91 protein-coding genes, 1 tRNA gene, 1 other RNA gene and 1 other annotated feature (2 of these 94 cut by a window edge) are annotated in these 115,343 nt (G+C 36.6%); of the genes, 43 read left to right on the forward strand and 50 right to left on the reverse strand.

The window, feature by feature from the left end:
- The 6 genes from hisB to GNP81_RS07775 all read right to left on the reverse strand — a co-directional run.
- A protein-coding gene (gene hisB, locus GNP81_RS07750; protein ID WP_336495427.1) for a bifunctional histidinol-phosphatase/imidazoleglycerol-phosphate dehydratase HisB crosses the window boundary here: on the reverse strand, positions 1 to 659 show its 5' portion. Its footprint begins 415 nt before the window's first position; the window shows 659 of its 1,074 coding nt (coding positions 1-659); it begins with the start codon at positions 657 to 659; its stop codon lies off the left edge, out of view.
- Positions 660 to 733: 74 nt separating this feature from the next.
- Positions 734 to 1,774 carry a histidinol-phosphate transaminase gene (gene hisC / locus GNP81_RS07755; protein WP_155673490.1) on the reverse strand — a complete coding sequence of 347 codons (1,041 nt, stop codon included), beginning with the start codon at positions 1,772 to 1,774 and terminating at the stop codon, positions 734 to 736.
- Positions 1,775 to 1,783: 9 nt separating this feature from the next.
- Entirely contained in the window at positions 1,784 to 3,088 is a 1,305-nt protein-coding gene (gene hisD / locus GNP81_RS07760) for a histidinol dehydrogenase (protein WP_155673489.1), read from the reverse strand.
- Between the two features lie 5 nt (positions 3,089 to 3,093).
- Positions 3,094 to 3,990, reverse strand: a complete 897-nt coding sequence (gene hisG / locus GNP81_RS07765; RefSeq protein ID WP_155672658.1) for an ATP phosphoribosyltransferase — start codon at positions 3,988 to 3,990, stop codon at positions 3,094 to 3,096.
- A gap of 123 nt (positions 3,991 to 4,113) precedes the next feature.
- Positions 4,114 to 4,236, reverse strand: a sequence feature (His leader region).
- 220 nt (positions 4,237 to 4,456) lie between these two features.
- A complete protein-coding gene (locus GNP81_RS07770; protein WP_155675064.1) occupies positions 4,457 to 5,452 on the reverse strand; it encodes a porin in 996 nt (331 codons plus the stop codon).
- Between the two features lie 636 nt (positions 5,453 to 6,088).
- Positions 6,089 to 7,099, reverse strand: coding sequence for a porin (locus tag GNP81_RS07775; protein WP_155672659.1), 1,011 nt, complete (start codon positions 7,097 to 7,099; stop codon positions 6,089 to 6,091).
- Between the two features lie 524 nt (positions 7,100 to 7,623).
- Here GNP81_RS07775 and dinG point away from each other — a divergent pair.
- The 20 genes from dinG (at position 7,624) to GNP81_RS07875 (ending at position 31,794) form a co-directional block, all read left to right on the forward strand.
- Positions 7,624 to 9,708 (forward strand): ATP-dependent DNA helicase DinG, encoded by a 2,085-nt coding sequence (gene dinG, locus GNP81_RS07780; protein WP_155673487.1) that lies wholly within the window; start codon positions 7,624 to 7,626, stop codon positions 9,706 to 9,708.
- Between the two features lie 68 nt (positions 9,709 to 9,776).
- Positions 9,777 to 10,547, forward strand: coding sequence for a TSUP family transporter (locus tag GNP81_RS07785; RefSeq protein WP_155672661.1), 771 nt, complete (start codon positions 9,777 to 9,779; stop codon positions 10,545 to 10,547).
- A gap of 10 nt (positions 10,548 to 10,557) precedes the next feature.
- Positions 10,558 to 11,109: a primosomal replication protein gene (locus GNP81_RS07790; protein ID WP_005418729.1), complete on the forward strand. Its 552-nt coding sequence runs from the start codon at positions 10,558 to 10,560 to the stop codon at positions 11,107 to 11,109.
- Positions 11,110 to 11,137: 28 nt separating this feature from the next.
- Positions 11,138 to 11,308, forward strand: coding sequence for a pleiotropic regulatory protein RsmS (gene rsmS, locus GNP81_RS07795; RefSeq protein ID WP_336495432.1), 171 nt, complete (start codon positions 11,138 to 11,140; stop codon positions 11,306 to 11,308).
- A 222-nt stretch (positions 11,309 to 11,530) separates the two neighbouring features.
- Entirely contained in the window at positions 11,531 to 13,081 is a 1,551-nt protein-coding gene (tssA, locus tag GNP81_RS07800) for a type VI secretion system protein TssA (RefSeq protein WP_155673486.1), read from the forward strand.
- A gap of 15 nt (positions 13,082 to 13,096) precedes the next feature.
- Positions 13,097 to 13,597: a type VI secretion system contractile sheath small subunit gene (gene tssB, locus GNP81_RS07805; protein ID WP_005418723.1), complete on the forward strand. Its 501-nt coding sequence runs from the start codon at positions 13,097 to 13,099 to the stop codon at positions 13,595 to 13,597.
- 3 nt (positions 13,598 to 13,600) lie between these two features.
- A complete protein-coding gene (gene tssC, locus GNP81_RS07810; RefSeq protein WP_017019097.1) occupies positions 13,601 to 15,076 on the forward strand; it encodes a type VI secretion system contractile sheath large subunit in 1,476 nt (491 codons plus the stop codon).
- An 89-nt stretch (positions 15,077 to 15,165) separates the two neighbouring features.
- Positions 15,166 to 15,591, forward strand: coding sequence for a type VI secretion system baseplate subunit TssE (tssE, locus tag GNP81_RS07815; protein ID WP_005418720.1), 426 nt, complete (start codon positions 15,166 to 15,168; stop codon positions 15,589 to 15,591).
- Positions 15,588 to 17,339 (forward strand): type VI secretion system baseplate subunit TssF, encoded by a 1,752-nt coding sequence (gene tssF, locus GNP81_RS07820; protein ID WP_155672665.1) that lies wholly within the window; start codon positions 15,588 to 15,590, stop codon positions 17,337 to 17,339. The genes tssE and tssF overlap by 4 nt, the downstream gene beginning before the upstream one ends.
- Positions 17,303 to 18,343 (forward strand): type VI secretion system baseplate subunit TssG, encoded by a 1,041-nt coding sequence (gene tssG / locus GNP81_RS07825; protein ID WP_155672666.1) that lies wholly within the window; start codon positions 17,303 to 17,305, stop codon positions 18,341 to 18,343. Before tssF ends, tssG begins: the two co-directional genes overlap by 37 nt.
- Complete coding sequence (gene tssH / locus GNP81_RS07830; protein ID WP_155673485.1) at positions 18,340 to 20,922, forward strand: type VI secretion system ATPase TssH; 2,583 nt, start codon at positions 18,340 to 18,342, stop codon at positions 20,920 to 20,922. The genes tssG and tssH overlap by 4 nt, the downstream gene beginning before the upstream one ends.
- Positions 20,923 to 20,927: 5 nt before the next feature.
- Complete coding sequence (locus GNP81_RS07835; protein WP_155673484.1) at positions 20,928 to 22,496, forward strand: sigma-54 interaction domain-containing protein; 1,569 nt, start codon at positions 20,928 to 20,930, stop codon at positions 22,494 to 22,496.
- A 2-nt stretch (positions 22,497 to 22,498) separates the two neighbouring features.
- Positions 22,499 to 22,627, forward strand: coding sequence for a hypothetical protein (locus tag GNP81_RS19465; protein WP_005418710.1), 129 nt, complete (start codon positions 22,499 to 22,501; stop codon positions 22,625 to 22,627).
- Between the two features lie 3 nt (positions 22,628 to 22,630).
- Positions 22,631 to 23,941: a type VI secretion system-associated FHA domain protein TagH gene (gene tagH / locus GNP81_RS07845; protein ID WP_155673483.1), complete on the forward strand. Its 1,311-nt coding sequence runs from the start codon at positions 22,631 to 22,633 to the stop codon at positions 23,939 to 23,941.
- 36 nt (positions 23,942 to 23,977) lie between these two features.
- On the forward strand, positions 23,978 to 24,469 hold the full coding sequence (tssJ, locus tag GNP81_RS07850) for a type VI secretion system lipoprotein TssJ (protein WP_155673482.1): 492 nt from the start codon (positions 23,978 to 23,980) through the stop codon (positions 24,467 to 24,469).
- A gap of 11 nt (positions 24,470 to 24,480) precedes the next feature.
- On the forward strand, positions 24,481 to 25,803 hold the full coding sequence (gene tssK, locus GNP81_RS07855) for a type VI secretion system baseplate subunit TssK (RefSeq protein WP_011261628.1): 1,323 nt from the start codon (positions 24,481 to 24,483) through the stop codon (positions 25,801 to 25,803).
- A gap of 1 nt (position 25,804) precedes the next feature.
- The gene (gene icmH / locus GNP81_RS07860) at positions 25,805 to 26,638 is read left to right on the forward strand and encodes a type IVB secretion system protein IcmH/DotU (protein WP_155673481.1); all 834 of its coding nucleotides are present in this window, start codon (positions 25,805 to 25,807) and stop codon (positions 26,636 to 26,638) included.
- A 10-nt stretch (positions 26,639 to 26,648) separates the two neighbouring features.
- A complete protein-coding gene (gene tssM / locus GNP81_RS07865) occupies positions 26,649 to 30,170 on the forward strand; it encodes a type VI secretion system membrane subunit TssM (protein WP_155673480.1) in 3,522 nt (1,173 codons plus the stop codon).
- Complete coding sequence (locus GNP81_RS07870; protein ID WP_005418697.1) at positions 30,167 to 30,838, forward strand: PP2C family protein-serine/threonine phosphatase; 672 nt, start codon at positions 30,167 to 30,169, stop codon at positions 30,836 to 30,838. Before tssM ends, GNP81_RS07870 begins: the two co-directional genes overlap by 4 nt.
- Complete coding sequence (locus tag GNP81_RS07875) at positions 30,835 to 31,794, forward strand: serine/threonine protein kinase (RefSeq protein WP_155657084.1); 960 nt, start codon at positions 30,835 to 30,837, stop codon at positions 31,792 to 31,794. Before GNP81_RS07870 ends, GNP81_RS07875 begins: the two co-directional genes overlap by 4 nt.
- Here GNP81_RS07875 and GNP81_RS07880 read toward each other — a convergent pair whose 3' ends face one another.
- Together GNP81_RS07880 and GNP81_RS07885 are read right to left on the reverse strand one after the other, a co-directional pair.
- Entirely contained in the window at positions 31,795 to 33,690 is a 1,896-nt protein-coding gene (locus GNP81_RS07880; RefSeq protein WP_155673479.1) for a sensor domain-containing diguanylate cyclase, read from the reverse strand.
- Between the two features lie 186 nt (positions 33,691 to 33,876).
- A complete protein-coding gene (locus tag GNP81_RS07885; RefSeq protein WP_011261624.1) occupies positions 33,877 to 34,626 on the reverse strand; it encodes a DUF481 domain-containing protein in 750 nt (249 codons plus the stop codon).
- 239 nt (positions 34,627 to 34,865) lie between these two features.
- On the opposite strand from GNP81_RS07885, the gene ffs reads away from it, so the two are divergent.
- The 4 genes from ffs to GNP81_RS07905 all read left to right on the forward strand — a co-directional run bounded on the left by ffs (position 34,866) and on the right by GNP81_RS07905 (position 38,559).
- Positions 34,866 to 34,962: signal recognition particle sRNA small type (gene ffs / locus GNP81_RS07890), an RNA gene on the forward strand.
- A gap of 119 nt (positions 34,963 to 35,081) precedes the next feature.
- Positions 35,082 to 35,702: a TnsA endonuclease N-terminal domain-containing protein gene (locus GNP81_RS07895; protein WP_196587335.1), complete on the forward strand. Its 621-nt coding sequence runs from the start codon at positions 35,082 to 35,084 to the stop codon at positions 35,700 to 35,702.
- A 2-nt stretch (positions 35,703 to 35,704) separates the two neighbouring features.
- Positions 35,705 to 37,549 carry a Mu transposase C-terminal domain-containing protein gene (locus GNP81_RS07900; protein WP_155673477.1) on the forward strand — a complete coding sequence of 615 codons (1,845 nt, stop codon included), beginning with the start codon at positions 35,705 to 35,707 and terminating at the stop codon, positions 37,547 to 37,549.
- Positions 37,549 to 38,559, forward strand: a complete 1,011-nt coding sequence (locus tag GNP81_RS07905; protein WP_155673476.1) for a TniB family NTP-binding protein — start codon at positions 37,549 to 37,551, stop codon at positions 38,557 to 38,559. Before GNP81_RS07900 ends, GNP81_RS07905 begins: the two co-directional genes overlap by 1 nt.
- A gap of 141 nt (positions 38,560 to 38,700) precedes the next feature.
- Here the strand turns inward: GNP81_RS07905 and GNP81_RS07910 are convergent, their stop codons facing one another.
- From GNP81_RS07910 to GNP81_RS07930, 5 genes are all read right to left on the reverse strand, one after another.
- Positions 38,701 to 39,306, reverse strand: coding sequence for a hypothetical protein (locus GNP81_RS07910; RefSeq protein WP_155673475.1), 606 nt, complete (start codon positions 39,304 to 39,306; stop codon positions 38,701 to 38,703).
- Positions 39,307 to 39,926: 620 nt separating this feature from the next.
- Complete coding sequence (locus GNP81_RS07915) at positions 39,927 to 45,041, reverse strand: P-loop NTPase family protein (protein WP_155673474.1); 5,115 nt, start codon at positions 45,039 to 45,041, stop codon at positions 39,927 to 39,929.
- A gap of 322 nt (positions 45,042 to 45,363) precedes the next feature.
- Entirely contained in the window at positions 45,364 to 45,921 is a 558-nt protein-coding gene (locus tag GNP81_RS07920) for a hypothetical protein (RefSeq protein WP_155673473.1), read from the reverse strand.
- A 15-nt stretch (positions 45,922 to 45,936) separates the two neighbouring features.
- Positions 45,937 to 47,325, reverse strand: a complete 1,389-nt coding sequence (locus tag GNP81_RS07925) for a DEAD/DEAH box helicase (RefSeq protein ID WP_155673472.1) — start codon at positions 47,323 to 47,325, stop codon at positions 45,937 to 45,939.
- Positions 47,325 to 47,897, reverse strand: a complete 573-nt coding sequence (locus GNP81_RS07930; RefSeq protein ID WP_336495428.1) for a hypothetical protein — start codon at positions 47,895 to 47,897, stop codon at positions 47,325 to 47,327. Before GNP81_RS07930 ends, GNP81_RS07925 begins: the two co-directional genes overlap by 1 nt.
- A gap of 103 nt (positions 47,898 to 48,000) precedes the next feature.
- On the opposite strand from GNP81_RS07930, the gene GNP81_RS07935 reads away from it, so the two are divergent.
- The 5 genes from GNP81_RS07935 (at position 48,001) to cas6f (ending at position 53,466) form a co-directional block, all read left to right on the forward strand.
- Entirely contained in the window at positions 48,001 to 48,303 is a 303-nt protein-coding gene (locus GNP81_RS07935) for a helix-turn-helix domain-containing protein (RefSeq protein ID WP_017019121.1), read from the forward strand.
- Positions 48,304 to 48,504: 201 nt separating this feature from the next.
- Positions 48,505 to 49,704 carry a TniQ family protein gene (locus GNP81_RS07940; protein WP_155673471.1) on the forward strand — a complete coding sequence of 400 codons (1,200 nt, stop codon included), beginning with the start codon at positions 48,505 to 48,507 and terminating at the stop codon, positions 49,702 to 49,704.
- A gap of 3 nt (positions 49,705 to 49,707) precedes the next feature.
- A complete protein-coding gene (locus GNP81_RS07945; protein ID WP_155673470.1) occupies positions 49,708 to 51,780 on the forward strand; it encodes a type I-F CRISPR-associated protein Csy2 in 2,073 nt (690 codons plus the stop codon).
- 9 nt (positions 51,781 to 51,789) lie between these two features.
- Positions 51,790 to 52,824 carry a type I-F CRISPR-associated protein Csy3 gene (gene csy3 / locus GNP81_RS07950; protein WP_155673469.1) on the forward strand — a complete coding sequence of 345 codons (1,035 nt, stop codon included), beginning with the start codon at positions 51,790 to 51,792 and terminating at the stop codon, positions 52,822 to 52,824.
- Positions 52,825 to 53,466 carry a type I-F CRISPR-associated endoribonuclease Cas6/Csy4 gene (cas6f, locus tag GNP81_RS07955; protein ID WP_155673468.1) on the forward strand — a complete coding sequence of 214 codons (642 nt, stop codon included), beginning with the start codon at positions 52,825 to 52,827 and terminating at the stop codon, positions 53,464 to 53,466.
- A gap of 717 nt (positions 53,467 to 54,183) precedes the next feature.
- Here cas6f and cap3 read toward each other — a convergent pair.
- From cap3 to GNP81_RS07980, 5 genes are all read right to left on the reverse strand, one after another.
- Positions 54,184 to 54,651 (reverse strand): CBASS system CD-NTase/cGAS isopeptidase Cap3, encoded by a 468-nt coding sequence (gene cap3, locus GNP81_RS07960; RefSeq protein ID WP_017019126.1) that lies wholly within the window; start codon positions 54,649 to 54,651, stop codon positions 54,184 to 54,186.
- Positions 54,641 to 56,419: an E2/UBC family protein gene (locus GNP81_RS07965; protein ID WP_336495429.1), complete on the reverse strand. Its 1,779-nt coding sequence runs from the start codon at positions 56,417 to 56,419 to the stop codon at positions 54,641 to 54,643. The genes cap3 and GNP81_RS07965 overlap by 11 nt, the downstream gene beginning before the upstream one ends.
- 5 nt (positions 56,420 to 56,424) lie before the next feature.
- Positions 56,425 to 57,750, reverse strand: coding sequence for a CBASS cGAMP synthase (locus tag GNP81_RS07970; RefSeq protein ID WP_155673467.1), 1,326 nt, complete (start codon positions 57,748 to 57,750; stop codon positions 56,425 to 56,427).
- A gap of 13 nt (positions 57,751 to 57,763) precedes the next feature.
- Positions 57,764 to 58,834 carry a CBASS cGAMP-activated phospholipase gene (locus tag GNP81_RS07975; protein WP_017019129.1) on the reverse strand — a complete coding sequence of 357 codons (1,071 nt, stop codon included), beginning with the start codon at positions 58,832 to 58,834 and terminating at the stop codon, positions 57,764 to 57,766.
- 692 nt (positions 58,835 to 59,526) lie between these two features.
- Positions 59,527 to 61,479, reverse strand: coding sequence for a methyl-accepting chemotaxis protein (locus tag GNP81_RS07980; protein WP_155673466.1), 1,953 nt, complete (start codon positions 61,477 to 61,479; stop codon positions 59,527 to 59,529).
- Positions 61,480 to 62,006: 527 nt separating this feature from the next.
- Here GNP81_RS07980 and GNP81_RS07985 point away from each other — a divergent pair.
- The gene (locus GNP81_RS07985) at positions 62,007 to 65,171 is read left to right on the forward strand and encodes a chitinase C-terminal domain-containing protein (RefSeq protein WP_155673465.1); all 3,165 of its coding nucleotides are present in this window, start codon (positions 62,007 to 62,009) and stop codon (positions 65,169 to 65,171) included.
- A gap of 83 nt (positions 65,172 to 65,254) precedes the next feature.
- Here the strand turns inward: GNP81_RS07985 and GNP81_RS07990 are convergent, their stop codons facing one another.
- On the reverse strand, positions 65,255 to 67,738 hold the full coding sequence (locus GNP81_RS07990) for a bifunctional diguanylate cyclase/phosphodiesterase (RefSeq protein WP_155673464.1): 2,484 nt from the start codon (positions 67,736 to 67,738) through the stop codon (positions 65,255 to 65,257).
- Positions 67,739 to 68,036: 298 nt separating this feature from the next.
- Here GNP81_RS07990 and GNP81_RS07995 point away from each other — a divergent pair, with 298 nt between their 5' ends.
- The 3 genes from GNP81_RS07995 (at position 68,037) to GNP81_RS08005 (ending at position 69,794) form a co-directional block, all read left to right on the forward strand.
- A complete protein-coding gene (locus GNP81_RS07995) occupies positions 68,037 to 68,426 on the forward strand; it encodes a cystatin domain-containing protein (RefSeq protein WP_155673463.1) in 390 nt (129 codons plus the stop codon).
- A 27-nt stretch (positions 68,427 to 68,453) separates the two neighbouring features.
- Positions 68,454 to 68,816 (forward strand): DUF333 domain-containing protein, encoded by a 363-nt coding sequence (locus GNP81_RS08000; RefSeq protein WP_063646649.1) that lies wholly within the window; start codon positions 68,454 to 68,456, stop codon positions 68,814 to 68,816.
- 120 nt (positions 68,817 to 68,936) lie between these two features.
- Complete coding sequence (locus tag GNP81_RS08005; RefSeq protein ID WP_063646650.1) at positions 68,937 to 69,794, forward strand: carboxylate/amino acid/amine transporter; 858 nt, start codon at positions 68,937 to 68,939, stop codon at positions 69,792 to 69,794.
- Positions 69,795 to 69,844: 50 nt separating this feature from the next.
- On the opposite strand, the gene GNP81_RS08010 is transcribed toward GNP81_RS08005, so the two are convergent.
- Positions 69,845 to 70,480 carry a hypothetical protein gene (locus GNP81_RS08010; RefSeq protein WP_005418679.1) on the reverse strand — a complete coding sequence of 212 codons (636 nt, stop codon included), beginning with the start codon at positions 70,478 to 70,480 and terminating at the stop codon, positions 69,845 to 69,847.
- Positions 70,481 to 70,719: 239 nt separating this feature from the next.
- Between GNP81_RS08010 and GNP81_RS08015 the strand changes: the two genes are divergently transcribed.
- From GNP81_RS08015 to GNP81_RS08025, 3 genes are all read left to right on the forward strand, one after another.
- A complete protein-coding gene (locus GNP81_RS08015; protein WP_005418677.1) occupies positions 70,720 to 71,880 on the forward strand; it encodes an MFS transporter in 1,161 nt (386 codons plus the stop codon).
- Positions 71,881 to 71,943: 63 nt separating this feature from the next.
- A complete protein-coding gene (locus tag GNP81_RS08020; RefSeq protein ID WP_005418675.1) occupies positions 71,944 to 72,261 on the forward strand; it encodes a hypothetical protein in 318 nt (105 codons plus the stop codon).
- 71 nt (positions 72,262 to 72,332) lie between these two features.
- Positions 72,333 to 73,373 (forward strand): zinc-dependent alcohol dehydrogenase family protein, encoded by a 1,041-nt coding sequence (locus GNP81_RS08025; protein WP_236798230.1) that lies wholly within the window; start codon positions 72,333 to 72,335, stop codon positions 73,371 to 73,373.
- Between the two features lie 17 nt (positions 73,374 to 73,390).
- Here GNP81_RS08025 and GNP81_RS08030 read toward each other — a convergent pair whose 3' ends face one another.
- From GNP81_RS08030 to GNP81_RS19505, 14 genes are all read right to left on the reverse strand, one after another.
- A complete protein-coding gene (locus tag GNP81_RS08030; protein WP_155673462.1) occupies positions 73,391 to 73,813 on the reverse strand; it encodes a GNAT family N-acetyltransferase in 423 nt (140 codons plus the stop codon).
- Positions 73,814 to 73,879: 66 nt separating this feature from the next.
- Complete coding sequence (locus GNP81_RS08035; protein WP_005418671.1) at positions 73,880 to 74,113, reverse strand: hypothetical protein; 234 nt, start codon at positions 74,111 to 74,113, stop codon at positions 73,880 to 73,882.
- Between the two features lie 130 nt (positions 74,114 to 74,243).
- A complete protein-coding gene (locus GNP81_RS08040) occupies positions 74,244 to 75,704 on the reverse strand; it encodes a glutathione synthase (RefSeq protein ID WP_155673461.1) in 1,461 nt (486 codons plus the stop codon).
- 24 nt (positions 75,705 to 75,728) lie between these two features.
- Positions 75,729 to 77,546 (reverse strand): ABC transporter ATP-binding protein, encoded by a 1,818-nt coding sequence (locus tag GNP81_RS08045; protein WP_155673460.1) that lies wholly within the window; start codon positions 77,544 to 77,546, stop codon positions 75,729 to 75,731.
- Positions 77,539 to 79,338 carry an ABC transporter ATP-binding protein gene (locus tag GNP81_RS08050; RefSeq protein ID WP_155673459.1) on the reverse strand — a complete coding sequence of 600 codons (1,800 nt, stop codon included), beginning with the start codon at positions 79,336 to 79,338 and terminating at the stop codon, positions 77,539 to 77,541. The genes GNP81_RS08045 and GNP81_RS08050 overlap by 8 nt, the downstream gene beginning before the upstream one ends.
- 4 nt (positions 79,339 to 79,342) lie before the next feature.
- Positions 79,343 to 80,941: a glutamate--cysteine ligase gene (gene gshA, locus GNP81_RS08055; RefSeq protein ID WP_155673458.1), complete on the reverse strand. Its 1,599-nt coding sequence runs from the start codon at positions 80,939 to 80,941 to the stop codon at positions 79,343 to 79,345.
- 156 nt (positions 80,942 to 81,097) lie between these two features.
- The gene (sigZ, locus tag GNP81_RS08060) at positions 81,098 to 81,643 is read right to left on the reverse strand and encodes an RNA polymerase sigma factor SigZ (RefSeq protein WP_155673457.1); all 546 of its coding nucleotides are present in this window, start codon (positions 81,641 to 81,643) and stop codon (positions 81,098 to 81,100) included.
- 176 nt (positions 81,644 to 81,819) lie between these two features.
- Positions 81,820 to 83,178, reverse strand: coding sequence for a GTPase HflX (gene hflX / locus GNP81_RS08065; protein WP_155673456.1), 1,359 nt, complete (start codon positions 83,176 to 83,178; stop codon positions 81,820 to 81,822).
- Positions 83,179 to 83,319: 141 nt separating this feature from the next.
- Positions 83,320 to 83,706, reverse strand: a complete 387-nt coding sequence (locus GNP81_RS08070; protein WP_155673455.1) for a thiol-disulfide oxidoreductase DCC family protein — start codon at positions 83,704 to 83,706, stop codon at positions 83,320 to 83,322.
- Positions 83,707 to 83,993: 287 nt separating this feature from the next.
- Complete coding sequence (locus tag GNP81_RS08075; protein WP_155673454.1) at positions 83,994 to 85,868, reverse strand: nuclease-related domain-containing DEAD/DEAH box helicase; 1,875 nt, start codon at positions 85,866 to 85,868, stop codon at positions 83,994 to 83,996.
- Positions 85,865 to 87,409 (reverse strand): hypothetical protein, encoded by a 1,545-nt coding sequence (locus GNP81_RS08080; RefSeq protein WP_155673453.1) that lies wholly within the window; start codon positions 87,407 to 87,409, stop codon positions 85,865 to 85,867. Before GNP81_RS08080 ends, GNP81_RS08075 begins: the two co-directional genes overlap by 4 nt.
- A complete protein-coding gene (locus GNP81_RS08085; protein ID WP_155673452.1) occupies positions 87,409 to 88,572 on the reverse strand; it encodes an AAA family ATPase in 1,164 nt (387 codons plus the stop codon). The genes GNP81_RS08080 and GNP81_RS08085 overlap by 1 nt, the downstream gene beginning before the upstream one ends.
- Complete coding sequence (gene drmB, locus GNP81_RS08090) at positions 88,565 to 90,490, reverse strand: DUF1998 domain-containing protein (protein ID WP_155673451.1); 1,926 nt, start codon at positions 90,488 to 90,490, stop codon at positions 88,565 to 88,567. The genes GNP81_RS08085 and drmB overlap by 8 nt, the downstream gene beginning before the upstream one ends.
- Positions 90,487 to 93,609: a helicase-related protein gene (locus GNP81_RS19505; RefSeq protein WP_155673450.1), complete on the reverse strand. Its 3,123-nt coding sequence runs from the start codon at positions 93,607 to 93,609 to the stop codon at positions 90,487 to 90,489. Before GNP81_RS19505 ends, drmB begins: the two co-directional genes overlap by 4 nt.
- Before the next feature lie 890 nt (positions 93,610 to 94,499).
- Between GNP81_RS19505 and GNP81_RS08100 the strand changes: the two genes are divergently transcribed.
- Positions 94,500 to 94,832 (forward strand): helix-turn-helix domain-containing protein, encoded by a 333-nt coding sequence (locus GNP81_RS08100; RefSeq protein WP_155673449.1) that lies wholly within the window; start codon positions 94,500 to 94,502, stop codon positions 94,830 to 94,832.
- Between the two features lie 209 nt (positions 94,833 to 95,041).
- Here GNP81_RS08100 and GNP81_RS08105 read toward each other — a convergent pair whose 3' ends face one another.
- Positions 95,042 to 95,701, reverse strand: a complete 660-nt coding sequence (locus GNP81_RS08105; RefSeq protein ID WP_155673448.1) for a hypothetical protein — start codon at positions 95,699 to 95,701, stop codon at positions 95,042 to 95,044.
- A gap of 105 nt (positions 95,702 to 95,806) precedes the next feature.
- On the opposite strand from GNP81_RS08105, the gene GNP81_RS08110 reads away from it, so the two are divergent.
- Complete coding sequence (locus GNP81_RS08110) at positions 95,807 to 96,034, forward strand: helix-turn-helix domain-containing protein (protein ID WP_155673447.1); 228 nt, start codon at positions 95,807 to 95,809, stop codon at positions 96,032 to 96,034.
- Between the two features lie 321 nt (positions 96,035 to 96,355).
- On the opposite strand, the gene GNP81_RS19320 is transcribed toward GNP81_RS08110, so the two are convergent.
- Positions 96,356 to 96,529, reverse strand: coding sequence for a hypothetical protein (locus GNP81_RS19320; RefSeq protein ID WP_196587334.1), 174 nt, complete (start codon positions 96,527 to 96,529; stop codon positions 96,356 to 96,358).
- Between the two features lie 215 nt (positions 96,530 to 96,744).
- Here GNP81_RS19320 and GNP81_RS08115 point away from each other — a divergent pair, with 215 nt between their 5' ends.
- Entirely contained in the window at positions 96,745 to 97,656 is a 912-nt protein-coding gene (locus GNP81_RS08115) for a BrxR family helix-turn-helix transcriptional regulator (protein ID WP_155673446.1), read from the forward strand.
- 33 nt (positions 97,657 to 97,689) lie between these two features.
- On the opposite strand, the gene GNP81_RS08120 is transcribed toward GNP81_RS08115, so the two are convergent.
- From GNP81_RS08120 to GNP81_RS08130, 3 genes are all read right to left on the reverse strand, one after another.
- Entirely contained in the window at positions 97,690 to 98,844 is a 1,155-nt protein-coding gene (locus GNP81_RS08120) for a tyrosine-type recombinase/integrase (protein ID WP_155673445.1), read from the reverse strand.
- A gap of 82 nt (positions 98,845 to 98,926) precedes the next feature.
- A tRNA-Ser gene (locus tag GNP81_RS08125) sits at positions 98,927 to 99,014 on the reverse strand.
- Between the two features lie 178 nt (positions 99,015 to 99,192).
- A complete protein-coding gene (locus tag GNP81_RS08130) occupies positions 99,193 to 99,645 on the reverse strand; it encodes an L-alanine exporter AlaE (protein ID WP_005418661.1) in 453 nt (150 codons plus the stop codon).
- 310 nt (positions 99,646 to 99,955) lie between these two features.
- On the opposite strand from GNP81_RS08130, the gene GNP81_RS08135 reads away from it, so the two are divergent.
- Together GNP81_RS08135 and GNP81_RS08140 are read left to right on the forward strand one after the other, a co-directional pair.
- Positions 99,956 to 100,546, forward strand: a complete 591-nt coding sequence (locus GNP81_RS08135) for a UPF0149 family protein (protein WP_005418660.1) — start codon at positions 99,956 to 99,958, stop codon at positions 100,544 to 100,546.
- 423 nt (positions 100,547 to 100,969) lie between these two features.
- A complete protein-coding gene (locus tag GNP81_RS08140; RefSeq protein WP_005418656.1) occupies positions 100,970 to 101,509 on the forward strand; it encodes a DUF3332 family protein in 540 nt (179 codons plus the stop codon).
- Between the two features lie 55 nt (positions 101,510 to 101,564).
- On the opposite strand, the gene GNP81_RS08145 is transcribed toward GNP81_RS08140, so the two are convergent.
- The 4 genes from GNP81_RS08145 to GNP81_RS08160 are packed head-to-tail and all read right to left on the reverse strand — an operon-like array spanning position 101,565 to position 105,444.
- Positions 101,565 to 102,218 carry a potassium channel family protein gene (locus GNP81_RS08145; RefSeq protein WP_005418654.1) on the reverse strand — a complete coding sequence of 218 codons (654 nt, stop codon included), beginning with the start codon at positions 102,216 to 102,218 and terminating at the stop codon, positions 101,565 to 101,567.
- A gap of 2 nt (positions 102,219 to 102,220) precedes the next feature.
- The gene (locus GNP81_RS08150; RefSeq protein ID WP_012534056.1) at positions 102,221 to 103,282 is read right to left on the reverse strand and encodes an AI-2E family transporter; all 1,062 of its coding nucleotides are present in this window, start codon (positions 103,280 to 103,282) and stop codon (positions 102,221 to 102,223) included.
- Positions 103,283 to 103,307: 25 nt separating this feature from the next.
- Positions 103,308 to 104,327, reverse strand: a complete 1,020-nt coding sequence (locus tag GNP81_RS08155; protein ID WP_063646665.1) for a DUF2955 domain-containing protein — start codon at positions 104,325 to 104,327, stop codon at positions 103,308 to 103,310.
- A complete protein-coding gene (locus GNP81_RS08160; protein WP_155673444.1) occupies positions 104,317 to 105,444 on the reverse strand; it encodes an HlyD family secretion protein in 1,128 nt (375 codons plus the stop codon). The genes GNP81_RS08155 and GNP81_RS08160 overlap by 11 nt, the downstream gene beginning before the upstream one ends.
- Positions 105,445 to 105,710: 266 nt before the next feature.
- Here GNP81_RS08160 and GNP81_RS08165 point away from each other — a divergent pair, with 266 nt between their 5' ends.
- Positions 105,711 to 106,718 (forward strand): helix-turn-helix domain-containing protein, encoded by a 1,008-nt coding sequence (locus GNP81_RS08165; RefSeq protein ID WP_155673443.1) that lies wholly within the window; start codon positions 105,711 to 105,713, stop codon positions 106,716 to 106,718.
- 17 nt (positions 106,719 to 106,735) lie between these two features.
- On the opposite strand, the gene GNP81_RS08170 is transcribed toward GNP81_RS08165, so the two are convergent.
- From GNP81_RS08170 to GNP81_RS08195, 6 genes are all read right to left on the reverse strand, one after another.
- On the reverse strand, positions 106,736 to 107,995 hold the full coding sequence (locus GNP81_RS08170; protein WP_155657066.1) for a metal-dependent hydrolase family protein: 1,260 nt from the start codon (positions 107,993 to 107,995) through the stop codon (positions 106,736 to 106,738).
- Between the two features lie 123 nt (positions 107,996 to 108,118).
- Entirely contained in the window at positions 108,119 to 109,375 is a 1,257-nt protein-coding gene (locus GNP81_RS08175; RefSeq protein WP_196587341.1) for a carbohydrate porin, read from the reverse strand.
- Positions 109,376 to 109,407: 32 nt separating this feature from the next.
- A complete protein-coding gene (locus tag GNP81_RS08180) occupies positions 109,408 to 110,049 on the reverse strand; it encodes a DUF3299 domain-containing protein (protein ID WP_155673441.1) in 642 nt (213 codons plus the stop codon).
- A 58-nt stretch (positions 110,050 to 110,107) separates the two neighbouring features.
- Positions 110,108 to 111,484: a metal-dependent hydrolase family protein gene (locus GNP81_RS08185; RefSeq protein WP_155657064.1), complete on the reverse strand. Its 1,377-nt coding sequence runs from the start codon at positions 111,482 to 111,484 to the stop codon at positions 110,108 to 110,110.
- Between the two features lie 176 nt (positions 111,485 to 111,660).
- On the reverse strand, positions 111,661 to 112,680 hold the full coding sequence (locus GNP81_RS08190) for a helix-turn-helix domain-containing protein (RefSeq protein WP_155673440.1): 1,020 nt from the start codon (positions 112,678 to 112,680) through the stop codon (positions 111,661 to 111,663).
- 299 nt (positions 112,681 to 112,979) lie between these two features.
- A complete protein-coding gene (locus GNP81_RS08195) occupies positions 112,980 to 113,759 on the reverse strand; it encodes a hypothetical protein (RefSeq protein WP_155658827.1) in 780 nt (259 codons plus the stop codon).
- A gap of 216 nt (positions 113,760 to 113,975) precedes the next feature.
- On the opposite strand from GNP81_RS08195, the gene GNP81_RS08200 reads away from it, so the two are divergent.
- Positions 113,976 to 114,428 (forward strand): hypothetical protein, encoded by a 453-nt coding sequence (locus tag GNP81_RS08200; protein ID WP_155658828.1) that lies wholly within the window; start codon positions 113,976 to 113,978, stop codon positions 114,426 to 114,428.
- 51 nt (positions 114,429 to 114,479) lie between these two features.
- Here the strand turns inward: GNP81_RS08200 and nadA are convergent, their stop codons facing one another.
- On the reverse strand, positions 114,480 to 115,343 hold the 3' portion of the coding sequence (nadA, locus tag GNP81_RS08205; protein ID WP_155658829.1) for a quinolinate synthase NadA. The gene runs 186 nt beyond the window's last position; 864 of the gene's 1,050 nt are visible here — the last part of the coding sequence; the start codon falls outside the window, past its right edge; its stop codon occupies positions 114,480 to 114,482.

Consider the following 115,343-nt stretch of genomic DNA (forward strand, 5'->3'; position numbering starts at 1 on the left):
ATCTTCATTTGGAAACCGCCATGTGTAGCAATCTGATCAAGCATGTGATCAAAGAAACCAAGACCAGTAGTGATCTCATTACCACCTTGCTCATCCAAATTAACAAACACTTTAATGTCCGTTTCTTTGGTTGTGCGTATTACTTCTGCAGTACGCGCATTTACGGTCAGATCTTTTAAGATCGCAGGCCAATTCATCGCTTCTGGGTGATATTGAATACCACGAATAGCCATGTTTTCTGCAAGTTGAAGATCCGTCAGACGATCACCAATCACAACTGAGTGTTGAAAATCGACTTTTCCACCTTGAAGATACTCTTTAACCATACCTAATTTTGGTTTACGGCATGAGCAATTATCCTCTTCAAAGTGAGGGCAAATAAGCACATCATCAAACTTAACACCTTGAGATTCAAACAACTCCATCATCATATTATGTGGCGCATCAAACTCATCTTGAGGGTAGCTATCTGTACCTAAACCGTCTTGGTTCGTCACCATCACTAAACGGTAACCGGCATCTTGAAGAGAAAGTAGAGAAGGAATAACCAAAGGCTCAAACTTTAGCTTATCTAAACGGTCTACTTGGAAATCCACCGGCGGCTCAACAATTAAGGTGCCGTCACGGTCGATAAATAAAATCTTTTGTTGTTTGCTCACAGGAACGTCCTTTTAATTTTTCTAATTTTATTCTTTACAAGCCCCAAGCCTTATTCCTAAGCTTGGGGATAACATCACAATAATTGATTGCGAATAAAGCCCAATGTTTTTTCGCATTCTTCGCGATTACCAATACTAATGCGTACGCAATTTTCAATTGGTGAGTTACGTAGAATAATGCCGTGATCCCACGCAGCTTTAAACATACCGTCACCATCTGTAAATTTCACGAGTAAATAATTGCCCCACCCTTCAAACACAGTGACACCCGGTAACACCATCAAACCTGCTTGTAAATAAGCACGGTTAGCGCTGAGATCAAGCATTTGATATTTCATACGAGCTAAACCAGCTTCAGATAGAGCTTGGGTTGCAATCTCAGCCACAGGGACTGGTACTGGATAGGGAGCAATTACTTTAAGTAATACATTAATTAACTCTTCATTCGCAAGCGTAAAACCACAACGCAAACCAGCGAGTGCAAATGCTTTCGATAATGTGCGAAGAATCGCAAGATGTGGGTAATCAGTCAGTAAATCAACCGTGGATTTTTCCATACAAAAATCGATGTACGCTTCATCCATTACAACAATGGCACGATCTTTTGTCATTTCTAATAATGAAAGAATGTCTTTACGAGCAACGATATTACCCGTTGGGTTATTTGGACTACAAACAAATACTACTTTTACATCATTTAAATTTGCTTCTATTGCTGGAAGATCTAATTGCCAATCTGATGTAAGTGGTACCGTCTTTGTTTCCACACCGATTGTTTCGGCACTAATGGAGTACATGCCATAAGTTGGGGGGCAATATAAAATTGCATCTTGATTCGGTTCACAAAAAGCACGCACCAATAATTCAATACCTTCATCAGCTCCTCGAGAAGTTAAAACCTGTTCAGGCTTTACGTCTGCATAAGCAGCATAAGCATTAATTAACTCTGGCGGTTGACATTCGCTATAACGATTAAGACGAGCAAAATTAAATTTGTATTCGTTATCAAACGGAGATTCATTAGCATTCAGCCATACATCTCCCGAGCCACCAATACGACGAGCTGAGAGATAAGGCGTCAATGCTTGAACTTGTTTTCTGGCTAACTTTTCCATCATGAATTCCTATTGATTTGCTTCTAACTTAGCAAGCTTTTCTACTCTAATCGTGACGGCTCGTTTGTGAGCATCCAACCCTTCAGCTTCAGCCATGGTAACTACAGTTGGTGCTAACCCTTTTAAGCCATCGGCTGTTAATTCTTGCACTGTCATACGCTTAGAGAAATCAGCTAATCCTAAACTAGAATAAGTTCGTGTATAACCATAAGTTGGCAGTACGTGGTTAGTTCCTGATGCATAATCCCCTGCCGATTCAGGTGAGTAATCACCTAAGAAAATTGAACCTGCATTATCTAACAGAGGTAATAACTCTCGAGGATTCTTTGTTTGAACAATAAGATGTTCAGGACCATAAAAATTAGAGATGGAAACACATTGAGTCAATGATTCTGCAATAATAAGTAAACTTGAGCCTAAAGCTTTGCGAGCTATATCTTCACGGCTAAGTTCTTTTAATTGTTTCTCAACAGCATCTGCAACTTGATCGGCAATAAGCGGCGATGGTGTCACTAAAACCACTTGAGAATCAGGTCCGTGCTCTGCCTGACTAAGAAGATCCGCCGCGATAAAATCAGGATCTGCCGTTTCATCGGCAATAACCAAGACCTCAGAAGGCCCTGCAGGCATATCAATCGCAGCACCACGAAAATCATTTGATACTTGACGTTTTGCTTCGGTTACATAGGCATTACCTGGTCCAAAGATCTTATCTACTTTAGAAACCGATTCTGTTCCATATGCCATAGCAGCTACCGCTTGAGCGCCGCCAATATTGTAAACTTCATCAATTTTACACAGCTTCGCTACATACAAAATTTCATCAGCAATTGGAGGCGGTGAACAAAGAACGACTTTGTGACAACCAGCAATTTGTGCAGGAACACCAAGCATTAATACTGTCGATGGTAACGGTGCACTTCCGCCAGGAATATACAAACCCACTTTATTTACAGGCATAGTGATTTGTTCACATACAACACCAGGTTGTGTTTCAACTTTTACCGGTTGTGGTTTTTGTGCTTGGTGAAATTTAGAAATGTTACTATACGCTTGTTTTAACGCTGTTTTCATCTCCTCAGTCAAACGCTCACACGCATCATCAATCTCAGTTTTAGAAACACGTATTGAGCTAGGTTTCACTCGATCAAACTTTTCAGTCAGTGCTGAAATGCCAGCATCACCTTCTTGTTTTACAGTATTGATAACATCCGCTACTGCTGCAGTAATATTCGCACCTTCAGTAATTGCAGGTCGCTGTAAAACCGTATCTTGCTGTGAATCACTCAATGATTGCCAAACTAACGTTTTCATAATGGCTACTCCATCATTTTCTCAATTGGCAATACTAGAATAGAACTCGCACCTAGTGCTTTTAACTGTTCCATTGTTTCCCAAAATAGATTTTCTGTACTTACTAAGTGAACCGCAACCTTTGCTCCATCACGTGACAAAGGTAAAACAGTTGGATCTTCTGCCCCAGGAAGTAGATCTTTAATCGCATCAAGCTTATCTGTTGGTGCGTGTAACATAATATATTTTGATTCTTTTGCTTGAATGCAACCTTGCATACGAGTTAATAACTTATTAATCAACGCTGCTTTATCAGCATCAAATTCACCTTCTCGTTGAATTAATGTCGCTTTTGATCGAAAAATTACTTCAGCTTCTTTAAGACCATTCGCTTCAAGTGTTGCTCCTGTCGATACTAAATCAGCAATCGCATCCGCAAGACCAGCGCGTGGAGCCACTTCTACAGAACCATTTAAAATACAGGTTGAGAAAGGAATACCTTGCTCATCCATATAACTTTTCAGGAGTCGAGGGTAAGTCGTTGCAATACGTTTGCCGGCTAGATCTTGCGGACCGTTATAAGTTTCGTCTTTATCAATCGCAATAGATAGACGGCAACCACCGAAGTCTAAACGACGTAAAGTAGTAAATGCTGAAGGCTCACCAAGTGCTTCACGCTCTAAACGTACTTCTTCAAGTTCATTTTCACCTATCACACCCAAATCAACTACCCCATCCATGATTAGGCTTGGAATATCATCATCACGAACTAACAGTAAATCAATGGGCATATTTTCAGAATGAACCACTAAACGTTCGCCTGAAATGTTAAATTTCATACCGCAGCGTTTGAATAACTCTTGGCACTCTTTAGATAGACGACCTTTCTTCTGGATCGCAATGCGTAATCGTTGTGATGACATAATTTCTTCCTTGTAAAAATGTGATACCAATTGAACTATTTTATAAGTCAAACAATGCAACTAGTTAATTTTAAACTCTTATAAATCAATAAATAATCTAACTTTAATTTGTTACTAAAACGAAAAAACCCTCAGAAGTTTGACCTTCCGAGGGTTAGAATTTTTATTCATCGGAAGGAAATTCAAATTGCCTTCCGGATAATACGTATCCTCCCGAAAGACTAATCAGGATGATGGTGGTGATGAATGTTCAGACCTTGAATACGCATAAATATAAACCTTTAGTAACAAACTGTATTTGTTTTTAACCTTGTAAACACATTATCAAACTGTGGTTTTATTTCAACAAAAAAGATGAATTATTTTAAAGAAAATTATATTTCATTTTTCACAAACTTTTTTACAGACGAAAAAAAGCCAGTCAAAATGACTGGCTTAATAATCTGTTTTACTTTAAATCAAGAGATTAGAAGTAGTAGTAACCTGCTGCGAATACGTAAGTTTCTTCGTCTGCGCCGCCAGCATCAAGGTCTTGACGTACGTCGATACCCATATCCATGTTCTTAGCTAGAGTGTACATTGCTGCAACGTTCACGTAAGAGTAATCTGTATCAGTTTTACCAATTTCTTCTGTGTTACCAGCGTAACCAGCAGCAAGAGTTAGGTCTTCAGATACTGCGTAACCAGCAGATACGTAGTAACCAGTGTTAGTTTTGTCTAAAAGCTTAGTATCTGTTTCTTCAATCCAGAAGTTAGCACCAAGTTTTAATTCACCCAGTTTAACGTTACCAGTTACTGTGTATACATCGTAATCAGAATCACGTGTTTCGTAACCTGCGTATACGTTGAAGATTTCTTGTTCGATACCAACGTAACCATTCACGCCTTTATCAGCTTTTACGTGATCATCACCAGTTTCGAAGTAAGAAACACCGTATGCAAAACCACTTGTAGCGCCTTGGAATTTAACTACGTTGAATGCATCAGATGCATCACCAGCAGAAGCACCGAATTCGTATGTGTTGTCACCAGCACCATCGATTGCATCAAGAGCTGTGTCATTTTCCCAACCGAAAGATGCGATACCAAAACCTGTATCAAAGCCTAACCATGCTTTATCAACATCAGTAGCTGGGCCTGAACCGTTTGGAATAGATTTAGTTTCGCTATCTGTTGTGTAGTTCAACATTAAGTCAGTTTCAAAGTAACCAACGATGCGGTTATTACGGTAGTTAACTGCTAGAGTTAAACCTGTTGCCCAGTCATCGTAAAATGCTTTAGAACCAGTGTCGTAGTAACCACCTACACCAACAGAACCAGAAACAGAGAATTGGTCTTTGTGCATTGGGTCAAATGCAAACATATCTTCGTTACGGCTGTTTTGGCTGCTTGTATCAACAGCAAAAGCTGAAGCTGAAGCTGAGATACTTGCGATAGCAAGCGCTAAAAGAGTCTTTTTCATAATTAAGTCCACTGCCTTTTCTTAGAAAGATTTGGAAATCCGATTTCCGGTTCCCTTTTTATATCTGGATTGCTACAGAAGCATCTTAATGTGCTACTTGTTAGCATCTCGATTTCTGGAGAGTACTTTGCTAAAGATTTCTCACCATGTCAACGAAGAAAGTCAAGGAAAGTAAAAAATGATAAACACACACAATACAGCAACTTACATAAAGACATCTTAAGATTTGACAGAGATCACACTAGAAAATATAAATTTAGATAAACGATAAAAAGGACAAAAAACAACAAACACACATAAGCAATTGAAATAAAACAGACAAAAACATAAAAACAAATAAAACCAACAACACATAAATGCATTACTGATTAACATTAATAAATAGAATTTGATATTTAACAAGGCCAAATCACAAGATAAATTAATTGCATATTTTTTATATTTGCGAGCTATAAACTAATAAAAAATGAAGAAGCCTAAAAAATTAATTGTGATCTATAACCCACTTTATCCCCATTCACTCATGTTTAACTGTTGAAGCAAAACAGCGTTGCGACAATAAATCAGCCGAATAAAAACAAAAAAAGCCAGTCTATTTGACTGGCTTAATAATTACTTCAACTTTATATAATACAATTAGAAGTAGTAGTAACCTGCAGCGAACACGTAAGTTTCTTCGTCAGCAGCACCTGCATCAAGATCTTGGCGTACGTCAATACCCATATCCATATTCTTAGCTAACGTATACATTGCCGCGACGTTCACGTAAGAGTAATCAGTTTCAATTGTTGCAATCTCTTTCGTATTAGCAGCATAACCAGCAGCTAATGTTAGGTCTTCTGTTGCTGCAAAGCCAGCAGATAGGTAATAACCTGTATTTTCTTTATTACCAAGGTTTCTACCCGTTAAATCGCTAGCATCACCATCTTCAATCCAGAAGTTTGCACCAAGTTTAACTGCACCAAGCTTAACGTTACCCGTTACAGTCATTACATCATACTCAGCTTCATCACGAGTTTCATAACCAGCATAAACATTAAAGATTTCTTGCTCGATACCAATGTAACCATTCACACCCTTATCGGCAGCAACATGGTCATCACCAGTTTCAAAGTAAGATACTCCGTAAGCAAAACCACTTGTTGAACCTTGGAATTTAACAACATTAAAACCATCAGATGCATCACCCGCAGAAGCACCAAATTCGTATGTGTTATCACCCGCACCATCAACAGCATCAAGTGCTGTATCATTTTCCCAACCAAAAGATGCGATACCAAAACCAGTATCAAAACCTAACCATGCTTTATCAACATCAGTAGCAGGGCCTGAACCATTTGCAATAGGTTTAGTTTCACTATCAGTTGTATAATTCAACATAAAATCAGTTTCAAAATAACCAACAACGCGATTGTTACGGTAGTTAACAGCAAGAGTTAAACCAGTAGCCCAATCATCGTAAAATGCTTTAGAACCAGTGTCGTAGTAACCACCTACACCTACAGAACCAGATACAGAAAACTGATCTTTATGCATAGGATCAAATGCAAACATTTCATCGTTCTTACTATTTTGGCTACTAGTATCAACAGCAAAAGCTGAAGTCGAGATACTTGCGATTGCAAGAGCTAAAAGAGTCTTTTTCATAATATTCCACTGCCTTTTCTTAGAAAGTTGGAAATCCGATTTCCGGTTCCCTGTTTTTATGTAATTTATTCAGTATCGATAACACATCTAACCGTGTGATTAATCAGTACTTCTGAATTCGATTGCTACTTTGCAAAAACTAAATTCACATGTCAAATAATATAAACCTAAACATAAAAAACAATAAAGACTTAAAATACAAAAACTTACCTACAAATAAAAAGTAAATATTTTGAAAAAACTGATAAAAACAAGGGTGGTTGTAAATATTTATTTTCACCTATAAAAGAATTTAAACCTAAAAACAGCAATAAAAAATGAATCAAATAAAATTATTCACCTATTATGAGATAAAATCCAAACTTATATAAAATCTAAATCTTAACATTTAGACTCAAACGCCACCACATTCTCACTTTCGTGATGTTCATCTCAATTTAAATACATTGAATTCCATTATTTGCAGAAGATCACACTCAAACTTGCGTGCTACAATGGTTCTTTAAATTTAATTGAGCCTTCTCATGCTGAATAAATCGGTTACTGATAGCATTCGCCAAAGCTACAAAACACTACAAGATCAACTTCCAGGTTTTATACCTCGCCGTGCTCAGAACTATTTAGTAGCAGAAATCGCTAAATCACTTGCAGGTGAATACAGTGATTCTAATCGCATGATTGTTGCAGAAGCAGGAACAGGCATTGGTAAATCTCTTGCTTATCTACTAAGCGCCATTCCATATGCAAAGTTAAATAACAAAAAAGTGGTTATCTCAACCGCAACTGTTGCACTTCAAGAACAGCTTGCTCATAAAGACTTACCTTTCTATCGCCGTATATCGCCATTGCCTTTTTCTTTTATTATTGCAAAAGGTCGTCAGCGGTATTGTTGTAGTCATAAGTTGTCTCTACTAACAGAATCAAACAATGAAGACGACAAGCAAGTTGCTTTGTTTACTGAAAAACCAAAAAAGAAAGAGTTAGATTTACTAAAGAGAATGTACAAAGCATTAGCTGAAGGTAAATGGGACGGTGATATAGATAGTTGGCCAACGACAATCCCCTCTTCTATCTGGCAAAGCATTGTTTCAGATAAGTACAGCTGTCATAACGGCTTACCAATGCACCGTGAATGTCCGTTTCAAAAAGCTCGTGAACACTTGGATAAAGCGGATGTGGTTATTGCAAATCACAGTTTAGTTATGGCTGACATCGATTTAGGCGGTGGTGTTGTTTTGTCTGAACCAGAACAAACCATATATATTTTTGATGAAGCTCACCATCTACCAAATGTGGCACGAGAACACTCATCTGCTGCTGCGAGTTTAAAAGGTTCAGCCTCGTGGTTAGAGTCATTAAACAAATCGGTTAGTAAATTCTGTAATCTTGCAGATCAAAAAAGAGTTAATCGATTCCAAAACTCTCTTCATGAACATATTCAGGAACTAATTCCTACGCTTAACCAGTTAAGTAAGCAATTTGACCCGACATTATTCAATGATGATGGAATTTATCGTTTTGAACATGGTGAAATACCAAACTGGTTAGCAGAGCAATCCAAAGAATTAAAAGAAGTCTCAACTAAAGCCAATCAAGCACTAGCGAAAATTAGTGACTTAATCTCTGAACGCATGAAAGATGGCGAATTAGCACCGAGAATGGCAGAGCCAGCATTAGCTGAAATAGGCTTTTACTTACAAAGATTAGAAAATTTAGCTCAAGTTTGGTTTTTAATGGCAAAACCCAATAGTGATAAAGGAGCACCACTCGCTAGATGGCTAGAAAAGAGTCAAGACAGAGACGGAGATACCTTCATTAACGTATCCCCTCTTGAGGTAGGTTGGCAACTTGACCAGAATTTGTGGAGTCGAGCTGCTGGGGCGGTTGTCGTTTCAGCAACAATGAGAGCATTAAATAGCTATTCGTTTTTTTGTAAACAAGCAGGTATATCAGAAAAGCCTGAGGATGGAGTACGCTTCTTATCCTTAGCTTCACCATTTAATTACCAAGAGAATGCTCAATTAGTCATCCCTAAGCTATCAATGGAACCGTCAGCGCCTGGTTTTACAGATTTATTAATAGAGGAACTCCCCTTTTATCTTGCCGATCAATCTTCAAGTTTAGTTTTATTCTCATCTTACTGGCAAATGAACAAAGTTGCTGAAGGTATAGAAAAGATTGTTAAAAAACACGGGTGGAACCTACTTATTCAAGGACAGGAATCAAGACAAGAAATTCTAAAAAAACATAAAAGGCTTTGTGAGGAGAATAAAATCAGCATCTTATTTGGAACAGGAAGCTTTTCTGAAGGATTAGATTTACCTGGAAACCTACTTACAAATCTAATTATAACTAAGATTCCATTTGGTGTTCCAACCTCTCCAGTTGAAGAAGCGCATTCGGAATATATTGAGAGCCGAGGTGGTAACCCATTTATGCAGATCAGTGTTCCAGAAGCGAGTAAAAAATTAATTCAATCTGTAGGTCGACTACTGCGTAAAGAAGAGGATTCTGGTAGAGTTGTGCTTCTTGATCGCCGTGTAATAACTAAGCGTTATGGTAAAGCTCTTTTGGACGCCTTACCTCCTTTTAAAAGACTAATAGAGTAATATCTCGTTATTACTTAAATCATTCGCAGATGCGAGCTTACTATAGCTATTAATAATTAAGAATTGATATGGAATTTCTCGAACCATCAACCCTCATCATCCTAGGGTTAGTTGCTTTTATTGCTGGATTTATTGATGCTGTTGCAGGCGGAGGAGGAATGTTAACTGTCCCTGCTCTACTCTCAATAGGGCTTCCTCCACACATAGCTTTAGGTACAAATAAATTAGCCGCAAGTTTTGCTTCATCTACGGCTGCACTTACCTACTTTAAAAAGAAGTTGTTTGACCCCCATTTTTGGAAAGCGTCTTTTGTCGCAACTTTATTTGGCGCAACATGTGGCACTTTGCTGGTTAACTATATTTCGACTGAATGGCTTGAAAAAGGATTACCGTTAATCATTTTAGCAGCTGCAATTTATACTATTTGGCATCCACAACCAAAGGCCGATCAAAATCAATTACCTGATATCACACCTAAACTAAAGACTCAGCAGGTTATTCAAGGCTTATCTTTAGGGTTTTATGATGGTGTCGCAGGTCCTGGAACGGGTGCATTTTGGACGGTGAGCAGCATGGCGATGTATCGTCTAAACATCTTATTAGCATCAGGCTTAGCAAAAGCCATGAATTTCACCAGTAACTTTACTTCACTGGTTACCTTTGCAATTCTTGGCCATATTAACTGGGCACTAGGTTTAACTATGGGCGTCTGCTTAATGGTCGGCGCATTTATCGGTGCACACTCGGCTATTCGTTTTGGCTCTAAGTTTATTCGACCAGTGTTTGTAACTGTGGTTTGTATCTTAGCTGTTAAGCTCGCTTTAGACGCTTGGTTCTAACGGAACAATTATGACTAATTTTACCTCTATCGAAATCATGCTAGAACAACTAGGTAAAACGGCGGCTGAAATTGACCGACGTCGAGGGGAACAGCGACTTCCTTTATTTGATGAACGTCTATTTGGATGCAGAAGCCGCTATCTTGTGCCCTGTATAAATGAAGCAAAGGCAACGCTTGGATCGATTCAGCGAGAAGAAAAAGCAAATATTCTAACGACACAAAGAGCTGAATATTTAACGCAAATGTTAGTTGCTCAAATTGAAGCGATACAAAGAGAAGTTGCAACTCAACGTATACGCTCTAACGAACCTCGTCCGAAGGGAAGCTATAAAAAACCCATTAGTGATATGTATCAAGACCTAGCTCAACATCAAGAGTGGGAACGCCGTTTAGCACAAATGGTAAATGATCAAGAATTGGCAATTAATCAATGTCATTCATTCTCTCAGCAGCAAGATCTACAACAAAAGCTGTTAGCAACAGAAAAACGCTTACAACGCTGTAAAGAAGCAATGATCCGATTAGAACAACAAATTACTTATCGAGAGCAACATGACTAACCTCCAAAAAAATCTGCAAACACCACAAATTGAAGCAGAAGTTGAAGTTCAAACAAAGGCTCCTAGCCCTCTAGATAGCGCATCGGATGAAATAAAATTAGCGGTGGATTTAATTTATCTTCTTGAAAGCAACGAAGTCGATAAAGAAACAGCAATCAAAGCATTAGAGATTGTGCTCTCCGACTTCAAAAACAAATAACGTATCAAAAATAAGACACCTGCTTTATTTGTAAATCATGAGAAATAGTTCTTTTAATTTAGTTTCATAAAATTTAGATCTATTTCTCAATTAATTTTCATCGCAAATTATTCCCCTTTCTTAATTAAATTCTTCCATTTACTATTTCTATATAAAAATAATTTTAATAATAATTAAATCAATACAATCTGACTTGAACAACATCATTTAGCTAGGGTAAATATGTTTTCTTACGACTCAATCCTTTCTGATATATCAGATAAGGATCGCTTAGGCACAGATTTAACTTATGAGCCTGAGTTTGAATTAATTGAAGAAGAAATAAAAAAATCAACGAATCTGTTTGCTACAAGCAAGACGGACTGGTCTACCGTGCATGATAACTCATTGAATTTACTAAACGGAACTAGCAAGGATTATAGATTACTTTACTGGCTATGCTTATCTATAACTAAGAGAAATCTTGCTGTTGATAATAATGAGTTAATTCGTGTTATTAATGATTTCATCATTAAATTTAAAGATGAAATTTATCCGAAGAGAAAGAGAAGTCTATATTCATCTATTAATCAAATCATTAATATAATAACAGACTACACAAAATCTATTATCGATAATATAGACAATATAAATGCTGCAGATATATTAATTACACAATTATCAGCATTAGATGATTCAATTGGAGCTATTTTCCAAAATAATACTGATAATTTATCTTCAGTTATTTCATTAGCAAAAAAACTTAAAAAACGTCTAAAATCAGAAACCGAAAATAATGAGATAGTAGCACCACAATCTATACCATCCGCACCAGCACAAGCTCCATCAGCAACATCAACTATCTCATTTTCTCAAAATGACATCACAAACGATAGAGATGCAAATAAAGCATTTCGTCACTTACAAGATGTAGCGAGAACACTCTCAAAATACTGGTTATCTCAAAAACTTAATGATGAAAAAGTATATCAATTAAACCGCACTCTAACATGGTTAACCATATCGCAATTACCTGCAAGTAACGACGATAATGTAACTATGTTAAAGCCTGTTCCTCAGGCCAGAATACAATATTTCCAACAATTAAAAGCAGAATTAAATCACTCTACATTAATCATAGAAATGGAAGAAAGCCTTTCTAAATCACCATTTTGGATTGATGGCCATTTCATGGTTTGGGAAAGTCTAACCGCACTTAATCATCATGATGCAGCACAAAGCATCACGGATCAACTGTCCCTATTAATCAACAAAACACCAAGCATCACCGACCTTAAGTTTGATGATGGGACTGAGTTTGCAAATGAATCAACAAAAGCTTGGATACAGCAACACTGTTCTATTTCAACTCATGCTACTACTGCCCCTGTAAATCATTTCGATGAATCACAAAACAGCAGTGACTGGGAAGATGCACTCCAAGAAGCCCTCACATTGTTACAGCAGCACAGTTTAAACGAAGTGATGCAACCACTTATTCGCGGTCATCATCAATCACGTTCCGATAGAGAAGCCTTTTTTTGGCAATTTACACAAGCAAAACTGCTATTTCAATCCAGTAAATACGATTTAGCCAATTCACTTTTCTCATGGCTTGATAAGCAATATTCCCAATCCGTACTCGCTCATTGGGATCCTATTCTGGAAGAACGTTTACTTGAACTGTGGCTTCAATGCCATAACAAATTATCTAAAAAAGACCAAGACAGTCAGTTGCTAACACGCATACGTGAAAGGCTCTGCTGTTTAAACCCAATACGAGTTCTTAATTAAACCCAAGGAGACCCCATGTCAAAAGATGGATCTGTTGCACCAAAAGAACGTGTAAATGTGACATTCAAACCAGTAAGCGGTGACGCTGCAGAAGATCTTGAACTTCCACTGAAAATGATGGTTCTTGGTGACTTTACTCAGCAAGAAGATGATCGAAAACTTGAAGATCGAAAACCATTTAATGTTGATAAAAGCAATTTCAATGACGTTATTGAAAAACAAAACTTAAACATCTCTTTTGGTGTGAAAAATCAACTTCAAGATGATGGCGAAGGAAATGAGGAAATTGCAGTCGATCTAAGTTTTAAACATATCAATGATTTTGATCCTTCAAGCATTGTTGAGCAAGTACCTGAACTAAAAGGCTTAATGGATTTACGTGAAGCGCTTGTTTCTTTAAAAGGCCCATTAGGCAATGTTCCTGCATTTCGCAAAGCAATTGAAGATGCCCTTGTTGATGATGAAGCTCGTGAAAAACTACTAAGTGAATTAGGTCTAGTGACAGAAAAGGAATAAGACATGTCAGATACAAGCACAGCACAAGAGCTAGATAACCAAGTTACTGTTGGACTTCTTGATCAAATCGTAGCTCAAACTAATTTAACTCCAGAAGATGAAACATACGGTATTGCTAAACGTGGTGTCAGCGCTTTTATTGAAGAGTTATTAAAACCTCAGAATCAAGAAGAGCCAGTCAAAAAAGCACTGATTGATAAAATGATCACAGAGATTGATCAACGTTTAAGTAAACAAGTTGACGAAATTCTTCACCACTCTTCTTTTCAACAACTCGAATCTGCTTGGCGTGGATTAAAATTGCTCGTTGATCGCACCGATTTTCGTGAAAATATTAAAATCGAAGTGATTAATGTATCTAAAACTGACTTGTTAGAGGACTTCGAAGATGCTTCAGAAATTACTCAATCAGGACTCTACAAGCATGTCTACACTAACGAGTTTGGTACATTTGGTGGCCAACCTGTTGGTGCTATTATTGGTAATTATGACTTTGGCCCTTCTGCACCTGATATTAAAAACCTTCAAAACTTGGCTTCTGTAGCTGCGATGTCTCATGCACCATTTATTTCTGCCGCTGGTCCTAAATTCTTTGGCTTAGAATCATTTGAGGGATTACCTGATCTAAAAGATCTTAATGATCATTTTGAAAGCCCTCAATATGCAAAATGGCAAAGCTTCCGTGAGCAAGAAGACTCAAGATATGTAGGCTTAACATTACCTAGATTCTTATTACGTCAGCCTTATGACCCAGAAGAAAACCCTGTAAAAACGTTCAATTACCATGAAAATGTTTCTGCTACTCACGAAGATTATTTATGGGGAAATACCGCTTTTACAATGGCAACTCGTATCACTGAAAGTTTTGCTAATTTTCGTTGGTGTCCAAATATTATTGGTCCTCAATCAGGTGGTGCCGTAGAAGACCTACCTCTCCACCACTTTGAAAGTATGGGTGATATTGAAACTAAGATCCCAACAGAAGTTCTTGTTTCCGACCGCAGAGAGTATGAATTAGCAGAGGAAGGCTTTATTGCTCTCACTATGCGCAAAGGCTCAGATAATGCGGCTTTCTTCTCTGCTAACTCTGTTCAAAAAGCAAAGTTTTTTGGCAATACCGAAGAAGGTAAAAACGCTGAATTAAATTTCCGTTTGGGTACGCAACTCCCTTACTTGTTCATTATTAGCCGCCTTGCACATTACATTAAAGTGCTACAGCGTGAACAAATCGGTAGCTGGAAAGAACGTACAGACTTAGAGCAAGAGTTAAACACTTGGATTCGTCAATACATTGCTGATCAAGAAAACCCACCAGCAGAAGTTCGTAGCCGTCGCCCACTTCGTGCTGCCAATATCGAAGTAATGGACGTTGAAGGAAATCCAGGTTGGTACAAAGTAAACCTATCAGTTCGCCCACACTTCAAATACATGGGTTCTGATTTTACTTTGTCGTTAGTTGGTAAATTGGATCAAGAATAATCCCTTTCACCCTGTGTTTAGTAAAAGTCTAATTATTGACAATAAACACAGGGTATTTCACAGGGTGTTAATGGAATAAAGAGTGAAATATGTCGAACCAACGATTATTTGAACGACTATTAAGTGGTACAACACAAAGCAATCAATCTGTCACAGCACAGCATATGACGGAATCAATTCGCTCACACGTCAGTCAATTACTTTCAACAAGACAAGGGGCTGCATTGATCTGTCCTGACTTAGGCTTGCCAGATCTTAATATGTCTCACATGAGTCCGCATGATGCCATCCTTCATATTAAACGCGAGGTTGAACGTGTTATTGCTCGCTATGAAACGCGAATCATTAATCCTCAAGTTCGTTATTTAGGTGATATCTATAACCCTTTACGTCTCTATTTTGATGTCAGTGGTGATGTCATCATCAATGGGCAAAATACCGCTATTTCATTTACTGCTCATGCTCAAGCCGCTAACCGCAAAGCTGAAACCAATATTACACAAGGTGCAGCATGAGTTTTAATCATTACTATCAATCTGAATTAGCGGCACTACGCGAATTAGGAAAGTCGTTTTCGAGAGAAAACCCGGCTTTAGCACCCTATTTAGGGCAGGAAGGCTTAGATCCAGATATTGAGCGATTATTCGAAGGATTCGCTTTTTTAGTTGGCCGTTTACATCAACGCTTAGATAACCAGTTACCTGAATTAACCCACTCATTAATGCGTTTATTGTGGCCTAACTATGTTCAAGCAATTCCAGCAATGAGTACTCTGCAATTTACACCGGCAAGTGAAGCAACCCAAGCATCAATAATTAGACGGGGTACGGAAGTACTTAGCCAACCTATTGATGGCGTTCAATGTAAGTTTAAAACGTGTTTTGATGTTGATATTTATCCAATATCACTTCATTCATCATCTTTTACAGCAAATGGGCATGGTGGAATTTATCAATTACGATTGGAATTGCCTTCAGGAATCGATCTAACATCATTAAATATGAAGCAGTTACGTGTTCATTTTAATGGAGACAAAGCCAGTTGCTTATCTCTCATTATGGCGCTTTGCTCTTCGACCACTCAAGCTGAATTTTGTGCTTTGGATAAAGAGTTAGAACAAATCAATCGCTCAACGTTTCCAACCCATAGCATTAAACCTGTTGGCTTTAAAACCAATGAAGCTATTTTTGATTACCCTCTCAATACATTTGAAGGCTACCGACACATTCAAGAGTTTTTTTGTTACCCAGAAAAATATTACTACATTGACTTAACTGAGTTACCAGTTTGGCCAGCTCAGTTTAGTCAAGGGTGTAAATATGTCGATTTAAAATTCACGTTAGATAACATCACACAACAGCCTTTTTACGCTAATCGTGTTCAACCAGAGCTATTTTGTACTCCAATCGTTAATTCATTTAAAAGTGATACTCAACCACTCTTACTTAATCACAGAAAAGATCAATATAAGATCACACCAGTTTCTTTAAATGACGATAGCAGTACCATTTTATCGGTCAAAGAAGTACATGGTTGGAACCCAGGACAAAAAGGCCGTATCGATTTTTACCACTTTGAATCATTTGAACATAACGAAAATAAAAATCGCTCAAACTATTACAGTATTCGTCAAGAGAAGAACATTGTCAGTGGGCACTTTGATACGTATTTATCGTTTCGTTCTCAGCACACCTTTACCAATAGCGTAACTGTTTCTATTGCCGTTACTGCATGTAATGGAGCATTAGCTCAGCGTTTATCTGTAAACTCAATAACAGAAACAACAGACCAAACAACTGGTTCTGCAACATTTACCAATATCAGAACAGTAACGCCTTGCTACACTCCACCCATTGATAAAGATGGTCTTTGGTCACTCATATCAAATATGTCTCTTAATTATCTTTCATTAACTAAGCCAGAAGCGTTTAAACGCATTTTACTTGCTTATGATTTTGCAGGCCAACAAGACGATGCAAAAGGAAAAAAACATAAAAGACTGATCGATGGCATCGTAAGTATATCGACCAAACCTTGCGATATGTTATATGAAGGTGCACCTGTACGAGCGATGAATACTCAACTTCATCTCAACACTAAACACTTTTTATGTGAAGGCGAGCTGTATTTATTTTCCACTGTAATTAATGAATTTTTATCGCTTTATACCAGTATGAATTCATTCAACCAATTGCACGTTACAAGTACTGATGGAGGAGACTATTCATGGCTACCACGAATGGGGCAACAACCTCTAATTTAGTTCCGATAACGTCAAATCAAATTCCTATTCAATTAGGAATAACCATTGAACATATTGGACATTTATCCTTGATGAAGGCATTGGATCATGTATGCCATCACTTAAAAACCAAACATGATGAATGGGATCTTGATCAGGCCTATGACCGTATTCAATTTGTAGCGAACCCTTCGCAAGGTTTCGCTCCTCGTGAGATTCAAAGCATCAAAGTAATAACTCATGATGATGGACTACCAAAAGTCGTTATGACGTTAAATATGTTGTCATTAATAGGTGCTTCATCGCCCTTGCCTGCTTTTTATAATGATTATTTACTGCAAGATGAAAACAACGTTCTAAAGTCATTTCTTGATATTTTCCATCATAGATTACATCGTTTAATTCGTAGTGTTTGGCAAAAATATCGCTATAACGCAGCGTTTAGAGAAGGCGCTAATGATCCGTTTTCACAATATATTTTTGCATTACTTGGATTAAAAAATCCTGAATTACGTGATGATGACTCAATTAACTGGTCTCGCTTATTTCCTTATCTTGGTTTACTAAGCCAAAGAGTAAGATCAGCAAATACAATCGAAGCGCTATTACGATACTACTTTCAGCATTCAGCAATACATATTGAAGAGTGCATTCTTCGTCACTGCTCAATTCCAACCCAACAACTCTGTGAATTGGGCCAGAACAATGCCGTTCTTTCTAGTACCTCTGTTTTAGGCAGTAGTGCACCAGATAGAGCAAATAAATTTCGTATACATATAAAAGAATTAACGTGGGATCACTTCCACTCTTTTTTAACCGATAAACCAAATTGGATCGCACTCAATCAATTAGTGCAATTTACCGTTAAAGATCCACTCGATTTTGATATTCAACTTCATTTAAAAAAAGATGAACCCCGTCCATTAACCTTATCAGTTGATAATGAATGCTGCTTAGGTTGGACGAGTTGGCTAGGCTCAAACCCAAATGAAGGACGTATTACACTTTCAGGGAAAACATTATGATTAACGTAGAACTACCTCAATTAATTAAAACATTAGATAAAGAGTCACATCTTGCGTTAGAGCAAGCTGCACAATTATGCGTCACTCGTGGCGGTAATGAAGTGTTATGTGAAGACTTTATTCTTGCGGCACTGAATAATCCACAAAGTTTCTGGAATAAAGCTTGTCAGCAATACAATGTATCTACTGACGTTTTAATTGAAGCACTACAACACGGAAGAAAAAGCACCTCATCTGAAAGTAATCACCCCGTTCTATCTACTGCATTAATCGAATGGCTTCAAGAAAGTTATCTTTTCTCCATGTTAGAAATGCAACTTTCTGAAGTATTAGCAGCAAATTTACTTCTTACTCTCCTTTCTCACCCAAACAAATATGGGCACACCCCTTATTACCGTGAGTTAAGTGTTATTCCTATAGCTTCATTAAAGCAGCAAGTTGAAGGCTTAGTCAGTTGTGCTAATCAAAGCTCTCAATCTTCAACTGAGCACCAAAGTGCACTCGATGCATACACAACCAATTACACACAATTGGCGAAAGACAATAAAATTGATCCTGTTTTATGCCGAGATTCTGAAATTCGTCAAATGATCGATATTTTAGCTCGTCGCCGTAAAAATAACCCAATGATTGTTGGCGAAGCAGGGGTTGGTAAAACTGCGTTAGTAGAAGGTTTAGCAATAAAAATAGCTCAAGGAGAAGTGCCCGATATGCTTGAAAATGTCGCCCTTCTCTCTTTAGACCTTGGGTTACTTCAAGCAGGAGCAAGCATTAAAGGTGAATTTGAACGTCGCTTAAATTTGGTTATCACAGCAGTTCAAGAAAGTCCGACTCCTATTATTTTATTTATTGATGAAGCACATACTCTAATTGGCGCTGGTGGACAAGCTGGTAGCAATGATGCAGCAAACCTTCTCAAACCAGCTCTTGCTCGAGGTGAATTACGTACAATAGGTGCAACAACGTGGTCTGAATATAAAAAATACATTGAAAAGGATCCTGCACTTGCGCGACGTTTTCAGCCAGTCAAAGTAGATGAACCAAATGTTAGTCAAGCTGTAACAATTTTACGAGGTCTTGCTGAACGTTATGAGGAAAGCCACGGTGTTTATGTAAGAGATGATGCCATTATTGCCGCTGCTGAATTATCTGCACGTTACATTAGTGGTCGCCAACTACCTGATAAAGCAATCGATCTTCTTGATACGGCTTGTGCACGTGTGAAGATCAATTTAAAAGCAAAGCCTGAGTCATTAGAAACGTTATTGCATATTATTGCTATTACTCAACGTGAACTTGATTGTGTATTAAGAGATCAACAAGCTGGGATTCATATTGAAGAAAACACCATCACTCAATTGAAAGAAAAGCTGTCTCAAACCCACCTTGAAGCTGAACAGTTAGAGCAAGAATGGCAAACACAAAAAGAATTAGCCGAAGCGTTACTAACTTCTCGAATTGACATTGCACAATGTAACGATGAAGAAGAAAAGCATCGATTAATTTGCAACCAACAAGAGATACATCAAGCGCTATCGGATGCACAACATACACACTCTTTAGTCAATTACGAAACCTGCCCATCTTTGGTTGCTGAGGTAGTATCCCATTGGACAGGCATTCCAATGAGTACATTACAACGTGGACAAGCGACTCAAGTACTTACGATAAAATCAAAGCTAAAAGAACAAATCAAAGGCCAAGATCAAGCCGTCATCGCCTTAGAAAAAGCAATCCAAGCCACTGCAGCAGGATTAAACAACCCTAATTCTCCAACTGGTGTATTTCTTTTTGTCGGTCCAAGTGGTGTAGGCAAAACTCAAACCGCTCAAGCCATTGCCGATTTAATGTATGGCGGCGAACAATTTCTCACCACTATCAATATGTCAGAGTTTCAAGAAAAACACACTGTATCTCGTCTAATTGGTTCGCCTCCTGGCTACGTTGGATATGGTGAAGGCGGAGTGTTAACTGAAGCCGTTCGTCAACGCCCTTATTCCGTTGTATTACTGGATGAAGTAGAAAAAGCAGACCCTGAAATCATGAACCTTTTCTATCAAATTTTTGATAAAGGTGTAGCTAATGATGGTGAAGGGAGAGAAATCAACTTCAAACAAACACTAATAATCATGACGTCAAACTTAGCCTCTGATCAAATTGAAGCACTTTGTAATCAAGAAGAAAAACCGACAACGGATGCATTAACTAAAGCCATCCGTCCAACGTTAAACCAGTACTTTAAACCAGCCTTAGTCGGACGAATGACCGTTGTCCCATTCTTCCCTCTTGATATGGAAAGTATGGAAGCCCTTGTGGATATTCGCCTTAAACAATTAACCGAACAGCTGTCATTGCAACAAATCACTCTTCATTATGACGAAGCAATCATTCAACACATTGCTCAAAGTTGTACATTAACAGAAACCGGTGCGAGAAATATTGATGCCATTATTAATGGACAACTAAAACCTGCATTTTCATCCCAAATACTGCTAGCACTGGCTAGAAAAGAACCATTAACCAGTATTTCTCTATGTATTGATGAAAATGGCCAAGTCTTTTGCGAGTTTGAGGACTAGCCATCATGCCAGAGCTATTAATGAATATTACTTCAGAACAGCAAAGTGACTTTAATAAATTCACTCAATGTTGGTTATCTGGAATTTTAAAACACAGTGGTGCCCAAAAGGTAATTTGCTTTTTATCGCAACCTTCTGGTGCACAGTTATTTAAAATGGCTGAAGGTTATTCTGACTCTAAACATCAACCTCAAATCACCTCTTTGCCTTTTGAGAATAAAAACGACAAAAATAACATCATTAATACCGATTATCGTGAATTTAATACGTTAACTCTCTGTATGAGTGAAGGGCGCAATTTTAATCTTCATTTTAGTCAATGTACTGATGATATTAAGCATATTTTATTCGAACAATCAGAGTATTACACTCTAACCGATGGTGAAGTTGAATTTATGCCATTAAGAAATTCACAACAAAGAATTTCAGGCGTACTCATGTTTTATTTCTCCAATTTTAGTACCTACCAAAAAAGTGATCGCCAAACAATTTATACTCTTAACTCACTTGCTATTGACCGAATCGCACTAGCAATTAAAAACAGTTACGCTTTATTGGATCAAAAGATTGCCCCTCATTCATCAACAACCCACATCCCATCTGATTTTAATATTGTTGGCGATAGTAGTGCGATAAAAGAGGTGCGCCTTAATATATCTAAAGCGCTACACATTAATCGAAATGTATTGGTTACTGGTGAAACAGGAAGCGGTAAAGAACTTATCGCAAAAGCTATTCATCAATTTGGTAATAGAAGAAACGAGCCATACGTCGTACAAAACTGTGCCTCCATTCCTGAGCACCTACTTGAAAGTGAGTTATTTGGTTATCAAAAAGGAGCGTTTACTGGAGCCGATAGAGATTACATTGGTTTAATCCGATCCGCTGACAAAGGTATCTTATTTTTAGATGAAATCGGAGATATGCCAAGCTCACTTCAAGCCAAGCTGCTTCGCGTATTAGAAGAGAAAAAAGTTCGCCCATTAGGGTCAACTACCCTTTACGATATTGATGTCAAAGTTGTTGCAGCAACACACCAAGCTTTAATCAAAAAAATTGAGCAAGGTGAATTCCGTCAAGACCTCTATTTCCGTTTAGCACAATTTACCATCGCACTTCCTCCACTTAGAGAGCGTTATGGCGACATCGCTTTATTGAGTCAGTTTTTTACTAAGCATTATGCTTTAGAACTTCATCAACCTACCCCCGCATTAACCAATGAATTTATCAGCTACCTTGATAATTACTCATTTCCAGGGAATGTTCGTGAGCTAAAAAACATCATAGAGCGTTGCTGTATGGAAGCGCCTGACTGCCAACAGTTAGATAAATCTGTCATAGAAAAAGTCTTGAATAGCATCATGATGATGACGCCAAAAGAGAAGAAAGAGCAGGCGTTAACTGGCAGTTTATCTTCTCAAATAGACCAATTTGAGAAGAACGTTTTAATGCAATATTTAGAGAAACATCAAGGGCACCTACAGACCATAGCTAACCGACTAGAGCTATCAAAAGGTTCTCTTGATTATCGATTACGAAAATTTAATTTATCCGCCAAGGAATGGAGATATTAAGCATGTTGTTACGCTTTTCACTAATCACAACCCTATTACTGCTGTCAGCATGCAGCAATTACGATGAATATCGTCCTGTTGGCAACCCTGCTCCACAAGAGCAAACCACGTTAGTTTCAGAGGAGGAATAAAAGATGGAACTGGCTTTTGATATTATTCAATCACAAGATTTACCTATTGATACCTTACCTACTTTTACCTTCAAAAGAGCTGGTGGAACCATTGGTCGCAGTCCAAATGCCGATTGGTATATTGCAGATAATAAAAGACAATTATCAAACGTCCATGCTTCGATTAGCTTTGAAGATGATCAATTTTTCATTACCGATAGCAGTACTAATGGCACGTATTTAAACGGAGATGAAGCATCATTAAATAGTGGTGAACTGCATCCGATATCACATGGCGATGTATATGAGTTGGGGTTTATTAAAATACGCGCTCGTCTATTACAAGACCCAACAAATTATCGCTCACCAGAAACAAATCCAAATGCCTCTCGTGATCCTTTATCAAACCATGGTACGGATGAGTCACCATCGGTATTTGACATGATCCCTGATGATAGCTTTTTAAGTGATGGGCCAATTGAAGAACTATTAAATTCAGATGAAGAAATCATTCTAAAACAGGTAGAAGAATCGACACCTTCTCACACGCAGATGGATGATGTGCTACTTAAAGAGCAATTCATTTCTCCGATATTTAATGAAGAGGAACTTAGCAATGATTCCCTTGATGATGAGATTGAACTAGAACCAACTTATCAACCAAAAAAATCAGAGGAAAAGATCAATACGACCTCTAAAAATAAAATAGATAGCATCACAAACAAAGAAGTGCGTAATACACAAACAACCTTAAACGAAGCTTATTTAGCTGCATTATCTAAAGGATTAGGCATCGAGCTAACTAACCTCGAAGACCCAGAACAAACCTTATTTGATATTGGCTCTGCGCTTCGCAGTTCAGTAAATGGCATCCAACAATTACTACGTACACGTACTGAAATCAAAAATAAATTAACAGCGAATGCCACCACGATTCAAGGCCAAGGTAATAACCCAATAAAATTCACCCATGATGTTAACGATGCACTCAATATCATTATTCATCATAAACCTGGGTATCTACAAGGGATTGAAGCCATCAACCAAAGCTGCAAAGACATCCAAGCGAATCAATTGGCTATTCATGACGCTTGTCAACATACGTTAGATGCATTGATTGAAAAACTCTCTCCAGAAACGCTGATATATCGTTTTGTACAAGAAGGAATACAAAGCAAATTTGGCAAACCTGACGCCAAATATTGGCAGGCTTACAGCAAACTACACAAACAGATCAGCAAGGACCCTGACTGGCGCAACGCACTATTAGAGCAAGATTTTGCTAAACAATATGAATCTCAATTACAAATGCTCACAGCAGCACTTCGTGTGTAATTAGCGTAAAGAATTAAGAATAAGGACGTATTCACTATGAAAAAATTATTTACCTTCATAGCTCTATTGTTACTCGTTGGATGCAGCAGTACACCAGATCCAACTTACGTAGCGCTTACTCTCAATGCCTCTGCAAATGTTAACCCTGATCATGCGGATCGCCCCTCGCCTCTAGTGGTAAGGGTATTAGAGTTATCTTCAATTACTGGCTTTGAAAACTCAGAATTTTTTGATTTATACAATAATGCAAAATCAACCTTAGGAGCGGATTTTATCGCAGAAGAGGAAATCATCTTACGACCTGGCGATAAAAAAATCATCAAATTAAAGCTCAGTGAAAAAGGACAATATTTAGCCGTTATCGGCGCTTATCAAGATATAGATAATGCAAAATGGCATTACATATACACAGTTGAGCCCGAAGAGGCACAAAAAGTGGAATTGATCGCTACCGACTCTTCTATCGTCAAATTAAAACGCGTGAAAAAGAAAAATAACGCCCCACAAAGCAGTAATGCGCGAATTTAGAGGATAGATAAATGCAAAAAGTTATATGGAAAGAAGGCATGCTATTGCGGCCTCAACATTTCCAACAAAGTGATCGTTACTATCAAAATCAACTGCAAGTACGTACGCAGAAGCAACACAGGTTTAATTGGGGTTTCCATTCTCTGAGTTTTGATAATCATCATTTATCTGTTGGAAAGATCGTGATCAGTCAGGCTAGTGGTATTTTACCCGATGGTTCACTATTTGATATTCAACATCAAACAACCCCTATTGTTTGGGAATCTGATGCGCCTAAAACAAACTTAAATCTGTATTTAGCGATTTCTTTATCGACTATCAATAGTCCAGAAGCTCGCGATGAAAAAGAAACCGAAATTAACACTCGTTATGTTTCTCACGATTTAACCATTTCAGATAATAATGCCCAAGTACAAAACTTGCAGACTATCAGTTGTGGTGAGTTGGATTTTCATATTATTACCGAAGAAGAGATTGATAATCATTGGGTTAAAATTAAACTGTGTGAAATTAAACAAGTCACTCCAGAAGGTGCGATTCAACTCAACCCTAATTTTGAAGCGAGTTTTATTAATGGTGTTCACTCGTCTCTTGTTCACCGTTCGCTACGAGAAGTCTTAACACTCGTTACTCATAAAGCCGATATTTTAGCCGAACGTATTACTAAATCAGGACATGCAACCTCTGAAATTGGTGACTTCTTATTACTTCAATTATTAAATAAATATGAGCCTCAACTCCACTATCTAAATAAGTGCTCTCAATACCATCCAGAGGAGCTCTTTTTATTACTTTCATCTTTGCAAGGAGAGCTGTCTACTTATGATTCTGGTCATCGTCGACCAGATCTAAAATTATCATACAATCATAAAGAACAAGGCGAGTCATTTGATCAGATCTTATTTCATTTGCGTAAACAACTGAATCAGTCATTAAAACAAAACGCCTTTGAGATACCACTACAAAAACGCAATCACGGTGTACTTATTGCCCCTATTTCTGATGATAGCTTATTGCAAGAAGCCACCTTTATTCTCGCGGCTCGCTCTCACACCGATGCTGAAAGCTTACGAAAACAACTGCCACCACAATTAAAAGTCGGGCCTGTTGAAAAAATTCGCAACCTTGTAAACCTTCAATTACCGGGTATCACTTGTCGCTCACTTTCCGTAGCCCCAAGACAAGTTCCTTTCCATGGTGATTATTGTTATTTCACCCTTGATTTAACCTCAAACGATCGCTCTCAACTAACGCAATCTGGAGGATTTGCCTTCCATATTGCAGGTGATTTTCCTGAGCTTTCTCTTTTCTTTTGGGCAATAAGGAATAGTTAATATGAACAGCAGTAGCATGGATGACCGTACTGTACTTATCACACAAGAGCCAAATCAAGTTAACCCAACATTAACTGAAAGCCCAAGTGCACCCAAATTCAACCAGCTTCAAGAACGAATGGTTTACGCCGCGCGTATTAAACCAGAAGAATACAATTTTGCAGGAAACAACCCACTAATCAGTGCTGCTTCCTCATTACTCAGTATCACGTGTGACTTAAAAAAAGAAAGCTACCAAGATATTGAGTTACTAAAACCTAAATTAGTTGAAGAGTTAAAATCCTTCGAGTTTCAAGCCATTAACTCAGGTGTTGAGAGTAATTATGTTGCCTTATCTCGCTACCTGCTTTGCACTTTCGTTGATGAAATTATCGTAACAACGCCATGGGGTTCAGAAAGTCACTGGGCCTCAAAAAGTATGTTAAGTAGCTTTCATAACGAAACATATGGTGGTGAGAAATTTTTCTTACTATTAGAAAAGCTTAGTAGGAATCCTGCTAAATATTTAGATTTATTAGAGTTAATGTACTTATGTTTGAGCTTAGGTTTTGAAGGCAAATATCGAGTGTTATCAAGAGGTCTGGTCGAATTAGACGCCATTCGTGATTCTCTTTATCGCCAAATTCGCTCTTTACGAGGAGATGAGCAAGCCAGTCTCTCTCCAAACTGGGAACCGAAACAAGTTCAACGCCATAAACTCACAAGACAAACCTCTTGGGTTGGCATCGTATGCGTTGTGGTTTTCTCATTGTGTGCTATTTACGGTGGTTTCTATTATGTATTGGACCAACAATCAGAGCATGTAATTCAAGCTTTTCAGCAAATTGATTTATAGGATTTTACGGATGAAATCATTTTTTAATTCATTGCTTAACACATTAAAAAAGACATGGTGTTGGAGCTTATTATTAACACTATTTATTGCCTTATTATTGTGTCTATTTGGTAAGCATATTGCGATAGCAAATACCCCATTAATTGAAACGACTACCGGGAAAACATTAACAATTATCATTTGCTTACTACTATGGGGAGCATTCAATCTGACTTTGTGGGGCTTAGCAAAGCGAGAAGCACAAAAAGAAGAAAATAAAGAAGCGTATGAAGCTGCGCAATCTGAAATGGCTTTTATTCGTGAACACAGCACCATTCTAAAAACAAAACTTGAAGCTGCAATTGCAACAATCAAGCGTGCTGGGCTATATGGAAAACTCAATAATAACGTTAAATATCAACTTCCTTGGTATATGGTTATTGGCCCACAAAATAGTGGTAAAACAACCCTTTTAGAGTGTTCAGGATTAGATTTCCCTTTAAACCAAACTGATGGGCATTACACAAGAGACATTCAAAATAGCCAACATTGTGAATGGTATTTTGCTAACCATGCCGTTCTTTTAGATGCTGCAGGACGCTTTTTTGATCAACATGAAAATGAGTTAAGTAAACCAATTTGGGGCAATTTTTTAAAAGCTCTACGCAATAAGCGTCGCCGTCGCCCATTAAATGGGGTCATACTAACTATTGATATCACAACATTACAATCTCCAGATGAAAGCGCAATCGAAGTTCAAGCTCGCTATGTACGTGAACGCTTACAAGAGTTAAGACATGATTTAAGCTCAGATATGCCTATCTATTTCTTATTAACGAAAATGGATAAAGTCGAGGGATTCGAACCCTTCTTCTCTTCCCTATCCAGAGAAGAAATGGACCAAGTTTTTGGCGTCACTTTTAACGAAGGTGAAGGCCAGCAAGCCGATAAAATTAAACATGAGTTCGAAAAGCTCATTTTACGTATCGATTCACAAGTCATGTCACGCTTACACGATGAGCGTGATGTGATGAAACGTGCAGAACTATTACAATTCCCACGCCAATTAAGCTTCCTTGCTGAACGCTTAGCGTTATTTTCTGAATTAGCCTTTACTAAAACCCGTTATCACCAAGCCTCTCATTTACGTGGTTTATACCTAACGTCAGTACCCGAACCAACAAATACCCAGACTGAATCAACCACCTCAGGTATTGGGCAAAACCTTGGTATCAGCTCTCGAGTTCTTCCTACTTATAAACATCAACGTGGGTTCTTTATTCGAAAATTACTTGAAGACGTGATTTTTCCAAACAGTGAACTCGCTACATTGGATGAAAAATATGAGAAACAAGTAAAACTGAAAAACATGGCGGTCTATGCAGCCTCTTTTGCTCTTGTGATTGGGTTTGGTTCATTATGGGCAACCAGCTTTTTAACCAATCATCATAAACAACAAGAGTTATTGTCTCTTTCTGGCGATTATAATCAACAGATTGTCCATTTATCCCCTTTAGCTTCTTCTATTGAATTACTGCCAACATTAAATACTTTATTAGCAGCAACTCAAGTGTATTCAAAAGAGAGTGAAACCCTCACAGATGAGTTTGCGGGACTCCAACAAGGAGATAAATTACGAAAGGCAGCAGAAGCCGCATACCACAGAAGTTTACTCAGTTTACTGCTTTCTAAAGTAACAAGTGAACTCGAATACCAAGTGGCAAATAATCAAGATAATAGAGAATTCTTAACGCCTTCTTTACGAGCATATTTGATGCTAAATCTACATGAGCACCTTGATAAAGCTTATCTAGAACAATGGATGGGATTGCATTGGTCGTATTTATACAGTGGTTCAGCAACAGAGCAGAAAGAGCTTCAAGCGCATTTTTCTAATCTATTAAATATCGAATTTGAACCAGTTCAATTAAACGATAATTTAATCGCTAAATCTCGTAAATTTTTACGTGAAGCAGATACATCAGAATTGGTATACCAACAGCTAAAACAAGACGCAAAAGAGATGGATCTGCGTGATATAAAAATCAGTGACCATTTAGGACCAAACCAAAACTTATTCAACCACACCAATACCATTATTCCTGGTTTATATACGCAAAAAGGATATAAAGCTGTCTTTTTAAGCAAAGGATTAGACCAAGTAAAACAACTGATTGAAGAAAACTGGGTTATTGGGCTATCAAGTGATTTAAGTGCTAATGAGATCCGTGGACTATACGCAGATGTCGAAGACCTATATTTTCATGATTACATTAAATATTGGAAAGAAGCGGTAGATCAACTTCAAATTAAACCATCTAAAAATATGGATGAAGCCATTCTTCAAATTTCAAATATTACCGGTTCAAGCCAACCAATTTTAAAGCTTTTAAACCTAGTAAAAGAAAATACAACCTTTGTTGATAAGGCTCAAGTGGCTTCAAAAACTGCAGGTCAGGTTAAGAAACTACCTGTAAATACGAAACTGAAGAAAGTCGCCTCTCTGGGTTTACACAGTGTCGAAGAACGCTCACAAAGCGCTCGTAAAGCGGTAAGCAATCAATTTGAACCACTGAACCTATTACTCACAGATAAAGATCAAGCAACGATTCCATTAGAAGATGCACTGGTTGTGATCAACGAATTGAGTGGACGATTATCTATGGTGAAGTTCTCACCTAACCCTGATTCATCAGCCTTTAAGATTGCTCGCGATCGCATGCAAGGAATACCAAATGAGTTAAATGATATACGTGTAATGGCAGAAACGCTTCCCCAACCATTACAGCAATGGTGGAAACAAATATCAAATAACGCTTGGGGTATTATACTGAACCATTCAAGAAAACATGTACAAATGGTTTACCATGATAAAGTCGTTACTCATTACGATGTCGCTTTATCAGGTCGATACCCATTTAGAAACAGTAGCCATGATGTAAACATTGCTGACTTTGATGAATTCTTCCAGAACGGCGGTATTTTAGACAATTTCTTTGACGCCTATTTATCCTCATTTGTTTATAAACAAAAAGGGAAATTCAAACAAAAGTCCTTACACGGACGTTCATTAGGGCTATCTGATTCATTCTTAGACCAATATAACTATGGATTGACTATCCAACGTATGTTTTATGGTTCAAAAGGAAAAGAAGCCAACGTCTCGTTCCGTATTGCGCCATTTGAACTTGATGCAAGCGCTTTGCAATCCACTTTCTATTACGGAAAAAACAAATTTGCTTACCGTCATGGTCCAATACAGAAAAAACAATTTACGTGGCCAATAACCAATCAGCGTCAATACGTAAGTTTTGTTTTACAAGATCTGAGTGGTTCTAAAGTCGTAAACCAACAAAACTCTGGCCCTTGGGCTTTCTTCCGAGTATTAGACAAATTCAGAGTCAATAAATACCGAGGTCAAGATGTCATAAAAGTAGATCTGGAAAATAAAGGAATGAAAGCCAAATACCTTATTTATAGTGATCGAACCCCTAATCCTTTTAATAGAAAAATATTAACGAATTTCTATCTTCCAAAAAGGATTAATGGATGAGCCAACAATTTCAAACGGCCCATTTTTCAGAAGAAGGCAAGGTAAGAGATAAAAACGAAGATGCGATTTTATCTTTTACCGAGCAAGGTATCTGGATAATAGCAGATGGCATGGGTGGATATGAGTATGGTGAAATTGCGAGTGGAATGATTGTGGATGCCTTCCACTCAGAATTATTGTACGGCAGCCTAGAGCAAAAAATTGATAAAGCAAAGAGAATGCTTTTAAAAGTGAATCACCATTTAAGTCAAGAAAAGACATTATCTCATAGTGCTGTTATTGGCAGCACTGTATGCATGTTGATTGCTCATAATGGTCATATCGCCTGTTTATGGGCAGGTGATTCTCGATGTTATTTGTTTCGTCATAATAAGCTATACCAGATATCGAAAGATCACACCCGTGAACAAAATGGGAAAGAGGCACTCACACAGGCCATCGGTATGGGCCACAATTTATCAATTGAACATTGCATTATTCCATTACAACATAAAGATACTTTTCTTCTATCCAGTGATGGCGTACATAAGTACTTATCAAACAATATGATTGAAGCATGTATGGCACTCCCAAGTGCTCTCAAAGGCTGCTATCACTTAAAAGAGCAAGTATTACTAACAGAAGCAAATGATAATTTATCTGCCATTATGATTAAGGCCAACAGATGACTGATATCAATATAGATCACTTTATTGCCGATGACTCTGATGAATTAAATACAGAATCAACGCAAAAGGAAGCAAATACTCTTCCTCTTCCAAAGGTCATTAATGAACGTTATAAAATCAAACGAGTTCTTGGTGTCGGTGGTATGGGTATTGTGTACCAAGTTGATGATTTATTGCTAAAAAGCATAGGGCTGAATAATTATCATATGGCAATAAAAGTGCTAAATAGTGAAGCCTCTCATTTTGCTGATGCCGATTTGTTACTTGTGAATGAATATATTCAATCTAGTCATTTACATCATCCCAATATTGTATCAATACAACACTTAGCGGTATGTAATGAGTCACAACGGGGTTTTCTTATTATGCCAGTTATTAAAGGTGAACTACTCTCCCTATTATTGGATTCACCTTTTGAAAACATTCCCATTGATGCGAGATTGAAATACGCATATAGCTTAATTAATTGCATACACCATTGCCATAAAAGAGGCGTGATCCATGGTGATTTAAAACCTGGAAATATCCTTATTTCTGATAGTAATGAATTATTTTTATTCGATTTTAGTATCAGCCGAAACCTAGACCCTGAAAAAAACAAATTCACGATAAACTTTAACCAAGTTCATGCTTGGAGTGGCGATTATGCCGCTCCAGAAGTATTGCAAGGCAATGCGCCAACAATAAAAAGTGACTTATATTCAGTAGCTATTTTGCTCTATAAATTGCTTTTAAGAGTTCACCCCTACCAGCAGAATGAAGAAGGGCCAAAGCCAAGAACAAAAGAAGAGCAAAAATTACATCACATATTATTACAAGCTATGAGGCCTGTACCAAGTGAACGCCAATTAAACTTTAAAGCTCTATTAAATATCTTTAAGGAAATGAAAAATCATCAAATAGACAATCACACTCCTATAATGAAGAAAGTAACGTCTATTTTTTCAAAAAAATAATCATGCTATTTGATACATTTCACTGGATGGAAAACAAGATATTTGATTTCGACCGGCCGTTTTTGATTCATATAAGGCAAGATCGGCACGTTTGTAAGTTGCCTCACCACAATCACAAATATCAGTTACACCGCCACTAACGGTTACAGATTGTGAACCATCAGCAAGATGAATAGCAACCCTTAAGCGATTTAAAATCACTTCAGCTTCTTTCAAACTTGTTTTTGGAAGTAAAATAGCAAATTCTTCACCACCAATTCTTGCTACAAAATCAATACTTCGACTTTCTGTTTGTAAAATTCTGGCGACATTTTTAATGACCTTGTCACCCACATCATGTCCGTATTGATCATTAATACGTTTAAAATAATCGATATCAATAATAGCCAAACAAGACATTTTTACTTCAGGCGTTAAACGCTGCTTATTTGTTAATTTTGAAAACTCAGCTTCAAACTTTCTTCTATTCCAGCATTGAGTCAGCATGTCTTTTTCACTCAACTCTCTTAAGCAGTTTTCTAATTCTTTTCGAGCAGTAATATCAACAAATGAAGCGATAAAGTATTGAGCCTTGCCATTTATACCCATGATCGCTTGAATTCGTAATATCTCAGTAATTAGGGTTCCATCTTTTCTTTTATTAACAACTTCACCTTCCCAACTCTGATTTTCTTGAATTGTTTGCCACATTTCAGCATAAAATGCATCACTATGAACACCAGATTGAAAAATTGAAGGACATTGCCCCATCACTTCTGATTCTTTCCACCCACTAACTCGGGTAAACTCGTCATTTACCTTGATGATGCGGTTGTTCTTATCTGTGATCACAATTGAAGACATACCATTCAAGGCAGCTAAAGCTAATTGACTTTCAAGGCTAGTTGTTCGATGCTTTACGATATATCGAGAAATAATAACGGATAAGATAACAAGTAAGATAATAGCCATTATTGTTTCATAAAGGATAAATGCCAATTTATGATCTGTACCTGAAGAGTCTACTTTAATATTACTTGTTAATAGCAAATAAAGTTCACTTCCTTCAAATCCATTACCTAATGCTATTTTATTAAATGCATAAAAATGTTTCTTATCTTTGAAATTATGGATGTTACGATCTTCCATCGCTCTCCATAAATTAGGGTTTTCAATTAATAAATTAAAACTATCTCTTTCTTCTATAAGGTTACCTAACATCTTTTCTTTATTTTTTGATGCTAGGTAATACCCCTCCAAGTCAACAAATTCTAGGTTATAATGACTATCAATCGAATAATCAATTTCTTCAATGATTTCGTAAACATCTAAATTAAAAACCAAATACCCTTTTCGCTCATCAGCCACTTCTACAGGGGTAAAAATACGTAACGTTGGTTGAAGAGGTATAACTACTTTTCCATTTTCTACTTCAAGATCAATACCAAAAGTACCAACCTCTTCCGCCTTTAATGTTTGTGCATATAGAAAATAGTTACGCTTAGACTTATCTTGTAATTGGTAAATAGGGGTAACTTTTATTTCCCCATTAATATCATCAACCCGAGATTGCTCTATACCATTGGTATCGATAAAACGCACTTGTGAGATATATGAATAGTTAGTTGCAGTTAATGCCCATAGAGATTCAAGTAATGCTCTATTTTTTAAAGATGGTGATTGGATAAACTGCAATAATGCACGACTGTCTGACAATAATCGTAATGAAGTAGATAACTCTGAAGATATTTCATTGATGGCATTTTGACTATAATTTAGCTGATGCTTAGCCTCAGTCTCTCTTAAAGATTGAATGGCGTTCAGCTCTGTTTGATATAGTGTCCAAAAATAAAAAATCGGAGTAGCTCCGATTAATATAAATGTAACGATAAAATATTTTATTTGCTTGAGATTCATGTAACCTAATAAATAACTAATTTTTTCATGGTTATTCTATCAAATATAGAAAATAAATTAGTGATCACACTCTAATAGTTTAGATGAATAACTCAATTAATGGCGCCGTTATATTGACGCCAATTATGTATCCAGACTAATTAATTAAACCTATAACCATTCATCCTAAATATAATTAACAATTATCTAGAAATCATAATTTAGACTGATTGTGCTATATATTTCATCGTGTTCTTTACCTGTCGCCACAACACTATTGTATATATACTCAGCATCAATCAACAAAGACAAGCTCTCCATTAATTTATTTTTTAAATAAACATGAGTCGTTGTTGTTGTATTTGATTCACCATAATCCATACGAACACCGCCACCAAGCTCTAAACCATCAGTGATTTTGCTGTCCCCTTCAATAAACAAGTTTGCAATGACTTCATCTTCCGAATTGTTTGGTAAATCTTCATCAAAAGCTTGTCGTTTAGAATAACGATAACCCGGACCAGCCCCTACATCTAATTTTGAGTTTGATGAATCAATTAACGTTGCACCAAAACCACTAACTAATAACACTTGTTCACGATAAGTCGCAAATTGGTCATGTTCATACTTAGCATTACCAAATACAAACAATGAATCTGTCATGTCATATTTTACATCATAAACTGTTTTATTTTTGTTTGTACCATCGTCACTCTCATTACCTTTTGTGTAGTAAGTTGAGAAGGCCGCTTTATGGTGCCACAGTGCTTCTTCATACTTTAGAGTCGCTCCTGAATTAACCGACATTGAAGTTTCGTCTGTTTTGGTATAGATAAAACCGATCTTTGCATCTCCACTAAACGCCCCATCATCAGCTGATGGTTCTGCTGCTAAAGATGAAAAACTCAACAAGCTTAATGATGAGATAAATAATGCAGTTGCGGTTAACTGTGACATGAATTTCCTCTATACAATAATTAAAGTGCTGTAATTATAACCAAGAGAATTCCATTTATCGGCTAAAGTACTGTTAGATCTCAAAATCGAGACTATGTCTTTTTTTCAATGATTCCTAAACATACTCTAAGCGTTTATTTATTAATCACTTAGTTTGTTTTTATTTATTTCTACTTGCAATCTCACCGTGCATGTTGAATAATCCATCTCGTTCTTAGGAACAACAGAATCTATGGAGGCCCTGGTCCTCCCGCAACACTAACTCGTGAACTCGGTCAGGCCCGGAAGGGAGCAGCCGCAGCGGGCGACGTGTGTGCCGGGATGTGGCTGGGGCTTCCACCCATCTGATGCTTGCAAAATAAGTCTGCATAAATTGCAAAGAAGTCTACAAATTTGCAAAATAAGTTCGCATAACCTACCTTTAGTTGTAAGTTTACAACATGAAGGTGAATACCATGTACGTCCGTACACTAAAACAATCTCAAGTAAAAAACATTAGTAAATTTATGAGTATGAAGAATGATTCAATCATTCGTACAGAATCTATGCTTGAATTTGATATGTGCTTTCACCTTGAATATTCTCCTGATGTTGTTAGCTTTGAATCTCAACCTCAAGGGTTTCACTATGAACATCAAGGAAAACGCCTCCCCTACACTCCAGACTTTCTCATTACACATTCATCTGGGCTGCAACAATTACTTGAAGTTAAACCTCTTTCTAAAACCCAACGTCCCGATTTTCAATCAAAATTCATCCAAAAACAGCAAGCAGCCCAGAAGTTAAATCTTTCATTAATCCTTATTACCGAAAAGCAAATTAGAACAGGTCATTTACTCAATAATTTTAAGCTTTTACATAGATACTCTGGACTACATAGTATTTCTGCGACTCAAAAGGCAATTATCAACCTCATTCAGAAAGTAAATAAAATTCAAATTAATCAAATTGCGAACAGCTTAAATATTAGTGACGGAGAGGCATTAACAGGTGTTTTAAGTTGGCTATCAAAAGGGGCACTTCAAACCGATTACTCAAATGAAGCGATAAATGGCAACTCATATGTGTGGTTATAACGATGAGTTTTCCATTTAATGATGAATTTAAAGAAATAATAGAGATTTCTGGCGAGAAAAATAAAGTCATTCATAATGAAGAAGCAAACTCGCTCCTATTATCCCTTGATTCATATAGCCATGACATAAAAATGGAAGTACTACGCCGTATTTCCTTTATTAAGTGGATCAAACCTCGCTTAAAGGGTGGCTGGACACAAAAAAACTTAAATCCTCTTATTGATAATGCCGCTACACAATTAAAAATGGTGGCCCCTAAATGGCGAACTCTTGCTGAATGGCATAAAAATTACCATTCAAGCGGGAATGATATCTCCTCTTTAATCCCAAAGCACTCAAGTAAAGGTAATATTCAACAGCATACTGATAGCGATTTTTTGATAAAAAAAGCAATTAACGAAAAATATTTAACATTAACCCGATGTTCTATCAGTCAAACTTTTAAGTACTATTGTGATTTAGTAATAATAGAAAACCGTTCTTTGCCTGAAAATCAAATCAAATCTGTCAGTCAACGTACTTTTTACAACCGAATCAATGCGCTACCTAAATATGATGTAGCTTTAAAGCGGTATGGTAAACGATATGCTGATATTAATTACCGAACCGTAGATAAAATGGTAAATGTCACAAGACCTTTAGAGCGAGTAGAAATAGATCACACACCTCTTGATTTAATCTTACTTGATGACAACTTAGAGATACCATTAGGTCGTCCATACCTAACAATTTTAATCGATAGTTATAGCAAATGCATTGTCGGCTATAACCTTAGCTTTAGGCATCCTAGCTTTGAATCTATTCGTCACGCTTTTTGCAATGCCTGCCTTGATAAATCATCTATTACACAACAATACCCTCACCTTCAACAGGATTGGCCTATTTCTGGAAAAATTGAAAATCTTGTTGTAGATAATGGTGCTGAGTTCTGGAGTAACAGTTTAGAAGATAGCCTACGCCCCTTCGCTACCAACATTTTATTTAATAAAGTTGGGAAACCATGGATGAAGCCTCTTGTTGAAAAATTTTTTGATGTATTAAATAAAGGCTTGGTGCATTCACTTCCAGGAACAACTCGCTCAAGAATAGAACAACTTAAGGGTTATAACCCTAAAAAAGATTCCACGATTACATTCAGTTTATTTTTAGAACTATTTCATACGTGGATTATTGATATCTATCATATGTCTTCCGATACAAGAGAGACTGCTATTCCTTACTTTAAATGGCAAGAAGGAGTAACAGCCTTACCCCCTCTCACCTATACAGATGAAGAAGCCCAACAATTACGAATTGAACTTGGGATATTAAATACTCGAACTGTACGTATTGGGGGTATTTTTCTTTATGGATTACGTTATGAATCAGAAGAGTTAAATGAATACAGAAAAATTTGGGGGGCTATTGATAAGAATAATCTAACACTAAAAACTAAAACTGACCCTTCTGATATATCACATATTTTTGTCTATTTAACTAATGAATCTCGTTATATTAAAGTTCCTTGCATGACAGATATTAGCTATACATCAGGCCTTACGTTATTTCAGCATCAAACAGCTCAAAAATTACAAAGAACTAAAACAAGATTACAAATAGAACATGAAAAACTCGCTGATTCACGTATGTATGTTGAAAATAGAATTGCGGAAGAAGTAGAAAAAATCAAATCTAGTAAAAAACGTACTACGAAAACTACCCATGCATCAAAGATAGCTCGGCACCAAGATATTGGTAGCCATACTCAAAAATCGATTCAAATATCTAAGGAGCAAAGCGATACCAAAAATGAACATGATGTTTTAAATGGGTGGGATGAACAATTTGATGATTTAGAGGGATTTTGATGCACACTTTATCTTCGACTCAAAAAGAACAACTCATCAACTTTAATCAATGCTTTATTGAGTATCCAATAATTACTCATATCTACTCTATTTTTAATGATTTACGAATGAATCAAGGTTTAGGTGCAGAACCACAATGTATGCTCTTACTTGGTGATACTGGTTCAGGTAAGTCAGCACTCGTTAATAACTATCTGTTACAACAACCGTCATCAAATTCTTCTGCACTCAGTTCATTACCCGTGTTACATACACGTATCCCACATAGAGTGAATAACGAACAAACCATGTATCAATTGTTAACTGACTTAGGACAATCACCTTCAGGTTCGAGAAGAGCAAAGCGATCTGAGATCGCTCTCGCCGAGGGAGTAGTACGAGCTTTACAACGTAAGAAAACAGAACTCATTATTATTAATGAATTCCAAGAACTCATCGAATTTTCAAGTGCTAAAGAACGTCAGAATGTCGCTAACATGCTTAAATACATTAGTGAAGAAGCTAGAGTATCAATTGTGTTAGTTGGTATGCCCTATGCAGATATTATTGCTGAAGAGCCTCAATGGGGATCTCGCTTAGCATGGAAAACACAAATAGAATACTTTTCATTAAAAAATGACATGAAAACATATGTTCAATTCCTAAAAGGCCTAGCAAATCGAATGGGATATGATGAGGTGCCATCACTACACAATAAAGAGCTTGCTATTCCACTGTTTTCAATTTGTAGGGGTGAGCTAAGGCAACTTAAGAACTTCTGCTCTGATGCTATGCTAGAAAGCTTTAAGCAAAACAAAAACACACTAACTCATGATGTTTTAAGTGCCACTTTCAAATACAAATACCCAACGAAGAAAAATCCATTTGAAATGAATGTAGCTGACGTTCCAATTCAAGAAGTAGAGTCTTATTCAAAGTATAATCTAAACGCAATGACTGATGATGAACGTCTTACTGCAACTAAGTTTTTCGATGCTATGTCTTTATCTTCACTATTGAGTAAGAGTTGAATTTTTATCAGTATTTATTGATGCTAATTCATTTTGGGACATCTCCATGCTAAAAATCAGATTGACTATATTGTCCTACATCAAATAGATGTAGGAGAGGCAAATTGATAATCTTCAATATTTGCTGAAATCCGTTAAGTTTTACTGGTCAATCTCGTTTTTCTTACCTTGTACGATACGAACGCAAGCTCTCGCAACCACTAGGCAAAGCCCTTCAGCGTCTGTCTTATATGTCAATTTAGACTCAATACTTATGTCAAGCTTACTAATGGCAATTTTGTTATTTGCAATCATTGTAGAAACAGTCTCTGGTGTGGTGACATAGAAGGTCCAGTTATCAAGCACCATCGTGTCTTTACGCACGCTCTCTTGAATTCGCTGATAGTTTGCCTGCTCAACATCAGTTTTATAGAATCCTTCATCTTCACAGCTGTTCCACGTTTCATGTATTTCTCTGATAATTTTCCCATCATCTTCGTTCAGATTAACATAGGCAAAAATATAAAGATCTGAGTTGTATGCTTTTGTGCCGTTATTGCAGTTGTTTTTCGCATCAAATCCCTCAGATGAACCACAACTAAAGCTTTTATCAGCCCTCAGTGAGTCCAAAGATTTAATCTGCACGGTAATTTTCTCATCCCGATACGTAAAAACTAGGTCATCTTGGTCACTTTCGTTACGTATGTGATGATACCCATCAAAGAATCTAAACCTATCAGGTTGTGTCTGAAGGGTTTTATAAACCATGAACTCTGCGAGATACCCTCTAGTATACGAGTCATGTAATGTAGAGTATGACCAAGACCAAAAATCAAGAACTGTACCTAGCGGTGAAGTTTATAAACCAATTGACTCTGAACCATCAAGATTTTCTAACTTGAACATAATATTCCTTCTTTCAATAACAAACGTATTCTGGCAAATTTACCTATAAAAAATAAGCTTAGATATAACAAAATAACTTACTTCGCTTTCTAATTCTACGTATGGTTAAATATCTAACGTCAAATTGAATAGCATCCAACTTAGTATACTAAATAGCCATCAAATCAGTAGATGCTCTTTGACTTGATTTCATATAGCAATAGTGAAATGGTTACTCTTGCCTTTTGCCCGCCATTAGCTGTTGTATCCCAAAATTTGAATTCTATTATTCGCTTTGATACCACTTATAACTCATTTTTGAGCACAAACGCGTCAGCAACGACCTAACAACAGAAGTGTGTTAGGTCACTTTTCTGATATCCACTAAATTAGATTAGAAAAGTATAGAGGACATATACTATAAATATTCTGGGGCAAGAACAGCTACCAAAGCGTATTTGATAACTATCAGATCAATTCTAACCTAATACAAATGAGCACAATCAAACACGTATTTTCCTAGATCTAATCATATGCTCTCGAAGGTAATAAGCCCTTGCAGAACCAGTTTCTACAATTCCATTAAGTAGCTCAAGGCATGAGTTATACATTTTCCTATTTAATGCACCTCTATTTTCTATTTGAAGATATCGTCCTATCGACATTTCTAAATAATAAGCCGTATTAATTTGCTTACCTATAAGTTCTGAGTTCACAGTGAACTTTGAAGCTAGAAGATGAATACCTTTATCAAAGAACACACTATGAAAGTGATATATTAAAGACGTTAAAGCTTCAAAAACGTGACTATTGCCAGCAGATTGATTGGCAAATTCCAATAAATAGTGTGCCCCTGCCTTCATGTCACGTTCTTCATTAGGATGACCTTGCCAAGGACTATCCGCATACATTAGTCCACGTAATAGCTGATTTAAATCATTCTGTAGCCCTACATAACGGTCATTGACATCATTCATGGCTATCTTATGTGCCTCTGGTGCTAACAAACTCCAAAGTGACCAGACTGCGTAATAATCATCTTCTTTTTCCACTACTACATTATATGAGAGTGTTATAGAATAAATAAAGCTGGGGGCTTTTGAACACCCTAAGACCAATAACTCTTTAAAGGGCATAAAATTATTATTTCTTGAATAAATAACATGCTCAGAAAGGCAATCTCGCATCTGTTTTTTTATGTCATAATTTATTTTTTCATCACCACTTGAACGATGATTCTGATATTCAGTATCAAATACAAAATTCACTAACCTGTTAACCAACTGAATCTGAACATCATCCGTAGTACAATATGGAACCATTAACATTGGTAAATGAAGAAACCATGAACAATGGCTTTCCAAAGAAATATCGTTAACCGAAAGCTTAAATTTTCCATCAACTAATTCATTGCGAAATGTTGTTATCAGGGCATTCCATTTTTCGATAGCTGCTTGCAACTCATCACCTTGTAGATGATAAAACCTACGTACCACACTATCTTCTCTTCGTAACCTGGCGTACTCAACTATTCCAGCTATACAACTGGATGCTAATTCAACGTCTCTTGACCAAAGAAATTCCCTTACCCCCTTAGCAGCATAAGCACTAACATTAAGGTTCTCATGGGTTAATGCTGTTGCCAAAGCAAACTTCAAATGATCTTCTTGTTCTGAATCTAGCTCTAAATCAAATAATTTAGGCAAAACAAATGCACACGCTCCAGAGCCATAATAATCAGTCTTATCATGGGCTGTTGTTCCATTCATATTATCTGCGTGCATAAATATTGACTCTAGGATAACTCCTAGACACCACTCTTTATCTCCATCACTTAAATTCAAAAGGTCATCTCTAACACAAACAGCAGCAACAATTGTGATTGTACCAACCACCATATCGGCAAAGTTGTGAATTTCACCTTTTTGGAGGGAATTAAGTAATTCTTTTGCAGCTATTAATGCATCTTGATATGAAGAGAAATATTTTTCTTCGAGTAACTTCTCTTCGAATAATTTTTGTCCCCATAAATTCAAACTAATTACAGTGTTATCAATTGCATGTTTTTCATTAAACTCTTGCTGATCTTGCTTTAAATCTGCTGGAAGCTCAGACGAGCTTTGAAGCAATATTTGATCATTATCTTTATCTTCAACAGCTTCCCAAGTCCTTGTATCAACTCGGTGTACCATATACCGAAGATTTTTTTCATTACGAGCAGTCGCTTCACCTGTCAATTCATCAACAATTTTTAAAGCAGAATCTCTTAACTCACTTACGAATTGAAGCCTTGTTAATAAGGTTTCTAAAGACTCTTTTCTCCAAGGTCTAAGTGCGGCTTTTCTTCTTTCCTCGATGTAAATTTTTGTCATTACATCTCTTTGATGGTTAAAGACGTGTAATTCATTCCCTCCCCTTTCTTGCGTCATTCGAATTAAATCTAAATGGTATAAATCAGCAGTTTTCAGTAAAGGAAATGCTGCTTTTCCTACTTTATTAGGGAAACCTGTCGCCACAGAAGATAAAACAGATGTAAGCATTACAGAGTTACTTTTTCTGAGCAAGTAATCGTATATCCACTCTATTTCATTGTCTTCACTACACGTATCTACATATTCAACTAACCAATTCTCTAACGCCATAAGCGCACACTGAAGAAGACATGGTAATGTTGACTGACCTCGGTAACCTTTCCAAAGGTGAGGTGAGGCATACTGCTTTATTAATGTTCCATCATTGAGAATTACATCCACTTGCTTTGCAGCTACTTCATCAGAGAAGTACTTTTCTTGTTCATCCGAAGAAGCAACGCCAAACTCAGATTCAGCATACTTCTGTGCAGTTAAATTGCATAATTTAATAATAAAATCTAACGCTAATCTAGGTTTTGATTCAAGGAGGTACTTAAAAGGTCCTTTAGAACCACTTGCGGGGAAAAAATCACGTTCTCGATCTAAACCATAGGATTCTTCAACATCAATTCGACCATAAGAACTATAGCCAAACTCATCTTCTTCTGGTTTTTGCAGTAACCATTCATGCAAAGAAAGCTTAACTACAAAGTCAGGATTACGCTTGCACAACATAGGCACATTAGTGCCTACAAGAGCTAAACTAGTCAGCTCATCAACATAGCTTAACCTTCTAGGCTTTATCTTGGAGATGAAAACATCCTGATCCATTAATTCATCAAATTTTTCTTTGATTGCTGTCGAAACCTTTAATAGGACATTAAGTATTTTCTTTCTTCGCCCCTCATCACGATAAGAATCTTTAACCTGTTCAAGCAGCCATAAACTCAATAAGCCAACCTTTTCTGAAGCTTTTGGCAGATCATCATATATATTGATGAGGCCACACCATTCATTTATCACCTCAACAGCTTGAGTATGCATGGAGTTATTCAAATCGTGCTTAACCTCATAGATGAAATTAAACAGTGCTTCCCAACCATTCCCATAGGGTTGTAAGAACAAATACTTTAACATTCCTGACTTTTCATCTTCAATCAGTAAATCGTTATATAGTGAGCTTGGTCTTTGACAGGTTATTCTGAGAATAAAACAAAAACGGATCAATAGTGCACAATCATCTTTTAAAAGCTGAGATTTTAGAGAGTAGAGAAAGCTTTCTGGCGAATCATGTTGCATGATTGCAGCAATAGCCTCATCCTTCCAGTAACTTTTTATGCCGTCCGTGGTTAATAACTCTTCAACAAATTCATTAGTTGCATCATCAGATTTCAATTTCCTGTATAGCCATAACCTAAAGGCTCTGCTTATCGCTGGCTCATTACCAATAGTTAATAAAAAATTAATTAAATCATGTGAATTTTCAACGTACTCGCTCTCAATGTATTCTTCTAATGCCCAATCCTCTAATACATCGTGCATTGGACTGATAGTAGCAGACCTCTGATCACGGTGAATTAAATGATCTTCTTCCAATTTCGCAACGACTTCAGGATCAAACTCACTAGCTCTGATACCAAATAGCATTTTTTTCGCACGTTGTTTTGCAATATTAATGAAAGTTGTTCTTCGTTTATCCGGCATTCCTGATTTTCTATCTGCCTCTTTAGAAATCACTGTTGCCCAAACAGTGTTTCTAAAATCGACTTCAGTATCACCAGATTTAAATTGTGCACCATTGCCAATAGCTCTTACCGCAATCTCGATAAAAAATGGTACTTTAAGTAAGTCAGCTAACGAATCATTAGATATTAACCCTGTTAGCTCTGGAGAATGCTCACAGACTTGAGAAACTTGATCCTTAGAAAGCCCTTCTATATTTACACTGTCAAATTGAATAGCACTAGGTTGAAGATAATTAAAAACAAGTTGTTGATATGCATAATCACGGCCCGTAGCAATAATGGTCCAACCTACTTGTCTTTTTATGTATTGAAGTAAATCTACAAAAGCATCTTGATAGTTTAGTTCTAAAACTTTTTCTAGGGATTCAATAACAAGTATTTTTTCTTTAAGTAATGAGAAGTGCCCCTCAATCTGCCCTAACGTGGAATTCATTCCAATAGATGTAAATACATCATTAAGATGGCTTTTATCTAAATCTTCAGCTCTTAAATAGAAAACAGGAACATCTTTACCTTTCGTTGAGATAAAATCTTTTACAACTCCTGATTTGCCAACACCTCTAGCACCAGTAACAAAAAGAAAATCATTTGCACCGTACAGTTCAGATATTTTTGCTAGCTGCTCAGCCCTATCTACATGAAAACCATTGATAGTGTTCGATATCCCCTCAAAAATATGAGCACCACGCTCTTGAAGCTTTAATAAATCATTTTCAAAGCTTACTTTACTTGATGACTCAAATAAGAACTTTACTTCTTCAGGTGCATTATCTTTAGTTAGAACTCCTGCATTCTGGTTAAACTCTTGAACACAAGTAACTAACTTAGATAAAACGAGAGATGGTGATTCGTCTGAGTAACATTCGATCAAAGAGCACAGTAAATTTGCGACGACTGAAAATTTCGCATCTAAATCAAGAGATATTATCTGAAAAGCTTTTAAGAAATGCCATAATTCATCATCAGTAATTGCATTCCCTTCGTTAGCATTGGTTAATTGTGCCCTGAATATATTTAGCTTTTTAACTTTTTCTTTACTAGTAAAACCTTTAGTTTTTGATTTTTTAATAAAGTCTGCTGAATTGGATGAATACTTAGCCCACTCCAGTATAGGAAGAGTATTGTTAACATCAAGCTTAGGTAACGGCCCTGTTATTAATGCAATTGAATCACTTTCAATATTAAAACCAGTATTTTTAAAATCTTTCCATGCACTGTTCACAACTTCAGCGAACATTGAGTCCACAGATTCACTTACCGTTATTTCATGCTTAATCTGAGCAAAAAGCTGACTTTGGTTACTTGCTTTATCCGTTGCAACTAAAACAAAATCATCCGTATTTACACCATCATATTTATTCTGAAATTTTAACTCTTTTGCCTTCATATGCTGTGATAGACAAGGAACACAAGACTTTGTTAACAATGACAGTGCAAAAGCTGCTTGAACTCTTGTTTCAAAGTTTACGCCACCACCTCCTGTAGAAAATGGATTACTCTGCTGTTTGACATCTTTACTCATTTTTATCTCCATAAGGCTCACAAAGAAGTGTGGGAATATTATTGTACGAGGATTAAACTAAATATCAGTATCTTACTGTAAAGTACAGAAAGAAAATATGAGCAGGTTAACTTATACGAAACAATCAGTTAAACCATAAAAAAAGAGGTATTTTGAACGTTAATTTTGTAATAAACAATAATCATCAATTATAATTGATAGTTACCTTATCCATTCGAATTTCTGGAATAATTATCGGTCTTAAGTGTTAACTAACACACAATGGGGAAGAAATGAATTATAGTAATTCCACGTAGCCAATTTAAACCGATATTAGCTACTCTCAAACAACTTTCAGCGTAATTTCAGGCTCATCACATAAATACCACGCCACAAATTCTGCAAAAAGTTGAACCTCTCCATTCTCTAGCAAATCTAAGGGCATTTCTGTCCGTACCCCTGATGTATCTATCTTATCTACAATAAACTCTGCAATTTCATCTAAAGAATCCAAGTTCAATGCTATTTCTTTAACAATATCTAGATCTAACACGGGAATATATTGAACAATGGTTTGTGAACTCGTTAGCCAAAAAACGATATCCCAATCATTAAGTATTTTGGGGAATTGAGGTATTGCTATTTCCAATGCAGAATAAACACCTCCTGCATTATTTAGTTGGAAATCAGGATAAAAATATTCGTCATTAATTTTAAGAGCCAAAACCTTCTTTTCTTTTCTAAGTCGATAAATAGACCGGCTTCTCTTCTTGCCTTTAATTCTTAATTTATCAGCAAACTCAGACAAAGAAAGTAATATATGATTCTTTATAAACTCTGCTTTTTGCTCTAAAAAACGTCGTTCTAACACTCTTCGTGTACTTTCAAGCTCATCATTCATTTCATTTTCCTTCAGCTAAATCATGTAACTAAATACAGAGATCACTCTCTGCTTGAAATCACCTTGTAAGGCAATATTTGAAAAGGATGAATTAGCATTACTATTTAGTGGGTAATCGTCAAACATAACCTCTAGACGCTCATTCAGTGCTCTTTGCGTTGCTTTAAAGGCCTTATCTGGATTATCAAATACCGTTGTCGGTAATAAATTAGCCTTTTGAGTCATCTCAATGTCTCTTTCTATTACTGAATAATCTGGTATATCTTCATCTATTCGCTCAGCAAATTCTGTTAATTTTGGTTCAGCAATTGTGAACAACCAGGCTTCTTGATTTTTTGATTGAGTCACTCGTAAAATACGGCCTAATACCTGTCTAAAATACAGCTCTGTTTTTACAGTACTCAAATGACAACAAACCTGTAAACGAGGAATATCTGTTCCTTCAGAGATCATTCCAACACTAACAATCCATTGTGTATTACTACTCCTAAAGTTTGCGATTTCATTTAATGGATTATCATGCCTATAGGTAACAATGGTTGCTGTTTGCTTGAATTTAGTTTCGAGTATATTTAAAAGCTCAATAGCATGACTAACCGATGATGCAACGACTAATCCAGCGGCTTCTGGGTTATCTTTCCTAACTTCTGCCAATTTATGACAACTTAACTTCAGTAAGTAATTCATCGTTTCTGGATGAGTAATCACTGATTCATAATTTACAGAGGAATGCTTTAATAACTCAGATACACTGCCAAATGTTTGTTTTCCCTCTTCACTCTTGGTTACTTGAAAATTATTATTATCAACAAGTACTAAATGAGGATTACGACAAACTTTATCCCTCACGGCTTCCCCTAATCCATAGATATAATCACAATAAATTTGATTATCTGGATCTGTATATTTAGCAAGAGTTATCGGGGTAAAATCACTGCGCCATGGAGTCCCAGTTAATGCCAGCGTATATTTTGCTTTCGATTGAATTTTAGTTAGAATTTTTTCACCCCATGCATTAGATTCTGAAAGATCAGATCCTGAGCAATGATGGATCTCATCAAAAACAACTAATACATTATGGTTTTCTAAGATTTGCCAGAAATCATCACTTAAATAAAGCATATTTTGATAAGTATATGACCCACCAACCGATCCGATCGTACCGTGAAATGACGCATTAAAACGGTAAGAAAAAGTAGAACGCATCCCTTCAGCAACAATCAATGATGGTGAAAAGCACAGAATAAAATCAATCTCATTTGTCTGTTTTAATCGATAAGCTATTTCAGCCGCAGCTATTGATTTTCCGGCCCCAGGTGTAGCAAGTAATAATATATCCTGCTGACCATTCTCATATTTATGAAGACTTAAATTAACCACTTCTATTTGCCACTTTCTCAGCATTAGACTTTTGCCTTATCCAATTGGATTATTTTAGTCAATGCATTTACTTTTCCACACAACGTTGCTGATTGATTTCGTAAATCTAAATAAAGCGACTGTAAATGAGTCGAATCTTCAGGGAAAGACGACATAATATGCTTAACTTCTTCGGTTTCACTTAATAACATTGTCAATTCAGCTTCGTATTGTGATTTTTGTTGCATCACTGTGTTCAATAATTTTGAGATTGAATCTACTTTTAGATCTTTATTATGTATTTTAGGATCTATATGAGTGAGCTTCGCCTTTTTTTTAAATTCATAAGGCTTCACGATTATCTCTGAGTTTAAAAGTAACTGAGTTTGAGAGTACGTTATTTTTTTACCTTTTGCTTTTGGAGACCTAGACAGTAGCTGTTTATGTTCAAGAGCTGCAACTTGACGATACACAAAAGCTCCAGCAGCTTCTTTCGATTCAAAAAAATCAGAAACTTTTAACACGTAATCTCTCATGTCAGATACGGTAAAAACATCTAACTTATTTTCTATCAATATCTTAAAGACGATCTCATTTAGCTTTACTTTATTACTCACAACCCAAATACCTCAACCAAAAAAACTTAGGATTGCTAAGTATACAAGAATAGGTAAAACTTAGACAATCTAAGTTATTAAAGGTATTTATGATGATGAGTCTGTGGAAAGAGAAAATCCAATCCCAAAACGACTTAAAGAAGCTCGTAAGCATGCCAAGATCACCCAAAAAGAATTGGGTATTCGAATCGGTATGGAAGAGAGTTCTGCGAGTGGGCGAATGAATCACTACGAGAAAGGTCGCCACACACCTGATATTAGTGTGCTGCAACGTATGGCAAAAGAACTTGGTGTTCCACTGAGTTACTTCTTTTGTGAATCTGATTCGTTAGCTGAATTGAATCTACTAATAGGGAAAATGAGTGAGGAAGAACGAGTTAAGTTAATAGAATCACTAAAACAATAAAATCAAAAAAAGCACTGCTATTTAAAAATCAAAATAACAGTGCCTTTCCCATACCAACTCAAACTCCATTAAGCCTACATAAAATATAAATGAGCTATAGCCTTCACATTCTGAACAATTACCCTACCTCTTTTTTGACATTCAATAGAATCTAACCTAAAAATAAACTTAGGAATCCTCAGTTTTAAGGCGTAATTAAAAATGCTTAATCCAATAGAGTTTTATGAAGATGAATCGCTAGAGAGCTGTTTATTAAGGATCAGTCAGAATAATTGCTATGATTCTTTTCAGGATTTTAGCGATGAAGTTTGGTTTCAAGTCAAAGAAGAGGATCGTGAGGTTCGAGGAACTTTCCCTGCAACCCTAAATACGGTAAATATCTATCACTCTCATACATCAAGTAACTTAAAGCTCAAAGCACTAATTAAAATTGAGCAGTGGCTTGAGATAAATAACTTCCCTTTATTAAAAAGCGCCTTAAGCAGATCAAGCAGTACTTTCTTACGCCAACATTCTGCTGTTTTTAGAAATGGTGTTGATATACCAAGAATCCTGCTCAGAAAAAATGGAATTCCAGTATGCCCTGAGTGCCTAAAAGAGAACGAATACATACGTCAAGAATGGCACTTCGTCACTCACGATGTATGCACAAAACATAAAACAGATCTATTACATCACTGCCCAGAGTGTAAAGCCTCTATCAATTATCAAGAAATTGAAAACATTACGGTTTGTCAGTGTGGATTCAAATTCAGTGATCACTTAGCTCCGCAAGCAAATAGCAATGCCTTACTCATTGCACAATGGCTTAACGGCGAAAACACTAAATTAGCTAATATTTGGGGAGAACACCAAGCAATATCATCTCGCTTTGGTGTCTTACTTTGGTATATCAATAGATATAATCTGACAGATGATTTTTCTACTTCATTTGTAAAATATTCATTGAATTGGCCTACTAATTTCTATTCCGAACTCGATGAGCAAATAGATAAAGCTAAAACAGTTCAGATTAAACCTTTTAATAAGATATTTTTTAATGAAATTTTCAATAGTCTTTTATTAGATTGCCGACACTTGCCTACTCGAGAATTTAAAACGAATTCCATATTGAGTCATATATATCAGTACTTTCTATCTCGCTATCAAATTCAACCTAACTCTGATGTCTTTTCAATCTTGCTAAGCCCCTTAGAGGCATCGAGTTTGCTTTCTTGCACTACCGATCAAATCTATCGTTTATATGAATTAGGTTTTCTTAAATTAGGCGTCAGGCCAAAACTACATCAAAAAATAGCAAGTCACCAATCAGTTTTTACACTCTCAAGTATTATTCTAGTCAAGCTTTCAAACATGCAATCCAGTCAAGATGAATTGCATCACTACCTTTCAGCGTGGTAACTAATGGAATTTACAGATATTCTCATCATTCAAGATGTAAAGGAACGCAACAGAGCTCTCAAGGTTGCATTTGCTCACTACTCTTCAGCTATTTGTATTGATGATCATGAAATCGAAGCGATTACATGCCTACTTAATTTGTGTACGCCAAAAATGGAGGATTACCTAGACAAAACTAGCGCATCTCTGTTTTTAAATAATCATGATAATATTCAAAAGTGTCTTGACGAACTTAAGTGGTTCCATAGTCACAATGTTAAATATCCAGATTGCCGAGTTAAGGGGCAAAGCATTATTTCTTTACCAATCGATTCAGTAAGTAACACCATAAACAGTAATGTAGTTCCTTATCGATTAGGTTGGTCTCATGACAGTGGAAAGGTTAACTATACTCATTTTCTACTCTCTTGCTTTAAATGGAGAGGAGTACAAACAACTCTTAGTCAATTATTCATAACCGACACGCTGTTTTGGTTAGATATCATAAAAAAAATACAATGCAACTGGACCAAGAAACAAACTGATCAATTTATTCATTCCATACAAAAAGAAATGCCTGCAAAAACACTTCCAGAGAACATCAGTCCATATTCAAAACAGATCTTATTTCCATATAAAAATGACTATCTAACTTTAACTCCAGTAACTTCTAACTCAGTTCAAACATGGTTAGAACACCAATCTAGGAAACCTAATGATATTCGTTGGATTAAACGAGAAAGTAAGCACCCTGCTAGTGTAGGCGCTTTATCATCTTCTATCGGTGGTTACCATAGCTTACTATTTTCGCCACCAAGCACATCACAATCACCACACTCGTATCATGACAATATGGCTAGCAAAACTGGGGGTAGAGAAGCTTTTTGTACTTCAGCTATCACTGAAAAAAGTACGACTGACGCATTACAAAGGCTCATCAGTTCTGAAGTAAGAATGAATGTGAAACATAGAAAACAAATCAGAAAATCAGGGGGGCATTTCATTAAACAAAAAATAGCTCTTTGGCTTACTCCTCTGATTCGATGGCGAGATCATATAGATAATAACCAGATACAAATCACTAATGACCATCCATCATTAGTTAACCTATTCTTGTCGTCTCCTATTGCTAATTTCCCCGATTTATTAACGCCATTGCATAATCACCTAAATCAAACTCTAGGAAAGAATAAATACACAAAACGCTTTGCTTATCACCCTGATTTAATGCCTATTTTCAGATCACAACTTTCATGGATTCTGAATAAATTAGCACAAGATGAAAATATAAATCAGCAGCCCGTTCTAACTAGAACCCAATTTATCCATCTTAAAAATTTAAGGCTATACAATGGCAATGCGTTAAACTCCCCCTATGTTTGTGGGCTACCTTCACTAACTGGTTTTTGGGGATTTATGCATGACTTCGAACGAAGATTAAAAACAAAGATTGAAGAAAACATTCATTTTGAAGCTTTCAGCCTATTTGTTCATCAATATGAATTACAATCATCTCCTCCGCTCTGTGAAGCTTCGGATGTTTATAAAAAAAGAGAACTATCCCCTGCAAAACGTTTATTAACGCAACCTTCTTATTCTTGTGATATGCGTTTTGACCTCATTATCAAAGTTCACACTGAGGTTAATTTAAGCGATATTAGACAACGTATGCTATCTACAATGCCTGCTCGCTGTGTTGGTGGCACGTTACATCAACCTTCGTTACATGAAAACTTAGAATGGCTTAGAACCTATACATCGTCTGAGCATTTATTTGAAGAATTAGCTTGTCTTCCTAACTCTGGTCGTTGGATATACCCACCATCGGAAACATTTAACACTCCAGATGAATTTCTTTCTATATTGGGAAATAGCACACACCTTGCTATTTGTAATGGTTATTCATTTCTTGAAGATCCAACATATAGAGAGAATGTGAGCCTTAATCAACACGTATTTTGTGAACCTTTAATTGGATTAGCAGAGCAAGTAATACCTATAGATATGAGACTTAACCGACAAAAACATTATTTTTCAAATGCTTTTTGGTCGATCAATAGTGATTTCAATTCTATTCTTATTCAAAAGCATGAGTAAGGATACGCTATGAAGCTGTGTAATAACCTGAACTACACTCGATCATTGTCACCGGGAAAGGCTGTTTTTTATTATGAAAGTAAAGATGGTCAAATGAATCCTATTAAGTGTGAGCAAACTCATTTAAGAGCGCCTAAAGCTGGGTTTTCAGAAGCCTTTAATAGTGATTATTCAACTAAAAACACGGCTCCACAAGATCTCTCCTTTAGTAACCCTCAATTTATTGAAGAGTGTTATGTTCCTGTTGGTATAGATGAAATCAAAATCCGATTTTCATTACGTATAGAAGCAAATTCATTACAACCAGATAAATGCTCTGATATTCAAATTAGAGAGATATTGCAAGCTTTCGCCACCAAATATAAAGAAAATGGCGGCTATCAAGAACTTGGTGAACGATACGCAAAAAACTTACTTTCTGGTACTTGGCTATGGCGGAATGAGCATAATCTAGGTACAAGTATTTCAATAAAAACAACAAGTAACCAAGAATTTAATATCGATAATGCCTTTAAGCTATCAAGAAAAGCCTCAGTTAAAGATAAAAAAACAATATCAAAGTTAGGAAGTGAAATTGCAAATGCATTATCTGATCCTGATCATTATTGGTTTGCCGATATTACGGCAACGATCAATGTAGCCTTTTGCCAAGAAATTTATCCTAGCCAAGAGTTTTTAGATACTAAAGAAAAAGGTAAACCAAGCAAAGTGTATGCAAAAACGTCACTTCTAACTGGTGAGAAAACCGTTGCTTTACATGCACAGAAGATTGGAGCTGCAATTCAACTTATCGACGATTGGTGGGATGAAGATGCCGATATTCCCTTAAGAGTAAATGAGTTTGGTGCTGATCATCACAATATCATAGCCAGAAGACATCCTTCGCATCGCAATGACTTTTATACTTTAATTCAAAACGCAGATAACTACTGCGCGCAACTGGATGAAAATTCAAATATTACTGATGATATGTATTACGTTATGGCCGTATTAGTAAAAGGAGGACTGTTTCAAAAAAGTGCTTCTTCAAAAAAAGGAAAGTAGATGCTCACTCACTATTTTAGTATTACGTATGTGCCTGATGATTGTGATAATGAGTTATTGGCTGGACGCTGTATCGCTGAATTTCACAAGTTAATCTCTAGTCTAAAGCTAATAGAAAACAACTCTTTTGCCATTGGTTTCCCAAATTGGTCTGAACAAAGTATTGGGAATGAATTTGCTATTTTTTCTGATAACTCTGAATTATTAAGTGCCATTAAATACCAGCCCTATTTCAATTTAATGAAGAGTGAGGAATTATTTTCTATTACAGATATCAAGCCTGTGCCAAATAATCTTCCTCAAATAAGATTCATCAGAAACCAGTCTATTGGGAAAATATTTATAGGTTCAAAAAAACGTAGAATTCAGCGTTCAATCACAAGAAATAATAAAGAGCATACACCTATATCAAATGAAGACAGAGAATTTGATACCTTCCACAAAGTGTCGTGCTCTAGTAAAAGTAAACAGCAACAATTTATTCTTCATATTCAAAAAGATATCAACCCGATGACTATCGATTCTAAGGGTAGCTATAACAGTTATGGCTTAGCGACAAATAGTAAACATTTAGGCACTGTTCCTGATTTATCAAAAATACCTTTTTATTACGAAGACAAATTATCAAATAAAGATCAATGAGTTAAAAAACCACCTTCAATATTCGTATTTTAAGGGAAACATTTCAATATTTTTGATTTATAAGAATATCTGCCCTATATTTCATTGTAACCTGCCGGATAGGCAGCCAAGAATTACTTTAAGCATTGGCTTTCTAAGGCCCAATGGTAACCTGCCGGATAGGCAGCCAAGAATAGGTCAGGAAGAAAGCAACCTATTATGCTGGAAAAGCAGTAAAACATTCACTTAATCGCTCTGTTTTTACAGAGCTTTTTTGTGCCTTTTTTTAAAGTGATTGAGCTTAGTTTTTTGTCCTCTCTCTAATTGGGCAACAAGCTGTTGCCTAATTAAAAAACAGGTTGTTTGGCTATCTCTATATGTACTACTAAGTAGGATTATTACCTTTAATTATCAATAAGTAACTCATTACGCAAGTTGCGTTATGCAATGTGCGTTATGCAACTTGCATAATTAACTTTTAGATGGAAGGCAGTCTGTGGTTAGTTTAAAATTGATCACTTTTCTAAAGGTTACTGAGGAATGTTTAAACTCGTTTATGTTCCTGCACAAAGTCATTACATAAGCAGTCGAAGTGAGTTTTTAATAAAGCGAACTTCTCAGCTACATTTACGAATTATTAGAAAGTTATCTGAAGTTCAGTAAATAATGAATATATTCAAACTTATTTCTGACCCTTAGTTTCAATATCTAGTAATACTTATAGTAAAGCTAATACGATTACTGACAAAACGACAGTTTAAACGAGCTAGTTCCATTCATTTTTTCTATCCAAAAATCTTTTATCCCGACAATAAGCACTATCTTAGGCGTCCCCCCCTTAAGGTGTACTGACCATGATGTTCTATCTTTTTGCGATGGTTTGGGAAAGTCTTCGGGGTGAGTATGCCACTCTCCGAGATAATTAACCGTGCCTCCAGATAATTGGAAACAATCATCTACTTTCTGTTGATGATGTTTACCTCGCCTATCAACTAAGTTTCTCTTTCTAAGATCCCCCTTCCCTGGCTCTGACAAATCAGTAATAACTATGTGCTGACCTCTTTTTTCACCAAGTAATATGCCTGCGGCTTCATTATCCTGCCTCCTTGTTTGCCTGTATTTTTCAAGAACAGCTAAAACATGTTCAGTAAGAACAACAAGATGTCCATTGCTATCTTGATACGTTAACTCTTTCTCAAACTCCATTACATACCACGCAGTGCTTCTGAGGTTTTAGTACCTTTCTCTTTCCGGTACGATAACGAGGGTCTAAAATAAACTCACTATAAGTCCAAGGCATATTTGCATTAAGTGTATTCAATACGCCCTCTAAAGCCATAGCAGCAGAAATCTGACTTACTCCTGCATCATAAACTGTATAAGTATTTCCACAGCTGACTTTTTTTTCCTTAGACAATTCTAGGTCTTTAAAACGTTCGTCAGTATGATCTTGATGAATACTCTTATCTATCGTCATACAACCATAACAGCTAATATTTATATCAACTAACACCTTAGCAGCCCTGCCGTTTCCATCATTAAACACATGAACAATAGTAGGACGTTTCACTGACATTTGACGAGTAATAAATGCCAGCCTCTTTGACACAGGAGGACGACCGGTTGCATCAATAACAATATCGTACTTACTAAGAATTTTTTCATTTATAGGGAAATTACCATCAAACCCAGAAATATTTTTAGCCAAGTGAATTGAATTCATCAAAGTCGCGGCAAGCGCAGAGGCTTTATTATTCCCAAAATCTGAAACAGAAAGTGTATGTCTAGAAAAGTTATGAGGCTTTAGAGTATCTTTATCATAGAGATGTAAGAATTTATCCCCTAAACCAGCTCCATTTCGAACAAGTAACTCTGCTAAATATCCTCCAATTGTACCGCATCCAATGAGAGCAATGTTTTTTGAGCTTAATTCAAATTCCCTCTGTTGATTACGACTCAATACAGCTGACTTGTCCGCTTTAGTAACCGATAACCGAGCGAACTTGGAACAAAAACCTTTTCTAGTCAAAACCCCGATAAGATTTTTAAAAGATGTATGCTTTCTTTTTCTTCGGGTTTTCCGCACACTAAACTGGTAATCAACACGATTGACATCTATTTCTAAATAAAGAGAAACCGGATCTTGCTTCTCGATATCAAGCACGACGACATTTCTTTTTACTTTTGAATTAGATAAACATCGAACCAAATGATCTCTTGCATTAAAATCAACAAGTTCAAGCCAAGAAAGTACCTCTTTAATATTTTGAGGCGGCCACTCGATACCAGATAATCGACTCGGCTGAACCCAAACATAATGAGTTTTTATCGAGGGACTCTCTGGACGAACCAACTCTAAATCTCTTTGTTTTATCCAGTTTTGCAGATACTTATTAGCTCGCAAGTCTTGCTCTTTTTTATCAACTTGTACCGTAATATACTCACTTAACCTCGACGATTCTTTATCGATTGGCCTTGCTAATACAGAAGTATAAGAGGAATTCCTTCGAAGCTCACTTAACAAGTATAAATCAATAGTAGAAGACCAGTAAGATACAAACTCATTATCAAGCTCTAGGTCTCCTTCGGTTTTATTATCAATTGCATTTGCAATAATATCTAACGTTGTTGTTATCTGAATATCTACAGCTTTGTATAGTTCATCTAGATTATTCGGATTCCAGTCTGCTTCCATTTGTTCGACGTAACACAGATAGCCCTCATGAGAGATATGTGGGGTTAATCGCCCTTGAAGATTCTGAGGCATATCAATTACAAAAACTGTTGGTAGCTCAATATGTGGGTCATTCGCCTGTATCATTGCGACTTCAAACACACCATGTTTTGTATTGTATTGTTTTATATAAACCCCACTTAAAATAGAGTACTTTCGTAAAAATAACTCTTTTTTTAAACGAGATATCGGTCTATAGCTATAACCAAGCTTAAGTAGAACCTGATGAGCAATACTCACTATATTTATCCACTCACCATTGATGAACTGATTTTTTCAGAACTATTTGCTTTAGCTGGTTCTTGAAGAAATGCTGGCGCCGCAGCTTTATGCTTAATAAGTTCTTTATCAAAAACCCGCTCTCCAAATACTAAAGATAATCGAGATAAAGCATCACTTTTGGTATCTGCCATTTCTGCTTGTCGCAGTTGTTCGGGTAATAGTTTTAGCTTACCGACAATATCTCGTTCTCTATTAGTATGCTGACTTTCTTGCGGAAATAATGGTCTTTCATCCGTATCATCTGGACTTTCAACCCCTTTAAGAAACTCATAATACAAGTTTTCTGCAACGACCTTCATCGTCTCCCCCATATCCTGAGCGTCAACGGAATGTTGCTGCAAAACTTCAACCGTTGCTGCCATCAAACTAATGGATGATGGACCACCAACTTGCCATTGAGCGTCACGCCAAGCTTTCATAAACCTACATACTTTTCGTAAATGTTTACCTATGCGACAGCATTCACCTTCAAACCAATCTTCAACAATTTTAGGATCACTGTTCATCCACTTAGAACTACCTGGTTTTTCATCTCTAAGAGCAAGGTTTACGTTTTCAGAATCTAGCTTTTTATATTCCCGATCATCTGCCGAATCTAGCGTAAAACCGAATGACTCCATTCCCGCAGACTCACACATTGCACGGCTATTTACGGCTTTAAGCACCGCAGCTTCCTTTTGCAAAAACTGTTCTTTAGGGATCGCATACATTGGTACATCAATGTGAGTTCGCTCTAAAGGAATTTTTATCCGTGCACAAGTTCGTTTACTATCAAACTCCCAACCATAATTTTCGTCAACAAGTGATTTAAGAGAGGCATCAACTAGCAAAGTTAGGAGCTGGTGACCAATCTTTGGCTCAGACTCAAAAAAAGTCATTGGGAGATAGGCCCCATCATCAATATCCATTTCTTGACCTGCGTGAAAAGGACGGTTTAAGGTTTTGTATTTAAAACTACCTTGAGTCCAAAATCTAGGCTTTAAGGTTGAAAGTTCCTTTAAGGTATCTTTGTCCATTTGACTCAACAATCGACTTGCTTCAAGAATTTCTAGTTGATCAAGATAACGAACCTTTGTCTTCTGTAGGCGAAAAAATAGATAGTCTCTATTTTGGTTAAATGCAGCCTGATCTTTAGCAATAGCTCCAACTTCCTCAAAGACATTTGTAATACGTTTACGGACAGTATTACGAAGATACAAAAGCCTCTCATCCTCTTCTTTATTAAGAAGAAGTTTTCCCATTAACCCTTCCGTTCGATTAGTGTAATAATGATGTAGATTCCAATTCATGCTTATATTCCTTCTAATTTGTGGTGCTAGCTTTAGACTTAAATGGTTTAGCCAGTCTTGAAAAAATCAACTTCAGCCTTTTATCTCTTGCAAACTCTTCATTTGCCAACTGTTTTCCTCTAGAAGCTAAATTATCCAACGCTTCAATACTAGAATTATCAAGCGTTATATCTCCCGAAGCTTCATTTGGAACACGGCTATCTAAACTAATATAGTTATCCTCGATGCCGTGTACACGTAGCTCTCTAGATAACATAAACTGATGCAAAATCTGGTTGGAAGTCATTGTTGTAAGAACAAGACGCTCACCAAAGCCCCACATTCCAAAATATCCCTTTTTCGCGCCTAACAGTTTCGGACTAAGGGCATACTCCTCTCCCATAGTACCAACATTTAGCACATGAATATCTGAATATTCCGCTTTTGGAAAGCTATCTTTCATATCACCAAAAACTTCGTGTAAACCTACAAAGCTAGGGTTATTTGCCACAAGCCCACCATCAGCAAAGTAAGCTTTAAGATCATCGCAAAAGTACGGTTCAAAGTAAGTTGGTGCCGCAGATGTAGCTAAGGCTGCATCGACTAACTTTAATGGTCCATCACGGTTGAAGTCTGGGTTATGTGGCGTTTTAAAAAACTGAGGGCGCCCCGTTGATAAGTTAACTGTAGGGATCATGACACGTCTTTTAAGGTCATTAAATGTTGTACTTTCCCCAATCATTTCAATAATGGCTTCTTTTAGAGGCTCCGTTTTATAAGTGGAGCCAAACACCTTTTTGATTGTTTTTCGTTGATTATTAAACCACCTATACTGAGGAAATATCTTATCACTCTTGTTATAAAATACGTCTTTTAACTCTCGTGCTGACTTTCCCTCGGCCAACCCTAAGGCAAGAAGCCCCCCTATAGATGTTCCAGTGATAAGATCAAAGTAATCACCAATCTTAATGTTCTTCTCGCTTGATGACTCCTCAAGAATCCGCTCTAGTTCAGCTAATACGCTAATGGTAAATAGGCCTCGAACACCTCCACCATTTAGGCTTAAGACTCGAATAGCATTTAGGGGAAGGAGGTTGTCGCTCATTATTTTTCCTTTAAATTTTTTATCATGATATTTTATAAATATATGCCAATATTAATATCGCATATATACCATATATTGATATCAAACTATCTATAACACCAATATATGGGCTTTAAAGGTAATCTTCAATAGCTTGAAGTAGTTAAAGTAAAGGGTTGATCTAAAGGATATTTTTTTGTTAGCGGCTGCTAACCTTAGAGCGCTGATAACACCTACTGTTGATATGTACAGTAAGCATACTTGCGTATTAATTATCTGATAATATTTTTACTTAATTTTTTAAAGGATATTAGCACCTATCATATTGCCCAGTAACATGTAAGCTAAAAGTTATCCGAAAAATCAAGACACCTTAAAGTCTCACCTATTAATTATCAAAAATTAGTTGGATTTCTTAATAACACATGAAATTAAATTACATACTAAAATTACAGTCATATTTTAAGGTAAAACATTTTGCAGACTATCACTGCAAAGCTATGTAATCTTATGCTGCAAACTCAAAATTAAGCTCTTGATTTTTAGATGAGGGCTATGCAGACTTATGTTGCAAGCATCACCATCTAGCGTTTGCAAATTCCAATACTTCTCTACGATTTCCTTTAGCCTTACTTCATTTTTTGTTCTTAATAAAAAAATGGGCAAGAAATAATTATTTCCCACCCACTTAGTTTTATGATGTTTTAAGTACTTTAATCAACCCTAAAAGTAGCCAATTGTTGCTGTTGTTTTTCAGCTAGCTCTGATAGGTGTGTACTTGTCACTGTTGCTTCTTCAATGCCTGCGACATTTTGGTTCGTAATATCGCGAATTGTCGTAATATTTTCGCTAATTTCAACCATAGTTCGTGATTGCTCAGAAACCGCCGTTGCAACTTCAGCATTCGATTGTGATAACTCATCCATCGCTTCATTCATTGACGACAATTGATCACGTGACTTTAATACTGATGCTGCAGTTTCATCAATCATAGATAAACAACGTTGCATATTTTGCTGAGCATCTGTCGATTTACTTTGCAGTTGTTCAATAATTCGTTGAATGGTTTCCGTTGAGTCTTGTGTTCTTGTTGCTAGTACTCGAACTTCATCTGCAACGACAGCAAAACCACGCCCCATTTCACCAGCTCGAGCTGCTTCAATTGCAGCATTAAGTGCAAGTAAGTTAGTTTGCTCAGAAATATTCTGAATCACGGCAATAACATTACCAATTTGCTCACATTCTTTATTTAGATGCTCAACCACTAAAGACGTATCATTTAATTGCTCTTGCAAAGCACTAGCGCGATCACCATTTTCACGTGAAGAACGCATCTCTAAGCGACATAACTCTTGTACACCCCCCATTCTTGTTTCCGCCGCTTTCGCTGATGCTTCAACTTGATTTGCAGATGCCGATAGTTCTGTAATTGCTGCAGCAATCATGCTCACTTGATCATTTTGAACACTACTGTTTTCTGCACTTAATTCCATAACTGAACGTAATTGTAATGATGCAGATGCCAATTCTTGACCATGTGAGTTTAGGTCTTTAATTGTTCCTCTTAGCGTATTAATCGTTATATCGGTATTCTCGCCAAGCTGAGAAACTTCATTCTCACCTTTTAAATTGGTATGAAAGATCAAATTACGTTCAGCTAAACCACGAATAACACTTTGTACTGAGTTTAACTGAGAAATAATGATACGAGTTAAAATAGTAACTAGAATAGAAGCCAATACAGCACCAATTAATAAACCAACAATGTTGACAACAATACTATTTTCGGCATTTTCTATTGTATTATTAAAGTTCTTTTCTAAGTACTTTTTACTGCTTGCAACTGAATTATCAATTAGTTCTCGAGCAACACTTCTAATTTCAGCACGCTTAGCTTGGTATCCAACCCAACGCGACGTAATACTTTCTAACGTTGTCAGCTCTTTGCGCCATACATCAAGAAATTCGGTTTGTAATTTCTTTAGAGCCGGGCCCTTATACATTGGTTCAATCAATGTTTCCATTTGGTCTAGTAATGCGTGAAGCTCATCACCATCTTCTTGTAGACGCAAATAGAACACTCCTGAAGATTTATATCCAATCCCTTCAGAGATAACCGATAGCTTATTACGAATAATAGGCCATTCATCCGCATTTGATGGATGATGATTTTCGTCTAAATTTTCCAAATAAGGTGCTAACCACGGTAAGACATTTAAAAATATATTATGTCCATCCACTTTTTCATCAATCATCTTTTTTGAAATAGAATGAAATTCATCAAAAGATTGAGAAATTCTTTCTAAATCATTTAGATCCTGACGAGTTAACTCCCCCATATTTCTTAAACGAGTAATCACTTTGTCTTTATCTTCTAAAATCTTAGGATAAGCTTGGTTATATTCATTTTGCCCTCGTACTGGATCAAACATCTCACTGCGAATTGCAGCCGTTCTTAATCTCGAAAACAAATTATCCAGTTCAATGTAATCCTCAGAAATAGAATTACTCACCATTGAAGACATAATATTATTTTCTGTGCGAATAAGGTTTGTATGCAAAAATGTAGCACTACAAAAGAATATTATGAAGGTTCCAATAAATGGAACCATTAGCTGATAACGTAGCTGTAAAGAATTACGATAATATTGAAGGAGCAAACCCATTTATATACCTTATAAAAGTAAGTTCATTCATAAACTCAACCATGAAGAATGAATACTAATAACTAAAACGCTTCCCTTAACTAATTAACGTTATCGCGCTTTTTTAGGTGTTATACCGTGGGTTAAAAAGTAAAAAAATAGGCTCTTTAAATAAAACGATAATTAATTTAAATAATGAAAATTATCTAAATTATTATAGCTAAAGCGTATACCTTAAATCAGATTAAACATAAAAACACAAAGAAAAACCATTAGATTCAACAACTTAAAGCTACATATAAAATTTAATAAATAAATGAAAATAATGGTTATTACTAACAATAAGCCATGTTAACCAGATAGGTACATGGTAAACAAGTAACCTTGATACAAAAACAAATGTAACCTTGTTTACTTACATTAGTTTTATTGCGAGTCGCTTTGTAATTTATAAATCATTCTTAGCAGAATTTTTTTTATATCCTAATCTTATTTCACATCAATTAAAAAGTGATTGATGATTTTTGAATTACCTTTAAGGATATGAAATGGAACATTCAAATTTAAGAAAAAAACATAATTATAAATTTGCTCTCTCTACCCTAACCCTTTCTTGTTTAATGGCATTTAATGCTCAGGCGGCTGTAGATTGCTCACCACTTGAAGCTTGGGATGCTGGGAAGGTGTACAATGGTGGAGAAGAAGTAAAACAAGGTACTAATGCCTATAAAGCCAAATATTGGACTCAAAATAATGACCCCGCAACCGCTGGTGAATGGGGTGCATGGCAAGATCTCGGAGCATGTTCAGGAGAAGTTCCAAATGAAGCGCCAACGGTAGACCTAACATCTCCTAGTGCAACGGAACAACTCACTACAGGTGACCTTGTCACGTTAACAGCATCAGCGGCTGATAACGATGGCAATATAGTTCGCGTCGACTTCTCTGTTGATGGTGTTGTAATTAGCTCTGTAACAGCCTCTCCATACTCTACTACATGGACTGCTCTTGAAGGCAACCATACAATTAGCGCGCAATCTTATGATGATAAAGGTGCGCAAAGTACAGTAAGCTCTGTTGCAATTAATGTGACAAATACTCCTACTGATAATATCGCACCAACAGCAACGTTAAGCTTATCTGCAACAAATGTTGAACTTGGTTCTGTCGTTACACTAACAGCAGATGCTGCAGACTCAGATGGCACAATAGATAAAGTTGATTTTTATATCGATAACACTCTTGTTGGCACAGCAGCAACAGCCCCTTATACCCTTCAGTACACTACAATTGCTGTAGGCTCTCTTTCTGTCTATGCTAAAGCGACAGACAATTTAGGCGCAACAGCAAATTCAGCTTCCGCTAATTTAACGGTTACAAGTTCATTGCCAGTTGCAGATAACTGTCGTCCTAATGGTTTATATCAAACAGAAGGCGTAACAGTGCCTTACTGTACTATCTATGACAAAGAAGGCCGTGAGAAAATGGGAGCTGACCACCCTCGTCGTGTGATCGGTTACTTTACAAGTTGGCGTGATGGCGGCGACGAACAAAATAGTTACTTAGTAAAAGATATCCCTTGGGAACAACTAACCCATATTAACTACGCTTTCGTAAGCATTGGTTCAGATGGAAAAGTGAATGTAGGTGATGTTACCGACCCAAATAATGCAGCTACAGGTAAAGAATGGGCAGGCGTTGAAATTGATCCTGCACTTGGATTTAAAGGACATTTTGGTGCACTAGCGACGGCTAAAGCAAAACATGGAGTTAAAACATTAATCTCTATTGGTGGATGGGCTGAAACTGGTGGTCACTTCGGTGCTGATGGTAATCGTGTTGCAGACGGTGGTTTTTATACCATGACAACCAATGCCGATGGCAGCATCAACCACGCAGCTATCGAAAAATTTGCAGTATCAGCCGTTGAAATGATGCGTAAGTACAAATTTGATGGTTTAGACATCGATTATGAATACCCTACGTCAATGGCTGGTGCCGGTAACCCTGATGATAAAGAATTCATGGAACCTCGTCGCCAATACCTGTGGGCATCGTATCAAGTACTGATGAAAACATTACGTGAAAAACTGGATGTTGCATCTGCACAAGATGATATTCACTACATGCTAACTATCGCAGCTCCATCATCTGGCTATTTATTACGTGGTATGGAAACGTTTGATGTTACGCAATACTTAGATTACGTAAATATCATGTCATACGACTTACACGGCGCATGGAACGACCATGTTGGTCACAATGCCGCTCTATATGATACAGGTAAAGATTCTGAACTAGCCCAATGGAATGTTTATGGCACTGAAGCTTACGGTGGTATCGGTTATCTAAATACCGATTGGGCTTACCATTACTTCCGCGGTTCAATGCCGGCAGGTCGTATCAATATTGGTGTCCCTTATTATACTCGTGGCTGGCAAGGCGTAACTGGCGGTGAAAATGGCTTATGGGGTCGAGCTCCACTTCCAGATCAAGCTAAATGTGAACCAGGTACTGGTGAAGGTGAGAAAAACAATTGTGGTTACGGTGCACTAGGTATCGATAACATGTGGCATGATAAGAACTCATATGGCCAAGAAATGGGGGCAGGTTCTAACCCTATGTGGCATGCTAAAAACCTACAAGAAGGAATCTTTGGCTCTTACGCGAATATCTATGGTTTAGACCCAGCAAATGATCCAGCAGATCAATTAGTCGGTACTTATACTCGCCACTATGACAGTGTTGCTGTTGCACCATGGTTATGGAACGCAGAGAAAAAAGTATTCTTATCAACAGAAGATAAAGACTCTATCAATGTCAAAGCGGACTACGTTATCGACCAAGAGATTGGTGGCATCATGTTCTGGGAACTGGCTGGGGATTACAGCTGTTACGTACTGGATTCAAATGGTAATCGTACTTCAGTAGATGCAACTGAAGCGGCTTGTCAAACAGGTAATGGTGAATACCACATGGGTAACACCATGACTAAAGCGATTTATGAGAAATTTAAATCAGCAACACCATATGGCAACACAGTAGCTACAGGAGCTATTCCAACAGAAACGGTTGATATTGCTGTAAACGTAGGTGGCTTTAAAGTAGGTGATCAAAACTACCCAATTAATCCAAAAGTGACCTTCACAAACAACACAGGTCAAGATATTCCTGGAGGAACTGAATTCCAGTTCGATATTCCAGTATCAGCGCCTGATAATGCGAAAGATCAATCTGGTGGCGGTTTACAAGTCATTGCTTCTGGTCATACTCGTCCAAACAATATTGGAGGTTTAGATGGAACAATGCACCGTGTTGCTTTCACTCTTCCAGCATGGAAAGCACTACCAGCAGGCGGCGTGTATGAATTGGATATGGTTTACTATCTACCAATTTCTGGCCCTGCAAACTATACAGTCAATATCAACAACGTTGATTATGCCTTCAAGTTTGAGCAACCAGATTTACCTCTAGCGGATTTAAACTCTGGTGGTAACAATGGTGGTGGTAATGGCGGTACACCTGATGTGGGCTGTGATGCTACAGGACTTGTTACTTATCCAGATCTTCCACAAAAAGATTGGGCAGGTAACCCTAACCACGCAAACACTGGAGATCAAGTGGTTCACAATAACGTTATTTACCAAGCAAATTGGTGGACAGCAGCAGAGCCAGGTAGTGACGGCAGTTGGACTAAAGTGTGTAACTTATAATTAATGATTAACGATACCTAATAAAAAGAGCAGTGATATACCATCACTGCTCTTTCTTTTTTAATATTCTAAACAAGAAACTTTTATGCATATTTTTCTTTTAATTCACTAATTGAAAGTGGTTTATCTAAGTAATACCCTTGAACCAAATCACATTGATACTCTTTTAATTTATCTAATTGTTCTTTAGTCTCAACCCCTTCTGCAACTACCGTCATTTGACATGAAGCTCCGATAGCAATAATCGCTTTAATCAAAGATTCACTTTGATCATTGGTAAATAAACTGCTGACAAAAGAACGATCAATCTTAATTTCTGTAATCGGTAAAATATTAAGATAGCTTAATGATGAATAACCTGTACCAAAATCATCTAATGAAATACCAAACCCAAGTTTCTGTAGTTCCAACAAAATGGGCGATACACTTTTTAAATCACTGATTAGAATATTTTCTGTTATTTCGAAGGTGATCCGTGACACATCAATACCTGTTCTCGAAACAATCTTCATAATACGAGATACGAATCCCTTTTTAATTAACTGCTTAGGTGAAATATTAACTGAAAGCATAATGGCATTCGTACCATTGGGCATCACTTCTTGAATATCTTCACACGCTTGCTGCAAAACAAAATCGCCAAGGTGATCTATCATCCCTATTTCTTCTGCTACAGCAATAAATTTAACGGGAGAAACAGAACCTAATTTGTTATTGCACCATCGAGAAAGCACCTCTACACCATAAATCTCACCTGTTTTAGTATCAATTTGAGGTTGATATACTAAAGTAACCTCACGCTTATCTAACGCATTTTTTAGCTCTTCTTCTAAACTAAATTCATAGCTCACTTGCTCATCAATGCTTTTATCAAAGAAAAGTGACGCACCTTTATGAACATCTTTTGATTTATAAAGCACAATATCAGCTTTAGAAATAAGCTCTGAAGAACAAGTTGCATCCTTAGGGTACATTGCTACCCCAATACTACATCCAGTTGTAATCTCTTTACCGTTTATAGAGAAAACATCTTCAAAAACGGATTGAATCTTCTCAACCCATAACTCAGCATCTTGTTGAGACGTTAAATTAGAAAAACAAAAAACAAATTCATCTCCACCAAAACGTGCAACCATTTCGTCTTTTTCAATAAAGTGACTAAACCTAGAGCTAATCAACGTTAATAGCCTATCACCAACATCATGCCCATAATGATCATTTACTTTTTTAAAATCATCTAAATCAACAAACATCAAAGCTATCATCTTTCCGGATTGCTTAGCTTTAGCTATTTCTTCTTCAATTCTTGACTCTAGCATTACCCTATTTGGTAATTGCGTTAATCCATCATGTAGAGCCATGTATTGCATTTTATTTTTTGTTTTCTCTAACACCTTAAAATCATTACAAATTCGATCCTGAAATTTATTAAAACGCATCGCAACATATTTACTAACACTCAATGATAATAAGGTAAGAATCAACGCCAAGGTTAATGTTAGTAATAGTATTTTCTTTAACTCTTCTTGATTTTGCTGAATTAATAATTTTTCTTTTTTCTCTAAAAGACGCTTATTTGTATCAGTGTAAACCCCACCACTAATCACCCAATCCCATTTATCGTATTTTTTTATATAACTTAGTTGTGAATCAGAACCACTTTTAAATGCATCAAGTCTATTTAAATACTTAGAAAAACGACTATTATTATCACCAAACTTTGAATTTAATGTACTCATAAATTCATGAGGGTTAATATCCGTTTTATTATAAATATTCGTATTTATTAAACTTTTATCCTGATGAGATAAGATATTACCTGAATGATCAAAAACAAATATATAGCCGTCTTCGCCATATCGAACCTCAGATATCCATGCAAGTAATATTTGTTGTATATCTTCTTCAACATCAACAACGTATTCACCTGTCCCTATATAAATATCTAATGGTTCAAAATATTTTGCATACCCTATCTTCTCAAATGCTTCATCTTTATTATCTGGCTTTGGATACCACCACTGACTAAAACCTTCCCCCTTTTCTCTCATCATTTTCACATGGTCTTCTACGACTCTTTTACCGTGAATATCCGTAAAATTAATCAGATTCTTTCCTTCATATTCAGGAAAAATAGGATGCATTAAATTCGTGCCATTCATATCATAAATAAAAAAGTAGCCTCGACCATCATTAAAACGAGTTTGACGAAGAGCATCTGCTATTAACTTTATTATTTCAGGTTTGGTTTTTTCTTCATTTTGTTGATATATAAAATTAATAATACCGTAGGCATCGTCTATATGATGTTGAATTGATTTTCTTAGCGTTTGTTCTGCCAAATTATCTTCATAAATAATTTGTTCATAAATACTGTCAACTTGTTGCTTTACACGACCTTTTTCTTGCGTAAGCGCATCCGAATATAATGATTCTATTAATGAGCCGACTTTGGTTTGATTCTCATGAATTACAATCGCGTTTAAAACCAAAGTAAAAATACCAATTAAAGCAATCGGCATTAACGAAATAAAAGTCAACAGCCTTTTATCAGACTTATGCAGCATAAATAACCATTTACAATTTAGAAACAACCGACCAATGCTAATAATGTTTATTACAAAATAATAGAACCTTCTCTATATCTTTAACCAGAAACACAAAAAGATGTGAAGCCTGCCATAAAATAATTGTTCATTCATTGAGCAGATAAATAATGAATAAATGCTTTAGATATCTCACTTGAGATAAAAAACTGCATTGAAAATGAGATTACTTATTAAAAAAATACGAATAATTTGGAATTCCTCCTCTTAAGGATTAGATTAAACTTAAGAAAAAATTCTTACCATACATGGAGTCACCATGAATAAATCAATAATAATTGCAATAACCTCAGCATTATTTATCGCAGGGTGTTCAACGCAATCAGAAAAAACACCAGCGATTTCCTCAGATAATATCAATCCAATTTGTAATGTAGATAATAATATGGCCGGTGGTTGGGTCACATCTACCGTAACACCAGAAGCAAAAGAAGCGGTTGAGCACGTTTTAAGTATGATGAATACATCTGCTAAACTTAAACAAATATTAGATGTAAAAACTCAGGTAGTGAATGGCATTAATTACGCGATTGATTTTGAGCTTGATGATGGCCAAGTCTGGAATACTCGTGTGTATCGCAGCCTTAAAGGTCAATATCAAATGACTCAACCTGCTCAGCAAGGCAGCATGACTCAAAATTGCCAATAACAACACTATAATTCAAAGGACACTCTAATGCTTAAAAAAACAGTAATTACGATTTCGATGCTATTAACATTAGCTGCGTGCAGTTCATCTGAAACGCCAGAACCAACAAAAGCAAATGCAACCAATCCGGCAGCAACATTTTGTGCAGAGCGTGGAACTTATGACTTAGATACAGGTAACTGTACACTTGGCAATGGCGATGTAGTTAACGCTTGGGAATACTACCGTAATCATAAACAATCGATGACTAAACCTGTTGGAAAGCCTAATCCTGCTGCTGCATATTGTGTTGAACAAGAAGGCACATATAACTTAGATGACAGCACATGTGTGTTAAAAACGGGTGAAAAGGTTAACGCTTGGGATTTCTTCCGTAGCAGCCAGAAATAACACAAACAACATCTAAAAATAATTAAGGCTGACGCTTCAGCCTTTTTTATTTGTCTTTTTCCTTTACTGATAGTAAATCTCATTTAGAATGCGTACATTGTTTTTATTACGAGATGAGATATGTCATATTTACTTTCAATTACTCTACTATGGGCTTTTTCATTTAGCCTTATCGGCGTATATTTAGCTGGACAAGTGGATGCTTGGTTTTCTGTGCTAATGCGTATTGGTTTAGCTACTTTAGTTTTTCTTCCTTTTCTACGCCCAAAAAATATCTCATTGAATACAGCGCTTAAATTAATGGCTATTGGTGCTATTCAATTAGGATTAATGTACGTCTTCTACTATCAATCCTTCTTATATCTTACCGTTCCTGAAGTTTTGCTTTTTACTGTAATGACTCCTATTTATATCACTTTATTAAATGATGCATTTGAAGGTAAATTTCATTCGCACTTTATGATCAGTGCCGTAATAGCAACACTAGGTGCAATTGCCATTCGATATAATGGGATTGATGCAGGTTTTTTATTAGGGTTTGGACTCGTTCAAGGGGCAAACCTTTGTTTTGCGACAGGACAAGTTTGCTATAAACGTTTAATGAAAGATCAAGAAATTGAACAAAAAACAGTTTTTGGTTTCTTCTTTATAGGCGCATTGATTGTTGCCAGTACTTGTTATTTATTATTCGGAAATAGCGAAAAGCTGCCAACAACATCCGTTCAGTGGGGAGTATTAATTTATCTTGGCGTGATAGCATCAGGCATGGGGTACTTTATGTGGAATAAAGGCGCAACATTGGTGAATGTTGGTGTGTTAGCCGTAATGAATAATCTACTTATTCCTGCGGGTATCTTAGTCAATCTATTAATATGGAATCGAGATGCGGATATTCTAAGGTTGAGCATTGGCGGTGCTTTAATTTTATTAGCACTTATTGTGAATCAGAAATTAGAAAAAAGACATCATCAATCTTAATCAAAATAAAAAAGAGCAGTATTGACATAACAAATACTGCTCTACTCTTATTAAGCTTCGTGTTTGACTCTCGTCACACCAAATGATGCAACAACACAAGTAAAGTAGAACCAGGATACCGCACCAGTAAACTTACAGCCCTCTTCAAAGATCTGAGTTGTTTCATAACCAAAAGGTAAATAACCTTGAATCACATCAGTGCCAATTGAAGCGGCTAGTAACCCGCCAGCAAGTAAAAATGAGAAACCATCAATTTCAATAATATCTTTATAGTGTAATGCTAAAATGGCAAGTGCAACGACAGCATAAAAGAAATAACAAATATATTGATTTACATATCGGTCATGAATTAAGAAAAAATCATCAACAGCTAAAATTGATGCCAACGTTCCCATTAGAAAAAGTAAACGTTGCGTCTTACCACTTTGAATAAAAATCGCACTGAAAAAAGCAATTGAAATTGAACCAACCCAAAACCACACACCAATATTTGAAAGAAACCCACGGAAGCTATGCACTTCTGTTTGTTGTGCCAAGTCTCTCAACACTTCCATTGGTGTAAATCCTAATGCTTTATTAAGACCAAACAATGAAAGAGCATAAAATATAATAGCTGGGATTAAAGCCAATAAACAATAAGATAGCATTCTTTTAGGATTAAAAATCTGACGTAAAATAGTGTTCAAAACACACCTCTTTAGTTATTTCTTGTAATAAATGTGGCGCAATAATCTATCTTTTGAGAAACAAGATCAAGATCACATTTGTTGCATAAATGAGATAAGCCATTCACTAATTTATTCATTATATTTCCATTAGCAAAATTTATCTTTACGAGAAAAATTACTCGTTTTACTTGGTCACTCTTTAGCCTCATAGTCGCGGAAAATTACTTCCTATCTATTACTTTTTTTGAGGCACTGCGGTGGAAAAAACAACATCAACTCAATCACAATCTGGTCTACTTATTCCTGTGATTGCTCTCTCTTTATTTGCTATTGCATCAGGGTATTTAATGAGCTTAATCCCCCTAATGCTAAGTCAATATGGGATTGAGGCGAAATACGCCAGTTGGTTAGCCAGTGCTTTTTACGCAGGCCTACTTGTTGGTGCCGGTGTTATCGAACCTTTTGTGGCTCGTTTAGGTCATAAAAACTCATTCGTTTTATTTTTAGCATTGCTTGCTGCAACAATTATAGCTCTTCCTGCTATTCCTGATGAATTATTTTGGATGGTAGCAAGATTCGTTGCTGGTATTGCCGTCGCTGGTGTATTTGTTGTTGTTGAGTCTTGGCTGTTAATTGGTGATGCAGAAAGCCGACCAAAACGCTTAGGTTTATACATGGGCGCACTTTATGGCGGTTCATCTCTAGGACAACTTGGTATCGGTTTTATTGGTATTGAAGGTCTATTACCGTATTACATGATCATCGGCCTAATCATGATGGCCATTGCTTGTTTATTATTTGGTAAAGGTGCACAACCTCAAGTTCAACACCACAATGTTTTGAACTTCAAACAAATACTAAAACTAAACAAAGCTTCTATCATGGGCTGTGTTGTGTCTGGTCTATTACTGGGTGCAGTGTATGGTCTAATGCCATTAGAATTAAAACATCGCAACATTAACACTGCGCAAATTGGTAGTCTTATGGCGCTGATCGTTCTTGGTGGTATGGCAGTACAACCGATTGTTTCTTATTTATCGAAACATTTTGCTAAAACGCTACTAATGGCTCTATTTTGTATTTTAGGTGTTTTCTCTGTTGGTTTAACTGCATTGAGTGATCACGCTGCTGTACTGGCAGTAGCTTTAGTTCTTCTTGGTATGGCTGCGTTTGCACTTTACCCAATTGCGATCTCACTTGGCTGTGATCAACTGGATGAATCTTATATTGTGTCTGCAACACAAGTAATGCTTTTTAGCTACAGTATTGGTTCGGTATGTGGCCCTGTTATGGCAAATACATTAATGAACACTGCCGAAGGTCTTATGAGCTACTTATTTGCTATCTTATTAGCAACGGCTATTTACATGATCTTCGCTAATATTCGTCAACACCGCCCAATGGTTGCCGGCGAATAATTCCTTAGATTCTTATTACGGTGCGCGCTACAATGCGCACCTAAATAATTATGAGATATTAAAATGGAAGACGCACAATACGTTGTTGAGTGGGAAGAAACCACCACATTAAATTTTGAAGGTGCTCAATTAGTTTCGGCTTACCACACTTGTGAAGAAGAAGGCGATGAAACTGAACTTGAATTTGGTGAAGGCTGGTTTCAAGGTAAAGATGGTGAAGAGTACCGAATTGAAGTTCAAATGGCTCCTTTCCATCCTTATGATGAAGATCCTGTTCGTTTAGCTAACATCACAATTAATGGTGAAATCGTTAAAATTCTGGAAATTGCAGAAACCATTGATGGCGAATTCTTCATTGAACCAAGTGATAGCGATTACTAAAGCACAGTCTTGAATACTAAAAAGCACAACATAAGTATGTTGTGCTTTTTTAATAGGTATCACTGGTAAGCTTGGTATTACACGCTCATTATGCTACACATAAAGCATTATTTACCAATACCTTAAATTCAATGAGAGCCATCATTCAACAATTTGGACCTGCATTAGAGTCTGTGCAACTCGAACCTTACTCCCCTTCAGAACCACTAATTAATGAACTTCAAGTAGAAATGAAGCTCAGCACGATTAATCCCTCAGATCTAATAACAATTTCAGGAGCCTATCGCTCTCGAATAACGTTACCATTTGTACCTGGATTTGAAGGTATAGGAAAGGTAACAAAATACTCAGATTCGACATCTATATTTTCAATTGGTGACAGAGTGCTGCCTATTGGTACTGCTGGCGCATGGCAAAAATATCGAAACACAAAAGAAGAGTGGTGCTTTACCATTCCAGAAAATTTGAGCGATGAGCAAGCAGTAACATCATACATAAATCCGATGACTGCATGGTTAATGCTAACTGAAGCTCTCAATATTCATTCTAATATGTCTATTATTGTTAATGCTGCTAACTCAGCAATCGGATTAATGCTTATTCGAATGCTAAATCATTTAGGCATTACACCGATTGCTTTAGTTCGCCGAGACAACACGATAGAAGAATTTGAAAACTGCAGAGTTCACACCATCATCAATACATCAAATAATGCTGATTATCAAAAGCTACTCGATATAACAAAAGATAATAAAATCGATGCTGTATTAGACTGCATTGGTGGAGATGATGCCCTTTTATACACCCACATCGTAAAAGAACACGCTCAGTTTATTAATTATGGTTTATTGTCTAAGCAACCAATTCCTGCTGATTTCTGGATTCAACGCCCTGACATTCAATTTTCATATTTTCATCTTAGGCAGTGGATACATTCAGCTGAAAAGCCGCTGATTCAAAACAAACTGAATGAAGTAATGAATCTTGTTCATCAAGGAATTGCAGATACAAAAATTGATCGTTATTTCTCTTTAAAAGAAATTCATCATGCGATTCAATATATTGAAAAAACCAGAACGGTTAATAAAGGAAAGGTTCTTATCACTTTTTAATAAGAACCTCTAAATAACTACTTAAATATTTTTTCCATCGACAGGTGTGGAATATCGGCTTCAATAAACTCTTCGCCATAAGGTCGAAATCCCAGTTTTTCATAAAACTGAATCGCGTGTTTTTGAGAGCCTAAATATACACGCTCATAGTTTTGGCTTACCGCTTCTTCTATAAGTGATAATACAATTTTAGAGCCTAAACCTTTAGAGCGATACGCTTTTAAAATCGCAATGCGTCCAATATGGCCATCACTTAAAATGCGTCCAGTTCCAACCGCTTCTCCATCACAATACACAAGCGCATGAACAGCACTTGAGTCTAAACCATCAAATTCAATTTCAGGATCGATCTCTTGCTCTTGAATAAAAACCGAATCTCGAATAGAACGGATTTCCTCTTTTTCATTATTTATATACGCGACATTTTTTACTTCAAACATGTTTCCGTTCTCTTTATTAACGATTAACTCAATGTACCGAAAGTCACCGTATGAATAAAGTGAAAATCAATAGTTAGACTGTAACGATAAACTTAATAATGTGATAAATAGCCCTATACTCTGAATTGCAAATGGGTATTTGGCATCTTTCCAATGCATACTACAAAAGACAATCGCTATAGGATTGAAAATAATACACAACAACCCCCACACAATACTCTGGCTAAAAGCCTCTAAGACTAATAAAGCACCGCCAACGAGAAACACCACAACACCGAGCCAAACAAAAATATCAGCCATTAAAAAAACACCTCATTTATTCAATGACCATAAGGTACTTAAATGCATAAACTGAGTGTGAGTCCACAATTGAGACTCGTATTTTTTACGAACTATTTTAATGTTTGGTTCAGTTTGTATTAAGGAAAAATTAATCCACTAAAACCAAAGAGTCTAAAATGCCTTTTCCACTATGAATTCCACCTTCATTTTCACTGGCAGGCTTACTACGAATTAAATAACCCGCATAACCATCCAGTTCAGTAACAGGCTTACCATTGTAGTAAGCGGTAAACAGCCCTATTTCACTCACTAAATCATTTACAAGAGTCTGTTCACCATCTCGAACAGCTACCGTTGGTGTATCACGTTCATGAGGATATAAGCGCTGCATTAACGCCCATGCGTCATATTCTGCAGCATCTAATTGATTGAGCTTTTGGGTAATATCATCACCAAAAACGCAATGTCCACCACCTTCACCTTGATTTTTTAATACCCATTCAGACTTATTCGCATTAAGAGTAAACCAATGAATAGTATCGGCATTAATCGGTTTCATATCAGCGAATACGCTTTTAACCAATGATGCCTCATCTTTGCTTAACCCCCAACGGGCATATTCACTTTCTGGCATCATAGTTAACAACATTTGCATTGATTTACTGGTCGCTAATTGCTGACTAATCGTTGCATTCACCGCAACATGATGCTGTTCAATAAACAATCTTGTTTGGCTCAACGTATGACAACAAATAGGCTCATTAAGCTCTGCTGAGAAATAATCCTCATACTGATAGCCTGCACGTAAATAAACCACATCAACAGCACCAACGTTTTCTAGCAATAAGCGTTTATTATCACCACTAGATAGCTGAGTTCTTAATTGTTCAAACGTTCTTCGAACCGTTCGAACACCTTGCTTTTGGAGTTCAACTTCCAACAAATGTTGGTCATACACGTTATCTTCATTCTTTTGTACAACCATCAAGAATGTCGGTTTACTTTCATTACCAAAATGCGCATTTACCGATTTCGCTGCCGCTGCAATACCATATGCAAGTTGTTCTAAACCTTGATTTTCAGTAGGCACAGCCGATGCATCTTCAATCCATTGGTGATACGTATTTGGCCATTGCTGTTTCATAAACGCATGAAGCTCTGCCGCTCGTTGACCAAAAGGCCCCATGCCAGCTGCAATACCATTAAATTCAATGACTTTTGCACCGTGTTGACGATCATCCATAAAATCAGTTCGCATCAATAATAACGGCTGACGCTCAGCAACAAGTTTATTATGAGCGTCACCATGCAGTTGTTGATGTAATGACATTAATAAACCAAAGAACGGATCAGCTTTTGCCATATCACTTAATGATGATTGGAGAAAATCATGATCTTCAGAAACGTTATGGATTAATTTAGTGATTAACGGAGTCACTCTCAACAAATGTTGATACACATCACGCTCGATACTCATAGGAGCGATACTAAATGGACAATGTCTTGCCGTACTATCTGCTTGTCTGAATGCTACCCCATGCATGATTGCCCATTCACATGCATCTTCAATGATTTGTTGAGAAACCAACAGTTTTTTTTCTGTATTCATTTTTATAACTCTAAATTCAATAACTCAAGCTGCGTTAATTCCAGCTAAACCAAGTGTGCTATTCTGATGTTCATTTTCTTCTTGCGCTTTTTGCGCTAAATATAAACTTCGGTAATCACCATCTTGAATAATAAGCTCGTCATGCGTGCCACTTTGAACCACTTTTCCTTTATTCATGACCAAAATTTGATCCGCATTTTTTATCGTTGATAATCGATGAGCGACCATGATTACTGTTCTCCCATCTTGAATATTTTCTAATGCTTCTTTTACTGCTTCTTCCGTTTCACTATCAATATTTGCAGTCGCTTCATCCAATAAGAAAATACTTGGTTGGTGCGAAATAGCACGAGCTAATGCTAAAAGCTGCCTTTCTCCCACTGAAAGTGATGCGCCGCCATGCCCTGGTTGATGCTCATAACCATTAGTTAATCGATTAATAAATTGATGTGCTTTTACCTGCTGCGCTGCTGCAATTACCTTTTCTTTATCTGGGGCTGAATGTGATAAATTAATATTTTCAATTATCGAGCCACTAAATATAGTTGGGTCTTGAGATACTAAACCAAACATTTTTCTCAATTGAATTTCTGGCAGTGATTCAATTGGTTGGCCTCCAATTAAGATGGAGCCTTTTTGATGCTGGTAGAATCGCATAAGCAAATTGATTACTGAGCTTTTTCCACTACCCGTATGACCTACTATCGCCGTAAACTTCCCACCTTTAGCGACAAAACTCACATCAGATAAAACCAAATGTTCCTCATCATAACTTAGATTCACACTCTTAAACTCAATATCATACGGTGTTACTAACTCTGCAAATTCTTGAGGGTAACGATTCTGTTCTGATTTTTCATCTAGCAACTCAAACACTCGTTTTGATGCAACAGTCGCCACTTGTAATTTACGTAACTCCATTGAAAGTTGTCGGAATGGGTCAAAAAAACGTTCTATATAATTTAAAAATGCATATAGCGTTCCGATTTCAACCACTGTCGTTAATGATGCATTAGCGAACCACGCTACAATACCAACAGCCGTTAAATTGGAGACTAAACGAGTTAATGGAATAAGCATTAAGCTATCAATCGCGATTGATTTCGTTCTAAACTCAAACCAACGTTGGTTTTCTTTTTCAAACTTATCTTTAAACACTTTTTCTTGATTAAACGCCTGAATCAGTGACATTCCTTGTAACGATTCGTTAATACGTCCATTAATATTACTGACCTGCTCTCTAATCCCATTAAACACTGGCATTGAGATTTTTCGATACAAATGCATTGTTGTCAGTAGTATCGGGATCAAAACTAAGCTCAATAACATCAAGCGCCAATCCAAGATCGCTATCGCAATAAATATCGCAATGATGTGTAAGCTACCTTGAATGATTGTAGGTATCGTTGAAACAAACATATCACGCATCGATTCAGTATCATTAGTGATATAAGAAACCAATTTACCAGCGGATAATTTATCAAAGATGCTGATTGGAAAATTCAGCACATGATTAAACAACTGTTTTCTCACATCATTAATCACTAACAAGGCACTGTGACGAAATGACACCGCTTGCAAATACGTAAATAACGCTGATATCACATAAAACACCATAACTAAGCTAACAAGCCCTATCAGATGTGGCCATTCAAATTGCTGCGGTACGATAACGTCATCAAGGATAATCTTCGCCATCCATGGAATCGCCATTTCTGCACTTATCGCTACCGATAACATCATAAACGCGACAATAAATCGCATTTTATGTGGAAGAGAATAAGCGACCAATCGTTTAAACAAGAACATATCACTTGGTTGCTGTGCTTGTTCTTTACTCATTATGATCTCCTAGTTTCTTCATCTCTGTACCATTAGGAATTGAGATCTCTCCAATAACGGTGTTTAGTTGACTTTGTCTCTGGTAAACCATCGAATACCAACCTTGATTAGCCAGTAAGTCATGATGTGACCCTTGCTCTTCAATTTGCCCTTCATTTAATACAAAAATTCGATCAGCTTCGATTAAATTAGGTAAACGTTGTGTTACTAACAACATGGTTTTATGGTTGTAATTTTCTTTTAAATTTCGACGAATAATCACTTCAGTTTTAATATCTAATGCACTGAATGGATCATCTAACAGCAAAATATCCGCATCAGATAATAAGGCTCTTGCAAGCGTTAACCTTTGGCGCTGTCCACCAGAAAGGTTTCCACCACCTTCTCGTAACTCAGTATTAAACCCGTCAGGCATGGCATCAATTTCGTTTTTAATTCCTGCCATTTCTGCCACGTATTGGATTTGCGCTTCCGTTGCCTCTGGTTTAGCTAATGCGATATTTTCAGCAATGGTCCCTGAAAATAAGAACGGCTTTTGCGGAACCCATGCAATCTTGCTACGCAAAGAATGAAAAGTTAATGATTGCACTGGATAACTATCAATACTTATGTTTGATGAATGTTCTAACTCAAACTGTCTTAGAATCAAATGCAACAAGGTACTTTTGCCGCTACCAGTTGGCCCTGTAATACCTATAAATCCACCTTCATCAACCGTCATATTTATTCTTTCAAGTGCCCGTCGGTTCGTATTTTGATAAGAAAATGAAGTTATATTGATATCCAATGACGCTTTCGCATCGGAAGGCAATGTAACACTACCTTCAACCACTTCTTCTTTTTCTGAAAAAAGTGCATCTAAACGTTTCCATGACGTACTACCTCGTTGGAAAACATTAAATTGCCAGCCAAATTGTAAAAATGGTCCTAACAACTGACCAAGATATAACGTAAACGTCGTAAATAACCCCACTGAAATCTGATCATGGTTAATTAACCACGCGCCATAAGCCAATGAAATAACAAACGATAAGCCGTAAATAAGTTGAATTGTCGGTGCAAATGCGGCATCCACTTTTGCAACAGCTAAATTAGCTTCCAGAGTTTCATCCAGTGTTTTACCAAAACGTAGCTCTTGACGTTGCCCAATTCCATGAGAACGAACCGCACGAATCCCCGAGACAGTTTCACGAGCTTCTTCATTTAAATGAGCAAAACTGGCTTGTGCGCGACCAAATGTTTTATGTAAATTAATACCATAATGCTTAGTGATATAAACCAAAAATGGAAATGGTAATAATGCCACTGCAGTAAGCTCACCACTTACGATAAAAATCATTCCGAAAATTACAGTTAAGCCAGCGATAAAGGAATCAACTAAAGTCATGATCCCCATACCTGTCGCTTCTTCAACTGCATTCAAATCATTCGTTGCATGAGCCATTAAATCGCCCGTACTGCGACGAGAATAAAACGACGGTGACAGCATTGAAAACTTTCTAAATAAATCTCGACGTAGTACTTTCGCAATAGCAATCGAAGCACCGTATAACTGACTTTGCCACACATAACGTAAGCCATACATAGCAATCGCTGAAATGACAATGCCACCAATGTGGACTAACAAATATGGTACTGTAAGCTCATTACTACTGACGCTATCAACAATGCGGCCAATCAACCAAGAAGGTACCAAACTTAATAAAGCCACCACTTGCAATGCAATGATGGCGATAATGTACTGGCGTGAAAACATCTTGATGTAACCACGCAATTTCCACAAAATATTCATTAAATTACGCTACGACCTCTTCTGTCTCACAATCACACTGCAAATCGTTTTTTTTCTGAATAAATTCATCAAAACTCATATCTTGTAATGTCTCCATTCTTTGCTGTTTAGCTAAAGACTCGCCAACTAATCGGGATAAACCTGCCATTTCTTCTTTATTAATTTCGATATCTTTATGCTGTTTAAAATACATTTCAGATAATCTTTGTGTTACGTGTTTATATGACAGTTTTTCATCTTTCATTATTGTTAATATTTGCGCTGATGGCGTTAAATTACTATCTATAAATTTAACCTGTTCACGCTCAATGCCTTGTTTATGTCCTTCTGTAGCAAACACATTATCTAACCATGACGCAACTGGCATCATTGATGATAATAAAGTCAAGCCAAGCTCTTTAAGCTCTCTATCACCTTGTTGCGTTGGTAGTAATAGCCCTTCTTTTCTCCCTTCTGTTGCCACTAACTCTTGACGACGAGCAATTAACTCTCGTTCAGAATCTGTTAACTCAGGGCTTGTTGCTAAGGCGTTATATGTAAGAAAAGCATCTAAAAAATAGCTTTGGTCTTCACTGATACCTAATGGTAATAGTGGATTGTTATCCAGACTACGTAGTTCAATATATTGAATACCGTGATGACACATCGCATACAAAGGGCGTAATTGATCACTAACGATTTTAGGTCTTACAGAACCGTATAGCTCATTTTCTAATTGTAAGACCGATGCATTCAGTTGCTGATCTCCATTTAAATGAGTATAGCGTTCACTTGGTGTCGTTAATGCGTGACATAAATCAGCCAAATACTCTTGCTTACTATTAAAGCTTGTTGGATAAAAAGATTGCTCATTACTGCTATATCCCATGTTACTCAAGCGTAAAGATGTCGCCCATGGCAAATAATAAGTCTCGTCATCAAGAAGATTTAAAGCGTGTTCTTGATTGATTAAATAACTTTTATCTACCGCAGGTGACGCACCAAATAAATATGGAATAATCCAACCATTACGTAGGACATTACGAATCAAATGAAAATAACGTTCTGAAATGAAATCATTTAAGGATAATTCACTACCAATATGTGAATGTAATATTTCCCAAAAAGAATCAGGTAATGAAAAGTTATAATGAATACCTGAAATTAGTTGCATTCTTTTTCCATAACGATTCGCCAATCCTTCACGGTAACGTACCTTATGTAATCCAGCATTTGATGTTCCATACGCTGCGATCTTAATCTCATCATCACTTGGCAGCTCAGGTGGCATACTTGCTCCCCACATGATTTCATTATCAGGCAGACGAGTAGCGACAAAATGATGTAAAGAAGCTAACGAATCAAACGTCGTCTTTCTTTCCGTCATTGCTGGAGTCACCAACTCTAATTGTGCTTCCGCAAAATCAGTTGTGACGTAAGGGTGCGTTAAAGCAGAGCCTAACTCTTCTGGATGAGGTAAGTTTGAAATGCGGCTTTCAGGCGTCGTACGGATCAATTCTCTTTCAATTCCACGTCGAATGTCATGCAGTGTATTCATGGCATTTTCATTGTTTAAAAAAGAAAGAATATGAGGTTCTAGGTATTTCACATCTGTATTTTTCATTTATGTTCTTCATCAAAATGTTTCTAACAACTTGAAGACGCACAGATAAAGAAAAAGACGCAAAAAAATTTCAATAAAATGAAAAATGATAAAGTAATTAGACAAACGGTAAATAATGCGTTTATTTACCGTCCAGTTGAAAAAGAGAGAGTAAGATTATTTCTTAGGTGAAGAGCAGTTAGTTTTCTTAGGGGTATAACCTGTAACCATTCCCCCATCATTGATTTCAAAATCGCAACAAGTCATAAGATTTTCGCGAAACTTAACTCTCCCGCGCTGAATTCGACTTTTAGCTCCCGACAATGATAATCCTAATTTATCTGCAATTTCTTGCTGTGGAATACCTTCTAATTCCGCTAAACGAAGAGGAACACTGTATTTATCAGGAAGCTCATCGATTAACGGGCGCATACACTCTGCGATTTCTTTCCGAGCCTCCTCTACAGCGTCTTCATCTTCTGCAGCTAAATCTTCCGGTAACTCATCATAAGACAATTTATTTCGATAAAAATCCATAATCGTATTATAGGCAATCTTATACAACCACCCTTTCAAGCTGCCTTTTGATTTTAGCTGATGCAAATTGCTACTGGCTTTTATGTACACATCTTGAAGTATGTCATCAACTGCACTCTCATCATCCACTCGTTTATGAATATAATTATGTAATTGTGCTTTGTGATTTTGCCATTCTGACAACATAAAGACAGGCCTCAAATAAACTAAATACCTCCTAACATTATCAGCTCTAGCATTTGAACAAAATAAGTATTTAATCATCAAACAGTAAATTCATGACAATATAAATACAAAAAAGCCTCAACATTTCTGCTAAGGCTTAACTTAAATAGGTATGCATCACTCTATTTACTATGTGATCACTCACTATCATTTTCGTTTAATACATTCGACATCAGCTTTTTTAATCTCGCTAAATCAATCGCACTTGAACGTACCGTTAACTTCATATGATCGTAATCGTATTCTTCATTCACCACACTCATGCTTGAACGGATTTCTCCCATTATGCCTTTTGCATCATAAGGAACAATGATTTCTTCTTCTATCATCCCTTGCTCAGAAGCGTTAACAATGTATTTATGCAATTTTGCTACATCAAGAGGATTCCTTGTTGATGTCATCATCGCATCAGGAAACTCTTCCATTAATGCTTGTTGCTGCTCAGGAGTCAGTTGATCAGATTTATTTAAGACTAATAACTTATCAATGCCATCAACGCCCACTTCTCCAAGTACCTCATGTACAACATCAAGCTGAGTTCTAAAGGTTGGATCTGAGGCATCTACTACATACAGTAATAATGAAGCATCGTGCGCTTCTGCTAACGTTGAGTGGAAAGAAGCGACCAAATCATGGGGTAATTTTTTTATGAACCCTACGGTATCTGAAACAAGAATTCGAGGTTGAGTTTCTGGATACAGCGCACGCACTGTTGTATCTAGCGTTGCGAACAATTTATTTTCAACAAGCACTTCACTGCCCGTTAATGCACGCATCATTGAAGATTTACCAGCATTGGTGTAACCCACTAAAGCAACACAAAACAGCTCAGAACGCTGAGCTCGTCGACCTTTCAGTTCATCTTGAACACTGTCTAACTCTCGACGTAATTCAGCTAATTGATCTCGAACTTTACGACGATCCAGCTCTAAACTTGTCTCACCCGAACCTTTACCCATTTGGCGTTCACTGTCACCAATTGAAGATTCTCTTAATCTTGGGGCGACATAATTCAGGCGAGCCATTTCAACTTGAAGACGAGCGGTACGTGTACGAGCATGGCGACTGAATATTTCAATGATAATACCCGTACGATCGTATACCTGAACACCAAGTTGATTCTCTACATTACGCAGTTGAGATGGACTTAAATCACAATCAAAGACAACGACATCGGCACAGCCAAACGGTAAGTTCTCTGAAGGAATATCATCAAAATCAGTTTCATCAAAGAAATCTTCGGTATCGGCATCCGTACCCTCTCCTTGATTACCTGTGATGTGTGCTATTTCTGCCAACTTACCAGCACCTAACACACTCATCTTTTGCGTAGAGGTTTGCTTTTGAGATTGCGTTCCGACAACTTTAAAACCTAATGTTGTCACCAAGCGAGCAAGTTCAGCCAAGGATTGTTTGGCTTCCTCACCTTTAAATTGCGGTGTACAAATAGAAATAAGTAAGGCGTTATTAAGTAGCGGTTTTTCAGTTAGTTTCATGATTTTATCTTAAAGCACCGGAGTGCAAGCCTGATTTTAGCTAAAGTTAGTCTAATCCTACGCTGTTATTAAGAAGCTTGATAGGTAAATAGAAATTAAATAAAGAATAATCTTTTGGTTAATGAGAAAGCTCAGCACAATCTATTTTGAGCAACTGGTTTTATTGCAACGAGAGACTCCCGTTAACCAATAGGACACTCGATAACGATTTTTAGCAAAATGTAGATAGCACCAATCTACGAGCAACTTAATTCCCGGCCATCTAAGAGGAGCATAAAGCCAACCTTTACCCACTAATTTCCATGCGAGATACGTTACATCTAACCCGAGAATCAACTCACCTTTCTGGTTTAATGCATGTAAAACCGTATTTGCAGCCTTTGGGTCAATATTAGGGTATTCAGAAAATGCTTCACTATAAATATCAATGGTTTTTATCACATTGTTTTTGTCTTGCTGTTTGAGCGCTCTCATCTCTTTTGCACACAATGGACAAGTTCCATCATAAAAAACGGTTAACTGATACATATGTACCTCTATGTTTGAGTTCTCTATGTTATACGTCAGAGGTGACTTTTCAGATCAAGAGAGGATTTAATATTAAGCCAAATAAATGGTCAGATAATTTTGCAGAAAAATGGATAAGAATAATATGTAGGCTATAAATACGAAAAAGCCCCAGCATTTCTGCTAGGGCTTAGAATGTGGCGGTGAGTGAGAGATTCGAATTCAACTCCAACCATTTGATTTGAATACATGTGAACACAATCACCACCATGTAACGTCATTTATGAAAACACTGATGAGTTGGATAATTAATATTTGCTTTCAAGAGACATAGAGTATAAAAGTTCTGCTATTTCTTCTGAACTTAGTGGTGCTTGAAAACACTTCCAACCTAGTTTAATCCATTTCTTAACCTCATCAAATTCAACATGATCAGCGAATATGCATACCTTACTTTTTATCCAAGCAAGTTCTACCTCAGATATACTCTCTTTATCTACCTGAATTTTAAAACCACATTTCGGTGGTGGAACACGCAACTCCATCAGTGTTCTGCATTCATCTACCAAAAGAGTTAAATCCAGAACCTTTTGCCAGTCATCCATTACCGAACCGACCTCAACACCTGGTTCTATTTTTGTTGAAAATACGTTATTCCCTGCTGCTTCTACAATGAATAAAAAATGAGATGCTCGCGTAAAAGCGATATATGCTTGTGAAGCGTTATTCATAACTCTTTGGCTAAAATCGACTAAAAGTACAACCTTGTTATCTAAACCTCTAAAGTTTTTGATTTCTGAAAAAGTTAATTTATTTCGTGGGAGATTTTTGATGTTGAAATCATCGATTTGAACGACTTGATTCAACAAGTGAGTCGACAAACTTGAGATAACACTATCTAAAAATGTGTTTGGTGAAAGAATTGTGATATCAGAGAGGAGATAGCCCATATTAATTAATTTTGCTATGCCCCTTTCGATGTGCATAACTTCAGCTTGTCTTGTTGAAGAAGAGAATACCTCAACATTTGAGCCATCAATTTTACTAGTTGGTATGGCGTCTACATCTAGGACTCTTGATAAAAAGTTCAATATAGGTCGCGTATAACGATAAGAAATATCTAACGTAAGACGAACATCACTGTATTCTTCAATTCTTTTTACAGAAGACACTGAAAGGCCTCCATAAGAACCGCTTTGATTTACTAAGTCTTGAAAAAATAACCACTTCCCCGCAGGTAATCCGCCTTTGATGAAGCGTTCAATTACCTCTAACTTCTTTTCGTCATACATATCCTGAGCTTCATCTACAATTACAGCATCATACTGATTAACAAATGCTCTTCGAGACTCCACTTCCAAGCTGTCAATAGTTGCAACTACAATATTTACCGAGCTTAAGTTGTATTTAAGTTTATTTTTTAGCCACTTAGACTCACACAATATCAGAAGATTCTCTTCTCTACTCACGTACTCTTTAGCCAAGGCCTCTATTACAAAAGTTTTTCCGGTACCTGCAGCACCTTCACAAATTGTACGCTTATTATTTTCAAACGCAGTTACAACCTGTTGTTGCATGCTGTTCAAGTGATTAAAAGAAGAGAGCGAAATCTCTTTTGAAATAGAACCAGGTCTCAAATAATTCGCGATTGTTTGAATTTCTTCGTAGCACAAAGCCTTAGGTTCATCATTTTTACTAACCCAATATTCAATGAATCTGCTCAACCAAGAACGAAAGCCTTTAAGATTTGTTTTGGTTCCGCACATTGCTTGATCGTACTCAACAGAGTCATTGAGGCTAATTGTGTTAGGAACAAACACTCCATAACCAATAGGTACATTCGCTAGAAGAAAACCATTGGAAATTAACGAATCTACTAACGAAAATAATGCACCTCGAGATTGATTAAATGGGTTTTGTATCGCATGAGTCTTTTGTTTTGACTTAGAAAACCACTTACCTTGCTTTTGAAAAACTCGCCCCCCTTTCACCTCGAAAACAAATATTCCTTTAGTGCAAACCAATATAAAATCGATCTCACTTATACGTTTTTCGCGATGTGATACTAAGTGAAGTGAGTTAAAACAAATAGCTTCAACCATTTCAATATTACGGAAAGCATCAAAGATAACCAACTCCGCATAACTATCATTATTATAAGGTTGAGGAGGGCTTATTTTCATAGTTGATTAATTATACTTGAGAATTTTTTACAATGTTTAACATACTCTTTTTCTGCTTCATACGTAGATAATATTGCATTGAAATCTACGTCCTCAAATGCTTTATAAGTAATCATCTTATTCGAAAAAAGATCAGAATTTGGTAAGATCTTTTCAACTGCTTCGCTCAAATTAGCAGGAACATACTTAACACCATTCACATTCACATTTTGTGTAATGTCTTTTGATATTAAAGCAAACTTTTCATATAGGCGATGACCAATCTCAGGAGTTTTGGAGTCTGAAAGTATATCTATCAATGTCGTTAGCTTTTTATACTTACTCTTAGACTTTACATGCTCCATCTTATTAATATGTAAATAATATTCATACATGCGTTCAATGACATAAGTTTCAAGCCCATGAATCCCTCTAACATCCTTAGGTAACTCATAAAACTTATCTCTAAGTCCATAAGAAACAGCAATATTTAAGTAACCTTCAGCAGTAATACTCGTAATTGGCTGCGTAAACAATTTTTCCGTTTCGTTGAGCAACGCAAAAATTGTTACGATCTGTTTAATAAACTGGCTAACTTTTTCTACACATGCAAACTCCGCCATTTTTTGAGAGTTCGTTCCATCTATTTTTCCTTTCTGAATATCTATGGCATATTGTTTTATCGAATTAAGATACTTTGATGCACTGACTGAGTCTAAACCTGAGCCTAGGTCTGAGTCAAAAAATGGAATTAAACGATCTAGAACCTTATCTTGTTGATCACATGAGATTAACGCATCAAAAAACTCTTTAAGAATCAGTTGATCTAATTCATTGATATCTAGAGAGTTCCCAAAATATTCTTCGCTCCAATTGATAATCTTTAATGAGCTTCCTGAACTTTCTTTTCCAAGTCGAGATAGTTGTTCAAATGCTTCGTGAGCCTTCTGAGAGTTCTTCGTCATGACATATGTCAAAGCTAAACTCGCTCCATACGCACTCATTTTTCGTAAGCTATCTTTTGCTCTCGTTACTTTATCTTGATCAAACGTAGTGTTGTTTGTAATTGCGCCAACTTCAAGAATGTCTGGATCTTCGAGACTAAATAACTTACCAAACTCCGTCGGTTTAACTATCAATTTAATATCAAGCAACTGTTTTGAAACCCTACCAGATACACGAGTTAGATAATCAAAGTGCTCTTTAGCTTCTTTATCTTCAAAATAGATTTCTGAGATGAGATAAGTCGGTAAAATACCGTCTAATTGAAACCAAGACGATGAGTCATTGTATTCAAGAAGTGAATCTTCAATTGATGAGACAACAACAACGGCAGTTTTAAGGTTCTCATCTTCTTCTTTAGATAAACGAACCCCTTGACTTGGAATCTTATCTTTGCCATTAGATTTAAGATACATAGGTATCGTGCTAGGAAACAAAGACAATTGATCTGATAAGTAATTATTAAAAGGAAACAGACTTGCTGGAGTAATAAACCCAAAAGAATAAAACTGAGCAAGATTATCTACACAAATAGGAATGTGGAATTTTTTCTTAGCCATTAAATTGTATCTCTTTCTAAAATATTTTCGTCTACTGGAAGCAGTGCTTCTACAGGTTTATTTGGACATAAAGCACTTTGCATTAAGAACAACTCATCTTTTGCTCTAGATGTCATTACATAGAGGCGTTTTCTCATCGCATCTTGATCCGCGCCGATAATCTGAAGCCCATCTAAAATGACATAAACTGTATCAAACTCAATCCCTTTAACCGATTTATCACATAAGACAACAATGCCCCCAGATGAAAAATCAATATTAACATTACTTTGTTTTTGATTGCTGGAATAACTGGAAACCATTGGTCTTTCATTATCCCTCTTAATATCAATTTGAGAGAACTTTTTAACGTAATCTTCTCTTTTTGTCTCACTCGCGACTATAACACCGATTAACTTCCCACTGTCTCTATCTGCGGTTCTTAAGATAGTTTCTACGCATGCATTGACTGTCGAATAGCTCAAAAGCGTCGGTTTTAACAAAGATGGCCGTTCTGGGAGCTTAGGCAACGGACTAGCTCTGTCTGTATAAAAGTGCTGACAAAACTTGGCGATTGGCCCTGTATTTCGAAAGTTTTCGTCCAATTCAATAACATCACTCGACGATAACCCTAAGACTTCTTCTAAATCGCGCCTGCTCGAGTTATCTTCTGTTATCTGTTGATTTTGGTCCCCTACAATAAAAAAGTTCTCAAAACCAAGCTCCATCAGCGACTCATAATAACCAGAGGGTAAATCCTGCCCTTCATCTATTATCAGATCTTGCAATAGTATCTTTCCATAATATGAAGAAAAAATCTGTTTAAGCTGTTCGTAGTCTGGATTTACTTCTTTGCGTTTTTTTTCATTAGCTGAAGGCGCACGCTCAGGCATAAATTGCTCTGTCAATTGATACTGTGTTTGATATAGCCAACTCATTGCTGTTGTCAGATCACATTCTGACAACTGTGACGTATGTGCCGCAAGTACGTGGTTAAATGTCAGAACTTTTGGCGTTTTATCTTTGCCTTCATACTTTTTCATTCGATGTAACGCTACTACTGACTTACCAGTACCTGGAGCTCCGACCACTAAGTACTGCCCATCTAATGGTAATCTAAGTACCTTTTGCTGTTGTTTAGTAAGATTATGCAGCTGAGGTAATTCGTTTATTCTTTTACTCACTTAAGTTCTCTCTTATGAATTCCACTAAAGATGGGACTCCATGCTCCCTATCACCTTTAATCAATACCCGATCTAAAAAGACATTGCCGTAATCACAACTAGTATCAGGTACTAAAGTGCAGCCGTGACATGCCGCCCTGTTGAGACCATCTCTCCCCTGTCCACCATGGTCGGAACATACAGGATCAAGGGTACACCACTGCGCTCTTTTGATTGCACTGTCCAAAATAGCCAAAAAAGACTTAGGCTCAGCTAATTCCATAAGCCCACCTAAAGATCCACTTTTATCAGCTACTGCTGTGTATATCAAAAAACCATTCATATCAGCTTCTCTAGAAGAGTAAATCCGTTCAGATAAAGATGAAGCCGGATAACCGCATTTGTCTTCAAGCTCCCTGATAAATAGGTGTGACAGCGTATGCAATAGAACAAATTCGGGCGTAAGCTCGTCAACAACTAACTGGCTTTCAGATTGCTCGTAGTGAAGTGCTAGCTCATTTACTCTTCTTGCTATTACTTCATTACTAGCCCACGTTCGTAGCCAGTTGGTGTTTAAACTGATGAAAATCCCTTCCCCATAAAGGTTGATTGCAGGAAGCCATTCTGCATCACCTATAATATTTGGTTGAACAACTTGAGGTTTATAATCATCTTTACCTTCCGAGCCCTTTGATTTATTATCAGGTTCGTTTACAGGCTCTAGATCCCGTTGGGATCGTAAAAAACCATTAAAGACTTGAACTTTTCTAAGCCGTTCAACTTTGATCAAATCTTTAATTATATAACTTATATAAAGAAGATCCTGTGGTAAATATAACCTTAATTCGTTGAAGAAACTGGTCAAGTGCAGAGTTTTAAAATCAGCTGATGGCGAAAATGTTTGCTTTGTAATCAAGGCTCCATACTCTTCTTCTTTCATCTGACCAGGTGTACCTATTAACTCTTGATCCTCATTTTCATCACAACCAAACTCATACGCATTAAGTGCTTTTTCTATCTCCTCAATAGACAAATCAAGCTTTCTTGCTAATTGACTCAACCTCCTTTTTTTTAGTAGATTATTAGGTGCATTCAAAATACCATCAAAATCATCGGAATACTTCAGCACATCACCAATTTCAGTCGAGCCACCGTCATTATTGGATTCTGGGGGGATTACTAAGCCCTCACTAACAATCGGCGAGTAAACGCTAGGGTGGTTTATTTCAACGACTTCACCTTTTCGCTTTATACCATCAGGCTCTTTAGGGACGGTTTCACATATCCAAGGCTGTGGTTTAATCGGTTTTAAACCCAACTTAGATGGTTCGAACTTAGTAACACTGCTGCAGTTTGTACAAGTTACTTCATGACGTCCGTTTTTAAATTTGACTTGAAGATAGTTAGAATGATGTGAGCGATAACATTTTTCCTGTCCCCCCATTGGAGGGGTTACGTGTTTCGCTTCATCGTCATAGGTGTAATGACATAGATAGTTCCAACCGACATCATCAAGATTGCCAAAATTATCAACAACGCAATATGTTCCTTGACTCATAACCCCAGAGCTACAGTTTGTGCAGCGAGGTTTACTCGTTGATTTGTGTGGATTATGAAGCCAAGGATTTAAATCTAATTGGCCACACTCCACACATTGCAAATAATTAGGAAATAGAACCGCAGGGATAGCTTTTTCGAGATCACTATCATTATCTTCATTTCCAGTGGGTGGTAGGTATAGTCTTTGCGGAACCTCAAGACATCTTTGAATTCGCCTAACATTCTTTAATTCGTTTTTATTATCTGGAATACCACTCGAAAACCAATGCCGAGTATCAACTATAACTCCCGTATAGTCATTCTCCAATCGAGCAATACTTCCAACACCTTGTTGTGCAGCGATATGTGATAACCGTATTGCAGTCAATTGTTTCTTCATCGCTTTAATCCTCGAAAAGTTTTTACTAGGGTGCTATCTTCCACAGTTCGCATCGACGTTTGAACTTCCCAGAGACCATCCCTCATTGAATCATGAATTTTCATCAATGAATTAGAAGCTCTGTCTTTACTATTAAAATGGAGTTGCCTTTTACTTTCTTTGCTTTCCTTTGCATAATGACACCATTCATCGACCAACTCATCTAACATATCTAAAGTAGTTGTTAACTTTATCGATTGTTCTAAATTCTGGAGTTCTGTGCTAAAAGTGCCTTCAATGGCATTCTTTATTCTACCTTTCAAAATTAACACTAATTGCTGAATGTCCTTTCTTGATGCTTGAAATTTATCTGCATCACCATTTTCTGATAAGCCTATATCAGACATCCTTACTGCAATAACTAAAGTAGCGTGGAGAGCTCGTTTCAGAGCTTGGTATGTAAATGGGGTCAGACTGGTTGGCTCAACATAGCGATAGAATGATTCATGGTACGCTCGAAAGTTCTCGTAGTGTGAAAGGCTACTCGTCTGAGATTTATAGTAATTCACAAATACAACGCCTGGTACATCTCCTCGACCGACTCGACTACTTGCTTGAATGTATTCCGAAGTCGTCAACGGCTGACCATTAATAATCATCACAGCTAACCGCTCTACATCAAGACCAACCGAAATCATGTTTGTTGATAGGGCTACATCTATAGCGGACTGACTGTCGCACTCTTGCTCCAATTCAGAGAACGTTTGATTGTTTTTTTCCGCTCCCTGTAATGATGTAAGCGATTTAACGTTAAGAACTCTTTGTAAATTCCTCTTTCTTACAGCAAGTTCATCAGGTGATAAGCTTTCAGAATACTCTAATAATTTTTCTTGAATTGACCGACTTATTGGCCCTCTAAACGAAGCGTCACTCGTAGCAACGCCTTTCAGACTGCCGTGATATATCAACTGCGTCCACCATGCATCTCTATAATCAGGCTTTCCTTCAAAGTGCATTTCTGGAGCTACGGCAATTAAACTTGAAAGAGGCTCTAAAGACTCTCTTTTGGCTTTACTAAAAGCCATATACCCAACATATAGACGACCTGCCTTCTCATTAACAGGGATCGTTTTAGCAAAATATGAGTCGTTATGCTCCAAGCCTGCTGGCGGAAATACAGCCGAAGATTTGCCATATAGAGCTTTAACTTGCTCACTTGCGTTTCGGATGGTTGCAGTTGATGCTATGTATTTAGGGAAAATTCCACGTTTAACTAAAGCAGCTTCGATTCCAACCTCATAGAGACCGACTATTGAGCCTAGCGCCCCCGATATTAAGTGCAGTTCATCTTGAATAATCAATTCGGGCGGGCGTTTACCTTTTCCTCCAAAAAACACTTCAGCCCTAGAATCCCAAGCTAACATTGCAAATTTATCAACAGTTGCCAAAAGCAGAGTTGGCGGACGATCATATAATGCTTCGTCAACTGTTGAACACGGAAGCATTGGCGCTTCACTCGAACCAAACTCACATGAATCATTAGTACATACAAAATCAAAACGGCTATCTGTTGCGACGTAATTACTCTTATCAAACTTAGATTTGCACCAAGGACATGACGTTATACCTAGTTTTTCAAAATTATTATTAACTAATTCTTGCTGCGCTTGATAGAACGTATTTGGCGTACTTTTACTTCCGACCCATAAACCTAATGTGAAAGGAGTATTACCTAAAAGATGTTCTGATTTTCTTCTAAGTAACTCAAGAGCACACACGACTTTTGCGGCACGAACAAACTGCTGCCCCGTCAAAAGTGTTAATGTATAACGCATTATTGCGACAGTACTATCTTGGCTATGGGGATAGACTAAGCGACGATATACAAAAACCATAGCCATAATCCCTAAGTACGCTTCTGTTTTGCCGCCACCAGTAGGGAACCAAATCAGATCGACCAAATCTCTATTAATATCACCATCATCAATAGATGATTTCATGACCATCAAAACAAACGCTAATTGAAACGGCCGCCAATTATACTCTTCAAGTCGTGCTGAACCTTCCCCTGCAGCCATCTGTTTCAACATCGCCGCATTCATAAATGCAAATGAGAGCCTGGCACTTTTACTATTTCGAAGAAGTTCTATGCCTTCAGAAATACGTTTATGTGCCTCATTAGCTCGATTAACTATATTTTCGGCAACTGGCCTCTCATGCAAATCCATTAATGCAATCGTAGTATGTTGTTTGTCAATCCAATTATGGTAGTCATCTGCAAATTTAGTAAGGTCATTTAATACATTAAGATCTTTATGACAACTTGATAAGTACTTAAAGTTTAGATGCCTTGTCTCTGATCCTGCCGTATTGGCAGTTACACTAGGAACTTCAACTTTTGGCATAAAATTGGATTTTATAACTCTGTAGTGGTTTTCAACAGACCAGTCAACACCTACAGCATGCCCAATTGCATAGCTCTTTACATTTTTATATCGAAGCTCAAGTTCTTTTTCCTCTTCAGTCAGGAGCGAAAAGTCCTTTTGGGGATAACTCTGCACATCCCCTTTTAGTACAGTACAGCTTAAGTTCACATCAAAAAGAGTGCTTTTAGCCATTCTACTATCATTTTTTTCGGTATTCGCAACAACTTGCCGATTAGCTAAAGTAACAGTAACGATGAATCCATCCTGAAAAGATCTCCAAGTTACATATACTTTTCCTCTAAATTCATTAGGAACCGACGTCGGAAAGATATCTGTTTCGGCTTGAAAATAACTTTTCGTAGATGGTTTATAAACATCAAGAGAACCTTGATTACTATCCTTCGAAGTTTTTAACCATCGAAGTTTAGATGAAGTATCTGGATTTTCTTCAAAATAAGTGGCTGAATATTCGATTGAAAGTTGAATTTCACTCCCAATAACATAAAATGAAAAACCTGCAGAAGATGGAGCAGTGCTTGAGGCAACACTGTTTCTTTCTTTGCTTAAGTCACTCTTTCTAAGTTCTGGTAATGGTCGAAGCAACCCTATATGAAATAAGTTCAATGGATTTTGATTAACTCCTTCATCCATTGTTCGGATCAAGTTGTTTTCAACAAAGCTAACAAAACCATTTCTTTCATCTGCAAAATTCACATAATCCTCACATAGCTAATAAATTCTGGGAAAAAACTAATCTAGACAAATCTTCAAATAATCAATACTTATTAGATAATTAGCTTACTGTACATCCAAACGATTCAATAACTCACTAGTCAATTGATTTAAAACAGATAATACTTCTATTGTTGAGGACTAACTGCTATCCCAAGTAAGGATAACCGTAATATATTCAATGTGTATACGTTTGACTTTGAGTACGATCAACCACATAAAACAAAAAATTATAACTTATTGTTTCCGACTCAATTTGTCGATACCGAAAAAACTAGATTTGGCTAGAAAGCCTTAGAACAGACAAGAGGATAAGAATAACGAAAAAGCCCCAGCATTTCTGCTAGGGCTTAAAATGTGGCGGTGAGTGAGAGATTCGAACTCTCGGTACGTCAAACCAGAGGTTTGGTATTGTCGCCGTACACAAATCAAAGACTTAAATACTGAATTAAACTACATAATTAGTTATTTGTAGTACTTAGTGTATGCTCTATCTTATTTAAAATAAAGTTATTAATCAAAATTATAATATAACACTTCCCCCTTTTAACAGTCACGCACAAACCCTGTTCATGCATACTGTTAACGGTCATTTTTATTTTAAGTGTATACATAATACGCTCATAATATTTGTGCCTCCGCGTCACAAAAATAAATCCTAATGCATACTATCTTAATATCAATCAATATTGGTTGGTATTTAATTTAAATTTAATACAGGAGAAACTCTTATTTCTAATTACCCAAATAAGCATTTACGCTATGTAGCCATGCCTATACCACTATTAAAGATAAATACAATAAAGTCAGTAGATAAAGTATTGTATTCCGTAATGATGAACGACTATCCTTTCTATTTAAAAGAGAGAGGTGTGTATCAACCTGCAATTAGCATATTAGCAAGAGATACAGGCTCTTCAGAAAGTACAATTAAACGCTCTCTATCATCATTAGAAGATTTAGGTTATATATCTGCAATTTCAAAAAAAACTGGATGCGTTACTATATGGCAGGTATATGAAGTTGATAAAGATGGGCTACCAAAAACGGTTGAAGATGTTATAACTGATAGAATAGAATCCATCACAGGAATAAAATCAAGTACAAGTCAGTATATGGCTACATTAAACAATGATACAAGTTCAGGAACTGCCACTTTACCTCAATACTGGGAACCTGAAGATATAGAAGAATCCCCATTTTAATCATCATTTCATTTTGACACAGGACCTTAGGTCATAACGACCTAAGAACCTAGTTCATAGTGCACTACATACTATCCTCTATTCTACCCTCTTACTATCTTATTTAGATTAATACTGTAATAAGAGATAGAATATAAGATTAGACATCTTTCAGTAACGTTTCTTAAAATAATCGAGGCAATTGTATATATAACTACCTAATTATAAAATTAATTAATAAATCCATTATCCATCATACTAGATATGATAATTCTACCTATTTTATCGCTATCACTCTCTTCTAATATTGATAGAACACTTGGTACTTGACGAGCATTATAACCGCCCAATTTAACATCAAATGCAGCTCGATAAACAATTCCAGCATTATTAACCAACTCTACTTTAACCTTACTTACACTATAAGTTGATACATTATTATCGCATGTAATCGAACCTAAATTATTATAGCACTCTTGACCATAATCATTTTCTCCATGAGCTACATTTAAATTAACTCTTAATACATATTCAGAAGAATTACCTTTTAACTCTCTTTGTATAACTTTTTCACCATCCAAAGCATAGTCACCAGATTTCCCAACAATATTATAGTTTTTAATTTCACCTTTTATTTTTAACTCCATCTTACGTGATTTATCCAAACTAGAACCCGAAACTATCAATAAAATAGTATCAGATTGCTCTATTTTAATGTTTTGGTACTTCTTACTAATGAAATTATTAATAGTTTTATCTTGCTTCATGGGATACTGACTTCTATCAGTATTCATTGGCGTACACCCACTTAAAGCAAGTACGGCGATTCCAAACAGTATGTTTACCTTCTTCAACCCGTTAACCCACATAGATATATAAACCTTATTCATAACATCTCCATCCAAGATTAAAAGTGCTCCGCACGCAGAACAAAAAGAACTACTTTAACACCTACACTTTGCTCTACAACCAGAGCAAAGATTGTTGACATAAAAATGACAAAGGCCAATATTGTAGGTGCTCAAATCAGAGCAATAAGAAAAGAAAAAAAATTAACTCAAGAGCAGTTAACTGCTAGATGTAATCTTGAGGGGTTTGACATAAGTAGAGGAACATTGGCGAAGATTGAAGCAGGCATAAGACAGGTTATTGATATTGAGGTAGTATTAATATCTAAAGCTTTAAATATTAATATTGATAAATTATTCAACGTTAAAGGCTAACTACAATTTAAGTAGTTAGCCTAGTTTCAATCACTTTTTACGGACTGGAATTTTAAACATCCCACCATTTTTACGAGTAATTCGTTTACCGTTCACAGTAATATATGGTCTGAAAATATATTCTACATTTTCATCTTGTTGCGAATTATTAATATTCATTTTTTAAGTATCCTACATTTGGTCTACCTCAAAAATGTTGACAAGACACTATATAAAGTCATATGCTCAACAAACTTGAGGCAAACTTTTGATTAAAGTACAAGGACTGCAATCCTTGAGCTAAAAGTAATTTCTCTTAAAGGCTTAGGAAACTGCAATTTCTTAAGCCTTTTCCTTACGTACTCCTTTAAACTTCTCCCCATCCATTTTAATATCCATGATACGCCCAGTCTTCGTATCTCTTTTAGCCCAAAGGCCTGATGGTGTTTGAAATTGAGAGCGGCCTTTTACAGCGCCAATTCTTTTCCCATCACCGTACGGTGCATTTTTAGCCATAACACTTTCCTTTATCAATTAATAAAATCCAACTACATACAGTAGTCACATATACCTTTCATCAAGATATAGAACAATAATACACCTATTAAATGCATGGTCAACGAATAAATTGAAATAAATCGAAAAAATACATATCAAAATGATACGTATGATTTGATTTTAGCAACAAACCCCCTATAATAATTATAGTTATCTTATCGAGTTTATATCTTATGACAGCCCCATTAACCTATTCAGAACTTCAAGCTACAATTGGCGCAAACGCTGAAAGAATGGCGTTTATCGATTTTCGCCTTAAGTTTACAGGACAAGTAAAACGCATAGATTTAAATCAAGCATTTAATTTAGCTGATGCTGCATCCTCTCGAATGCTATCTATATACAAGGAGTTAAGACCTAAAAATATAGTTCATGATAAAGCTAAAAAAGTTAACGTTATTAATGCAGATACTTTTTCGCCATTAGTAGACCTAAAAGCAGATACGGCGTTAAACATGCTTGCGCATGGGTTTGATAAAAGTAAATTAATTGATAATCCGAGCCTACCCTATGCAAGAATAGGAATGACCACTTCTAATGTTTTAGATGTTGAGGATGTATCACAAATAACGCGAGCGATAAGTGGAGAGCATGCTGTCACTTGTAACTATATATCAGCAAGAAGCCCTAAACATGAGCAACGAACACTTGTTCCCTTATCAATTTTTTTTGACGGTCGCACTTGGATGTTTAGAGCGTATGACCGCAGTCAAAAAGACTCTGACCCAACAAAAAGTAGTTTTAAGAACTTTACATTTTGTAGAGCAAAAAATATAGCAATCCCAGAGGGCGACAATAAACTCCGTCACCCATATGAAGAAATAAAAGATGATTCTGCGTGGAACTTATCTCTACCATTACTTCTTCAATTACACCCAAAACTAACAAGTGAAAGTGAAAAAGCAGCCATTAGAACCGATTTTGGAATCCCTGCCGACCAAGATGAACTTATTCTTACAGAAAAGGCTGCTTTTCTATTTCTTTTAGCAAAACAATGGCACATTGACACTAAAGAAAACGAAAATGACGAATCCTATTACAAATTTAAACTAAAAAATCTTGAAATGATTCGCCCGTATCTATAATTTTTTCGACAGGCTACTAACTTTGCTAGTAGCCTACTTCAATACAAGCCATTCCAATACATTAACCTTATTCGCATATATAAAACCACCAAGATACACTTGACCTGTAGTTAGTTTACCTACACTGTGTCCCATCAATGCCCCGATGAGTTCTTCTTTCACTCCATAGTTGAAAAGTTTAGTAATTACGTAGTGCCTAAATGAATGAAAACTTACATCTTTTAAGTTTAGTTCTTCACGACACAACTTACTAAACCACTTACTAGGTGTGTTTGTATAACCATTGCTTTCATTAAATGGTAAGTCTGGAAAGAGTCTTTCATGTACTTCTTTGCTTTTAAGTAAAGGAAGTAAAAGCTCTTTTAAGTGGTGGGTTACTGGTATATCCCTATGACTTGCTACGTTCTTTAGCTTTTTATCTTCTGAATCAGTATTAATTGATAAATAAGGTTCATTAGTAAAATGAATATCTCCTACCCTTAATTGGGCAAGTTCATTTAATCTACAACCTGTTAGCAACGCCATTCTAGGTAAATAATACTTCCATAACTCACCCTGTGACTCTGTAACATCATCACAGTAGTGCTTAGTCTTATTAAGAATCAATGTAACTTCTTTATCAGTAAAGGCTCTACGAGGTCTTACAGGCTGTTTATTAGCCTTCATCTTAAACCATTCACTATCAACATCTATCGAAGCCTTTTTAAAGCAACTAGATAATAACTTTAACTTTTTCTTTAGCGTTGTATCACTACAGGTTTGAGTCTCTTTCCATTTATCAATATGCACCTGATTAAGCGATGTAACTGAAAGAGTTTTACTGGATAAGGAATCAAGAAAGGAGCCCCAACAGCTTAGATATTCTTTACGGCTCTTAATTGATAACTCAGATAAAAGGCTTTCCATCTCAATAGATATAAGGGTTTTAGCCTCTCTTTTCTGCCTTCCAGAGAATTCAGAATACACTACCTTTACATCTTCAAGAGTTGGGGATGATAGAGATAAAATTTTAATAGCTAAATCAGAAGCCATGCTAACCGCTTGCAAATAATCTCTTGTTTTTAAGCTTAGTGTTGGTTGATGTTGAATTGAGCCTACTCTAATATTCCAACGGAATGCGTATACTCCAGTGCGACTTTTAATTAGATATAGCGCTTTACGTGATGAGAGTCTTTGGTTTGACAACATGTGTTAGCTCCAGTGTATGCTGTAGCTAAATTCAGTGTCTTATAGATACGAAAAAGCCCCGAATAATCAGGGCTTTAAAATGTGGCGGTGAGTGAGAGATTCGAACTCTCGGTACGTTGCCGTACACACACTTTCCAGGCGTGCTCCTTCAGCCACTCGGACAACTCACCGAATTGTTGTTCTTTTTGAAACAACGAGCGCTAATTTAATGATTTAGCCTCTAGGGGTCAAGGAGTTTCTTGCAGAATCTCAATTGGTTGCTTCATTTTTACACGTCTTGCTCGTGTTATAAACAAAAAAGCCAACATAATTATATGCTGGCTCTATCTGTAACATAAAAGTTTATACTTACGCTTGTGGTGTGTAATAACCAGGGACTTTAAATGCTTTACGGCAAGCATCTAAAAAGTAACCATAAAACACACCCATTACACATGAGACAACAACGTTACTTGAAACAGCAGTAATGATTTGCTCTGGTGTTGCCCCCACGACTAATAAAATCATAGCGTAAGCTGGCGACTGGAATGTCACATACGCAACTAAGTCTGCAATATTCTTCATGAATTTACTCGGTGATATACGAGCACCTTGACGAAGCATAAAATCACGAAAAACCCCATAAGGCCATGCGATTGCGATGTTAACTGGTATGGAAAGAGTTCGAGAAGCCAACGACTGCTCAAATGTCATTCCTGAAATTAATATTTCAATAAACATGCCCGTAATAAAACAAAAAACCACCATTGCAAATGTATCAGCCGCAGCATTGCGGATATTAAATGGCCCTTTCTTAGACATTAACTTACTCTCTCCAACACACAAATATCAGACTAATGGACTGGATGATGAAATACATCCAGTGGAATGAACTAGACAGGTAGATCTGACTAGCAATTATGGCTATTAGACCACAATGTATACAGAATTAGATACTGAAGTTGAAACTATGTAGTAAATTTACAGCTACTTTTACGTTCAAAATCAGTTTGATCAACTACTTGGCAGTATAGGTAATAAAATTACATACAAAATTGCTACATAATTTCATTTCAGACAAGGCAAAAACTTCTTGGTACAATAGTAAAAAATTGAATGGAATGAGAACACTATGTCTTTATCACTTACGACAATTCTTTCAAACCCTGAATTAGAAAATAAGCTGCTTACTGAAGCGCAAACTCAAGGTTTTATTGCCGCTATGGCAGCAGCCCCTAATCTGATTAATCCAAATGAATGGTTAGCTTTTTTATGGGGTGGTGAAGAAACTTCTCCATTTACTAATGCAGAAGATCTAGAAGCTTATGCGAACATCGTTGTTAACTTATGGAATGATTATCGTGAAGCGTTTTTATCTGGCACATGGCAATGGCCTGAAGAGTGTAAATTAGATGATGAAGAAATCGTTACTTCTGAAACTCGTCAATTTTCAGAAGGTCTATTACAAGGCTGGCAATTAACTCGTGATGATTGGGAAACCTTAATGCCAGAAGAAAGTGAAAACAACGCGCTACTTGGTGGTGTATTACTTTCTATTAGCATGCTTTTTGACCCAGAGACAGCGCTATCTGCATTAGAAGAGCAAGGTATCGAAGGTTTAGGTGAATTCACTGAAATTTACAATGCTGTACCTATGATGCTATCAGGATTAACCATGCGTGGTTATGAACTTGCAGAAGCAGAAGCAAGTCGCGACGAATAAATAAAGCCCAAAAATAAAATAAAAAAATGGCGACCAATATGGTCGCCATTTTTATATCCGCAATACCCTACCTCTTATAAATAACCGGCTTATCGATTAAATACCTGCCATGGCGCAAAGTGGTAAATATCATTTTTATTTCAACGTATCATTCACTTCATCAAATAACACTCACTCGGAATTGGATGCCATTTATTTTTGGAACTAAACCATGATATTAAGCGACTTTAAACACACCGATATATTTCAAATTTTAAAAGTCTCTAAAGAGCTCATTATTTCAATAACAACATTTACGATTAAGTTAAGTCTATTTGCATTTCGTCTTTTAGCTTGGACTGCCAAATCTACTTATAACTACGTTATGAAATAAAACATTCAACTCACCAAGTAAATTTACTTATTAATTATTGGAATTTTAAAATGAAACGTATCTTTGTAAAAACAGCTGGCATTATCCTTCTTGCATCAACATTAACAGGCTGCATTGGGAGTAATGCTGTTACTGGAAAAGTAATGAAATTTAATGTAGAGGTTGTAGATAATCGATATGCGAGAGCTGGTGTTAACTTACTTCTTGCTCCAGTGTATGGCATTACCAGTGCTGTTGATTACACTCTATTTAACTCATTAGAATTCTGGACAGGAACAAACCCTTTAAACGGTAATTCACATATTTTTGATTCAAAAGTAGACACACAGTTTAAAGTAAATGACGAATTAGACCCATCATTAAGAGATGCGCCTATCGCACCAATTACGAATAATAGAAAGATTAAAACAGGTGAAATGAAAGCCATTGATGAAAATACCATTCAAATGGATATCGTATATAACAATGGCGATACCGGCATTCTGACAGGCGTTCGTGATGGTGAAAAAGTTAATTACTATATTGATGATGAACTGATATCGCAGACTACAATATCTCAATTAAAAACACTTAAAGAAGAAAGTGTTTAATTAATAACTAAGCCCCGTAACCTATATAAATTAATACGGGGCTTTATCATTAATTTTAACGAGATTGACTTAAGTGACTACTCACTAAGCTTGCAACCATTATCGCCAAATAGAACCCACCTAAGATTGATTCAATAAAAACAAAGAATCTTGGAATAGGCAATATTGGTGAAATATCACCATAACCCACAGTGGTTAATGTGATAAAACTGAAATATATCGCATCAAACAGATTATCCATCCAAGGTTTAGGCTCTATTCCATTAAATGAATCAGGAAAAAGCTCTATTTGAATGAGATAAATAATTGCCCAAGAAACGCCTAATAATAAATAAACGCAAATGGAACCCACAATTTGATTACGGCTGACATTATCAGGCAACATTACCTGCTTTAAAGCAGTATAAGTATGAGACAATAAAAAAAATAAGAGTGCTCCTAAGGTAATCAAAGACAGATCATACCCTTCTAAGAAAGACAATCCTCCAGATATTGAAGCGATACTTAATAAAAAACCATACCAAGTTCTATACAGTGCTTGCTTACGATTGACACCAACAATAGACACTGCCAAACAAATAATGATCAAAGCTAATACGGTTTTCTGTCCACCACTGAAAAGTTGCTGCATAACAGCACTCATAAATAGCAAACCCAGTAGAGCAAAAAACAAAAAATAGAAATTATCGTCGGCAGACACTTTTTTCATTGTTATTTCCCTGCCGATTCATTATCTAACCAAACCATAAATAATTGATAAGTTAGACTTAAAATTACTGCACCGACAAATAAACCAACAATACCTGACATTGCCATTCCACCTAACGCACCAAGTAAAATAACCAGCATCGGCGTCTCTGAACCACGGCTAAGTAGCATTGGTTTTAATATCGCATCACTACCGCTAACCACAATACACCATATAAGAAAAAGAACGGCAGTTGTTGTGGTATCAACACTAAAGACATAAAGAATGACGGGCAATAGAGCAAGAATGGGTGGGAGTTGAATAATGGCAATAAGCATAACAAGCAGCATCCATAACCCAATGGCAGGAACACCAACGAAAGCCATACCTAAGCCCGCCATTACCGATTGAATCACAGCGACCCCAATAACACCTTGAACAACACTTCTTACGGTTGTTTTAGATAAGGTTGTTAATGCCTCACCATGTTCACCGGTTAAGCGATTTGCGACTAATACAAAAGCACGTTCACACTTATCTGCATTTGCCATAAAAGCACCAGCAATGATGGTCGAGATAATAAACTGAATAAAGCCGCCACCTAATGAACCAACAATCGACGCCAATTTGCCAACAATGGCTTTTACCTCTTCCCCATATTTAAGTAAAACACTTTCTAAGTTTGAAGACGCATGAATACCAAAAGCATACGCCTTATCGCCTATTAATGGCCACTCTTTAACGTTTATACTGGGTTTAGGTATGGATATAGTGCCATTTTGATAGCCTGCCACTAATTCTGAACCACTGGTATATAACCCCGTAGAGAGTGCAACTAAAGGAATAACCAGAAGAACCACACCAATAAAGGCTAAACCTGCGCTAACCTTGCCTTTTGAAATTCCAAATTTATTATGCCCCCAAGTGACGATTGGGTATAAAGCGGTGGCGATGATCCCTCCCCACACAACCAACAGCATAAATGGTTTTAAAATAGAAAAGCACCAAAACACCAAAATAGCGATCGCTGATATTTTAATAAATGCGTCTATTGCCTTATTCGAAAAATCATTTTCTAATTTCATAAACAATCCTTGTTCGTAATGAAAACTATGGCTGCATTTTTAAAAACGCCCATTGTCGTGTTTCTAAAAAGAAAGAAACGATAATCATATAAATACCAATCATAAACAGTTGAAAGATACGTATAAACATATTGCTATCGATATCACCAGAACTCATTAATGTACTTCCTAACAATACAAGTACAGTACTAAAAGCCGTAGCATAAACTGGAGCTTTTGCTGGTTTTGTATAGATTTGAGTTGCCATTATCAAAGCAATTAATGAAATAAATAGCGTATAAAATAAAATATTAGGTGCGAGGCTTAACACTGAAAAAACACCGATCGCCAAAGCACCGCCAATACTATTGGCGATAATCAAAAATGCGCTCAATTTAACTGATTTCTCACCTGTAATCATTAAAGATAACAAGGCGATAAACATCATAGTTAATAGAGCCTCTGATATTTGAAAAATGAAGAAAAAGCAAACGACGGGAAACGAAATAATCATCGCTCTAAATGCTGCATACCATCGCTGTTGCTTGGATAATGGTGAAGGTTGATACCCAGAAAAAGAGGATTCTTTCTCAGGAAAATAAATATGAACTAAAGCAAAAATAATAACCGCCACAACCCCCGAGCTTGCTAAACCTGTCGCAAGAAAAACCGACATACCCGGATTGGATATCGCCATAAACGGAAGCATTAATATGGCAATAATCAATATGGTTGCAAACAAATTCCATTTAGGATCCGTAAACAAATAGTATCCCCACAACATCATAATCCCGACCAAAATAAGCATTGGAATTGGGTATTGAGTTATCCCATTTGATAGCAACAAACCAAGCACCATGGTAACGACCATAGCGATGGTTAATTCATATAAAGTTTCTTTATTTAACTCAGGTTTATCAATCAGAAACTTAGCCACAAAAACAGGGGCAACGAAGGCTAATGGCCAATCTATTAGTGCAGCAAGAAATACGGCAAGACCTACCCCTACCGTATATCTCAGTATCTTAGTTTGAATTCGAGTATCTTCAATGACGTTATCTGACATAAGACATCAAGCTCACAAAGCGGATCCACAGTTTGCCTATCGTATTAAAAATAACGTTATCACCACTATACACAATTACATCCGCTTGCCCGCCGATACGCAATTGTCCTGTTGTTTGTGAATGATCAAACTCAATGGCAATTGGTAGCATCTGAGTTTGGCGTAACCATCCAGTTTGATTATTCGCTTGAGCTAACTTGCCCGCTTGATTGCTTTGCCCCCAATCAACGCCCCAATCAACGCTGCTTACCGTACCTTGAATCACTTTGCCTGGAGCAAAATCCAATGCGATTTCAACTTTATCGCCCGGTTGAATATTTCCTAAGCTATTTTCTCTAAAATACGCTTCAATCCAAATACTTTCCGTTGAAACAAACGTCATGATTGGCTGACCAGCAGAAGCATAAAACCCTTCAGATAAACTAAAATTAGACACTCCGCCATCAGTAGGCGCTTTAATTTCCGTTCTCTCTAAATTAATTTGAGCTTGCTCTAATGCCAACAACGCAGCTTTAATCTGACTGTTTTCAGCACCATCAGCACCCAATTGTTTCTTCGATTTTTCGAGATCAGCTTGAGCATTAACAACATTCGCTTTTGCTGTAGCTAATGCCGCTCGTGCTTTATCTGCATCAGATTTAGATACAACACCACGCTCTGCCATTTCAAGAATACGATTAGATTGAAGTCGCGTATTTTCCAATTCAACATTTGCGCTAGTTAATCTTGCTTGAGATGAAGCAATCACCGCAGTTTGAGCCCCTACATTTTGCCCTGCAATTTCTAAACTTTGTTCTGCTTGTTTTAATGCGATTTCATAATCAACAGGATTTAATTTAGCAAGTACATCGCCTTCTTTAATTAGTTGATTGGGTTGAACTAAAATATCTAAAACTTGCCCAGAGACTTCAGGCTTTATAGGAACGACATAGCCCTTTACTCGGGCATTATCGGTTAAAGGAATAATGCGATCAGAAATAATGCTAAATAACAGTAGAGCAGCAACCGTAATTAACAAATAATTCGTAATTTTTCGAACCTTATTTTTTTTAGGAGCGTTATTTTCTTGTGAGGTATTTTCACTCTCTTCTTTTGGTGCTTTTATTTCTTCTGTCATACCGTTACCTACCGCTATTGGAATCCATTCCTAAACTATATTTATAGTCGCTATTTGAAAAAAATCGAGAAACTTATATAGAAAATACTTATTATTTAATTAGTTATTTATATAAGATCTAATACTCATCAATATACAACAGTACAGCAATATTGTGTTGTGTGTCGCAAATTGAACTAAAAGATAAAAATATCAGCAAATAGAGAATGATTACTTACCATTTTACGCCAATACTTATTATTCGTTTTACATAGAATGAGTTATTTATGCCGTCTTCTAACACAGCACCATTACCAATGATCCGTACGGGTTATACAAAAATTCTTATTGATGTGTTTGCAAAGCACGGAATAAATACTCAAGAACTGTTACGTGACTCTGGACTGCCTCCAGACCTGTTTAATACCGATAAAGACTATTTACCAACTGAGCCCGTAAAACGTTTGATCTATTTACTCTCATCTCAAGTTGGTATTAACAATTTTAGTGAACTTTTACGGTTAGCTTTCCGACAACGCATTATTCCGCAAATACTCAAACAATTTAGTGAAGCGGTTACCGTTAAAGAGGCGCTTGAAAAAGCAAGTGATGTATTTAAGAGTGACTCACCGGGAAGCTCAATTTCATTTGAAGAAGAATACAATAAACACTGGTTTTGTCGATCTACACCTTATGAAAACAGTGTTTACTTTTTGTGGAGCGAAGTGTTTGCCGTTTTATATATCATAGAACTCATTCAGGCATTAACCAAAACGAATTGGTTCCCTCAACAAATCCGAATTCAACACAACGATGCCGACGCTTTATTGTCTTCATTAAATAGCAAGACCCAATTGTTTATTGGTCAGCATACTACAGCCGTTTTGATTGATGACGATATACTGCACAAAGAAATCCATATATCGCATTCCGATACCGAACAAAAGCAACCATTAGTTGAATGGCACTCTAGCTTTAGTGACAGTGTATTTACCGCTTTACTACCTTATGTGAGAGAGCATTCTTTAACGGTTAATCAAGCTGCAAAACTGCTAAATATGACCTCAAGAACATTTCAACGACGCTTAAAAGAAGAACGCACATCATTTAGACAAATAAAAGAAAGTCTTATGCTATCTGTCTCTTGTGAGCTTATGGAGGAGGGGCATTCGCTAACCCATATATCAAACCAACTTGGTTATAATAATATCTCGCATTTTTCACGAGCATTTAAACGGATCAGCGGATTAACCCCTAAGTTATATAAGAAGACCATTCTTGGTCTACAAAATTAACAACTCATGCGAATTGCTTATAGCGTATTTTTGTACACCACTCCATCTTTCATGATGAGCTTTTGTGTTTCAGTATTAGTAACACATGACACGCCATTCAAAGGATTCCCTTCAATGATAAGTAAGTCAGCATAAGCCCCTTCAGTAATTTGACCTAGCTTGCCTTCTTGGTATGGATGCTTGTATGTTGACATCTCAAACAAACGTCCACAATTCGATGTCACCATTTTAAGAGCAGTCAATGAATCAAATACCGTCTCAATAGCTTGAAGTTCTTCTGACTGTGTTTTATGGACATCAAGCGTGCCTACACAATCGGTACCAAAACAAATATTTTGGATATCGTACTTTTTAATTAACTCTGCTGACTTAAACATCGCTTTACCTACTCGCTCTGTTTTTTGGTATAAAGTTTCACTACCAAGTGGGATTTTTCGTTCAGCAATCAGTGATGACGTAAAGTACGATGGAATAACAAAGATCCCTTTATCTTTAATCGTTTTAGCAATGTCATCATCCATAATAGTGGCATGCTCAAAAGACATAACACCCGCTTCCGCAGCTCTTCTCATGGCATCAGCAGTATGAATATGCGCAGCGACATAAGTACCATAATCGGATGCGGCTTCAACCGCTGCTTTCATTTCATCTAATGTGTATTGAATCGTATCAAGTGGATCAAATGTCGATGAAGCGCCACCACCAGCCATCATTTTAATTTGCGATGCGCCCATAAATAACTGCTCACGTACCGCTCTAAGCACTTCTGAGCGGCCATCTGCTACTTTAAATGCGCCCGTTTTCATTATTGGAGAATCTTCATGACTACCAGTACGTTCTTGTGCTTGGTTTTGACGATAATCAGAATGACCGCAAGTTTGTGAAATAGCCGCTTGAGAAGGCAGAATTCTAGGACCTGTTGCATAACCATTATCGATACAATTTTTAAGCCCTAGCGTATTGCCCGCGACGTCACGAACCGTTGTAAAGCCACGCATTAACATGCCTTCAGCCACTTTTGCAGAGCGAATTGCGACTTCTTCTCTGGTCATCTTATCAAGTTCATGAAAAGGTGCAGACATCGTTATATGAACGTGTGCATCCATAAGACCCGGCATCACTGTACCACCTTTAGCATCAATAATTTCGCTTGCTAAAGATAAGTCAACATCACCAATTTGAGTGATCACATTATTTTCAATTAGCAAAGACACATTTTCTTGTAATTGATTATCTACGCCATTAAATACGTTTGCATTAGTTATTACTGTAGTCATATTTTTCTCTCTTTAATTTTGTGGGGACAGAGAGATAATAGGTCAAATTTGATGCAGAGAATTGCCATTTGACGACACAGATAATATTACCTAATAGTACCACCTGGCATAGTCATTCTTTTCTTATAGAAAAACTCTTGCTCGTATTCCAAACACCCACGCACTACTCTCATTAGAAAGCGCAGGATTGTTTATGTACTGAATATCTGGGGTGATCTGAAAATTATCCCCTATTTGCATGTTGTAATATAACTCAGCCGTAGTTTGATACTTTTCAGCTCCCATAAATTTTTGCAATGTATCGCTGTTGGTTTCAGACCAGTTAACAGCAAAACCTAAATTATTATTACCAGTACCGAGTCCAAAGTACCCAACACCGACACTTAACGATTTATCGAATAAGGCAACATCTCCTTCAGATATACCACCACGAACAAAAGGCATAAATTGAGCAGTAACAAACTGACTCCATGAAAAGTTAACACCTTGTCCACTCTCACCGCCAATAACGCTTCCATCAGATAACACCGTTGATGATAAACTGTGTCTTGATCCTTCATCAAAATGCCACAAGGTTACATGAAAATTGTCGGTATAAATTTGGCCTTGTGAATCAGCCCACCCTAACTCAAGGGTTTTAAAATAAGTGCTGTCATGAAAGGCTGTATCAAACCCTTCAAAAATATCATCAGACTTCCCTTTTGCATCTGCAATGCCAGCAACGACATAAAAATTATCTGTGACCATATGCCCGGCAGAAATAGCTAAGATACCATCGTCAGGTAAACCCATGACCCCAGCCCCTGTACTAAATGCTAAATTTGTAAACCCAGTCCACGGACTCGCCAAAGCATATGCATCTACATAATCAGTCACATCTTGCCAACCAATGATCAGCGATGTTTTTCCATTATTGAATTTTTGTTTCCAGTGTAGATTAGTAATCCTTGTTCCTTGATCGTTATAAGCGGGGGCTATCATTCCCACATAACCTAACCCCTCTGGGCCATTACTAATATCATCAATGAAAGCCATGTTTTTAGGTGGTGTTGAACTGTAAGCATGCCTATGCTCGACCTTCCAAACAATGCCACCAGTATCCTCTGTGCCATTACCAACTAAATGCCAAGCCCCATAAAACCGCGCAATACCGGATGAACGATCAATGCTATTTCCTTGAGAACCATTAGGAGAAGAAAGACCTAATGCCAAATAATCAATGCCAAAAGTGATGCCTTTATTCGATAGTTCTTCTCGCCAGTGTGCTTTTAGAGACGATTTACTTTCAATGGTATTTTCTACAGAGTCGGGGCTTTCGAAATTTGCAGCAAACGTAAAAGGTGAAGTTAACGCCGTGATCAATAAACTATTTTTTATCATATTATTATTACTCAATGTCATCTCCTAGTTTATTAAATTTCGGGTTCATAATAATCTTCAATCAACGATGCATTCATTTCATATCCCATTGTGATATTACTTTGACCATCCACTAAAAATACTTCTTCCGTCACTTTTTTCGAATGAAAATCACCCTCAATCCAAACTGGATATTGCACATTTTGCACAGTAAAGCCTTCTGGATATGAAACTCGAACAATTTGATTTGCAGGTGGCGGAGGCATATGAATGCAAGCTCCTGCTACGGGGACTAATAAAAACTCGGTTGTTTTTAAACCGTCAAACTCAATAGGGACAATGAACCCTGGCATACGTACTTTTTTTCCATCGTATTCTTGAGTTATTGCTTCTGCATTCTTTTGCTTTGCTGTCATGTATGCTTGTCTTGCAGCAATCGCCTCTGTTGCATTAACCCCCTCTTTTTTAAGTTGATTCATTAGTTCTAAACGCTGCTCTTCTGCTTTTTCTGTAGCATCATTCTGTAATATTAAAATTTGCTTAAGAGTCAGTTTTTGTTGGTCAGTTAATTCCGGTAAACGTACATTAACTTCAGTTTGTTTGATGGCTAATTCCTGCCACTTTAATTCAATTAGTTCGTTACTCATTGAATAAAAAGGAATACATAGCATCAATAACAAGATAATTTTTTTCATTATGGATCCTTATAACTAGCCTACATTAAGTAGGCTATACAAAAAGGTTCATCAACGGCTACAACGTATTTTTGTAAATCTTGCCGTCTTTCATGATAACTTTAATCGTATCAAGTGCAGGATCTCGCTCTTTCGCATCAAACCACTTTTCATTAGCGCCAAGCACAGATAAGTCTTCAAGAGGATTACCATCTACCACCAATAAATCAGCATAAGCACCCACTTCAACTACACCTAATTTACCTTCAGGATACGGATCCATCACTCCTGATAATTTCACAATTTCACCATTTACAGATGTCATGCCTTTAAGAGTATAAAAATTGCCTAGCTCTTTCCCTGCAAGATAAATTGTATGGTCAGTTTGTTTAATACATGAGGTAACATCTCCAACACAATCGGTATGGAATCCCCATTTCGGTTGGTACTTTTTCACATTAGAAATATAGTTTTTGAATGCTTTGGTTGCTGATTCAGCTTTGCGTTTTGATGCAGGATTACTATTGATCGCTTCAATTTGACTCAAGTAAGGAGAAAATGCCGTCATATTCGTTGTGATATATGCACCCTTCTCTTTCATTTTTTTATTAATTTCACCATCAAACATAAAGCCATGCTCAATGGTCTTAACACCCGCATCTAGATTACGTAGAATCGCCTTTTTACTGTAAGCATGTGACATTACATACGAGCCATAAGCATCCGCAACCTCTACTGCTGCACCAATTTCTTCTGCTGACATTGCATTCAATTGCCACGGGTCAAACGATGAAGCAACACCACCGGAAGACATGATTTTGAGCTGAGAGTTACCCTGTTTAAAGTTTTGGCGAGCTGCCGATTTAATTTCACCTACAGTGTCTGTATTCACACTCACATTACTGCGGCTCATTGATGTTTGGGGTCCATTAATATGTTGATTTGGCGTGGTTAAATTACTGAAATCCGCATGAGAACCCGTTGGCCCAATAAAAGCACCAGAAGTATATAAACGAGGTCCTTCAAGCATGCCTGAATCAATGGTTTTACGTAGACCCGTATTTAAGCCACCAGCATCTCGCCATGTAGTAAAACCAGACTGAAATGCTGCATTCGCATTTACGGTTGCTCTAGATGCTAATTCTTCAATCGTTCTATTATTTTCATGATCATTTAATGTTCCGGCATTCAATAAAAGGTGACCATGGCCTTCAATTAAACCTGGCATTAATGTTTTACCTTCGCCATTAATTACTAATGCATCACCTGCCTCAATCGGTTTGGCTGAAATGGCTTTAATTAAATTATTTTCAACCAAAACATAATGATCTTCATATAATTTATTTTTCGTTCCATTAAAGATATCTACATTCGTAAACAGGGTTGATGATGCCGAAGCAGAAAAAACAGCGCCACATGACAAAGCAATGACACTAAACCTTAAAGCATTTTTCATAAATAAATTCCTTAGTATGTAAATGATTCCCTTACATTTGCATTCAGATTCAAAGTACTAAAATATACAGCAGCAAAATAAAACATAATGCAAACATAATAGAGACTAGTTGGTAACATAAAGGAATTCAATACGATTTAATTGCCATTTGACGACAATAGAAATTAGAGATGATTTCAAGCTAAACTGTTATTTTTACGATACAGTGTTGGCGATACGCCATAAATACGCTTAAACGCACGTGAGAAATGACCTGCATCGGAATAACCATACTGAGTGGCTATGATGGTAATCGGTTTTGTTGTTTCTACAATATCTCGTGTAATGAGTTCAAAACACATTTCTTCAATTAATACTTGGTAAACAGCTCCTTCATTCTTAAGTTTTCGCTGAAGTGTTCTCACATTCATCCGTAAAATCTCAGCGGCCAGTTTAATTGGTAATTTTCCAACAGGAAGATATGGAGATATCGCTATTTTAAATTGTTCAACAAAACAGATATTCTTTATATTCAATGGATTATTTGAAATGTTGTGAGTCCGTTGTTTTTGAATCAGATTCACTTTTTTGTATATAAATTCTTTTGGAACTTCGATTGCAGTAACAGGTCTTTCAGTAAAAAACTGAACACTCTTTAACGCAGGAAGTGCTAGAAAATCACTATCATTATCGCAACGAATCCCAATACGGCTTGGTGCCCATTCATGACTTGTCAGGTTTCGTAGTAATTCACACATAAAAATCACAGAAAACATTTCTGCAAATTTAAACCAAGGTTCATCTATACCTGATTTTTCACGAACCAACCACCAAGTATCCCCCTTTTCTTGTAGATAAACTTTTGCGTTAGTTGAATCACTTATCAACAGATTAGAAAATTCATCTAACGTTGACTTTAAATCTCCACCAACAGTTAATCTTTCAATAAAATTAGGGATATAAGTATCTTTACATAAGCGCCAAAATAAAACCCCAAGTCGATGATTTTCAACATTACGACTTAATACCTCCATTAAATTCTTTAAACAAGACTCTGGAAGGTACAAGTAATGCCTTTTATCGTCATCAATAATATCAATTGGAATGGTTGCCTCTCTTAACAAAAGATGGCTCTTACTGTCTAACTCTTTAAATATAGTGGTGAAGATTTTGACACTATCTTTAGTCACTAATTGAATATTATTGCTTCTACTCATTGTGTTGTGCTCTGTCTTCATTGATGAAGAAATATTGCTGAAGCAGGCTTGCTAAATCAGTATTCAATCCCAACTCATTAATGTCTTTTATTTTAGAGAAAATAATCATAATAACCTTCTTATCAAAAATTAATTACTCTAATAAAACATAACAAAATTACTTACCATTTCACGCCAAAGGTTAATTTAACAGTCATGAGAAAAATAAATTATACCTATGGCAATAGATAAGAGCTCTCAAGCCTTGTAATCTACGAGGATACTCAGTTATTTACTACGATTAGTATTCAGCTCTGAGTTTAAAATCGATACGCGTATCCTAGCTGTGGTCCTTTTTCAACTAGATCAATTTCTAAATTTATACCATCTTGCTTCATTTCGTTTGCAATATTCAAATAGCGGTATCCAAACCATAAATTATGTGCTTCTGTAAATCGGTAAATCCCCATAATATTAAAACCATGATTAACATCATTATCACCAACAACATTGAAATCTGCGCTTACTGATATCCCCCAACGATCATCAAAATATTTGTTATATTTAATCCCAACAAGCCAATCAAATAGATGTTCTTTCGCTAATAAAGCCGAGCCATTTACATTAATCAAACCATCATTTGATAATGCATTAATGTCCAATTCAACTTGGCTGTATGTATGGCGAACCCCCGTTAGTAGTTCAAGATTAGGGAAGACTTCATAACCAAAAAATAAATCATTTACAGAAAGGTGCATTCTTGTTGTGATATCGTGACCTGGGGAAATAACAGAACCCGTAATCGGCCCATTAAGGCCTTTAGTTTGCGTCGAATCTTTCATATAGAGATAATTTGCTCGTGCACCAACTAACCATTTTCCTTTTGTAGCATAAAAATCCCCCATTAAACCAAACGCTAACCCATCCCATATGTTCTCAAATGGGACATCGACACGAACCACATCTTGACCCGAAGATACACTTCCTTCAATACTAGGAGCCCACACCATAGGAAAAACAAGTAAGAAATCCCATTCTTCCTCTTCGTTGGCAAAAACAGAAGCACTCAAAAACACTAAAAGAAACAATCCATATTTCATACATAATTCCATAAAAACAAATACATTATTAATATAGAACATTTATTTTATTTGATGGAAGGATAATCATTAAGTTACGACTTAGGTCAGCAATTCAATATATAAATTTACCATTTAACGCCAACCATTTCTGATAGCCTTTTAATACAGTAAATTATTAGGCAATATAATAAACAGAAAATGAAAACGACATTAATAAATAATTAGGAATACATTATGAACTCAGCAACTAAAGAATATGGTTTTAATACTCCACAACGTTTATTTGTCGGCTATACATTGGCTGTACTTGTAGATTTAACCGTCTTAAACTTTTTTGATGAATACTGGGACTTTGTAAATATAGAATCATTTACTGTTTCTTTTGCGGCCGCTATTTTATTGCAATTATTACTGAAACTTTCAATTAATGCAGAACACAGAATTGCAGATTACTTTAAATCGAAACCAGGCACAGCACCAAAAATATACCGTGGTTTAAGTAGCTATGTGATTTTAGTTGGTAGTAAATTCATTATGCTTGAAGCAATAAATATTCTATTTGGAGATAAAGTATCATTTGAAGGCCCTCTAAATGGTGTCGTAGCCTTCTTCGCTGTGGTATTTACGATTCTTATAGCAGAAATTATCGTATCAAAAATTTACTTCGCACTTAGCGATAAAGAATAAAAAAAATGGCGACCAATGTGGTCGCCATTTTTATATAAAACATTTATCGCATTATCTATTTGCGTTTAATTGCTCAGCAAAATCTAACATACGATTTAATGGAATAAGAGATTTTAAACGTGTTTCTTCATCTACAAAAATCTCATGCTCAGACCCACCTTCTCGAAGTGACTTCTCAATAGCAACTAAGCCATTCATAGCCATCCAAGGACAGTGAGCACAACTACGGCATGTTGCGCCAGCACCGGCTGTTGGTGCTTCAAGTAATTCTTTCTCTGGCACCATTTGCTGCATTTTAAAGAAAATACCTTTATCTGTTGCAACAATCATTTTTTGTTGTGGTAGCGCTTTAGCTGCTTTGATTAATTGACTTGTAGAACCAACAGCGTCCGCTAACTCAACAACACTTGCAGGTGATTCAGGGTGAACTAACACTGCAGCATCAGGGTGAAGTGCTTTAGCATCTTTTAAAGCTTTTGCTGAGAATTCATCATGAACAATACACTCACCTTGCCATAGAAGCATATCTGCGCCAGTTTTATTCGCAATATATGAGCCTAAATGACGATCTGGTCCCCAAATGATTTTTTTATCTTCATCATCTAGGTGCTCTACGATTTCTAAAGCAATGCTTGATGTTACCACCCAATCAGCTCGTGCTTTTACTGCTGCAGAAGTATTAGCGTAAACCACAACCGTATGATCAGGGTGCGCGTCACAAAACTCAGTAAACTTGTCTGCTGGGCAGCCTAAATCTAGTGAGCACTCTGCCTCTAATGTCGGCATCAAAATGGTTTTTTCAGGCGTTAGGATTTTTGCAGATTCTCCCATGAAACGAACACCAGCAATCACTAATGTTTTTGCTTCATGACGATTACCAAATTTAGCCATTTCAAGTGAATCACCAACAAAACC

It is taken from the genome of Aliivibrio fischeri (assembly GCF_009727955.1).
Lineage (GTDB): Bacteria > Pseudomonadota > Gammaproteobacteria > Enterobacterales > Vibrionaceae > Aliivibrio > Aliivibrio fischeri_A.

What these genes read in the sequence shown, in the direction of transcription:
- hisC (WP_155673490.1), bottom strand. Translation starts at nt 1,774, where the DNA reads ATGGAAAAGTTAGCCAGAAAACAAGTTCAAGCATTGACGCCTTATCTC.
- hisD (WP_155673489.1), bottom strand. Translation starts at nt 3,088, where the DNA reads ATGAAAACGTTAGTTTGGCAATCATTGAGTGATTCACAGCAAGATACG.
- hisG (WP_155672658.1), bottom strand. Translation starts at nt 3,990, where the DNA reads ATGTCATCACAACGATTACGCATTGCGATCCAGAAGAAAGGTCGTCTA.
- GNP81_RS07770 (WP_155675064.1), bottom strand. Translation starts at nt 5,452, where the DNA reads ATGAAAAAGACTCTTTTAGCGCTTGCTATCGCAAGTATCTCAGCTTCA.
- GNP81_RS07775 (WP_155672659.1), bottom strand. Translation starts at nt 7,099, where the DNA reads ATGAAAAAGACTCTTTTAGCTCTTGCAATCGCAAGTATCTCGACTTCA.
- dinG (WP_155673487.1), top strand. Translation starts at nt 7,624, where the DNA reads ATGCTGAATAAATCGGTTACTGATAGCATTCGCCAAAGCTACAAAACA.
- GNP81_RS07785 (WP_155672661.1), top strand. Translation starts at nt 9,777, where the DNA reads ATGGAATTTCTCGAACCATCAACCCTCATCATCCTAGGGTTAGTTGCT.
- GNP81_RS07790 (WP_005418729.1), top strand. Translation starts at nt 10,558, where the DNA reads ATGACTAATTTTACCTCTATCGAAATCATGCTAGAACAACTAGGTAAA.
- tssA (WP_155673486.1), top strand. Translation starts at nt 11,531, where the DNA reads ATGTTTTCTTACGACTCAATCCTTTCTGATATATCAGATAAGGATCGC.
- tssB (WP_005418723.1), top strand. Translation starts at nt 13,097, where the DNA reads ATGTCAAAAGATGGATCTGTTGCACCAAAAGAACGTGTAAATGTGACA.
- tssC (WP_017019097.1), top strand. Translation starts at nt 13,601, where the DNA reads ATGTCAGATACAAGCACAGCACAAGAGCTAGATAACCAAGTTACTGTT.
- tssE (WP_005418720.1), top strand. Translation starts at nt 15,166, where the DNA reads ATGTCGAACCAACGATTATTTGAACGACTATTAAGTGGTACAACACAA.
- tssF (WP_155672665.1), top strand. Translation starts at nt 15,588, where the DNA reads ATGAGTTTTAATCATTACTATCAATCTGAATTAGCGGCACTACGCGAA.
- tssG (WP_155672666.1), top strand. Translation starts at nt 17,303, where the DNA reads ATGGCTACCACGAATGGGGCAACAACCTCTAATTTAGTTCCGATAACG.
- tssH (WP_155673485.1), top strand. Translation starts at nt 18,340, where the DNA reads ATGATTAACGTAGAACTACCTCAATTAATTAAAACATTAGATAAAGAG.
- GNP81_RS07835 (WP_155673484.1), top strand. Translation starts at nt 20,928, where the DNA reads ATGCCAGAGCTATTAATGAATATTACTTCAGAACAGCAAAGTGACTTT.
- GNP81_RS19465 (WP_005418710.1), top strand. Translation starts at nt 22,499, where the DNA reads ATGTTGTTACGCTTTTCACTAATCACAACCCTATTACTGCTGTCAGCA.
- tagH (WP_155673483.1), top strand. Translation starts at nt 22,631, where the DNA reads ATGGAACTGGCTTTTGATATTATTCAATCACAAGATTTACCTATTGAT.
- tssJ (WP_155673482.1), top strand. Translation starts at nt 23,978, where the DNA reads ATGAAAAAATTATTTACCTTCATAGCTCTATTGTTACTCGTTGGATGC.
- tssK (WP_011261628.1), top strand. Translation starts at nt 24,481, where the DNA reads ATGCAAAAAGTTATATGGAAAGAAGGCATGCTATTGCGGCCTCAACAT.
- icmH (WP_155673481.1), top strand. Translation starts at nt 25,805, where the DNA reads ATGAACAGCAGTAGCATGGATGACCGTACTGTACTTATCACACAAGAG.
- tssM (WP_155673480.1), top strand. Translation starts at nt 26,649, where the DNA reads ATGAAATCATTTTTTAATTCATTGCTTAACACATTAAAAAAGACATGG.
- GNP81_RS07870 (WP_005418697.1), top strand. Translation starts at nt 30,167, where the DNA reads ATGAGCCAACAATTTCAAACGGCCCATTTTTCAGAAGAAGGCAAGGTA.
- GNP81_RS07875 (WP_155657084.1), top strand. Translation starts at nt 30,835, where the DNA reads ATGACTGATATCAATATAGATCACTTTATTGCCGATGACTCTGATGAA.
- GNP81_RS07880 (WP_155673479.1), bottom strand. Translation starts at nt 33,690, where the DNA reads ATGAATCTCAAGCAAATAAAATATTTTATCGTTACATTTATATTAATC.
- GNP81_RS07885 (WP_011261624.1), bottom strand. Translation starts at nt 34,626, where the DNA reads ATGTCACAGTTAACCGCAACTGCATTATTTATCTCATCATTAAGCTTG.
- GNP81_RS07895 (WP_196587335.1), top strand. Translation starts at nt 35,082, where the DNA reads ATGTACGTCCGTACACTAAAACAATCTCAAGTAAAAAACATTAGTAAA.
- GNP81_RS07900 (WP_155673477.1), top strand. Translation starts at nt 35,705, where the DNA reads ATGAGTTTTCCATTTAATGATGAATTTAAAGAAATAATAGAGATTTCT.
- GNP81_RS07905 (WP_155673476.1), top strand. Translation starts at nt 37,549, where the DNA reads ATGCACACTTTATCTTCGACTCAAAAAGAACAACTCATCAACTTTAAT.
- GNP81_RS07910 (WP_155673475.1), bottom strand. Translation starts at nt 39,306, where the DNA reads ATGGTTTATAAAACCCTTCAGACACAACCTGATAGGTTTAGATTCTTT.
- GNP81_RS07915 (WP_155673474.1), bottom strand. Translation starts at nt 45,041, where the DNA reads ATGAGTAAAGATGTCAAACAGCAGAGTAATCCATTTTCTACAGGAGGT.
- GNP81_RS07920 (WP_155673473.1), bottom strand. Translation starts at nt 45,921, where the DNA reads ATGAATGATGAGCTTGAAAGTACACGAAGAGTGTTAGAACGACGTTTT.
- GNP81_RS07925 (WP_155673472.1), bottom strand. Translation starts at nt 47,325, where the DNA reads ATGCTGAGAAAGTGGCAAATAGAAGTGGTTAATTTAAGTCTTCATAAA.
- GNP81_RS07940 (WP_155673471.1), top strand. Translation starts at nt 48,505, where the DNA reads ATGCTTAATCCAATAGAGTTTTATGAAGATGAATCGCTAGAGAGCTGT.
- GNP81_RS07945 (WP_155673470.1), top strand. Translation starts at nt 49,708, where the DNA reads ATGGAATTTACAGATATTCTCATCATTCAAGATGTAAAGGAACGCAAC.
- csy3 (WP_155673469.1), top strand. Translation starts at nt 51,790, where the DNA reads ATGAAGCTGTGTAATAACCTGAACTACACTCGATCATTGTCACCGGGA.
- cas6f (WP_155673468.1), top strand. Translation starts at nt 52,825, where the DNA reads ATGCTCACTCACTATTTTAGTATTACGTATGTGCCTGATGATTGTGAT.
- cap3 (WP_017019126.1), bottom strand. Translation starts at nt 54,651, where the DNA reads ATGGAGTTTGAGAAAGAGTTAACGTATCAAGATAGCAATGGACATCTT.
- GNP81_RS07970 (WP_155673467.1), bottom strand. Translation starts at nt 57,750, where the DNA reads ATGAATTGGAATCTACATCATTATTACACTAATCGAACGGAAGGGTTA.
- GNP81_RS07975 (WP_017019129.1), bottom strand. Translation starts at nt 58,834, where the DNA reads ATGAGCGACAACCTCCTTCCCCTAAATGCTATTCGAGTCTTAAGCCTA.
- GNP81_RS07980 (WP_155673466.1), bottom strand. Translation starts at nt 61,479, where the DNA reads ATGGGTTTGCTCCTTCAATATTATCGTAATTCTTTACAGCTACGTTAT.
- GNP81_RS07985 (WP_155673465.1), top strand. Translation starts at nt 62,007, where the DNA reads ATGGAACATTCAAATTTAAGAAAAAAACATAATTATAAATTTGCTCTC.
- GNP81_RS07990 (WP_155673464.1), bottom strand. Translation starts at nt 67,738, where the DNA reads ATGCTGCATAAGTCTGATAAAAGGCTGTTGACTTTTATTTCGTTAATG.
- GNP81_RS07995 (WP_155673463.1), top strand. Translation starts at nt 68,037, where the DNA reads ATGAATAAATCAATAATAATTGCAATAACCTCAGCATTATTTATCGCA.
- GNP81_RS08000 (WP_063646649.1), top strand. Translation starts at nt 68,454, where the DNA reads ATGCTTAAAAAAACAGTAATTACGATTTCGATGCTATTAACATTAGCT.
- GNP81_RS08005 (WP_063646650.1), top strand. Translation starts at nt 68,937, where the DNA reads ATGTCATATTTACTTTCAATTACTCTACTATGGGCTTTTTCATTTAGC.
- GNP81_RS08020 (WP_005418675.1), top strand. Translation starts at nt 71,944, where the DNA reads ATGGAAGACGCACAATACGTTGTTGAGTGGGAAGAAACCACCACATTA.
- GNP81_RS08030 (WP_155673462.1), bottom strand. Translation starts at nt 73,813, where the DNA reads ATGTTTGAAGTAAAAAATGTCGCGTATATAAATAATGAAAAAGAGGAA.
- GNP81_RS08035 (WP_005418671.1), bottom strand. Translation starts at nt 74,113, where the DNA reads ATGGCTGATATTTTTGTTTGGCTCGGTGTTGTGGTGTTTCTCGTTGGC.
- GNP81_RS08040 (WP_155673461.1), bottom strand. Translation starts at nt 75,704, where the DNA reads ATGAATACAGAAAAAAAACTGTTGGTTTCTCAACAAATCATTGAAGAT.
- GNP81_RS08045 (WP_155673460.1), bottom strand. Translation starts at nt 77,546, where the DNA reads ATGAGTAAAGAACAAGCACAGCAACCAAGTGATATGTTCTTGTTTAAA.
- GNP81_RS08050 (WP_155673459.1), bottom strand. Translation starts at nt 79,338, where the DNA reads ATGAATATTTTGTGGAAATTGCGTGGTTACATCAAGATGTTTTCACGC.
- gshA (WP_155673458.1), bottom strand. Translation starts at nt 80,941, where the DNA reads ATGAAAAATACAGATGTGAAATACCTAGAACCTCATATTCTTTCTTTT.
- sigZ (WP_155673457.1), bottom strand. Translation starts at nt 81,643, where the DNA reads ATGTTGTCAGAATGGCAAAATCACAAAGCACAATTACATAATTATATT.
- hflX (WP_155673456.1), bottom strand. Translation starts at nt 83,178, where the DNA reads ATGAAACTAACTGAAAAACCGCTACTTAATAACGCCTTACTTATTTCT.
- GNP81_RS08070 (WP_155673455.1), bottom strand. Translation starts at nt 83,706, where the DNA reads ATGTATCAGTTAACCGTTTTTTATGATGGAACTTGTCCATTGTGTGCA.
- GNP81_RS08075 (WP_155673454.1), bottom strand. Translation starts at nt 85,868, where the DNA reads ATGAAAATAAGCCCTCCTCAACCTTATAATAATGATAGTTATGCGGAG.
- GNP81_RS08080 (WP_155673453.1), bottom strand. Translation starts at nt 87,409, where the DNA reads ATGGCTAAGAAAAAATTCCACATTCCTATTTGTGTAGATAATCTTGCT.
- drmB (WP_155673451.1), bottom strand. Translation starts at nt 90,490, where the DNA reads ATGAAGAAACAATTGACTGCAATACGGTTATCACATATCGCTGCACAA.
- GNP81_RS08105 (WP_155673448.1), bottom strand. Translation starts at nt 95,701, where the DNA reads ATGAATAAGGTTTATATATCTATGTGGGTTAACGGGTTGAAGAAGGTA.
- GNP81_RS08110 (WP_155673447.1), top strand. Translation starts at nt 95,807, where the DNA reads ATGACAAAGGCCAATATTGTAGGTGCTCAAATCAGAGCAATAAGAAAA.
- GNP81_RS19320 (WP_196587334.1), bottom strand. Translation starts at nt 96,529, where the DNA reads ATGGCTAAAAATGCACCGTACGGTGATGGGAAAAGAATTGGCGCTGTA.
- GNP81_RS08115 (WP_155673446.1), top strand. Translation starts at nt 96,745, where the DNA reads ATGACAGCCCCATTAACCTATTCAGAACTTCAAGCTACAATTGGCGCA.
- GNP81_RS08120 (WP_155673445.1), bottom strand. Translation starts at nt 98,844, where the DNA reads ATGTTGTCAAACCAAAGACTCTCATCACGTAAAGCGCTATATCTAATT.
- GNP81_RS08130 (WP_005418661.1), bottom strand. Translation starts at nt 99,645, where the DNA reads ATGTCTAAGAAAGGGCCATTTAATATCCGCAATGCTGCGGCTGATACA.
- GNP81_RS08135 (WP_005418660.1), top strand. Translation starts at nt 99,956, where the DNA reads ATGTCTTTATCACTTACGACAATTCTTTCAAACCCTGAATTAGAAAAT.
- GNP81_RS08140 (WP_005418656.1), top strand. Translation starts at nt 100,970, where the DNA reads ATGAAACGTATCTTTGTAAAAACAGCTGGCATTATCCTTCTTGCATCA.
- GNP81_RS08145 (WP_005418654.1), bottom strand. Translation starts at nt 102,218, where the DNA reads ATGAAAAAAGTGTCTGCCGACGATAATTTCTATTTTTTGTTTTTTGCT.
- GNP81_RS08150 (WP_012534056.1), bottom strand. Translation starts at nt 103,282, where the DNA reads ATGAAATTAGAAAATGATTTTTCGAATAAGGCAATAGACGCATTTATT.
- GNP81_RS08155 (WP_063646665.1), bottom strand. Translation starts at nt 104,327, where the DNA reads ATGTCAGATAACGTCATTGAAGATACTCGAATTCAAACTAAGATACTG.
- GNP81_RS08160 (WP_155673444.1), bottom strand. Translation starts at nt 105,444, where the DNA reads ATGACAGAAGAAATAAAAGCACCAAAAGAAGAGAGTGAAAATACCTCA.
- GNP81_RS08165 (WP_155673443.1), top strand. Translation starts at nt 105,711, where the DNA reads ATGCCGTCTTCTAACACAGCACCATTACCAATGATCCGTACGGGTTAT.
- GNP81_RS08170 (WP_155657066.1), bottom strand. Translation starts at nt 107,995, where the DNA reads ATGACTACAGTAATAACTAATGCAAACGTATTTAATGGCGTAGATAAT.
- GNP81_RS08175 (WP_196587341.1), bottom strand. Translation starts at nt 109,375, where the DNA reads ATGATAAAAAATAGTTTATTGATCACGGCGTTAACTTCACCTTTTACG.
- GNP81_RS08180 (WP_155673441.1), bottom strand. Translation starts at nt 110,049, where the DNA reads ATGAAAAAAATTATCTTGTTATTGATGCTATGTATTCCTTTTTATTCA.
- GNP81_RS08185 (WP_155657064.1), bottom strand. Translation starts at nt 111,484, where the DNA reads ATGAAAAATGCTTTAAGGTTTAGTGTCATTGCTTTGTCATGTGGCGCT.
- GNP81_RS08190 (WP_155673440.1), bottom strand. Translation starts at nt 112,680, where the DNA reads ATGAGTAGAAGCAATAATATTCAATTAGTGACTAAAGATAGTGTCAAA.
- GNP81_RS08195 (WP_155658827.1), bottom strand. Translation starts at nt 113,759, where the DNA reads ATGAAATATGGATTGTTTCTTTTAGTGTTTTTGAGTGCTTCTGTTTTT.
- GNP81_RS08200 (WP_155658828.1), top strand. Translation starts at nt 113,976, where the DNA reads ATGAACTCAGCAACTAAAGAATATGGTTTTAATACTCCACAACGTTTA.